The sequence below is a fragment of the Pseudomonas sp. MF4836 genome (assembly GCF_002018875.1).
GTDB lineage: Bacteria > Pseudomonadota > Gammaproteobacteria > Pseudomonadales > Pseudomonadaceae > Aquipseudomonas.
On sequence record NZ_MVOL01000005.1, the window covers coordinates 340,829 to 454,749 of the forward strand.

Annotated in this window: 104 protein-coding genes, 4 tRNA genes and 1 riboswitch (2 of these 109 running past the window's edge); of the genes, 43 read left to right on the forward strand and 65 right to left on the reverse strand. The window is 61.6% G+C overall.

Translation table 11 applies throughout. From position 1 onward, the window contains the following. From MF4836_RS14260 to MF4836_RS14280, 5 genes are all read left to right on the forward strand, one after another. Positions 1-238, forward strand: the 3' portion of a protein-coding gene (locus tag MF4836_RS14260; protein WP_078470819.1) for a DUF2069 domain-containing protein. It extends 188 nt beyond the left edge of the window; the window shows 238 of its 426 coding nt (coding positions 189-426); its start codon lies beyond the left edge, outside the window; its stop codon occupies positions 236-238. Between the two features lie 117 nt (positions 239-355). Then, entirely contained in the window at positions 356-1,027 is a 672-nt protein-coding gene (locus tag MF4836_RS14265) for a DNA-3-methyladenine glycosylase I (RefSeq protein ID WP_078470820.1), read from the forward strand. 495 nt (positions 1,028-1,522) lie between these two features. Beyond that, complete coding sequence (locus MF4836_RS14270; RefSeq protein ID WP_078470821.1) at positions 1,523-2,155, forward strand: histidine phosphatase family protein; 633 nt, start codon at positions 1,523-1,525, stop codon at positions 2,153-2,155. Positions 2,156-2,378: 223 nt separating this feature from the next. Beyond that, a complete protein-coding gene (arnT, locus tag MF4836_RS14275) occupies positions 2,379-4,031 on the forward strand; it encodes a lipid IV(A) 4-amino-4-deoxy-L-arabinosyltransferase (protein WP_078470822.1) in 1,653 nt (550 codons plus the stop codon). Positions 4,032-4,186: 155 nt separating this feature from the next. After that, positions 4,187-5,731 (forward strand): ArnT family glycosyltransferase, encoded by a 1,545-nt coding sequence (locus MF4836_RS14280; RefSeq protein ID WP_078470823.1) that lies wholly within the window; start codon positions 4,187-4,189, stop codon positions 5,729-5,731. Positions 5,732-5,741: 10 nt separating this feature from the next. Here the strand turns inward: MF4836_RS14280 and ttcA are convergent, their stop codons facing one another. Beyond that, a complete protein-coding gene (ttcA, locus tag MF4836_RS14285; RefSeq protein ID WP_078470824.1) occupies positions 5,742-6,566 on the reverse strand; it encodes a tRNA 2-thiocytidine(32) synthetase TtcA in 825 nt (274 codons plus the stop codon). Positions 6,567-6,837: 271 nt separating this feature from the next. Here ttcA and MF4836_RS14290 point away from each other — a divergent pair, with 271 nt between their 5' ends. Together MF4836_RS14290 and MF4836_RS14295 are read left to right on the forward strand one after the other, a co-directional pair. Next, positions 6,838-7,440, forward strand: a complete 603-nt coding sequence (locus MF4836_RS14290; protein WP_020295637.1) for a Yip1 family protein — start codon at positions 6,838-6,840, stop codon at positions 7,438-7,440. 162 nt (positions 7,441-7,602) lie between these two features. Beyond that, the gene (locus MF4836_RS14295) at positions 7,603-8,097 is read left to right on the forward strand and encodes a SprT family zinc-dependent metalloprotease (protein WP_020295638.1); all 495 of its coding nucleotides are present in this window, start codon (positions 7,603-7,605) and stop codon (positions 8,095-8,097) included. Positions 8,098-8,110: 13 nt separating this feature from the next. Here the strand turns inward: MF4836_RS14295 and MF4836_RS14300 are convergent, their stop codons facing one another. Both MF4836_RS14300 and MF4836_RS14305 read right to left on the reverse strand, forming a co-directional pair. Beyond that, a complete protein-coding gene (locus tag MF4836_RS14300; RefSeq protein WP_078470825.1) occupies positions 8,111-9,292 on the reverse strand; it encodes a CaiB/BaiF CoA transferase family protein in 1,182 nt (393 codons plus the stop codon). A 149-nt stretch (positions 9,293-9,441) separates the two neighbouring features. Beyond that, positions 9,442-10,776, reverse strand: coding sequence for a dicarboxylate/amino acid:cation symporter (locus MF4836_RS14305; RefSeq protein ID WP_020295640.1), 1,335 nt, complete (start codon positions 10,774-10,776; stop codon positions 9,442-9,444). Between the two features lie 334 nt (positions 10,777-11,110). Between MF4836_RS14305 and MF4836_RS14315 the strand changes: the two genes are divergently transcribed. Continuing rightward, positions 11,111-12,109, forward strand: a complete 999-nt coding sequence (locus MF4836_RS14315; RefSeq protein WP_078470827.1) for an AraC family transcriptional regulator — start codon at positions 11,111-11,113, stop codon at positions 12,107-12,109. A 10-nt stretch (positions 12,110-12,119) separates the two neighbouring features. On the opposite strand, the gene MF4836_RS14320 is transcribed toward MF4836_RS14315, so the two are convergent. The 3 genes from MF4836_RS14320 to MF4836_RS14330 all read right to left on the reverse strand — a co-directional run bounded on the left by MF4836_RS14320 (position 12,120) and on the right by MF4836_RS14330 (position 14,865). Beyond that, on the reverse strand, positions 12,120-13,466 hold the full coding sequence (locus MF4836_RS14320; RefSeq protein WP_078470828.1) for an ATP-binding protein: 1,347 nt from the start codon (positions 13,464-13,466) through the stop codon (positions 12,120-12,122). After that, on the reverse strand, positions 13,463-14,140 hold the full coding sequence (locus tag MF4836_RS14325; RefSeq protein ID WP_020295644.1) for a response regulator: 678 nt from the start codon (positions 14,138-14,140) through the stop codon (positions 13,463-13,465). Before MF4836_RS14325 ends, MF4836_RS14320 begins: the two co-directional genes overlap by 4 nt. Before the next feature lie 122 nt (positions 14,141-14,262). Next, positions 14,263-14,865 carry an outer membrane beta-barrel protein gene (locus MF4836_RS14330; protein WP_020295645.1) on the reverse strand — a complete coding sequence of 201 codons (603 nt, stop codon included), beginning with the start codon at positions 14,863-14,865 and terminating at the stop codon, positions 14,263-14,265. Positions 14,866-15,110: 245 nt separating this feature from the next. Between MF4836_RS14330 and MF4836_RS14335 the strand changes: the two genes are divergently transcribed. After that, the gene (locus MF4836_RS14335) at positions 15,111-15,836 is read left to right on the forward strand and encodes a 4'-phosphopantetheinyl transferase family protein (protein ID WP_078470829.1); all 726 of its coding nucleotides are present in this window, start codon (positions 15,111-15,113) and stop codon (positions 15,834-15,836) included. Positions 15,837-15,878: 42 nt separating this feature from the next. On the opposite strand, the gene MF4836_RS14340 is transcribed toward MF4836_RS14335, so the two are convergent. Together MF4836_RS14340 and MF4836_RS14345 are read right to left on the reverse strand one after the other, a co-directional pair. Next, on the reverse strand, positions 15,879-17,492 hold the full coding sequence (locus MF4836_RS14340) for an ATP-binding protein (RefSeq protein WP_078470830.1): 1,614 nt from the start codon (positions 17,490-17,492) through the stop codon (positions 15,879-15,881). Beyond that, complete coding sequence (locus MF4836_RS14345) at positions 17,489-18,214, reverse strand: response regulator (RefSeq protein WP_020295648.1); 726 nt, start codon at positions 18,212-18,214, stop codon at positions 17,489-17,491. Before MF4836_RS14345 ends, MF4836_RS14340 begins: the two co-directional genes overlap by 4 nt. Before the next feature lie 735 nt (positions 18,215-18,949). Between MF4836_RS14345 and MF4836_RS14350 the strand changes: the two genes are divergently transcribed. The 3 genes from MF4836_RS14350 (at position 18,950) to pbpC (ending at position 30,190) form a co-directional block, all read left to right on the forward strand. After that, positions 18,950-21,841: a ribonucleoside-diphosphate reductase subunit alpha gene (locus MF4836_RS14350; protein ID WP_020295649.1), complete on the forward strand. Its 2,892-nt coding sequence runs from the start codon at positions 18,950-18,952 to the stop codon at positions 21,839-21,841. 170 nt (positions 21,842-22,011) lie between these two features. Continuing rightward, complete coding sequence (locus tag MF4836_RS14355; protein ID WP_078470831.1) at positions 22,012-27,858, forward strand: alpha-2-macroglobulin; 5,847 nt, start codon at positions 22,012-22,014, stop codon at positions 27,856-27,858. Between the two features lie 34 nt (positions 27,859-27,892). Beyond that, the gene (pbpC, locus tag MF4836_RS14360) at positions 27,893-30,190 is read left to right on the forward strand and encodes a penicillin-binding protein 1C (RefSeq protein ID WP_078470832.1); all 2,298 of its coding nucleotides are present in this window, start codon (positions 27,893-27,895) and stop codon (positions 30,188-30,190) included. A gap of 398 nt (positions 30,191-30,588) precedes the next feature. Here pbpC and flgE read toward each other — a convergent pair whose 3' ends face one another. The 6 genes from flgE to MF4836_RS14390 all read right to left on the reverse strand — a co-directional run bounded on the left by flgE (position 30,589) and on the right by MF4836_RS14390 (position 35,620). After that, positions 30,589-31,923, reverse strand: a complete 1,335-nt coding sequence (flgE, locus tag MF4836_RS14365) for a flagellar hook protein FlgE (protein ID WP_078470833.1) — start codon at positions 31,921-31,923, stop codon at positions 30,589-30,591. Positions 31,924-31,953: 30 nt separating this feature from the next. Then, positions 31,954-32,691 carry a flagellar hook assembly protein FlgD gene (gene flgD / locus MF4836_RS14370; protein WP_078470834.1) on the reverse strand — a complete coding sequence of 246 codons (738 nt, stop codon included), beginning with the start codon at positions 32,689-32,691 and terminating at the stop codon, positions 31,954-31,956. A gap of 15 nt (positions 32,692-32,706) precedes the next feature. Then, positions 32,707-33,150 carry a flagellar basal body rod protein FlgC gene (gene flgC, locus MF4836_RS14375; protein ID WP_020295654.1) on the reverse strand — a complete coding sequence of 148 codons (444 nt, stop codon included), beginning with the start codon at positions 33,148-33,150 and terminating at the stop codon, positions 32,707-32,709. Positions 33,151-33,153: 3 nt separating this feature from the next. Further along, positions 33,154-33,561: a flagellar basal body rod protein FlgB gene (gene flgB, locus MF4836_RS14380; protein ID WP_020295655.1), complete on the reverse strand. Its 408-nt coding sequence runs from the start codon at positions 33,559-33,561 to the stop codon at positions 33,154-33,156. 254 nt (positions 33,562-33,815) lie between these two features. Then, positions 33,816-34,643, reverse strand: coding sequence for a protein-glutamate O-methyltransferase CheR (gene cheR / locus MF4836_RS14385; protein WP_078470835.1), 828 nt, complete (start codon positions 34,641-34,643; stop codon positions 33,816-33,818). A 44-nt stretch (positions 34,644-34,687) separates the two neighbouring features. After that, positions 34,688-35,620: a chemotaxis protein CheV gene (locus MF4836_RS14390; RefSeq protein ID WP_020295657.1), complete on the reverse strand. Its 933-nt coding sequence runs from the start codon at positions 35,618-35,620 to the stop codon at positions 34,688-34,690. A gap of 75 nt (positions 35,621-35,695) precedes the next feature. Here MF4836_RS14390 and flgA point away from each other — a divergent pair, with 75 nt between their 5' ends. The 4 genes from flgA (at position 35,696) to MF4836_RS14410 (ending at position 38,291) form a co-directional block, all read left to right on the forward strand. Continuing rightward, complete coding sequence (flgA, locus tag MF4836_RS14395) at positions 35,696-36,457, forward strand: flagellar basal body P-ring formation chaperone FlgA (RefSeq protein ID WP_078470836.1); 762 nt, start codon at positions 35,696-35,698, stop codon at positions 36,455-36,457. Positions 36,458-36,605: 148 nt separating this feature from the next. Continuing rightward, a complete protein-coding gene (flgM, locus tag MF4836_RS14400) occupies positions 36,606-36,932 on the forward strand; it encodes a flagellar biosynthesis anti-sigma factor FlgM (RefSeq protein ID WP_078470837.1) in 327 nt (108 codons plus the stop codon). Positions 36,933-36,980: 48 nt separating this feature from the next. After that, positions 36,981-37,448, forward strand: a complete 468-nt coding sequence (locus tag MF4836_RS14405) for a flagella synthesis protein FlgN (protein ID WP_020295660.1) — start codon at positions 36,981-36,983, stop codon at positions 37,446-37,448. Between the two features lie 96 nt (positions 37,449-37,544). After that, positions 37,545-38,291, forward strand: a complete 747-nt coding sequence (locus MF4836_RS14410) for a flagellar brake protein (RefSeq protein ID WP_043228721.1) — start codon at positions 37,545-37,547, stop codon at positions 38,289-38,291. 81 nt (positions 38,292-38,372) lie between these two features. Here MF4836_RS14410 and MF4836_RS14415 read toward each other — a convergent pair whose 3' ends face one another. The 4 genes from MF4836_RS14415 to MF4836_RS14430 form a co-directional block, all read right to left on the reverse strand. Continuing rightward, on the reverse strand, positions 38,373-39,749 hold the full coding sequence (locus tag MF4836_RS14415) for an MFS transporter (protein ID WP_078470838.1): 1,377 nt from the start codon (positions 39,747-39,749) through the stop codon (positions 38,373-38,375). 70 nt (positions 39,750-39,819) lie between these two features. Continuing rightward, positions 39,820-41,061, reverse strand: a complete 1,242-nt coding sequence (locus MF4836_RS14420) for a glutamine synthetase family protein (RefSeq protein WP_178102944.1) — start codon at positions 41,059-41,061, stop codon at positions 39,820-39,822. A 244-nt stretch (positions 41,062-41,305) separates the two neighbouring features. Continuing rightward, positions 41,306-41,998 carry a sensor histidine kinase gene (locus MF4836_RS14425; RefSeq protein WP_078470840.1) on the reverse strand — a complete coding sequence of 231 codons (693 nt, stop codon included), beginning with the start codon at positions 41,996-41,998 and terminating at the stop codon, positions 41,306-41,308. Next, positions 41,995-43,599, reverse strand: coding sequence for a tetratricopeptide repeat-containing response regulator (locus tag MF4836_RS14430; RefSeq protein WP_078470841.1), 1,605 nt, complete (start codon positions 43,597-43,599; stop codon positions 41,995-41,997). Before MF4836_RS14430 ends, MF4836_RS14425 begins: the two co-directional genes overlap by 4 nt. A gap of 369 nt (positions 43,600-43,968) precedes the next feature. On the opposite strand from MF4836_RS14430, the gene MF4836_RS14435 reads away from it, so the two are divergent. The 3 genes from MF4836_RS14435 (at position 43,969) to MF4836_RS14445 (ending at position 45,534) form a co-directional block, all read left to right on the forward strand. Beyond that, a complete protein-coding gene (locus MF4836_RS14435) occupies positions 43,969-44,334 on the forward strand; it encodes a hypothetical protein (RefSeq protein ID WP_078470842.1) in 366 nt (121 codons plus the stop codon). A 9-nt stretch (positions 44,335-44,343) separates the two neighbouring features. Continuing rightward, complete coding sequence (locus tag MF4836_RS14440) at positions 44,344-44,736, forward strand: hypothetical protein (protein ID WP_078470843.1); 393 nt, start codon at positions 44,344-44,346, stop codon at positions 44,734-44,736. Between the two features lie 63 nt (positions 44,737-44,799). Further along, positions 44,800-45,534 carry a hypothetical protein gene (locus MF4836_RS14445; protein WP_078470844.1) on the forward strand — a complete coding sequence of 245 codons (735 nt, stop codon included), beginning with the start codon at positions 44,800-44,802 and terminating at the stop codon, positions 45,532-45,534. A 255-nt stretch (positions 45,535-45,789) separates the two neighbouring features. On the opposite strand, the gene MF4836_RS14450 is transcribed toward MF4836_RS14445, so the two are convergent. Continuing rightward, positions 45,790-45,866, reverse strand: a tRNA-Arg gene (locus tag MF4836_RS14450). Positions 45,867-46,160: 294 nt separating this feature from the next. Here MF4836_RS14450 and MF4836_RS14455 point away from each other — a divergent pair. Both MF4836_RS14455 and MF4836_RS14460 read left to right on the forward strand, forming a co-directional pair. Continuing rightward, positions 46,161-46,400 carry a hypothetical protein gene (locus tag MF4836_RS14455; RefSeq protein WP_078470845.1) on the forward strand — a complete coding sequence of 80 codons (240 nt, stop codon included), beginning with the start codon at positions 46,161-46,163 and terminating at the stop codon, positions 46,398-46,400. 23 nt (positions 46,401-46,423) lie between these two features. Beyond that, entirely contained in the window at positions 46,424-46,603 is a 180-nt protein-coding gene (locus tag MF4836_RS14460) for a PA3371 family protein (protein ID WP_078470846.1), read from the forward strand. Here the strand turns inward: MF4836_RS14460 and phnN are convergent. After that, positions 46,578-47,159: a phosphonate metabolism protein/1,5-bisphosphokinase (PRPP-forming) PhnN gene (gene phnN / locus MF4836_RS14465; RefSeq protein WP_078470847.1), complete on the reverse strand. Its 582-nt coding sequence runs from the start codon at positions 47,157-47,159 to the stop codon at positions 46,578-46,580. The genes MF4836_RS14460 and phnN overlap by 26 nt on opposite strands. 381 nt (positions 47,160-47,540) lie before the next feature. Here phnN and MF4836_RS14470 point away from each other — a divergent pair, with 381 nt between their 5' ends. Then, entirely contained in the window at positions 47,541-47,867 is a 327-nt protein-coding gene (locus MF4836_RS14470; protein ID WP_003178899.1) for an Arc family DNA-binding protein, read from the forward strand. A gap of 154 nt (positions 47,868-48,021) precedes the next feature. Here MF4836_RS14470 and mgtE read toward each other — a convergent pair whose 3' ends face one another. The 8 genes from mgtE to ltaE all read right to left on the reverse strand — a co-directional run bounded on the left by mgtE (position 48,022) and on the right by ltaE (position 55,876). After that, the gene (mgtE, locus tag MF4836_RS14475) at positions 48,022-49,464 is read right to left on the reverse strand and encodes a magnesium transporter (protein ID WP_078470848.1); all 1,443 of its coding nucleotides are present in this window, start codon (positions 49,462-49,464) and stop codon (positions 48,022-48,024) included. 440 nt (positions 49,465-49,904) lie between these two features. Beyond that, positions 49,905-49,981 (reverse strand) — tRNA-Arg (locus MF4836_RS14480). Between the two features lie 72 nt (positions 49,982-50,053). Further along, positions 50,054-50,130: transfer RNA gene (locus MF4836_RS14485), tRNA-Arg, on the reverse strand. A gap of 108 nt (positions 50,131-50,238) precedes the next feature. Next, positions 50,239-50,329 (reverse strand) — tRNA-Ser (locus MF4836_RS14490). 62 nt (positions 50,330-50,391) lie between these two features. Next, entirely contained in the window at positions 50,392-50,580 is a 189-nt protein-coding gene (gene csrA, locus MF4836_RS14495) for a carbon storage regulator CsrA (protein ID WP_002554426.1), read from the reverse strand. Between the two features lie 187 nt (positions 50,581-50,767). Further along, the gene (locus MF4836_RS14500) at positions 50,768-52,009 is read right to left on the reverse strand and encodes an aspartate kinase (RefSeq protein ID WP_020295672.1); all 1,242 of its coding nucleotides are present in this window, start codon (positions 52,007-52,009) and stop codon (positions 50,768-50,770) included. Between the two features lie 97 nt (positions 52,010-52,106). Next, positions 52,107-54,725, reverse strand: coding sequence for an alanine--tRNA ligase (gene alaS, locus MF4836_RS14505; RefSeq protein WP_078470849.1), 2,619 nt, complete (start codon positions 54,723-54,725; stop codon positions 52,107-52,109). A 146-nt stretch (positions 54,726-54,871) separates the two neighbouring features. Further along, positions 54,872-55,876: a low-specificity L-threonine aldolase gene (gene ltaE / locus MF4836_RS14510; protein ID WP_078470850.1), complete on the reverse strand. Its 1,005-nt coding sequence runs from the start codon at positions 55,874-55,876 to the stop codon at positions 54,872-54,874. Between the two features lie 213 nt (positions 55,877-56,089). Next, positions 56,090-56,261: riboswitch (FMN riboswitch) on the forward strand. Between the two features lie 120 nt (positions 56,262-56,381). Here ltaE and MF4836_RS14515 point away from each other — a divergent pair. Then, positions 56,382-56,891 (forward strand): 6,7-dimethyl-8-ribityllumazine synthase, encoded by a 510-nt coding sequence (locus tag MF4836_RS14515; RefSeq protein WP_078470851.1) that lies wholly within the window; start codon positions 56,382-56,384, stop codon positions 56,889-56,891. Between the two features lie 142 nt (positions 56,892-57,033). Here the strand turns inward: MF4836_RS14515 and astE are convergent, their stop codons facing one another. The 14 genes from astE to acs form a co-directional block, all read right to left on the reverse strand. Beyond that, positions 57,034-58,044, reverse strand: coding sequence for a succinylglutamate desuccinylase (astE, locus tag MF4836_RS14520; protein WP_078470852.1), 1,011 nt, complete (start codon positions 58,042-58,044; stop codon positions 57,034-57,036). A gap of 12 nt (positions 58,045-58,056) precedes the next feature. After that, positions 58,057-58,347 (reverse strand): hypothetical protein, encoded by a 291-nt coding sequence (locus MF4836_RS14525; protein WP_020295677.1) that lies wholly within the window; start codon positions 58,345-58,347, stop codon positions 58,057-58,059. A gap of 63 nt (positions 58,348-58,410) precedes the next feature. Continuing rightward, complete coding sequence (gene astB, locus MF4836_RS14530; RefSeq protein WP_078470853.1) at positions 58,411-59,757, reverse strand: N-succinylarginine dihydrolase; 1,347 nt, start codon at positions 59,755-59,757, stop codon at positions 58,411-58,413. Positions 59,758-59,856: 99 nt separating this feature from the next. After that, positions 59,857-61,323 (reverse strand): succinylglutamate-semialdehyde dehydrogenase, encoded by a 1,467-nt coding sequence (gene astD, locus MF4836_RS14535; RefSeq protein ID WP_078470854.1) that lies wholly within the window; start codon positions 61,321-61,323, stop codon positions 59,857-59,859. Next, positions 61,323-62,348 (reverse strand): arginine N-succinyltransferase, encoded by a 1,026-nt coding sequence (astA, locus tag MF4836_RS14540; protein ID WP_020295680.1) that lies wholly within the window; start codon positions 62,346-62,348, stop codon positions 61,323-61,325. The genes astD and astA overlap by 1 nt, the downstream gene beginning before the upstream one ends. An 81-nt stretch (positions 62,349-62,429) precedes the next feature. Continuing rightward, positions 62,430-63,449, reverse strand: coding sequence for an arginine/ornithine succinyltransferase subunit alpha (aruF, locus tag MF4836_RS14545; RefSeq protein WP_078470855.1), 1,020 nt, complete (start codon positions 63,447-63,449; stop codon positions 62,430-62,432). A gap of 133 nt (positions 63,450-63,582) precedes the next feature. Continuing rightward, complete coding sequence (locus MF4836_RS14550; protein ID WP_078470856.1) at positions 63,583-64,803, reverse strand: aspartate aminotransferase family protein; 1,221 nt, start codon at positions 64,801-64,803, stop codon at positions 63,583-63,585. A 449-nt stretch (positions 64,804-65,252) separates the two neighbouring features. Then, positions 65,253-66,233 (reverse strand): transcriptional regulator ArgR, encoded by a 981-nt coding sequence (argR, locus tag MF4836_RS14555; RefSeq protein WP_078470857.1) that lies wholly within the window; start codon positions 66,231-66,233, stop codon positions 65,253-65,255. Positions 66,234-66,355: 122 nt separating this feature from the next. Next, positions 66,356-67,120 (reverse strand): ABC transporter ATP-binding protein, encoded by a 765-nt coding sequence (locus tag MF4836_RS14560; protein WP_020295684.1) that lies wholly within the window; start codon positions 67,118-67,120, stop codon positions 66,356-66,358. Positions 67,121-67,148: 28 nt separating this feature from the next. Beyond that, positions 67,149-68,261 (reverse strand): succinylglutamate desuccinylase/aspartoacylase family protein, encoded by a 1,113-nt coding sequence (locus MF4836_RS14565; RefSeq protein ID WP_078470858.1) that lies wholly within the window; start codon positions 68,259-68,261, stop codon positions 67,149-67,151. A gap of 1 nt (position 68,262) precedes the next feature. Then, positions 68,263-68,961, reverse strand: coding sequence for an ABC transporter permease (locus MF4836_RS14570; RefSeq protein ID WP_078470859.1), 699 nt, complete (start codon positions 68,959-68,961; stop codon positions 68,263-68,265). Beyond that, entirely contained in the window at positions 68,958-69,647 is a 690-nt protein-coding gene (locus tag MF4836_RS14575; protein ID WP_020295687.1) for an ABC transporter permease, read from the reverse strand. The genes MF4836_RS14570 and MF4836_RS14575 overlap by 4 nt, the downstream gene beginning before the upstream one ends. A gap of 91 nt (positions 69,648-69,738) precedes the next feature. Further along, on the reverse strand, positions 69,739-70,512 hold the full coding sequence (locus MF4836_RS14580) for an ABC transporter substrate-binding protein (protein WP_078470860.1): 774 nt from the start codon (positions 70,510-70,512) through the stop codon (positions 69,739-69,741). A 655-nt stretch (positions 70,513-71,167) separates the two neighbouring features. After that, entirely contained in the window at positions 71,168-73,123 is a 1,956-nt protein-coding gene (gene acs, locus MF4836_RS14585) for an acetate--CoA ligase (protein ID WP_020295689.1), read from the reverse strand. A 414-nt stretch (positions 73,124-73,537) separates the two neighbouring features. Here acs and MF4836_RS14590 point away from each other — a divergent pair, with 414 nt between their 5' ends. The 3 genes from MF4836_RS14590 to MF4836_RS14600 all read left to right on the forward strand — a co-directional run bounded on the left by MF4836_RS14590 (position 73,538) and on the right by MF4836_RS14600 (position 76,227). After that, entirely contained in the window at positions 73,538-73,801 is a 264-nt protein-coding gene (locus tag MF4836_RS14590; RefSeq protein WP_020295690.1) for a DUF2790 domain-containing protein, read from the forward strand. A gap of 327 nt (positions 73,802-74,128) precedes the next feature. Further along, positions 74,129-74,461 carry a hypothetical protein gene (locus MF4836_RS14595; protein WP_078470861.1) on the forward strand — a complete coding sequence of 111 codons (333 nt, stop codon included), beginning with the start codon at positions 74,129-74,131 and terminating at the stop codon, positions 74,459-74,461. Positions 74,462-74,979: 518 nt separating this feature from the next. Next, positions 74,980-76,227 carry a ribonucleotide-diphosphate reductase subunit beta gene (locus MF4836_RS14600; RefSeq protein ID WP_020295692.1) on the forward strand — a complete coding sequence of 416 codons (1,248 nt, stop codon included), beginning with the start codon at positions 74,980-74,982 and terminating at the stop codon, positions 76,225-76,227. A 133-nt stretch (positions 76,228-76,360) separates the two neighbouring features. Here the strand turns inward: MF4836_RS14600 and MF4836_RS14605 are convergent, their stop codons facing one another. Then, the gene (locus tag MF4836_RS14605) at positions 76,361-77,206 is read right to left on the reverse strand and encodes a tetratricopeptide repeat protein (RefSeq protein WP_238596150.1); all 846 of its coding nucleotides are present in this window, start codon (positions 77,204-77,206) and stop codon (positions 76,361-76,363) included. A gap of 223 nt (positions 77,207-77,429) precedes the next feature. Here MF4836_RS14605 and MF4836_RS14610 point away from each other — a divergent pair, with 223 nt between their 5' ends. Continuing rightward, the gene (locus tag MF4836_RS14610; RefSeq protein ID WP_078470863.1) at positions 77,430-78,422 is read left to right on the forward strand and encodes a hypothetical protein; all 993 of its coding nucleotides are present in this window, start codon (positions 77,430-77,432) and stop codon (positions 78,420-78,422) included. Here the strand turns inward: MF4836_RS14610 and MF4836_RS14615 are convergent. From MF4836_RS14615 to MF4836_RS14630, 5 genes are all read right to left on the reverse strand, one after another. After that, complete coding sequence (locus MF4836_RS14615; protein WP_078470864.1) at positions 78,419-79,600, reverse strand: hypothetical protein; 1,182 nt, start codon at positions 79,598-79,600, stop codon at positions 78,419-78,421. The genes MF4836_RS14610 and MF4836_RS14615 overlap by 4 nt on opposite strands. 50 nt (positions 79,601-79,650) lie before the next feature. After that, on the reverse strand, positions 79,651-79,986 hold the full coding sequence (locus tag MF4836_RS35020; protein WP_153050237.1) for a hypothetical protein: 336 nt from the start codon (positions 79,984-79,986) through the stop codon (positions 79,651-79,653). A gap of 27 nt (positions 79,987-80,013) precedes the next feature. Next, positions 80,014-80,841 carry a hypothetical protein gene (locus tag MF4836_RS14620; RefSeq protein WP_078470865.1) on the reverse strand — a complete coding sequence of 276 codons (828 nt, stop codon included), beginning with the start codon at positions 80,839-80,841 and terminating at the stop codon, positions 80,014-80,016. Positions 80,842-80,887: 46 nt separating this feature from the next. Next, complete coding sequence (locus MF4836_RS14625) at positions 80,888-82,123, reverse strand: hypothetical protein (RefSeq protein WP_078470866.1); 1,236 nt, start codon at positions 82,121-82,123, stop codon at positions 80,888-80,890. Between the two features lie 131 nt (positions 82,124-82,254). Further along, entirely contained in the window at positions 82,255-83,070 is an 816-nt protein-coding gene (locus MF4836_RS14630) for a sulfite exporter TauE/SafE family protein (protein WP_078470867.1), read from the reverse strand. Positions 83,071-83,184: 114 nt separating this feature from the next. Between MF4836_RS14630 and MF4836_RS14635 the strand changes: the two genes are divergently transcribed. Together MF4836_RS14635 and MF4836_RS14640 are read left to right on the forward strand one after the other, a co-directional pair. Further along, positions 83,185-83,955, forward strand: a complete 771-nt coding sequence (locus MF4836_RS14635; protein ID WP_078470868.1) for an AraC family transcriptional regulator — start codon at positions 83,185-83,187, stop codon at positions 83,953-83,955. Between the two features lie 128 nt (positions 83,956-84,083). Further along, positions 84,084-84,401, forward strand: coding sequence for a helix-turn-helix domain-containing protein (locus MF4836_RS14640; RefSeq protein WP_020295700.1), 318 nt, complete (start codon positions 84,084-84,086; stop codon positions 84,399-84,401). A gap of 82 nt (positions 84,402-84,483) precedes the next feature. Here the strand turns inward: MF4836_RS14640 and MF4836_RS14645 are convergent, their stop codons facing one another. Continuing rightward, positions 84,484-85,542, reverse strand: coding sequence for an MBL fold metallo-hydrolase (locus MF4836_RS14645; RefSeq protein WP_078470869.1), 1,059 nt, complete (start codon positions 85,540-85,542; stop codon positions 84,484-84,486). Between the two features lie 210 nt (positions 85,543-85,752). Between MF4836_RS14645 and MF4836_RS14650 the strand changes: the two genes are divergently transcribed. From MF4836_RS14650 to MF4836_RS14665, 4 genes are all read left to right on the forward strand, one after another. Beyond that, complete coding sequence (locus MF4836_RS14650) at positions 85,753-86,361, forward strand: TetR/AcrR family transcriptional regulator (protein WP_078470870.1); 609 nt, start codon at positions 85,753-85,755, stop codon at positions 86,359-86,361. A 210-nt stretch (positions 86,362-86,571) separates the two neighbouring features. Further along, a complete protein-coding gene (locus tag MF4836_RS14655; protein ID WP_078470871.1) occupies positions 86,572-87,642 on the forward strand; it encodes a diguanylate cyclase in 1,071 nt (356 codons plus the stop codon). A 362-nt stretch (positions 87,643-88,004) separates the two neighbouring features. Then, positions 88,005-89,324, forward strand: coding sequence for a methyl-accepting chemotaxis protein (locus MF4836_RS14660; protein WP_078470872.1), 1,320 nt, complete (start codon positions 88,005-88,007; stop codon positions 89,322-89,324). Positions 89,325-89,413: 89 nt separating this feature from the next. Next, positions 89,414-89,956, forward strand: a complete 543-nt coding sequence (locus MF4836_RS14665) for a DUF1003 domain-containing protein (RefSeq protein ID WP_078470873.1) — start codon at positions 89,414-89,416, stop codon at positions 89,954-89,956. A gap of 4 nt (positions 89,957-89,960) precedes the next feature. On the opposite strand, the gene MF4836_RS14670 is transcribed toward MF4836_RS14665, so the two are convergent. Next, positions 89,961-90,908 (reverse strand): LysR family transcriptional regulator, encoded by a 948-nt coding sequence (locus MF4836_RS14670; RefSeq protein WP_078470943.1) that lies wholly within the window; start codon positions 90,906-90,908, stop codon positions 89,961-89,963. Positions 90,909-90,933: 25 nt separating this feature from the next. Between MF4836_RS14670 and MF4836_RS14675 the strand changes: the two genes are divergently transcribed. Together MF4836_RS14675 and MF4836_RS14680 are read left to right on the forward strand one after the other, a co-directional pair. Next, positions 90,934-91,653, forward strand: a complete 720-nt coding sequence (locus MF4836_RS14675) for a CTP synthase C-terminal region-related (seleno)protein (RefSeq protein ID WP_078470874.1) — start codon at positions 90,934-90,936, stop codon at positions 91,651-91,653. After that, positions 91,650-91,973, forward strand: a complete 324-nt coding sequence (locus MF4836_RS14680; protein WP_078470875.1) for an antibiotic biosynthesis monooxygenase family protein — start codon at positions 91,650-91,652, stop codon at positions 91,971-91,973. Before MF4836_RS14675 ends, MF4836_RS14680 begins: the two co-directional genes overlap by 4 nt. 12 nt (positions 91,974-91,985) lie before the next feature. On the opposite strand, the gene MF4836_RS14685 is transcribed toward MF4836_RS14680, so the two are convergent. Next, a complete protein-coding gene (locus MF4836_RS14685) occupies positions 91,986-92,321 on the reverse strand; it encodes a DUF2025 family protein (protein WP_078470876.1) in 336 nt (111 codons plus the stop codon). 341 nt (positions 92,322-92,662) lie between these two features. Here MF4836_RS14685 and MF4836_RS14690 point away from each other — a divergent pair, with 341 nt between their 5' ends. Both MF4836_RS14690 and MF4836_RS14695 read left to right on the forward strand, forming a co-directional pair. After that, the gene (locus MF4836_RS14690; RefSeq protein ID WP_078470877.1) at positions 92,663-93,790 is read left to right on the forward strand and encodes a glycerophosphodiester phosphodiesterase; all 1,128 of its coding nucleotides are present in this window, start codon (positions 92,663-92,665) and stop codon (positions 93,788-93,790) included. A gap of 2 nt (positions 93,791-93,792) precedes the next feature. Beyond that, positions 93,793-94,491: a helix-turn-helix domain-containing protein gene (locus tag MF4836_RS14695; RefSeq protein WP_078470878.1), complete on the forward strand. Its 699-nt coding sequence runs from the start codon at positions 93,793-93,795 to the stop codon at positions 94,489-94,491. A gap of 1 nt (position 94,492) precedes the next feature. Here the strand turns inward: MF4836_RS14695 and MF4836_RS14700 are convergent, their stop codons facing one another. Further along, positions 94,493-95,380 carry a sterol desaturase family protein gene (locus MF4836_RS14700; RefSeq protein ID WP_078470879.1) on the reverse strand — a complete coding sequence of 296 codons (888 nt, stop codon included), beginning with the start codon at positions 95,378-95,380 and terminating at the stop codon, positions 94,493-94,495. A gap of 151 nt (positions 95,381-95,531) precedes the next feature. Here MF4836_RS14700 and MF4836_RS14705 point away from each other — a divergent pair, with 151 nt between their 5' ends. Further along, on the forward strand, positions 95,532-95,849 hold the full coding sequence (locus MF4836_RS14705; protein ID WP_078470880.1) for a PepSY domain-containing protein: 318 nt from the start codon (positions 95,532-95,534) through the stop codon (positions 95,847-95,849). Positions 95,850-96,039: 190 nt separating this feature from the next. Next, the gene (locus tag MF4836_RS14710) at positions 96,040-97,227 is read left to right on the forward strand and encodes a GAF domain-containing sensor histidine kinase (protein WP_078470881.1); all 1,188 of its coding nucleotides are present in this window, start codon (positions 96,040-96,042) and stop codon (positions 97,225-97,227) included. Between the two features lie 15 nt (positions 97,228-97,242). On the opposite strand, the gene MF4836_RS14715 is transcribed toward MF4836_RS14710, so the two are convergent. Both MF4836_RS14715 and MF4836_RS14720 read right to left on the reverse strand, forming a co-directional pair. Further along, positions 97,243-97,689 (reverse strand): hypothetical protein, encoded by a 447-nt coding sequence (locus MF4836_RS14715; protein WP_078470882.1) that lies wholly within the window; start codon positions 97,687-97,689, stop codon positions 97,243-97,245. A 111-nt stretch (positions 97,690-97,800) separates the two neighbouring features. Next, entirely contained in the window at positions 97,801-99,426 is a 1,626-nt protein-coding gene (locus MF4836_RS14720) for a methyl-accepting chemotaxis protein (protein WP_078470883.1), read from the reverse strand. A gap of 417 nt (positions 99,427-99,843) precedes the next feature. Here MF4836_RS14720 and MF4836_RS14725 point away from each other — a divergent pair, with 417 nt between their 5' ends. After that, positions 99,844-100,866: a transporter gene (locus tag MF4836_RS14725; RefSeq protein WP_078470884.1), complete on the forward strand. Its 1,023-nt coding sequence runs from the start codon at positions 99,844-99,846 to the stop codon at positions 100,864-100,866. A 290-nt stretch (positions 100,867-101,156) separates the two neighbouring features. After that, positions 101,157-102,773 (forward strand): inorganic phosphate transporter, encoded by a 1,617-nt coding sequence (locus MF4836_RS14730; RefSeq protein WP_078470885.1) that lies wholly within the window; start codon positions 101,157-101,159, stop codon positions 102,771-102,773. A 153-nt stretch (positions 102,774-102,926) separates the two neighbouring features. On the opposite strand, the gene MF4836_RS14735 is transcribed toward MF4836_RS14730, so the two are convergent. The 3 genes from MF4836_RS14735 to MF4836_RS14745 all read right to left on the reverse strand — a co-directional run bounded on the left by MF4836_RS14735 (position 102,927) and on the right by MF4836_RS14745 (position 105,703). Beyond that, positions 102,927-103,901 (reverse strand): biotin-dependent carboxyltransferase family protein, encoded by a 975-nt coding sequence (locus tag MF4836_RS14735; protein WP_078470886.1) that lies wholly within the window; start codon positions 103,899-103,901, stop codon positions 102,927-102,929. Next, complete coding sequence (locus tag MF4836_RS14740; RefSeq protein ID WP_078470887.1) at positions 103,898-104,770, reverse strand: 5-oxoprolinase subunit B family protein; 873 nt, start codon at positions 104,768-104,770, stop codon at positions 103,898-103,900. Before MF4836_RS14740 ends, MF4836_RS14735 begins: the two co-directional genes overlap by 4 nt. Before the next feature lie 174 nt (positions 104,771-104,944). Further along, positions 104,945-105,703, reverse strand: a complete 759-nt coding sequence (locus tag MF4836_RS14745) for a 5-oxoprolinase subunit PxpA (protein ID WP_078470888.1) — start codon at positions 105,701-105,703, stop codon at positions 104,945-104,947. Positions 105,704-105,959: 256 nt separating this feature from the next. Here MF4836_RS14745 and MF4836_RS14750 point away from each other — a divergent pair, with 256 nt between their 5' ends. Continuing rightward, entirely contained in the window at positions 105,960-106,877 is a 918-nt protein-coding gene (locus MF4836_RS14750; protein ID WP_078470889.1) for a LysR family transcriptional regulator, read from the forward strand. A 5-nt stretch (positions 106,878-106,882) separates the two neighbouring features. On the opposite strand, the gene MF4836_RS14755 is transcribed toward MF4836_RS14750, so the two are convergent. The 5 genes from MF4836_RS14755 to MF4836_RS14775 all read right to left on the reverse strand — a co-directional run bounded on the left by MF4836_RS14755 (position 106,883) and on the right by MF4836_RS14775 (position 111,124). Next, positions 106,883-107,488, reverse strand: coding sequence for a PqiC family protein (locus MF4836_RS14755; RefSeq protein WP_078470890.1), 606 nt, complete (start codon positions 107,486-107,488; stop codon positions 106,883-106,885). Next, positions 107,485-109,167, reverse strand: a complete 1,683-nt coding sequence (locus tag MF4836_RS14760; RefSeq protein WP_078470891.1) for a PqiB family protein — start codon at positions 109,165-109,167, stop codon at positions 107,485-107,487. The genes MF4836_RS14755 and MF4836_RS14760 overlap by 4 nt, the downstream gene beginning before the upstream one ends. Beyond that, entirely contained in the window at positions 109,160-109,774 is a 615-nt protein-coding gene (locus MF4836_RS14765) for a paraquat-inducible protein A (RefSeq protein ID WP_078470892.1), read from the reverse strand. The genes MF4836_RS14760 and MF4836_RS14765 overlap by 8 nt, the downstream gene beginning before the upstream one ends. Continuing rightward, entirely contained in the window at positions 109,774-110,382 is a 609-nt protein-coding gene (locus MF4836_RS14770; protein WP_078470893.1) for a paraquat-inducible protein A, read from the reverse strand. The genes MF4836_RS14765 and MF4836_RS14770 overlap by 1 nt, the downstream gene beginning before the upstream one ends. Positions 110,383-110,689: 307 nt before the next feature. Further along, positions 110,690-111,124 carry a multidrug/biocide efflux PACE transporter gene (locus tag MF4836_RS14775; RefSeq protein ID WP_078470894.1) on the reverse strand — a complete coding sequence of 145 codons (435 nt, stop codon included), beginning with the start codon at positions 111,122-111,124 and terminating at the stop codon, positions 110,690-110,692. Between the two features lie 89 nt (positions 111,125-111,213). On the opposite strand from MF4836_RS14775, the gene MF4836_RS14780 reads away from it, so the two are divergent. After that, complete coding sequence (locus tag MF4836_RS14780; RefSeq protein ID WP_078470895.1) at positions 111,214-112,068, forward strand: LysR family transcriptional regulator; 855 nt, start codon at positions 111,214-111,216, stop codon at positions 112,066-112,068. A 35-nt stretch (positions 112,069-112,103) separates the two neighbouring features. On the opposite strand, the gene MF4836_RS14785 is transcribed toward MF4836_RS14780, so the two are convergent. The 3 genes in view from MF4836_RS14785 to MF4836_RS14795 are tightly spaced (at most 26 nt apart) and all read right to left on the reverse strand, a layout consistent with a single transcriptional unit that may run on beyond the window. Further along, positions 112,104-113,357 (reverse strand): RNA polymerase sigma factor, encoded by a 1,254-nt coding sequence (locus MF4836_RS14785; RefSeq protein ID WP_078470896.1) that lies wholly within the window; start codon positions 113,355-113,357, stop codon positions 112,104-112,106. Then, a complete protein-coding gene (locus MF4836_RS14790) occupies positions 113,357-113,848 on the reverse strand; it encodes an SRPBCC family protein (protein WP_078470897.1) in 492 nt (163 codons plus the stop codon). Before MF4836_RS14790 ends, MF4836_RS14785 begins: the two co-directional genes overlap by 1 nt. A 26-nt stretch (positions 113,849-113,874) precedes the next feature. Further along, positions 113,875-113,921, reverse strand: partial view of a YciI family protein gene (locus MF4836_RS14795; RefSeq protein WP_078470898.1) — the 3' portion only. The gene runs 298 nt beyond the window's last position; 47 of the gene's 345 nt are visible here — the last part of the coding sequence; its start codon lies off the right edge, out of view; its stop codon occupies positions 113,875-113,877.

A 113,921-nucleotide genomic window follows, 5' to 3' on the forward strand; every position in this document is an offset into this window, starting at 1 on the left:
CTTGATGGCCCCGGGCATGCTCAGTGGCAGTGCCCGCGGGCACTCGTGGATGTGCTTTGTGGTGAACCTGTACTTCATCAAGGGTGCCCTGGCGGCCTACGATCCCAACCGCCAGCTGTTCGGTGTGCTGGAAATGCTCGCCAGCCTGGCGCTGTTCTGCTCGGCCCTGCTGTATGTGCGCTGGCGTTTTCAGCTCAACCGCAAACTGGCGGGCGAAGGCACTGCCAGCCCCGCCTGATTCAAGCTCGCAGCAAGGCCTCCCGCAAAGGATTGAACCTTGGAGGCCATCGAGCTGCCTCAAGTCCCATCGCCCGCGTACAACGCCCCAGCCCCCTCGAACCGATATGGAGAAGGCATGCACGATTACAAATGGCTGAACGAATATTGTCTTAACCGCTTCGGTTCGGCCAAAGCCCTGGAAGACCACCTGCCCACCCCGGCCTCCGACGCCTACCTGCGTTCGCTGAGCGCCGATCGCTACCTGTCGACGCTGGCTTTGCGGGTATTTCGCGCCGGGCTCAAACACAGCCTGGTGGATGCCAAGTGGCCGGCCTTCGAACAGGTGTTTTTCGGCTTCGACCCGGAAAAAGTGGTGCTGATGGGGGCCGAGCACCTGGAGCGCCTGATGCAGGATGCGCGGATCATCCGCCACCTGGGCAAGCTCAAGAGTGTGCCGCGTAATGCGCAGATGATTCTTGACGTGGCCCATGAACACGGCAGCTTCGGCAACTTCATTGCCGACTGGCCGAGCAGCGACATCGTCGGCTTGTGGCAGTACCTGGCCAAGCACGGCAACCAGATGGGTGGCCTTTCGGCACCGCGGTTCCTGCGGATGGTGGGCAAGGACACCTTTATCCCGACCTGGGATGTGGTGGCCGCGTTGAACGCGCAGAAGATCGTCGACAAGGTGCCCAGCAGCAAACGCGATCAGGCCCTGGTGCAGGACGTGTTCAACCAGTGGCAGGAGCAAAGCGGGCGTCCGCTGTGCCAGCTTTCGGCCATGCTGGCCTTCACCGTCAACCACTGACAGGGGGCAATCCCCACTCGTTGACGACCGCACCAGGCGTGGCCCTTTGTCGAGGGCCGCGCCTATCTGCTCCCCCTGCGTCCCCACCCCGCTGCTGGCCTAGCTGACAGTCAGCTGAACTGATCGCATTAAAACGCCATGGCGACTTTCTAATACGTTACTTTTGCCGGGCTTTCGCAATGGACGGCCGGCACGTCATGGCCCGCCGCTGCACACAATAAAAAACCAGCCCGCCGATGCCCTTAACGGCCATCGCCGATGCGCCAACTCCCTGGGGGTTTTACCACCGGCAATCGGCATTCGATTTTTTCACATTGCTTTCACCAATCCCCCACCTGCAGCGCCTTAGATTGCTTTACAGACACCGCGCCCGGGTGAAACCGCCAACTAAGTCATAACTACTGCTCGGCGCAACCGTGAACTTTCGACAACTTCAATACCAGGCGAACAGCGTGACCTACTCGAGCCACTGCCCCTATTCCAGAGAAGCCCAAGATGAACTCCCGGGTTAAGCGGTCACTGCTGGGCAGCCTCTGCGTATTACTGGTGATACTGGTCACCGGATTTGTGGTGTGGCCCCGGACTCCGGTCAACCTCGGCGACCCCAGGCAGATGAGCAACAGCCATCTGTACCTGCATTGGCAGGCCGGAAACGTCATCGTCCTGGTCAGGCATGCCGAGCGCTGCGATCGGTCCAGCCACCCCTGCCTGGGCCCGGAGGACGGTATCACCCTGATCGGCCAATCGACCGCCATTGCGCTGGGCCACGCTTACCGCGCGCTGGGCATGGCCAATGCCGAGATCCTAAGCAGCCCCCTGACCCGCACCTTGCAGACCTCGCAGTACATGTTCGGCAAACCCGCGCAGGCCCAGCCCTGGCTGTCCAGTTGCGGCCCGACATTGAAAAGCGATGTGCTGGCGCATAAACAGCCGCGGCACAACCTGATACTGATCACTCACAGCGGCTGTATCAGCGACCTGGAAAAACAACTGGGTTACGAACACGCCCTGGCCAGCGAGTACAGCAGTTCGTTGTTTCTTGCAGTGGAGCCCGATGGACAGTTGAAAGTACTGGGAATAATGAACAGTGAACACTGGCCGCCGACACTCAACAACGTCCAGCAGTAACTTGCAGAACTTTTTAAACATTCGAAGTGTTATTCAGCCAATCGACAGCTTTGTTTGAAGCCACTGGTATTTAGTTGCTTTTTTCGCGGCGTGTACTTTATTAGCCAATGCACCTCAGATCCATCACCTGCCCCCCGACACCGAGGACAGACATGCGCATGACTCTACGCCCCAGGCCCAAGGAACGGGCATCACCCCACCTCCAGCGACAGGAGTGCGGGGCATGACCAGACGTTGGGCGCTACCGCTGCTGTTTTTAGCCTTCGCCGTGTTTTACCTGTTGCCATTGACCACCCATGGCCTGTGGATTCCGGACGAAACCCGTTATGCCCAGATCAGCCAGGAAATGCTGCTCAAGGGTGACTGGATCGCCCCGCATTTCATGGGCATCCGCTACTTTGAAAAACCCATTGCCGGCTATTGGTTTATCGCCATTGGCCAGGCCGTGTTCGGCGACAACCTGTTCGGGGTGCGCATCGCTTCGGCGCTGAGTACCGGGCTGAGCATCCTGCTGGCCTATCTGCTTGCCCGGCGCTTGTGGAATGACCCGCGCAAGAGTTTCGCGGCGGCGCTGCTGTACATGAGCTTCGGCCTGATTGCCGGGCAGGCCGGCTACTCCAACCTCGACCCGCAGTTCACCCTGTGGGTCAACCTGAGCCTGGTGGCGCTGTGGTTTGCTCTCCAGGGCCAGACCCTGCGCGAACGCCTGTCGGCCTGGGCAGCGCTGGGGTTTGCCTGTGGCATGGGGTTTCTGACCAAGGGCTTTCTGGCCTGGCTGCTGCCGGTGCTGATTGCCGTGCCGTACATGGTCTGGCAGCGGCGCTTCACCGAGCTGCTGCGCTTCGGTCCGCTGGCGGTGCTGGTGGCGGCCCTGGTCTGCCTGCCATGGGTGCTGAGCATCCACGCCCACGAACCGGACTTCTGGCGGTTCTTCTTCTGGCATGAACATATTCGCCGCTTCGCCGCCGAGGACGCGCAGCACACCCGCCCCTGGTGGTTCTACCTGCCGCTGCTGGTGGTCTCCAGCCTGCCCTGGGCAGCGTTGCTGCCGAGCACCCTGCTCCAGGCATGGAAAGACAAGCGCCAGGCCGGCATTGGCTTTCTTTTGCTGTGGCTGCTGTTGCCCCTGGCCTTTTTCAGCCTGAGCCGCGGCAAGCTGCCGACCTACATCATGCCTTGCCTGCTGCCACTGGCCCTGCTGATGGGGTCGACCCTGATTGATCGGCTCAATCAGGCCCGAGGCCGGGCGCTGCGTATCAATGCCTTGCTCAACCTGGTGGTCGGTGTCGGCGCCCTGGTGGGGCTGATCTACATCCAGGTCAGCAAACCGCTGTATGGCCATGACGAAATGCTCGCCCTGTCGCTGGTGTTCATCATGCTGATGGGCTGGATCATCGCCAACCTGCTGGCCGCCTCGCGCCCCTTGGCGCTGTGGGCTGCGCCGGCCCTGGGGACCTTACTGCTGGTGGCCCTGCTGCCGCCCGGCATGCCCGCCAGCGTGGTGCACAACAAGATGCCGGACCAGTTCATCAACCAGCACCTGGAGCAACTGCGCCAGACCAGCACCCTGCTGAGTAATGACCTGGGGGCGGCGTCGGCCCTGGCCTGGCGCCTGCAACGTCCGGACGTGGCGCTGTACAACACCGCCGGTGAGCTCAGGTACGGCCTCGACTACCCGGATTCGAGCCCGCGCAAGATCGATCTGGATCAGATCCAGCCCTGGATGAGCCAAGCCCTGAAGCGAGGTTCGGTAGGCGTGGTCATGCGGGTCAACGACGTGCAGGAGATCCAGGAAGTCGAGCGCCTGCCCCTGGGCGGCAAACGCTACGAGCAAGGCAACCTGGTGATCCTGATCTTCCCCCAGAGCCCGCCATAAGCCCGGTCGTCCCACGGTCAGCGCCTGCCCAACGGCGCTGACCGCCTGAGCACTCGTCTCACCTGAGCACAATCCCCTGCTTGCCATCACCGGCCGGACGGCATTCGCCTGTGAGCCACTGAAACTGGCGCGGGTCCAACCACGGAGCGATCCCCATGCAACGCAGCCTTAATCAGCACAAGGCCCTGGCGCTACTGCTGGGTGTGAGCGCTTTGATCCTGCTGCTCGGCCTGGGCAGCCGCGAGCTGTGGGGGCCGGAAACCCGCTGGGCGAACATTGCCCTGCAAATGCTGCAAAGCGGCGATTACTTCGACCCGTACCTCAAGGGCATGCCCTATTACGACAAGCCGCTGCCTTCCTACTGGTTGATTACCGCCAGCAGCGGGCTGTTCGGCGGGCTGGATAACTGGTCGCTGCGCCTGCCGTCGGTGATCGCGGCGTGCCTGAGCGTGTGGCTGATCCATTCGCTTGGCGAGCGCTTGTTTCGCCAGGGCACCGGGCTGATTGCCGGCTGGATGCTGGCGACCACCTTCTACTTTGCCTTCTGGGCCCGGGTGGCGACGGCCGACATTCTGACCCTGTTCGGGGTGCTGGCGGCGGTCTGGTGGTACTGGCGGGAGCCGGACGACACCCGCCTGAGTCGCTATTGCGGGTTTTTCCTGATACTGGCGGCCACTTCGCTGTGCAAGGGCCTGATCGGTTTCATCTTGCCCGGGCTGGTGCTGCTGCCACACCTGATGAGCGCCGGGCGCTGGAAGCGTCACCTCAATCTGCGGCTGTGCCTGGCGCTGCTGCTGGCCGGGCTGGTCTATATGTTGCCGTTCCTGCTCTCGCATCTGTATGGCCAGCCGACCGTGGGCGACAGCGGCCTGAGCCTGGTGCTGCGGGAAAACCTGGTGCGTTTTTTCGACCCGTTCGACCATGTCGGCCCGCTCTACACCTACCTGATCTACCTGCCGGTCTACACCCTGCCCTGGGCGCCGTGCTGGATCCTCGGTTTATGGGTCGCCCTGCGCCACTGGCGGCAGATCGAGCCCAATGCGCGCTGGCTGGTGTGGAGCCTGGGCCTGCTGATGCTGTTTTTCACCGCCAGCGGCAGCCGCCGCAGCTACTACGTATTGCCGCTGGTGCCCTTTGCCCAGTTACTCGCGGCCTGGTGGCTGAGCCGACGCCTTGCCCAGCGCCGAGCCGCCGGACAGGTCGGCGGGCGTGGCTGGAGCAAAGGCTTCGCGGTGGCTGCCGGGGTCATGCTGCTGGTGTTGGGGGTGCTCTACCCCTGGACCAATGGCGGTGGCGGGGTGATGCAGTTCGCCCAGGCGGTGCGGGCCGAGGCCGACAAACAGGCACCCTGGGCCCAATGGCGAGTGGTGATGGTGGAGGTCGATAACAAACTGCCGCTGTACCTGCAGAATCACGGCGCGCCGTTCTACTACCTACAGGACACCCAGGATTTCCCCCGCGACGGCGATAGCGCAGGGTTCATGGCCTGGCTGGAGAAAACCAGCGGCCAGCACTGGGACCCGCAACGCACCCTGATCCTGGCCCAGTACCACAATGGCGAGCCCCTGCCGCTGGGCTACCTTCAGGCCGATCACCAGGTGCTGCGCACGCTGCCGGACAACGGTGAACGCCTGTTCAATGCCCGGGATTTCGGCAGCCTGGCATACATCCCCGACGCCGCGCCTCGAGCCCGGCCTTGACGGCTGGGGTTCAGAGGTTCAGCACATTGACGAAACGCGAGGCGGCGGTTTCATCGATGCGCAGGCTGGTGAAGTCGAACAGGTTGCGGTCGGCCAACTGCGACAGCTGCACATTCTGCAAGCTGCGGAAGATGCTTTCGCTGCGGCCCGGGGTCTTGCGCTCCCACTCCTGAAGCATGTCCTTGACCACCTGGCGCTGCAGGTTCTCCTGGGAGCCGCAGAGGTTGCAGGGGATGATCGGAAATTGCTTGAGGTCGGAGTAGGCCTGGATGTCCTTCTCGTTGCAGTAGGCCAGGGGCCGGATCACCACATTGCGCCCGTCATCGGCCCGCAACTTGGGCGGCATGGCCTTGAGCGAGCCGTTGAAAAACATATTGAGGAAGAAGGTCTCGATGATGTCGTCGCGGTGATGACCGAGGGCCATCTTGGTCGCGCCGATTTCATCGGCAAAGGTGTACAGCGTGCCGCGACGCAGGCGCGAGCACAGCGAGCAGGTGGTCTTGCCTTCCGGGATCAGCTCCTTGACCACCGAATAGGTGTCTTTCTCGACGATGTGGTACTCCACGCCCAGGGTCTTGAGGTAGGCCGGCAGCACATCCTCGGGAAAGCCCGGCTGCTTCTGGTCCATGTTCACCGCAACGATGTCGAACTTGATCGGCGCCACCTTCTGCAAGTGCAGCAGCACATCGAGCATGGTGTAGCTGTCCTTGCCGCCGGACAGGCAGACCATGACCTTGTCACCGTCTTCGATCATGTTGAAGTCGGCGACCGCTTCGCCCGCCTGGCGACGCAGGCGTTTCTGCAGTTTGTTCTGGTTGACCGTAAGAGTGCCCATGGCGCTGGAATCCGCGAGGTGTGTGACGAAAAGCCGGGTATTTTACGCAAAAAATCCGCGCCGGGCGAAGAGCTGCAACGGCCAAGACTCTTCGGCGATTACGCATTACCTTTACAGCGCGATTTGCTCTAACCCCCCGCAGCCACGCCAGCAAGTCCTTCCTATACTGCGACATAAGGTCGCACACACATACAGACCTTTACTTACTTGGCCTATTGGCCCGTAGGCGCTCCGCTGGGGGGCGATGGCAATAACAAAGGAGTGACTGAATATGATCCATCACGTCGTGGGCCTCTTCACCCACCCTGATCAAGAATGGCGAGAAATCCGTGGCGACCAGGAAGAAAGCATCAGCCACATGTACCTCACCCACACCCTGATTCTCGCGGCCATACCGGCCGTTTCCGCGTTTATCGGCACCACCCAGGTCGGTTGGGTCATCGGCAGTCGAGCCCCGGTGATGCTCACCGTGGAAAGCGCACTGTGGATGACCATCATGTCCTACCTGGCCATGCTCGGCGGCGTGGCCGTCATGGGCGCCTTCGTGCACTGGATGGCCCGCACCTACGACGCCAACCCAAGCCTGGCCCGCTGCATCGCCTTTGCCACCTACACCGCAACGCCGCTGTTCGTCGGCGGCCTGGCGGCGCTGTACCCGCATATGTGGCTGGGCATGATCATCGGCACGGCGGCTATCTGCTACACGGTGTACCTGCTGTATGTGGGGTTGCCGACCTTCATGAACATTCCATCGGACGAGGGTTTTCTGTTTTCCAGCTCGGTACTGGCCGTTGGGCTGGTCGTGCTGGTGGCGATCATGGCGTTTACCGTGATCGTCTGGGGCCTGGGTGTCGGCCCGGTCTACACCAACTGAGGCAGTAACAGACGCCATTCATCTCCTAAAACCAGATCTGCCAACACAGGCCGCCGCAAGGCGGCCTTTTAATTGGTGGGCCGGCATGACCATTCGGCGCCTGGACGATTCGGAAACCCCGGGCTTTGCGGCATACTCGACACCTCTGGAGAGCCGTTAAGCATGCCCGAGCAACTCAATACCCGCGTCGAAGACTGTTTCCAACTCGCTGAATCCTTTTTCAAACGACCTTTCAAACGTCCCGTGGTCAGCCTCAAGTTGCGTGGCCAGAAGGCCGGCGTAGCGCACCTGCACGAGAACCTGCTGCGCTTCAACCCGCAGCTGTACCGGGAAAACACCGAAGACTTCCTCAAGCAGACCGTGGCTCATGAGGTCGCGCACCTGATCGCCCATCAATTGTTCGGCGAACGCATTCAGCCCCATGGCGAAGAATGGCAATTGATCATGCGCGGCGTGTACGAACTGCCGCCCAACCGCTGCCACACCTATGAAATCCAGCGGCGTCGCGTGACCCGTTATATCTACCGCTGCCCCTGTGCCGACAGCGACTTCCCGTTTTCCGCCCAGCGTCACAGCCTGGTCGGCCAGGGCCGGCGCTACCTGTGCCGACGCTGCCGGCACACCCTGGTGTTTAGTGGTGAAATGCGGGTGGAATGAGGCCCGGCTGCGGCTACAGAGTCACCTTGGCCCGGCGTAGCTGGTCGATACGCTCAGGGCTGTAGCCCAACTCCCGCAGCACCTGCTCGGAATGCGCGCCGACCGCAGCACCGATATGCCGCGGCTCGGGCAAGCCCTGGGAAAATTTCAGCGGACAGGCGATCTGCGCCTGCGCGCTGCCATCGCCACGGGGCACGTGGCTGACCAGTTGCCGCGCCTGCAACTGCGGGTGCTCCAGCGCTTCAGCAAGGCTGAGGACCGGCTCGACACAGGCATCCAGGGCGGCAAACAACTCGCAGAGCTCGGCAAAGTCGCGCTTCTCGAACTCGATCTGCAGCGCCTGTTTCAAGGCTTGCTGCTGCTCAGGCCTGGGCGACAGGCTCTGAGCTGCCAATTCCGGCCGGCCCAGGGCGTCGCACAGGGCCTGCATAAATCCGGGCTCCAGGCTGCCCACCGACAACCAGCGACCGTCACGGCTGCGGTAGTAGTCGTAAAAGCTGCCGCCATTGAGCATCTGATCCTCGCGCTGCGGCTCGACGCCACATGCCAGATAACCGGCGCCGGCCATGGCATTCAGGCTGAAGGCGCAGTCGGTCATGCTCACATCCAGGTGTTGCCCGACGCCGCTGTGCTGACGGGCGATCACCGCCGCCAACAGACCGATCACGCCGTGCAGCGAACCACCGGCAATATCCGCCGCTTGAATCCCCAGCGGCAATGGCCCGCTGTCCTGGCGCCCGGTGTAGCTGGCCAGACCGGCCAGGGCCAGGTAATTGATATCGTGCCCGGCACGCTCCCGGTAGGGGCCGGTCTGGCCGTAGCCGGTAATCGAGACGTAGATCAACTTCGGGTTGAGTGCCTTCAATGCCTCATACCCCAGGCCCAGGCGCTCCATCACCCCCGGGCGAAACTGTTCGAGGACGATGTCGTAATCCAGCACCAGTTGCCTGACCACTTCCAGCGCCTCCGGCTGCTTGAGGTCCAGGGCCAGGCTGCGCTTGTTGCGGTTGAGGTAGGCGTGGCTGGCGGAGACCCCATGATCATGGGGTGGCAGCACCCGCAGCAGGTCCATGCGGGTCGGAGACTCGATGCGCACTACGTCGGCGCCCATGTCCGCCAGCAGCAACGAAGCGAAGGGCCCCGGCAGCAGGGTGGAGAAATCCAGAACTTTGAGTGACGCCAACGGACCGTGCATGACCCCTCCTGACTCAAGATCGACTGCCCACAGAGTAGGCAGCCGATGCCCACCCGGCAATTACCGCAACGCTCAGGCGGGCTGACGCTTGCGCTCGAAATGCGGGCAATAAAAAACCCGCCGCAGCGGGTTTTTCATTAACACACAGCTTATTTGAGGATGCTTGGCGCCGGGCCTTCGGCCACGCCCAGGTCATCTTCTTCACGGGTGTCGGAGATACCACGACCACCGGAAGCCAGCTCGACCTGCAGCTTGTCTTCGTCCAGTTCCTTGACCCACTTGGCAACCACCAGGGTGGCCACGGCGTTACCCACCAGGTTGGTCAGGGCACGGGCTTCGGACATGAAGCGGTCGATACCCAGGATCAGTGCCAGACCGGCCACCGGCAGGTGACCGACCGCCGACAGGGTGGCCGCCAACACGATGAAGCCACTACCGGTCACGCCCGCAGCACCTTTGGAGGACAGCAGCAGCACCAGCAGCAGAGTGATCTGGTGCGTGATGTCCATGTGGGTGTCGGTCGCCTGGGCGATAAACACGGCCGCCATGGTCAGGTAGATCGACGTGCCGTCGAGGTTGAAGGAATAACCGGTCGGGATCACCAGGCCGACTACCGACTTCTTGGCACCCAGGCGTTCCATTTTGATCAGCATGCGCGGCAGAGCCGATTCGGACGAGGAAGTACCCAGTACGATCAGCAGTTCTTCACGGATGTAGCGGATCAGTTTCAGCACGCTGAAACCGTGAGCGCGGCAGATGGCGCCCAGTACCACCACCACGAACAGCACGCAGGTGATGTAGAAGCAGATCATCAGTTGACCCAACTGCACCAGCGAGCCGACACCGTAGGCACCGATGGTGAAGGCCATGGCGCCCAGGGCACCAATTGGCGCGAGCTTCATGATCATGTTGATGATGTTGAACATCACGTGGGCGAAGCGATCGATGAAGTCCAGCACCGGCTTGCCGTAGGCACCCAGGCGATGCAGGGCGAAACCGAAGATCACCGAGAACATCAGCACTTGCAGGATGTCGCCATTGGCGAAAGCGCCGACGATGGTGTTGGGGATCACGTTGAGCAGGAAGCCGACGATGCTCTGGTCAGCACCGGCCGTCACGTAGGCAGCGACTTTCGAAGCGTCGAGGGTAGCGACGTCGATGTGCATGCCGGCGCCCGGCTGAACGACGTTGACCACGACCAGACCGATCAGCAGCGCGATGGTGGAGACGATTTCGAAGTACAGCAGCGCGTAGCCGCCGGTCTTGCCGACCGATTTCATGCTCTGCATGCCGGCGATACCGCTGACAACGGTGCAGAAGATGATCGGGGCGATGACCATTTTGATCAGTTTGATGAACCCGTCACCCAGCGGCTTCAAGGCGACGCCGGTCTGCGGGTAGAAGTGACCGAGCAGGATGCCGATGGCGATGGCAACGATCACCTGGAAATACAGGGATTTGTACAGTGGCTGACGAGTCGTCATTGCAAAGTTCCTCAAAAGCCCCGGTGAACATCATCCATCGATGCACACGACGCCTAAAGTGCGAACCCTCCTGCACTGGAGGGATTTGTTTTGTCGAGCTGCGCGCAGGCATCTCTATCGGCCTTATCGCAAAGCCCGTGCCACCTTGTTGAAAATGCCCTGGAGGCCTTTAGACATCAGGGTCACAACCCAACACTCGGATTCTTGGCCGGGGCTCGACATGGCGGATTTCCGCCCATTGCCCCTCGCTCGTCCTACAATTTGGCGGATATCCGCCTTGTCCGACCTACGCCCGCTGACTACCATCCGCCACTCAATGGACGGATCAGCCCGCATGCGCGAACGCACCATCGCCAGTCATTTCGCCCGTGCCGCTCTTGGCGGCGCGCGTCGGCGTGGCCATGACTGCTCGGCGCTGCTGCAACAGGTGGGCATCAGCGCCGAACTGCTCAACGAGCCCAGGGCACGCATCGCCCCCGAGCAGTTCAGCGGCTTGCTGCAATTGCTCTGGCAAGCGCTGGATGATGAATACCTGGGGTTCGCGCCCGAACCGAGCAAGCGCGGCACCTTCGCCATGATGTGCCATGCGCTGATTCATTGCCGGACCCTGGGGAAGGCGCTCAATCGCGGCTTATTATTTTATAGCCTATTCCCGCAGGCCCCGCGCCTGAGCCTCAGTCGTGAAGGCGAGATGACCCGCCTGAGCCTGGACGACAGTCAACTGCGGGACCCGGATCACTTCCTCAGCGAAAGCCTGCTGGTGATCTGGCATCGCCTCGGCAGTTGGCTGGTCGGCCAACGGATTCGCCTGGAGCAGGCGACCTTCAGCTACCCCCGGCCCGGGCACGGTGCCGAATACGACCTGTTGTTCCCCTGCCCCCTGGTGTTTGGCGCCGAGCACAGTAGCCTGCTGTTCCACAGCCGCTACCTGGACCTGCCATTGCTGCAGGACGAACGGACCCTCAAGCATTTTCTTGAACGCTCGCCGGCCGACCTGCTGTCGCGGCCGGACCCTGGCGACAGCCTGAGCAGCCAGCTACGCCGCCTGCTCAGTCGCGACAGCGAGCACTGGCCAGACCTGGAAAGCGTGGCCCGGCAACTGCACATCAGCCCCCAGACCCTGCGCCGGCACCTGCGTGAAGAAGGGTCGAGTTTTCAGGAGTTGAAGGATCAGTTGCGGCGCGATATCGCCATCTATCACCTGGGGCGGGCCGACCTGTCGTTGCAACAGATCGCCGAGCAGCTGGGGTTTTCCGAGCCCTCGGCCTTTCATCGGGCCTTCAAGAAGTGGACCGGCCTGACCCCGGGCGCCTACCGCGCCCAGGAGCATTGAGCCCACGGCCTCAAATAATCGGGAAGTGAATCCGGAATGCCGCGCCCCCCAGGGAGGAATCCCCCAGCGTCAGCTGCGCGCCGTAGCTGTCGATGATGTCCTTGACCACCGCCAGGCCAATCCCCTGCCCCGGATGCTGGCGGTCCAGGCGTTCGCCACGTTGCAAAATCCGCGCACGCTGGTCCGGTGGTACGCCGGGGCCATCATCCTCGACACAGAGTTCGGCCCCGTCGAGGGTTTCGCGCACGCTGATGCGCACCTGGCTCAGGCACAGGCGGTAGGCGTTCTCCAGCAGGTTGCCGAGCATTTCCAGCAGGGCACCGTGCTCGATCGGCACATAACACTGCTCCGGCAGGTCGAAAGAGACCCGTACCTGCTTGTCGCGGTACACCTTGTCCAGGGTGTCGCACAGGCTCTTAAGCACCGGACGCAACCTGACCTGGTGCCGCACCAGGCCGCTTTTACGCAGGCTGGCGCGCTGTAGCTGATAGCTGATCTGCTGGCTCATGCGCTCGATCTGGCTTTGCAGGACCCAGGCCTGGTCGCGGTCCTGAGGACGCTGGGCCATGTCTTCACTGACCCCCTGCAGTACCGCCAGCGGGGTTTTCAGGCTGTGGGCCAGGTCATCCAGCGAGTCGCGGTATCGGCTGCGCTGCTCGCGCTCGCTGTGCAACAAACGGTTCAACGAGCCGGTGAGCCGCAGCAGCTCGCGCGGGTGTTCTTCGCTGAGGCTTTCGCGGGTGCCGCTTTCGATCTGGTCCAGCTCCTGGCTCAAGCGACGCAAGGCCTGCAGGCCCCAGGTCAGGCCGAGCCAGAGCAATGCCAGCAACACCAGCAACGCCGCGCCGAAACCCAGGTAGAGGTTTTCCCGCACGCCTTCCAGGGTCAGCTGGTACTCACGCACCGGCTGCAAGGCGACGATACTGAAGGCCGCACTTTTACCGCCCAGCAGCTTGACCTCGACGTCGTAGACGAAGAACTCCTGGCCATCGGCTTCGCGGATTCTGGCGAATTCGTTGCCACGCCCGTCATAGCGCGGCTTGTAGTTGATGCTCTCTTCCTGGGTCGCTTTCGAGCGCCACACCAGGTGCCCTTCGCGATCATAGATGTAGCCGAGCAAACGGCTGTCGGTGAGGTTGAAACGCTCGTCCGGCAATTGCATCGGCATCTGCAGGTGATTGCCTTCGACCCGCGCCGCCGAGATCAAGGTGGTCACGTCGGAGGCCAGGCGCTGCTCGATGGAGTCCTGCAGCGCCAGGCTGAACGCGCCTTGCATGGCCGGCAGCAATGCCAGCATGAACAGCACCGCCAGGGTGGTGGCGGCCAGCATCAGGCGCAAGCGCAGCGATCGAATCATCGGCAGCGCTCATTGAACAAGTAGCCCAGGCCACGCACGGTCTCGATCGGCTTGAAGCCCGACGGCGCCTCCAGCTTGCGCCGCAAGCGCCCAACCAGCACTTCGATCACGTTTGGATCGCGCTCGTCGTCGTCCGGGTACAACTGCTCCATCAACCGATCCTTGGCCACCACCTGCTGGTGATGACGCATCAGGTATTCGAGAATCCGGTACTCATAGGCGGTCAGCGCCAGCGGCTGCTCATCCAGGGATGCCTGCTTGCGATTGAGGTCGAGCAGCAGCGGCCCGGCGATGATGGTCGACTGGGTAAAGCCACTGGAACGGCGCAGCAAGGCGTTCAAGCGCGCATCCAGCTCTTCGAACTGGAAGGGCTTGACCACATAGTCGTCTGCGCCGGCTGCCAGCCCTTCGACCTTGTCCTGCCAGTTGCCGCGAGCGGTCAGGATCAGGATCGGGAACGTCTTGCCACGGGCGCGTAACTGGCGAATCAGGTCCAGGCCACCCATGCCCGGCAGCCCCAGGTCGATCACCGCCAGATCGTGATTGAACTGCTCGCTCTGATACAGCGCCTCTTCGGCGTTGGCCACGGATTCGACCACATGACCACTGTCCGTGAGCCGGGTTTGCAGGTGATGGCGCAGCAGCGCCTCATCCTCAACGACCAGCAGTTTCATAAAGCTCTCCCAGGCAAAATTTCCACAACTCCAAAGGGCGTTCAGGCCCCCTGATTACTCATACGGCAACGCCGGATCTGCCTTTGGGCCAGATCCGGCGTCAGTCAAAACCAAGGTACGTGTCAGAACGCGTAGTTGGCCGACAGGTAGGTCTGGGCGCTGCTATCCAGGTTCAGCGAACCCTGCTTGCTGCCGCCGCGCTCGCTCATTTCGGTGCTGGCGTTGCTGCGCAGGTAACGATAACCCAGCTCAACCGAGGTGTTCTGCGAAACTTGCTGCAGCACACCGGCCTGTACGCCGACCGCATAACCGATGTCGCTGTCACGGCTGAAGCCTGGCGATTCCTGGGTCATTTTGACCAGGCCGGCGGTGGCACCACCGAACAATTTGGTGCTGCTGGTCACTGGCAGGAACATATCGTAGCTGCCCAGCAGATTTTGCTGACGCAGTTTAATGCCATTGTGCGAGCCCGAAACATATTCATAAGTGGCGTAGTAGCGGGCCTGGTCATTCAACTGGCCGAAGCGCACACCGAAGGTGCTGTCCTTGGCAATCACACCATCGGAATCCGGGTGGCCGAGGTTGTTGTTGAGCAGGCTGGACTTGCTGACCTTGTCGCTGGTGAGGCCGTAGCTCAGACCGGCGAAGTTGCTGTCAGCGGCTTGGGCAGCGGCGCTGGCGCCGAGAACAGTGAAGGCCAGGATCATCTTTTTGATAGAAGTCATTAGGGAATTTCCTCATTCGCTATGTGCTTTTTGGGTACGGAGCTAGGTTAACCACCGCCCCCTGAACTCCCCCTGAACACACTCTGAACCTGGCCTGAACCGAATCCACCCTGCTGTTTTTTCAGCTATTTTTCGCAAAACAGCGGCAATGAGTCATCAGACGCCACACGGGCGCCGCAGCTTACAAAGGCGCCCTCAACCCCCGGGGCTACCCCGCAACCGCGCAACCCGGCAAAATGCCGGGCATGAATTCTCTCCCCGCCCTGCCCGCCTGCTGCACCCCACTCGACGCCCACTGGCCGCTGCCCCAGGCGCTGGCCAATAGCGTCCTGCTCAGCACCCACTTCAATCCCGCGCAACTGGCGGCGGACGACTTCCAGCGCTGCGCCATCGAGCCGCCGGCGAGCATTCAGCGCTCGGTCGCCAAGCGCCAGGCCGAGTTCCTTGCCGGGCGCCTGTGTGCCCGCGCCGCCCTGCAACGCCTGGAAGGTCTGGACTGCACCCCGCCCATCGGGGACGACCGGGCACCGGTATGGCCGGCCCACATCTGCGGCTCGATCACCCACAGCACCGGCCGGGCAGCGGCCATCGTGGCGCGCAAGGAGCACTGGCGCGGCCTGGGCATGGACCTGGAGAACCTGCTGGATGCCGAGCGTGCACGGCGCCTGGCGGGCGAGATCCTTACCGCGCCGGAATTGCAGCGCATGGCCGCCGGCCCCAGCGAGCATCTGGCGCTGTGGGTGACCCTGACCTTTTCAGTGAAGGAAAGCCTGTTCAAGGCGCTGTACCCGATCGTCCAGCAGCGCTTCTATTTCGAACATGCCGAAGTGCTGGAGTGGACCGAGGCCGGCCAGGTGCGCCTGCGCCTGTTGCAAGACCTGTCCAGCGAGTGGCGCAACGGCACGCAACTGGACGCGCAGTTTGCACTGCAGGATGGGCAGTTGCTGAGCCTGGTCAGCATTCCCGGTTGAGACGCCCACAAGCCCCTAGCCCCGGGCCTGAGGTCTGGAGCTTCAGGGCTTCTCTTCTTGATGGCGTGGCCAGCTCAGGCTGAAACAGGCGCCGCCCAGGCTCTTGCTGCGCCCGATCAGCGCGCGGCCGTCGTGCCAGTGAATGATCCGCCGCACAATCGACAGGCCCAGGCCATGCCCACCGGAGGCCCGGGTACGACTGTCGTCCAGCCGCAGAAAGGGGGTGAAGATCCGCTCCCAGGCGCTTTCCGGAACCCCGGGGCCATCGTCTTCAACGTCCACCCGACACCGCACCTGCCCGACCTGATAGCTGATGGTCACCTGGGATTCAGCGTGGCGCATGGCGTTGCTCACCAGGTTCTGCAAGGCCCGATGCAGGTAGCGCGGCTCGGCCTCGACCCAGGCGTCATCACAATTGGCGGCCGACAGGCACAACCCGCGCTGGACCTTGACCTCGGCCCGCAGCGGCGCCAGTTCGCTGATCACCTGGCTGACCAGGGCATCAAGGTCGATGCGCTGGAAGTTCAGCGCCGGCGAACCCTGCTCCAGGCGCGCATACGTGAGCATCTCATCCACCAGGCGGTCCAGGTCCTGGATATCGCTGTCCATGCCCTCCATGTACTTTTCCCGTGCCACAGGGGTGGTGGCCGAGCCGATCATTTCCAGGCCAAAGCGCAGGCGTGCCACCGGCGTGCGCAACTCGTGAGACACCGCCCGCACCAGCTCACGCTGGATCGCCAGCAGACGCTGCAAGTGCTCGGCCATGCCGTTGAACGCGGCGGCCAGGCGCCCGATCGAGTCGGCGCCGCGGGCGGGAACCCTGGTTTCCAGGCTGCCCTTGGCGATGCGCGTCGCCGCTGACTCCAGCCCGCGCAGGCGCCGCTCCAGCTGACGCACCAGGAGATAGACGATCAAGCCGATCAGGCTCAGGCCCAGGACGGCGATCAGCACCAGCCATTCGGGCGGATAGGGGTTCATCTGATACAGCGGGCCGATTTCCAAGACCCAGGGCGTGCCAACCATGCCGGCAAACACCCGGATCGAATCGCCCCCCTTGCCCAACGCCATCACGGTATCGCCCTCGGCGACGCGGCGGCGCTGGTCTTCGTCCATGTCGGCCTGTTCAAGGATCACCAGGTGCATATCGAAACCAAAACCCTTGGCTTCCTTCAAGTCCGCCAGGCGTTGCGGTTGCTCGGCGACCGGGTAGCGCACCAGTTCGTCGGCCAGCAGGTAGATAGTCGCGCGCGCCAATTGCTCGCTGATCTGCTGCACCTCGCCGGTCAGTAGCAGTTGTTCCTTGTCGCTGACCAACCGGTAGACCCGCGCCGCGTGTGGCCCGGTCTGCTCCACCAGGGCCTGGCCCCGCAGCACGCGGCTGCGCTGGCCGCTGTCGAGGCTGGTCTGGGCGAATGTCTGCAAGGCCAGGGGAATCCCCAGGAGACGCTCCCACAACGCCAGGACGCGCCGACGCTCGATCTCGCTCATCGGCTGCAGGTTATCGGCCATCAGCGAAAACGTGCCATGGGCCAGGCGCTCGCGATACTGCTCGCTGCGCACATTATTAAGCAGGTGCAGGGCCAGCACGCCAAGCAGCGCCACCAGGATCAGGGCGGCGCACATGCCGCCGTAGATCCGCAGGAAGATCGAGTTCACAGCGGCATATCGGCGGCGGCTTCAGGGACAAACAGGTAGCCCTTGCTGCGGATGGTCTTGATCAGGCGCGGGTGCTCCGGATCGTCGCCGATCTTGGGGCGAATGCGCGAGATGCGCACATCGATCGAGCGGTCCTGGCCGTCGTAGCCGATGCCACGCAGGGCGGTAAAGATTTCTTCGCGGGACAGAATGCGCCCGGCGTTGGCCACCAATAGCCAGAGCAGGTCGAACTCGGCACTGGTCAATTCGATCCCCGCCTCGTTCAGCCAGGCTTCGCGCAGCGCACTGTCGACCACCAGCGGGCCGAACTGCAGGCGTCGCTGCTTCTCCGGGACCGCCGCTTCCGGCGCCTCGCTGCGCCGCAGCAGGGCCTGGATCCGCGCCAGCAGCAGCCGCGGGCGCACGGGTTTGCAGACATAATCGTCGGCGCCCAGGTCCAGGCCCATGACCTGGTCCATGTCGTCGGAACGCGCGGTGAGCATCAGGATCGGCCCGTCATAGCGGTGGCGCACCTTGCGGCAGATGCTCAAGCCGTCTTCGCCGGGCAGCATCAGGTCGAGAATCACCAGATCCGGCTGCTCGTTGATGATCCGCGCCGCCGCCAGCGCACCGTTGCCTTCTATGGCCACCTGCAGGCCGTTGCTCTCCAGGTACTCACGGGTCAACTCGGCCAGACGCTGGTCGTCCTCAACAATCAATACCTGCCAGGCTTCTTGCTCCACGGGTGACCTCTTCTTGCCAAGAACATATTCAGGAAGGATCCACCCGTCTTTTTGTAATGTTTGAGGTGGATAAGACTGCTTAAAGCGCGGCCGATTGTAGCAATGGCCAGGCAGGTGAACACAAGGAGGCAAATCGGTTCGGACAGCGGCCTTTTTTGTGATAGGGTTCGCGCCCGCAAAAATCCGCCCAGGACAGTTTCCGGCGGTAAAAAACAGTGACAAACGGTTTGATCCAGGCCTACTGCGGTCTGCATGAGGTTTGCGGCTTTCATACACAATTTACGCACAACCTTATCCACAGGCTGTACATTGCATTCACCCCCAAAAACGCATTATCTTGTAGCCCGGCGCAAAAAAAACCCTACATCTAGGGTTTTGCGCAAAAAACCAAACACAAATCAGACAAGAAACTCAAGCCCTTTTCTTGCCCAAGTTTGGTGAACCAATCGCTTTTTTAGAAGACCAAGACCGCGCGTGCGGATGGCTACTGTTTTCCAACCTGCCACAGGGGAAAACGGTACGGGTGTTGCAGTCACAGACTGTCATCCATCAGGAACAGGTGCTTGAGCCAAAAGCTCGGGACCCAAGACTTCGGCATGGAAGCGGCGCCAACAGCCCCCTTCCTGAACTGTCCCGAAGTGGTTATGCCCGGCCCATGCCGGTTGTAGTGCTTCAGGACGGAACGGTGGGCACCGTGATGGTGCCCAAACAAACATAGAGAACGTGGAGACACCCATGCAAACCGACACAACTCGCGAGAACCCGCAGGGCACCGCGCCGCAGGCCGCTGATTCAAATCTGGATCTGTCCGCCACCGCGCCCGGCCAACTGCGCGTGATCAAGCGTAACGGCACTGTCGTTCCTTACACCGATGACAAAATCACCGTCGCTATCACCAAAGCGTTTCTTGCAGTTGAAGGCGGCAATGCTGCCGCTTCGTCGCGAATCCACGACACCGTGGCCCGCCTGACCGAACAGGTCACCGCGACCTTCAAGCGCCGCATGCCATCGGGCGGCACCATCCACATCGAAGAAATCCAGGACCAGGTCGAACTGGCCCTGATGCGTGCCGGCGAGCAGAAAGTGGCCCGCGACTATGTGATCTACCGCGACTCGCGCGCCAAAGAGCGCGCCGTGCGTTCCACCAGCGAAGAGCCGGTGCAGGCTCACCCATCGATCCGCATCACCCGTGCCGATGGCAGCATGGCGCCGCTCGACATGGGCCGCCTGAACACCATCGTCAGCGAAGCCTGCGAAGGCCTGGAAGAAGTCGACGGCGACCTGATCCAGCGCGAAACCCTGAAGAACCTCTACGACGGCGTGGCCCTCAAGGACGTCAACACCGCCCTGGTGATGACCGCCCGTACCCTGGTCGAGCGTGAGCCGAACTACTCCTTCGTGACCGCTCGCCTGCTGATGGACACCCTGCGTGCCGAAGGCCTGAGCTTCCTCGAAGTAGCCGAAAGCGCCACTCACCACGAGATGGTCGACCTGTATGCCAAGGCACTGCCTTCCTACATCGCCAAGGGCATTCAATTTGAATTGCTGAACCCGGTCCTGGCCGAGTTCGACCTGGAAAAACTCGGCAAGGCCATCAACCACGAGCGCGACCAGCAGTTCACCTACCTGGGCCTGCAAACCCTGTACGACCGTTACTTCATCCACAAGGATGGCGTGCGTTTCGAACTGCCGCAGATCTTCTTCATGCGCGTGGCCATGGGCCTGGCGATCGAAGAGAAACAACGCGAAGACCGCGCCATCGAGTTCTACAACCTGTTGTCGTCCTTCGACTACATGGCTTCGACCCCGACCCTGTTCAACGCCGGCACCCTGCGTCCACAGCTGTCGAGCTGCTACCTGACCACCGTGCCGGACGACCTGTCGGGCATCTACCACGCGATCCACGACAACGCCATGCTGTCTAAATTCGCCGGTGGCCTGGGCAACGACTGGACTCCGGTGCGCGCACTGGGTTCGTACATCAAGGGCACCAACGGCAAATCCCAAGGCGTGGTTCCGTTCCTCAAAGTAGTGAACGACACCGCCGTTGCCGTAAACCAGGGTGGCAAGCGCAAAGGCGCTGTCTGTGCCTACCTGGAAACCTGGCACATGGACATCGAAGAGTTCATCGAGCTGCGCAAGAACACCGGTGATGACCGTCGTCGTACCCACGACATGAACACCGCCAACTGGATCCCTGACCTGTTCATGAAGCGCGTCTTCGATGATGGCCCGTGGACCCTGTTCTCGCCGTCCGAAGTGCCGGACCTGCACGACCTGACCGGCAAGGCCTTCGAAGAGCGTTACGAGTACTACGAAGCCCTGTCCCAGTACCCAGGCAAGATCAAGCTGTTCAAGACCATCCAGGCCAAAGACCTGTGGCGCAAAATGCTGTCCATGCTGTTTGAAACCGGCCACCCATGGCTGACCTTCAAGGACCCGTGCAACCTGCGCAGCCCGCAGCAGCACGTGGGCGTGGTCCACAGCTCGAACCTGTGCACCGAGATCACCTTGAACACCAACAAGGACGAGATCGCCGTTTGCAACCTGGGCTCGATCAACCTGCCGAACCACATCACCAACGGCAAGCTGGACACCGCCAAGCTGGCACGCACCGTGAACACCGCCGTACGCATGCTCGATAACGTGATCGACATCAACTACTACTCGGTGCCACAGGCGCAGAACTCCAACTTCAAGCACCGTCCAGTGGGCCTGGGCATCATGGGCTTCCAGGACGCGCTGTACCTGCAGCACATTCCTTACGGTTCGGATGCTGCGGTCGAGTTCGCCGACAAGTCCATGGAAGCGGTCAGCTACTACGCGATCCAGGCTTCCTGCGACCTGGCCGACGAGCGCGGCGCCTACGAGACGTTCCAGGGTTCGCTGTGGTCCAAGGGCATCCTGCCGCTGGATTCGCAACAGATCCTGATCGAGCAACGTGGCCAGAAGTACATCGATGTCGACCTGAACGAATCCCTGGACTGGGCACCGGTTCGTGCCCGTGTGCAGAAAGGCATTCGCAACTCCAACATCATGGCCATCGCACCGACCGCCACCATCGCCAACATCACCGGCGTATCGCAGTCGATCGAACCGACCTACCAGAACCTGTATGTGAAATCGAACCTGTCGGGCGAATTCACCGTGATCAACCCGTACCTGGTTCGCGACCTGAAAGCCCGCGGCCTGTGGGACTCGGTCATGATCAACGACCTGAAGTACTACGACGGTTCGGTGCAGCAGATCGAGCGCATCCCGCAAGAACTCAAAGAGCTCTACGCGACGGCCTTCGAAGTGGACACCAAGTGGATCGTTGACGCCGCCAGCCGTCGTCAGAAGTGGATCGACCAGGCTCAGTCCCTGAACCTGTACATCGCCGGCGCTTCGGGCAAGAAGCTCGACGTGACCTACCGCATGGCTTGGTACCGTGGCCTGAAAACCACTTACTACCTCCGTGCCCTGGCCGCGACCAGCACCGAGAAGTCCACCATCAGCACCAGCAAGTTGAACGCTGTTTCCAGCGGCAACCACGGTGATGACTCGGTCCTGGCCGCTCCAGCAGGTCCCGCTCCAGTGCCGAAGGCTTGCGCCATCGACGAGCCGGATTGCGAAGCCTGCCAATAAGCTGAACCTTTGAGCGCCGCCAGGCGCTTGAACCGAACCCCCGATAGACCTCTGGTTTATCGGGGGTTTTCTTTTGCTTGCAATTTACCGGTGACAACCGCTTAAACCAAGGTTTGTGGCGGTGTTCAGGTGTAAGATGGCGCGCCATTCAACTTCAGGGATTTTTTGCAATGTTTGCCAGGTGCAGGGACGCAGCGCGCCGCCTTTTCGGCGTTTTATCAACCGTGGCACGCCTGTTGTTCGGGCTGACCCTGTGGCTGGCGCAAAGCCTTCTTGGCCAATGGCACCCGCCCTATTGGCTGCGTAAACTGATTCCTGCACTGGGACGAGGCCTGACCGCCATCGGGCGCAAGGTCCAGGCCTACCCACGGCAATTTGCTGCCGGCATCGCGACCCTCGCCGTGCTGAGTGCCGGCGGCCTGTATGGCTGGCACTGGTACTCCAACCTACCGCAACCGCACACCGTGCATTACAGCGTGCAGAGCCCCAGCCTGACCGACTACACCCGGCAGCCGCTGCTTATCGACACCCTGCGTATCCGCTTCAATGAATCGGTGGCGCCCCTTGAAGCCATCAATCAACCCGTGACCGAAGGCATCACCCTGAGCCCGGCAGTCGCCGGCAGCTGGCGCTGGGTCGAGGACCGCACCCTGCAATTCACCCCGGACCAGGACTGGCCGATCGACGCCAAATACAGCGTCGAGCTGGCCAAGAAAAAGCTGCTGGCCGATGGCGTGCTGTTGAGCCAGTACAGCAACACATTTTCCACCCCTGCATTCAGCGCCACCCTGGTTCAGAACGAGCTGTATCAGGACCCGGTCGACGCCAGCCTGAAACAGCAGGTCGCCACCTTCAGGTTCACCCACCCGGTGGATGAAGAGAGCGTACGCAAACGAATCAAGTTCTCCCTCGGCACCGGCCTGCAATACCGCGACCCAAAAGCCGCGAATCAGCCCGAGATCAGCTTCGACGCCTTCAAGCTGCAGGCCTATATCCGGTCTGCGGCGTTGGCCACGCCACTGGAAACCAACCAGATCAGTCTGACCCTCGGCGAAGGGGTCAAGTCTCAACTGGGCGGCAACGCCACCCCTTCCTCGCAAACCCGCCTGGTGACGGTGCCCGGTCGCTATCGGCTGACCTTCAGCAACAGCGAAATCAACTTCGCCGACAATGATCGCGGCGAACCCGAGCCGGTGCTGATGTTCACCAGCTCCAGCGCCGTGGCCGACGAGGCGATTGCCGGCAAGGTCCAGGCCTGGCTGCTGCCGGAAAAACCCCAGGACGACCTCGCCCCCTGGTACGCCAAGGACATCGACGAAGCGCTGCTGGCTCGCTCGCAACCGATCAAGCTCAGCCATGTACCCAGTGTCGAGCCGCTCAATACCGAGCACGCCTTCAAGTTCAAGGCACCCACGGGGCGCACCCTCTATGTGCAAATCCCGGCGCGGATCGAGGCGATTGGCGGCTACCTGGCGAAAAACCCTACAACCTCATTGCTGAGCATGCCGGCCTACCCGCGCACCCTGCGTTTTCTATCCGATGGTGCCCTGCTCAGCCTCACCGGTGAAAAACGCGTAGGTTTCATGGCCCGTGGCGTGCCCGGCGCCCACGTAGAGATCGCCCGCGTCCTGCCCAACCAGCTGCAACACCTGGTCGACCAGAGCAGCGGCAGCTTTGCCCGCCCCAACTTTGCCAATGACTATTTCGACCGCATGGTCGAGCGCCAGTCCCTGGACATCCCGCTGTCCGCCAGCGATCCGTCCAAGACCCAATACGACAACGTCGACCTTGGCAGCTACCTCAGTGCCAACGGCGGTCGCCGCGGGATCTTCGTGCTCAAGCTCAGCGCCCAGGACCAACCGAGCCAGCGTACCTTCGACGGTTACTCGCAAAGCGCGACCAATGACCTGCGTTTTATCGTGGTCACGGACCTTGGCATCATTGCCAAGCGCTCCAGCGACGGCAGCCATGACCTGTACGTGCAATCCATCGGCAGCGGCCTGCCGGTGGCCGAGGCCCAGGTCGAGATCATCGGGCGCAACGGTTTGCCGGTCAGCAGTGGCAAGACCGACGCCCAGGGTCACGCGCACTTCGCCAAGCTCGACGAGCTGCGACGCGAGAAAACCCCGCTGATGTATGTGGTGACCCGCGGCAACGATCAGTCATTCCTGCCGATCGCCCGCCAGTCGCAACAGTTGGATCTGTCGCGCTTCGACGTCGGCGGCCTGCAGGAAGACGGCACCAGCAACCGCCTGAGCGCCTACCTGTTCAGCGACCGGGGCCTGTACCGCCCGGGCGAGACCGCACACCTGGGCATGATCGTGCGCAGTGGCGACTGGAAAGGTGCCTTGCAGGGCCTGCCGGTCGAACTGCTGATCACCGACCCACGGGGCCTGACGGTGGTGCGCGAGCCCCTGAAGCTGTCCTCCAGCGGTTTTGAAAGCTACGACTTTGCCAGCAGCGACGTGGCGCCGGCCGGCGATTACACCGCGACCCTGCAACTGATTGGCGACAAACAACTGCGTACCCACCTGGGCAGCGTCAATTTCAAGGTCCGCGACTTCGAGCCCGACCGCCTGAAGGTCAGCCTGAGCCTGCACGACACCCCGGTCGCCGGTTGGATCGCGCCGGATCAGGTCGAGGCCAAGGTCACTGCGCTGCACCTGTTCGGCGCGCCGGCCGCAGGGCGGCGGATCACCGCCAACCTGTCGCTGAACCCGGCACTGGCGGGGTTCGAGCGTTACCCCGAGTACCGCTTCCGCCTCAACGACTCGCTGACTGAAGCCAGCAGCGAAGACCTGGCGGAAACCACCGCCGACGACAATGGCCAGGCCGTGCTCGACCTGGACCTCAAGCGTTTTGCCAACAGCACCTACCGCCTGCAGGTCCTGACCCAGGTGTATGAGGCCGAGGGTGGGCGCAATGTGGCGGCGCAAAGTTCGTTGCTGGTGTCTTCGGCGCCCTACCTGATCGGGGTGAAGAGCCAGGACTCGCTGTCCTACGTGGCCAAGGGCACGGCGCGCCAGGTGCAATGGCTGGCTGTCGGGCCGGACCTGAGCCCGCGTGCGGTTGAAGGCCTGGTCAGCCAGGTGATCGAACACCGCTACGTGTCGGTGCTGGTCAAGCAGGCCAATGGCACCTACAAGTACGAGTCACGCCTCAAGGACACGGCTCAACCCGCCTCGCCGCTGACGCTCACCGAGCAGGGCGCGACCCAGGTGCTGGACACCCAGACGCCGGGCGACTTCACCCTGCAACTCAAGGATGCCAACGGCAACCTGCTGAACCAGATCGACTACAGCGTCGCTGGCAAAGGCAACACTTCGCGTTCCCTGGAACGCAACGCCGAACTGCAACTGCGCCTCGACAAACGCAGCTACGCCAGCGGCGACGAGATCGCCATCAGCATTCGCGCGCCCTACACCGGCGCCGGGCTGATCACCATCGAGCGCGACAAGGTCTACAGCCAGCAGTGGTTCAAGGCCGACAGCACCAACAGCGTGCAGCACATCCGGGTGCCCAAGGGCCTGGAGGGCAACGCCTACGTCAACGTGCAGTTCGTGCGTGACATCGGCTCGTCCGAGGTCTACATGAGCCCGCTGTCCTATGGCGTGGTGCCCTTCAGCATCAACCTCGATGCGCGCCGCATGCCGCTGAAAGTCGAAGGCCCGGCGCAAATCGAACCGGGGCAAGTGCTGGATATCAAGGTCAGCAACGACCGGCCGACCCGCGCGGTGATCTATGCGGTCGATGAAGGCATCCTGCAGGTTGCGCGCTACAAGGCGCCCGATCCGCTGGGCTTCTTCTTCCAGAAACGCGCCCTGGAAGTCGGCACCAGCCAGATCCTCGACCTGATCCTGCCGGAGTTCAGCCGCCTGCTCAGTGGCGCAGCCCCGGGTGGCGACACCGAGGGCGCCCTGGCGTCGCACCTCAACCCGTTCAAGCGCAAGCACCAGCCGCCTGTGGCCTGGTGGTCGGGGGTGGTGGACCTGCCGGCGGGCGAAAGCGTGCTGCACTACCAACTGCCGGACAACTTCAACGGCAAGCTGCACCTGTTCGCCGTGGCGGTGGACGCCAACAGCGTCGGCGTCAGTGAAGGCGCGAGCGAGGTGCGCGGCCCGCTGGTGATCACGCCGAACGTGCCGGCCTTTGTCGCCCCTGGGGATATTTTCACGGTCAGCGCTGGGGTCTTCAGCAACCTGGAAGTCGATACCGCCGTGAAGTTCGAGCTGCAAACCAGCGCCGGACTGCAGGTCGAAGGCGAACCCGGGAGCACGCTGCAACTGCAACCGCGCAAGGAAGGCGTGGCGCAGTTCCGGATCAAGGTCCTGGAAAACCTCGGCTCCGCCGACCTGCGCTTTATCGCGGTCTTGCCCGACGGCAAACGAATCCAGGTCGCGGAAACCACCTCGGTCCGCCCCTTGAGCGAACACCGGGTGGCCCTGACCCTCGGCCGCTTTGAAGGCGCCAGCCAGGAACTGCTGCCGACCCGCAATCTGTTCAGCGAGTTGCGCAATGTCCAGGTGGGTGTTGCCGCGTCGCCACTGGTATGGGCCGACGGCCTGAAACACTACCTGGACGACTACGCCTACGCCTGCACCGAGCAACTGGTGTCCAAAGCCATGCCGGCGCTGATCTGGCGCGATGCGCAAGCGAGCGTGCCATCCACACAGGGCTTCGACGGCCTGCTGCGGGTACTGCGCCAGCGGCAGAACCAGGCCGGCGGCTTCGGCTTGTGGGCGGCCAACCCACAGGTCACGCCCTATGCCAGCCTGTACGCCACCGACTTCCTGATCGAAGCCCGCGAACGCGGCCTGGCCGTGCCCGCCGACCTGCTGGAGCGGGCCAATGCCTACCTGACCGAGATCGCCAATGGTCCGAGCGAAGGCCTGCAGGAATTGCGCAACCGCGCCTACGCCAGCTACCTGCTGAGCCGCCAGGGGATCCTGGTCAGCGGTGCCCTGAGCGATATCCGCGAGCGTTACGAAACCTATCACCGCGATACCTGGCAGAACGACCTGGGCGCGGCCTACCTGGCGGCCAGCTATAAGCTCCTGAAACAGGATCGCCTGGCCGATCGGCTGTTCCGCAAGCTTCCCTGGCGCACCCTGAACGACCGCTGGGATAGCGACGGTTTGTATTACGACCCTCTGGTGCACGATGCCGAACACCTGCACCTGCTGAGCAAACACTTCCCCGACCTGGTCGACGAAGTGCCGCTCGAGTTGCTGGATAAACTCGGCAAGCGTCTCAACGAGCAGCGCTACAACTCACTGTCGGCCGCCCTGCTGTTGCGGGCGCTGGACAACTACGGGCAGCGCGCCGAGAGCGGCATGCACCTCAAGTCCAGCGCCTGGCTCAACGACAAGTCCCAGCAATTGCTGAACATGGTCGGCCAGCCACCGCGCAGTGCGGTGCCGGCGGCCACTGAAAAGCTGCTCCTGGAGAAGTCCTCCGGTCCTGCCGCGTTCTACATGCTCAGCGAAGCCGGTTTCGATCGCGGCGCCAACACCCAGCCCCTGAGCAATGGCCTGGAAGTGATCCATGACTACCTCGACCTCAAGGGCCAGCCGGTGACCCAGGTCAGCGTGGGCGATGAGTTCCTGGTGCGCCTGCGCCTGCGGGCCACCGAACATGACCAGGTGCAGCAAGTGGCCGTGGTCGACCTGTTGCCAGGTGGCGTCGAGCCGGTCTATCGCCTGCCGCCGCAGCCCAAGCAGCGCGACGAGGAGGATGAAGACCAGGAGCAATCGTCCGGCGATGACGACGAGGAATCCTGGCAAGCGCCGGTCGGTGAGAGCGAGTTGAGCAACTGGCAGCCGGAGTACATTGATGTGCGCGATGACCGTGTGGTGTTCTACGGCACCGTGCTGCGCGACGCCGCGACCTTTGTCTACCGCGTGCGCGCCACCAACGCCGGGACCTTCAACACGCCGCCGGCGTATGCCGAAGGGCTCTACCAGACCACCCTGCAAGGACGTGGCAAGGTAGGCCAGCTTGAAATCGTCAAACCTTGAGCCCCAGCCCCAACGCAGGCCCCTTGGACAGCGCTTGAAACCGCTGTTCAAGGGCCTGCTGCTGGGGGCAATCGGCCTGGGGCTGCTGCGGCTGTGGCCCCATGCACCGCTGCAACAGGCGGCGCCTTCGTCGCGAGTGGTGCTGGCCGAGGATGGCACACTGCTGCGCATGACCCTTGCCAGCGATGGCCAATACCGTCTGTGGTTGCCTCTGGAGCGCATCTCGCCGTCACTGGTGCAGGCCCTCCTGCTCAAGGAGGACCGCAATTTCTACTACCACCCCGGGGTCAACCCGCCGGCGCTGTTGCGCGCTGCGCTGGCCACCTACAGCGGCGGGCTGCGCCAGGGCGGTTCGACCCTGAGCATGCAGCTGGCGCGCAGGCTGTATGACCTCAACACCCGACAGGTTCCCGGCAAGCTGCAACAGATGGTGCTGGCCCTGTGGCTGGAGGCGCGCTACAGCAAGCACGACATCCTCGAGGCCTACCTGAATCTGGCGCCCATGGGCGGCAATATCGAAGGCGCCGAGGCGGCCAGCCGTGTCTACTTCGCCAGGCCGGCAGCCCAGCTCTCGCTGTCGCAAGCCCTGGCCCTGGCGGTGATTCCGCAACAACCCAACCGCCGCGCGGCCTTCACCGCCGACCTGCAACAGGCCCGGCTGCGCCTGATGGCTGCCTGGCGCGAGGCCTATCCGGATGACCCACGCAATCAAAGCCTGCTGGAATTGCCCCTGGAAGCCCGCAACCGCCAGCAATTACCGTTTCTTGCGCCGCACCTGAGCGAACAACTGCTGGCCGCCCACGCCGGCAGCGAGCTGAAAAGTACCCTCAACCTGCCTCTGCAACGCCTGCTGGAACGCCTGATCCAGGGTTATATCGGCGAAAAACACGACCTCGGCGTGGACAATGCGGCCGCCATCCTGCTCGATACCCGCGACCAGAGCGTCAAGGCCCTGGTCGGTTCAGCCGACTATTTCTCGCTGCCGATCCAGGGCCAGGTCAACGGCGTGCTGGCGCGACGCTCGCCGGGCTCGACCCTCAAGCCGTTTCTCTATGGGCTGGCGATCGACCAGGGGCTGATCCACCCCATGAGCATCCTCAGGGACATGCCGAGCAACTTCGGTTACTTCCAGCCGGAGAACTTCGATGGCAGTTTCATCGGCCCGCTGAACGCGCAGGAGGCGTTGATCCGCAGTCGCAACATTCCGGCGGTATGGCTCGCTAGCCAGCTGAAAAACCCGACCCTCTACGACCTGCTGCAACGCTCCGGCGTCAAGGGGCTGCGCGCGCCAGGGCATTACGGCCTGGCCCTGGCCCTGGGCGGCGGAGAGATGAGCATGGAGGAACTGGCCCGGCTGTACCTGATGCTGGCCGGTGACGGCCACCTGCGACCGCTGCGTTACCTGAGCCAGCAGCCGACCGGCAACGGCGAGCAACTGCTCAGCCCGCAAGCGAGCTTTATGGTGCGCGACATGCTGCGCCACAACCCGCGTCCGGATGGGCTGCCGGCCGACAGCCGCGGCCGGCATTGGCGCACTGCGTGGAAGACCGGCACCTCCTGGGGGTTTCATGACGCCTGGAGCGCCGGACTGGTAGGCCCTTATGTGCTGGTGGTGTGGGTCGGCAATTTCGACGGCCGGCCCAACCCGCAGTTCATTGGGGCCAAGACCGCGGGGCCGCTGTTTTTCAGGATCGCCGACGCCCTGCCGCTGGCCCTGCCCACGGTCGCCGAGCGCGCCGACAAACCGCCGCCCGGGCTGACGCGGATCCAGGTGTGCAGCGCCTCGGGCGAACTGCCCAACCGCTGGTGCCCACAAACCCGCAAGACCTGGTACATCCCCGGCGTATCACCGATCCGGGTGTCTAACCTGCATCGCCCAGTGCTGATCGACACCCGCACCGGCAAGGCCGCCTGCCCGCCGTTTGACCCGCAGTACACCCGCGAGGAGGTCTTCGAATTCTGGCCCAGCGATGTGCGCCGGCTATACCGCGCCGCCGGGTTGCCACGGCGCGCAGTGCCCAATGTGCTCAAGGCCTGCCAGCCCGAGCGCAATGCCGATCAGAGCGAGGCGCCACAAATACGCTCGCCGCTGACCCAGGTGACCTACAACCTGCGCCTGTCGCGGCCGGAAGAAAACATCCAGCTGAGCGCCAACGCCGCCAGCGACGCACGCCGGCTGTACTGGTTCGCCGACCAGACCCTGATCGGCCAGGGCCCACCCCAGGTCGGCCTCACCTGGCGACCACAAAGGTCCGCCAGCTATCAACTGCGAGTCACCGATGACCAGGGCCGCAGCGCCAGCCGCACCTTGAACGTAGAGTTCCAACCCTGACCCAGCCTGTAGCCGCTGCCGAGCTTGACGAGGCTGCGCTGGGCCCTATCAGACGCTGGATTACATCAGGGAAAACTACAACGTCTGCAAGAGCCAGCGTCCGAACGCGGCCCGAGCCTGGCGGCAGCGGCTACAGCGGCCCGAACCCGCGCTATCCCAAGCACACCCAGGCGAAGGTCATGCCGCAGAACAGCATCGGCAGGAGATCAAGAAAAACATTCATTCGGGCACGTTCCCTGTTGGCGAGTGCCAGCAATGTAGTCGCTGAATATGACAATTGTCTGTCGCGCCGCCGCTCGCCACTGCGCCCTGCCCAGCCCCAAAACAGAAAAGCCCTGCCGGCATGAACCGGCAGGGCTTTTCGTGGCGAGTCGGGCTGAATGATCAGCCCGCCAGCATCAGGTCATCTGGATGATGGTCTGCATGATGGTGCTCTGGGTGGAGATGGTCTTGGCGTTCGCCTGGTAGTTGCTCTGCGCCTTGATCAGCTCGACCAGTTCGTTGGTCAGGTTGACGTTGGACTCTTCCAGGGAGTTGGACACCACAGAACCCAGGGTACCGGTCTGTGGCGCATCGTAGCCCGGGATGCCCGACGCGAAGGTTTCTTTCCAGCTGGTGCCGCCTACCGGCTGCAGGCCCTGCTCGTTGGTGAAGCTGGCCAGGGAAATCTGACCGATCGGCTTGGTCTGGTTGTTGCTGAAGTTGGCCAGCAACACACCGCTGCCGTCGATGGTCAGGTTGGTGATCTGGCCAGTGGCGTAGCCGTCCTGGGCCGGGATCGAGCGGGCGGTATCGGCGTTGAACTGGGTGGTATTGGCCAGGGAGACCGATACCGTGCCACCAGAGCTGGCGCCATTGGATTTCCATACACCATTGGTCACGGTGCCTGGAACCCAACCAGTCAACTTCAGGTCGTTGCTGATGATGGGTTTAGTCGCGTCAGCCGGGTTAGGTGTACTGACCTGCACCAACTTGCCGGATGTATCAAAAGTAATGGTCGAAGCGACCGGATCGGTGGTACTGCCATCCTTGGTTGGCAAGCTGCCGTCCAGGTTGCGGCCGTCGATCAGGGTGTAGGTCTTCCAGGTGTTGGCGCCCGTCTTGACCATGTACTGGTCCATGCGGTGCTCGTTGCCCTGGGTATCGAAAATCGGCGTGCTGAACTGTTTGGTGAAGGTTGCCGACAGCGTCGGGTCAAACTTGTTACCCACGATCGTGTCGTCGATAGGATCGGACGTCGAGTTCAGGTTGATGGTCGAAGACACCGAAGTGGTCGCCTTGGGCGCCAGGTTCGAAGTGTCGATCCGTAGGTCGGTCAACACACCGTTGATGATCTTGCCATTGGCGTCCACACCGTAACCCTGCAGGCGAGCGGTGCCGTCGGAGTTGGTGACGTAGCCTTCCTTGTCGGTCTTGAAGGTACCGGCACGGGTATAGGTCAACGAACCGTTGTTGCTCAGGACAAAGAAGCCCTGGCCCTGGATCCCCATGTCCAGCACGTTGCCGGTGTTGTTCACGTCACCCTGGTTGAACTGCTGGGAAACGTTGGCCAGGCGCACGCCGTTGCCAATCACTTTGCTGCCGCTGCCCAGCTTGGTGGCCGAGTAGACGTCGGCGAATTCCGCGCGCGACGATTTGAAACCGGTGGTTGCGACGTTGGCGATGTTGTTGCCGGTAACGTCCAGCTGCTTGTTGGCTGCATAGAGACCGCTAAGGCCGATATTGAAAGACATATTCCACTCCTTGTGCCGGGTTAGTCGGCTCTATATACCAATGGTTTGGACTTTGGACAGAGCGATCGGGCTGCTCAGTCCGGCAAGGTTCAACATCAATTCACCGCCAGTCTGGCTGATGGTGACGCTGTTGACCGTCGCAGGCAGGTAAGTGACCAGGGCGACCGCGGTGTTATCGATCGTGGTGCTGGCTTTGAAGGTGTAGTTGCCCGGGTCGGCCTTGGTGCCGTCGGTCTTGGTGCCGTCCCAGGTGAAGCTCGAGGTGCCCGCAACCTGGCTGCCCAGGTCGATGGTTTTCACCGCTTTGCCGTCTTTGTCGGTGATGGTCACGGTCACGCCCGCGACGCTGCTCGGCACAGTGATCGAACCGGTCATGCTCTTGGTGGTGTCGACCTGGGTAGTGCCGGACTGCACGATCACCGAGCGACCGACCAGGGACGAGGCCTGCAGGGCCTGGCTCGACTTGTAGTTGCCGGAAATCGCGGTGACCGAATCATTGAGCGTGGTGATGCCTTCCAGGCTGCTGAACTGTGCCAGTTGCGCCACGAACTCGCTGTTGTCCTGCGGGTCCAGGGGGTTCTGGTTTTTCAGTTGGGTCACCAGCAGTTGCAGGAACGCGTCCTTGCCCAGGGCTTTTTTACCGGTGGCACTGTTGGTGGCCGCAGTAATGCCGTCAGAGCTTGAAGTCGTGGTCTTTTTCGACGAGTTCGCGAGAATCTGATTCAGACTCAAGCTGCTGGTGGTGCTGGTGGTGTCGTTAATGCTCATTGGAGAGGCCCCTTATCACTGACCGAGGGTCAGGACCTTCTGCATCATGGTCTTGGCGGTGTTCATCATTTCAGCGTTGGTCTGGAACGAACGGCTCGCGGAAATCATGTCGGCCATTTCTTCAACCACGTTGACGTTGGGGTAGTAGACATAACCCTTGGCGTCAGCGGACGGATGGTTAGGCTCGTAACGCGCTTCGAGGTTGCTCTGGTCTTCGACCACACCCAGCACCTGCACGCCCTGGCCGGTGGAGTCCTGGTTCTGGAACAGCGACTGGCTGCCACCGCTCTGCGCACCCTGGAACATGGTGGCGAACACCGGGTGGCGGGCACGGTAGGTCTGGTCGATGCTCGACGACACGGTCTCGGCGTTGGCGATGTTACTGGCGACGGTGTTCAGGCGAGTGGTCTGAGCACTCATGCCGCTACCGGCGATATTGAAAACACTGGCGAGGGACATGGATTACTCTCCGCGCAGGGCCGAAATCAGCCCTTTGAATTTGCTGTTGAGCAGCGTGAAGCTGGCCTGGAAGTTGACCGAGTTCTCGGCGTAGTTCGACTGTTCCAGTTGGGCGTCCACGGTGTTCTGGTCGATGGAAGGCTGCATCGGCGTGCGGTACAGCAGCGACTCGTCGCCGTTACCCATGCCTTCAGCTTCGATATGACGGCTGTTGGTCATGTTCAAGGCAAAGGTGCCGTTCTTGGTCTTCTCGTTCTGCTCGGCGAGCACGGCGGAGAAATCCAGATCCCGAGCCTTGTAGTTCGGGGTGTCGGCGTTCGCGATGTTGTTCGCCAGAACTTCGGCGCGCTTGGCGCGAAAGCCCAGAGCCTGTTCATGGATACCGAGCGCTTTATCGAAGCTGATGCTCATGTCGGGAAACCTTTGGGTGACCTGATTTTTCGTAATCTGGATATAGCAAGCCCCGTGCCAAGTGCAAAAGCCCCGTAAATCAAGGCTTCGCTGGCAGCGGCAAGGCGGCAATGCCAGAAAAGCGGCAATGGATTTCCGCGATGCGCCAGCAAAGCGGCAACCTCACTGCCGCTTTTACGCCGCGACCCGGCAACGACCAGGCACAAAAAAGGAGGCCCAAGGGCCTCCTTTTATCGACTCACTCTCCACCCGGCCTACTTCGCCTGGTAGATGATCCCCGGGCTGCACTGAACCATCTGGAAATGATCAGGCAGGCCGTTGAGCGCCTCGGATGCGCCAAGAAACAGGTAACCGCCCGGCTTCAAGGTGCTGTGAATGCGCATCAGGATGTCCTTCTTCACCTCAGCGGAGAAGTAGATCAACACGTTGCGGCAGAACACGATGTCGAACTTGCCGAGGCTCGCGTAGCTGTCCAGCAGATTGAACGAGCGGAATTCCACCCGACTCTTGATCGGCGCCTTGATCGCCCAGCGCCCCGGCCCTTTCGGGTCGAAGTAGCGTTGCAGGCGCTCGGCAGACAGGCCGCGGCCAATGGCCAGGCTGTCGTATTCGCCGGTCTTGCAGTTGTTGAGCATGGTGCCGGACAAATCGGTGGCAACGATCTGCACACCCATCTTCAGGTGGCCCATGTTGGTCCGTTCGAACTCGTCGATCGACATCGACAACGAGTAGGGTTCCTGGCCCGACGAGCAGGCGGCCGACCAGATGCGCAAGCGCTGGTTCGGACTGGCCTTGATCGCTTCGGGAAGGACCTTGTTCTTCAGGACCTCAAAGGGATAGGTATCGCGAAACCATAAGGTTTCGTTAGTGGTCATGGCATCCACCACCTGCTCGCGCAAACCGCTGCGCGGCTGGGTCTGAATACGCTGCACCAGCTCACCCAGGGATTTGATGCCCTGCTGTTCCATCAGTTTGTTGAGACGGCTCGATACCAGATATTGCTTGTTCTCACCCAGCAAGATCCCACAGGCTTTTTCCAGGAAGACCCGGAACTGTTCGAAATCCAAATTACCCGTAGACAATGATGCCGCCTCTTAAATCGTATGACCGCCAGGAGCCGATGCCCCTAGCTGTTGTCTGCTGCTTTGATCCGGTCGACTACCCGGGATGCCAGGTCATCAGGACGGAATTTGGCAAGAAAGTCATCGGCACCGACCTTCTTCACCATCGCCTGATTGAATACACCTGACAACGAAGTATGCAGGATGATATGCAGCTTTTGCATGCGCGGATCGTTGCGTATCTCGGCCGTGAGGGTGTAACCGTCCATCTCCGGCATCTCGATGTCGGAAATCATCATCAGAAATTCTTCTTCCGGCTTCTTGCCCTCGTCCACCAGCTTGCGCAGGTAATCCAGGGCCTGGCGGCCGTCGTTCAGCGCGACCACTTCCACGCCAACCGTCTGCAGGCAGCGCGTCACCTGCTTGCGCGCCACCGACGAATCGTCGACGGTCAGTACCCGCAGGGAAATCGCCTTGTGCTGGGTTTCGACGTCCACCACACCGACTGAAATCACTTCCGAGGTCGGCGCCACTTCCGCCAGCACCTTCTCGACATCGATGATTTCGACCAACTGATTGTCAACCCGGGTCACGGCCGTCAGGTAGTGATCGCGACCGGTGCCCTTGGGTGGCGGATGGATCTCCTCCCAGTTCATGTTGACGATACGTTCCACCGACCGCACCAGAAACCCCTGGGTCTTGGTGTTGTACTCAGTGATGATCACAAACGGGTTGCTCAGGTCTTTCAAACCACCCGAACCGGTGGCCATCGCCAGATCCAGGATCGGGATGGTCGCCCCGCGAATACTTGCGACACCGCACACGACAGGACTGGATTTAGGCATCAAGGTCAGTTTCGGGCACTGCAACACCTCCCGAACCTTGAACACGTTGATCCCGTAAAGCTGCTGGCCGTCCAGACGGAACAGCAGCAGCTCCAGGCGATTCTGCCCAACCAGTTGCGTGCGCTGGTTAACCGCATCCATTACACCCGCCATGCCCAGACTCCCCAAAGCTTTAAGTTCCGACGCACGCTCATCGCTAAACGGCACGGGGCTTGCTTTTTAACTGTTATGAACGCCAAAACGACATTTTTCCGACGCCTGACATCAAACTACCGCAAATTACTTTGCGCGCTGTCAGTTTTGTCTATTTTCAACCCTGGCGGCCCTGCCCTTGCTGACTCGGTCACCCTGCCTGATCTACTTATCGGCGTCACTCAAGGGTTTCTTGAATTCACCGTAGAAGACTATCTGGCCACCAGTCAAACCGCCGGACGCTATGAAATCACGGTTGCCCAACTCGATCCGCGCATGCGCATGCCCAATTGCGACAAGGAATTGACAGCCACCCTTGAAAGCCCGGCGCAGCCCATTGGCCGTGTCACGGTCAAGGTCCGCTGCGACGGCGCCTCGCCCTGGACCGTGTTCGTGCCGGCCCAGGTCAAACTGTTTCGCGAAGTGGTGACCACGACCCGCCCCCTCAAGCGCGCCGGAATCATTGCGCCGGAGGAGGTCATTTTGCGTGAACGTGACATCAGCCAGATCAACCAGGGTTACCTGACCTCGGTCGACGATGCCATTGGGCAGAAACTTGTCCGACCAATGGTCGCCGATCAAGTCATTACCCAACTGCACCTGGAGCAGGCCGAGGTGGTGCGCAAGGGCGATCAAGTGGTGATATCTGCCCGTAGCGGCACCCTGAACGTGCGAATGCCCGGCGAAGCACTGTCCAACGGCGGCATGAACGAGCAGATAAGGGTCAAGAACCTGAACTCGAAACGTGTGATCAAGGCCCGGATTACCGCTCCCGGCCAAGTAGAAGTCGCAATGTAGGAACTGGCGCACAAGCCCGCCCTTCCCTAAACTGTGGTCCATGCGGGCCGCAGCCATGGGCGTTGGTTAATCGACAATAGCGCCTAAAGTTTTCCAGGGTATGGCCGAAAACATGGCAAGCGTCCAAATACCCAGAGGTTTTTTTATCATGGTCATCGATTTCAGCCGTTTAAACAGCTCCCCCTCACTTACCGGCAGTACGCGTACCAGCGCCAACAAAGACATCGGCGACACCGACAAGTCTGCGCCGCTGGCTACCCCGGCTGAACAAGCCAGTACCACCAAAAGCGGGGAATCGGTACACCTCAGCAATGAGGCTCAGCGTTTGCAAAAGGTCACTGACAAGCTGCGCGATCAGCCTGCCGTCGACAAAGCCCGCGTGGCCGAGTTGAAAGCAGCGATTGCCGATGGCAGCTATAAAGTCGACAGCAACCGTGTAGCCAGCAAACTGCTCAATTTCGAAGCCCAGCGCTAGCCAAAGGCCTGCGCCAGGCTTTTGGACGCTTAAAACCCAAGGCCAGCCATGCACGACTCTAATTTACTGCAACTGATCACTGAAGATTTTGCTCCAGCTCAACAATTGCTGGAACTGCTGAAGACCGAATCCCTCGCTCTGTACGGCCGCGACATGCCGCTACTGGAGGATATTCTGGCGCAGAAACATGCGCTGATCATTCTGCTCGAACAGCATGGCCGCAAGCGCAGCGAGATTCTTGCCAGCCTGAACCTACCCGCCAGTCGCGCCGGCCTTGAGCAACTCGCCGAACATTCCTCGATCGGCCCGCAATTGCTTGAGCAAAGCGATGTGCTGACCGAGCTGCTCGCCGAGTGCCAGGCGACCAATGAACTCAACGGTCGCTCGATCCAGGTTCAGCAGGCCACCACCGCGAACCAGCTGAAAATCCTCAACGGCGGCGAAAGCCCCGCACTGTATGACGCCCGCGGCTCGACCTCCCTGCTTGCGAAGCCGCGCCCGCTCAGTCAGGCTTGACCCCGGAAAATGTGCGCGCCCTATCAAGCTGCGAAACATGCTGGCAAAATGCTGGCTCTTGCGTGTAGTCGTATTTTGTCTGGAGACTGATGAACCGTGTTCAATGCCCCAAGCGCGGAAGATGCTCCGCAGCCCCCTAAGGTTCTCACCACTCCTCTGGAGATAGCTTCGAACCTGCGGATGCTACAAGAGAGCCATGACCCGCTGATCATCACCTTCCATGAGCGCAGCCAGCGCTTTCAGAGCTATCTGGTCGAAGTCGATCGCGACAGCAACATGATCGCCCTCGATGAAATGATTCCCCGCGACGGTGAACGTTTCATGCTGGCCGGCGAGCCATTTCGCGTCGAAGGCTTCCATGAAGGCGTGCGTATCGCCTGGGAAAGCACCAGTACCCCGACCCTTGATGAGTCCAACAACGGTCGCTGCTACCGTGGCACCCTGCCGGACGAAGTGGTCTATCACCAGCGCCGCAGCGCCTTCCGCGCAGCGCTCAAGCTTTCGCAACTGGTCAACGTCGAACTCGACGGCGAAAAGCTCAAGGAGTCCATCCGCGGCAAGCTGCTGGATATCTCGGCCACCGGTTGCAAACTGCGCTTTGAAGGCGATATCTCCGAACGTCTGCAACTGGGCCAGGTCTACGAACGTTTTATCGCCGCCCTGCCCTTCGGCAGCATGACTGCTCCCGTCGAGCTGCGGTATCTGCACTATGAAGAGCGCATCGATATCACCTTCGCCGGGGTCCGCTTTCATAATATGAGCGGCCTGGTACAGCGCCAGGTCGAGCGTTTCGTCTATCAGCTGCAACGCGAAGCACGGCGCTTCGATAAAGACGACATGTAAGCCAACGCCAGACATGAAAACGGGCAGCCCCTTGCGGTGACTGCCCGTTTTTTTGCGCCGCCTTCCGGCAACCGCCAGACCCTAAGGCCTGGCGCCACTGAGATGATGCGGCCCCTCATCCTCGGGCTTGACCTCATTCTCAGCCTCGGTTGCCGGCGACTCATCAGCCGCTGGCTCGTCGGCCACCGGCTCGACGGGGTTCTGCATCTGATCCTGCACCACTTGCTCATCCACCCGTGGGTCAAGAGCCGCCACCAGTGGTGAGCTGGACATGCTGTCCGGCATCGCCACGTGCTGCAGCGGGGCATCATCGACCTGATGCAGATTGGTCACCGCCTTCGGCCGGATCCGCCACACCAGGACCAACGCGAAGAAACTGAAGAACGCGTAGAGCATCTGGCTGCCGAACAGCTTCATCAGCACGCCCGCCACCAACGGCCCGATGCTCGCGCCCACACCGTAGGTCACCAGCAGCATGGCGGTCAGCGACACACGGCGATCGCCTTCGACATGGTCATTGGAAAAAGCCACCGCCAACGGATACAGGCAGAACTGCACCAGCGAACACAGGAAGCCCAAGGCAAACAACACCTCCAGCGGCACACTCGGAAAAATCGCCAGGGGCAGCGCCGCCACCGCCAGAAACATCGCAAAGCAGCGAATCAGCATCGCCCGGTCATAACGATCCGAGAGCCAGCCCAACGGCCACTGCACCAGCAGGCCGGCAAAAATGCAGCAGCCCATGAACAGGCCGACCTGCTCGGTGCTCAACCCCTGCTGGGAGGCGTACAGCGGCGCCAGGCCGTAGAACGAGCCGACAATCAGCCCTGCCCCCAGCACCGTACTCAGAGATTGCGGCACGCGTTTGATAAAGAAGCGTGGCTCCATCGGCGCCGGGTGCAGTGGCGCCGGGTGAATGCGACGGGTCATGGCCACCGGTACCAGGCACAGAGCGAAGCACAGGGCTACCAGCATCAGCAGTTCCAGGCCAAGGGCCGGGTGCATGACCAGAATCAGTTGCCCCAGGACCAGCCCCAGGTACGAAGCGATCATATAGCCGCTGAACACCAGCCCACGCTGCTTGGCCTCGGCCTGCTCGTTCAGCCAGCTCTCGATGACCATGTACTGGCACATCATGCCCAGGCCGACGATCACCCGCAGCACTAGCCAGGCCGGCAGCCAGTCCACCAGGCCATGGCCGAGAACGGCAGCCCCGACGATACCGGCACAGGTGGCGTAGGCGCGGATGTGCCCGACCCGGGCAATCAGCCGATGGCCGATCTTGCCGCCCAGGACCAGGCCGAAGTAGTTGGCCGCCATCAAGGCACCGACCCACAAGCCATCGACATGGTCGGCGGCCAGGCGCAATGCCAGATAAGTGCTGAGCAAGCCCGAGCCGATAAGCATCATCAGCGAGGCGAAATAAAGCGCTCGAAAGGATTTCCAGATTTGGCGCATCGGCGTTCCGAGCGGCTCCTTGAATTGAGTGTCGGGCCGTCTTCACGACAGCCCGACGGCGACGGTTCAGTTAGGCCTGGGCCGCTAAAACACGCCGTTCCCAGGGAGTAATTTCATCAAAGAAGCTGGTCAACTCCATGGTCTTCGAAGCGATGTAGCCTTCGATGAACTCTTTGCCGAACAGTTCCTTGGCCAATGGACTACGTTTCAGACGTTCAAGGGCCGCATGCAAGGTACAAGGCAGTGACAAACTGTCCGGCACTTCGAATTCACCCTGGATCGCGGCTTGCGGTTCCAGCTCATTTTCGATGCCGTGCAGGCCGGCTGCCAGGCTGGCGGCGATGGCCAGATAAGGGTTGGCATCCGCCCCCGGCAGGCGGTTTTCCACCCGGCGCGCCACCGGCGAACTGGCCGGAATACGCAAGCCTGCGGCGCGGTTGTCATGGGACCAGCACGCATTGTTTGGCGATGCGTAAGGATGGCACAGGCGCTGATAAGAATTGACGTTGGGCGCGAACAACGCGGTGAAATCCGCCATGCCGGCCTGCTGTCCGCCGATAAAGTGACGGAAGGTCGCCGTCGGCTGCCCCGCGTCGTCGCTGAACACGTTTCGCCCACTGCCGATCTCGACGATGCTCTGGTGAATATGCATCGAACTGCCCGGGGTATGGGCCAATGGCTTGGCCATGCACACCACGGTCAGGCCATGCTTGAGCGCCACTTCCTTGAGCAGGTGTTTGAACAGGAACGTCTGATCGGCCAGCAGCAGGGGATCGCCGTGCAGCAGGTTGATCTCGAACTGGCTGACGCCCATTTCATGCATAAAGGTATCGCGGGGCAGGCCCAGCGCCGCCATGCACGCATACACCTCGCTGAAAAACGGACGCAGGCCATTGTTGGAACTGACACTGAACGCCGAATGCCCGTCCTCGCGACGCCCGTCCAGGCCTACGGGCGGCTGGAATGGCTGAGTCGGATCGGTGTTGGGCGCGAACACAAAAAACTCAAGTTCGGTGGCCACCACCGGCGCCAGGCCATGGGCCGCATATCGGGCGATCACCGCCTTGAGCTGGCCGCGAGTGGACAGACGCGAGCTTTCGCCCGTCAATTCATCCGCATCGCAGATCGCCAGGGCACGTGGCTGCTGGCTCCAGGGCAGGCGATGGATCTGTTGCGGATCGGCCACGAGCGCCAGGTCGCCGTCGTCGCTGCCGTAAAAGCGCGCGGGCGGGTATCCGCCCATGATGCATTGCAGCAGCACGCCCCGTGCCATCTGCAACCGCCGCCCTTCGAGAAAACCTTCTGCGGTCATTACCTTGCCGCGGGGCACTCCATTGAGGTCCGGAGTGACACATTCAATCTCATCAATGCCCGTCAATCGCTGTGCGAGTGAACGATGGCCATCGGTTGTCATGACTCAATCCTTGTTGTTGTACGAGCCGAGAACGGCGACCCGTACAAAATAGGCTTCGGCTGTTCGGAATATCAAGCAGCCGTGAGCAAAAAACCACAAAGCCCGGCACTCCTCACCCACGGCACCCGCTGCCGGCCGTCCATCAAGGCAGATAAAGACTGAACACACCGCCGCCCAAAGGCCCGCCGTTGCTGATCCGGGTACGACCACGGATGCCGTTGCGCTGATGCAACTCGGCAATCCTGCCGGCGAAGTACAGGCCCAGGCCGGTGCTGCCGCTGCTGTGGTTGATGCCCTGCACGTAATCGTCCTGGCGCTCGATCATCTGCGGCGGGTAGCCGTCGCCGTCATCATTGATGGTCAGCACCGTCTGCCCGGCTTCGTCATGCACGCTGATCAGCAGCGCATGACGTGCGTAGCGGATGGCATTGTTGATGCTGTTGGCCAGCACCGAGGCGATCAGCTCGCGGTCGAAAAAGCCCAGCGGGCTCAATGGATCAACGTCATAGCTCGCGGCAATGCCACGGCTCTTGAACACGTCCTGATGGCTGGCCAACTGGGCTTCGATAAAGTCATCCAGCTCGTGGTAGTCGGGCCGCAATGGCAACTGGTTGGCGCCGAGTTTGTACAGCCCCAGCAGCTGCACCAGCATGCCGTTGAGGTGGGCGAACTCGAAATCGATCACACCCTGCTCCGAGCTGTTGCGCTCAGGCTCGGGCAGGCGTGCCAGCCACTGGGCCTGGGCCTGCATCAGCAAGGTCAGGGAGTTTTTCATGTCGTGTACGGTGGAGGCGATCACCGTGGAAAAATCCAGCCCCTGTTCACTCTCGTTCATTCGCCAAACGCCTTGCTTCGCAGCTTCTGGTAACGGGGATAGCGCGGGTCGCTGTCGGGCATCAAGCCCACCATCTTCAAGCTCGCCCGGCACTCTTCGAGCAATGCCGGATCGGCGCTGGCATCGGCGCCGTGCAACAACGACTGCGCCATGTTCAGCGCGATACTGATGTTCTTCGGCTGCATCGCCAACGCCCGGCGGAACAGCTCGCGCGCCTCGCCCAGGGTGCCGGCCTTATAGCTGCGCACACCTTGGCGATTGAGATCGGCCGCAGCGTTGGAAGTATTGAGAATCGTCGGGTCGTCGGTGAGCTTGGCAATGCCCTGCATCACCTTCGGATCATCACCGTAGATCTCCGCGCAGTTTTTCAGCATCGATGCGCCGGCGCTCGCCTGGCCGAGCATCTGCAACTGCTTGGCCACCAGCAGCGCGGCCTCCGGACTCATGAACTGCTCCATGCCATCCAGCCGCAGCATGGCTTGCTCGGTAAGTTTTTCCGCGGTTTCCGCATCGTTGAGCAACAGGCTGGTGGCCTTCATCAGCCGTGCGCGAATCTGCAAGCCCGGGTCGGTGGGGTTTTCCTTGGCCACCGCACTCAGGGTGGTGTTGATTTCCAGTCGGGTCCGGGTATCCAGGCCTTTTTCGCTGCCCTTGCTGATCAGGGCGTGGGCCAGGCCGAGGTTGCTCTCCGGGTCCTTGAACCGCGACTGCGCACCTTGGGACACTGCCTGGCGATAGGCCTTGGAGGCGGTCTCGAAGTCTTCGTTGCCCATCGCCAGCTTGCCCAGTAACGCCTGGCGACGCACCGCCAGCGGCGACAGGCGCACCGCCTCTTCCAGCACATGCTGCGCGCGCTTGGCATCGCCTTCGACCACCAGCACGTCGGCCAGGCCGTCATAGAGCGCAGGCATCATCGGAAACTGCTTCAGGGCCTTCTCGTAGACATCCTTGGCCTGCCCCACCTGGCCACGCTTGAACAGCAAGCGGCCCAGGCCGACATAGGCCCAAGGCAGCGGACGGTCCGCCAGAATCGTGTTGTACAGACGCTCCAGCGCTTCGTTCTGATTCATATCGCGCAACGCATCGGCCCGATAACGCAGGCACAGCGGCGAATAACGCGGGTCCTGCTTGCACAAGGCAATGCAGGCATTGAGCACTTCCACCGGCTTGCCGCGATCCAGGGCCTCCAGGATCGGCTTCAGCAGATTCTTGCGCTGCTGCAGGCGCTCCAGGCGCTGGGCCAGGCCGGAACGGTTGAACGGCTTGGTCAGGTACGCGTCGGGCTCGTGCTCCAGGGCACTGAGAACCATGGCCTGGCTGCTCTCGGCAGTCACCATCAGGAACACGCTTTCGTGGCTGATCAGCTTGTCGGTCATCAAGTCTTCGAGCACTTGCTGGCCGTTCTTCTTGCCGTCACCCAGGTGGTAGTCCTGCAGGATGAAATCGTAGCGCTTCTGCGCACACATACGCAGGGCCTGCTCGCCGGTGTCCGCTGTGTCCACGTCCTTGACGCCCAGCTCACGCAACATCGAACGCACCGAACTGCGGAAATCGGAGAAATCATCGACGATCAAAAAGCTTTTTTGGTGGTACGCCAGCATCGAAGATTCCAGGCAATTAAGAAGATGAACCTATTGGCCACTGCAAGGACAAGCCCGGCCCATTTCGGCGCGCAGATAATAACGGGTAGCGATAAGCCATCAACCGCTTTTACGGTTTATCTGTGATTGCCCGCACATGCACAGAGCAGTTGCAGGCGCCGGCGCAGCCCGAGAAAACCACTGTCCAACCAGTTATCGGCCAGGAGCGCCGTTCCCTTATAGGGAGGCGGCAGGCAATACGCATTTTTTAGAGCCAAATCTGCAAGGTACAAACGTGCCCCCATCGGCCGAAGCCGGCGGTTGCACAAAGATGCTCGCCATCGGGCCAGGCTGCTGGTAAATAGTCGTCCCATTGCTCGGGAAGGACCCATGATGCGCGCCCTGATTTTTATCCTGTTGGCGCTGGCAGGCAGCAACGCCCTTGCCGGCTACGACCTGCACATTACCCGCAAGGCTTTCTGGGCCGATGAGACGGGCCCCGCCATCAGCGCTGCGGAGTGGACGGCCTACGTGGCTGCGGACGCTCAAGTGCAGCGAGATCCAGACAACAGCGAAAATGACTTTATCGTCCTGATCGGCGCAGAGCGCTTCCCCCTCTGGTTTGACCTGGAACGCGGGGAAGCCTACACAAAGAGCCCCTCAGACCAGGCCATCACCAAGCTGATCGACATCGCCCAGCGCCTCGACGCCCAAGTCCAGGGCGATGACGGCGAACCCTATCCACCCCACGATTAAGACGCCCCGATGTCAGCCGAGCAATCCATACCCCTTTCCGAATACCTGGTATTCCTGTCCTACCTTTCTGCCCCGGCGCTGCTATTGGGGTGGTTATTGCAGACCTTTTTATTCGCCAACCGCCACGCGCTTGCCTGGAGGTCGGCCCACCGAGTACTTATCGGCTACGCACTGACCCTGATAATCAGCCTGCCCCTGACCCTGTTGCTGACATTGCTCGGCGGAGCCCTGGAGCCCGCCTGCTGCAAACGCCTGCTCAGCGCACTGCTGGCTCCAACCGGCTTCGGCCCACTGGTTTTGACTCCAGCCAGCTTGGTGGTGGTTGCGCTAGTAACCCCGCTCACCACCCGGTGTGCGTTATTAGGGCACAAAGCCGTCAACCGGCCCGCCACCGACTACTGAGCCTATCGATCCCCCGCTGATAGACATGAGCGGGCACACTCAAAGACATCGACAAATCTTTAAATGAACTTCGATCACATTCTATTTATTGCAAGCACCGACTGCTTTGGCGAGAAACTGTTCGCCGAACGATCCACCGCGGACTTGGTAGAGATAAAGAGAATCACCCGAGAACAAACCCTGACGCTAAAGGGCGACAACTCGGACTACTACTATGACTCGGACTTTTCACAAGAAAGAATAAACAAGACAAAAAACGCCTTACTTCAACGACTGTCGGCACTCAATAATGGTCACTCCATACTGGGTAAATTCAGCGAACTCGAGTCAATCAGCAACAAGCAGATTTCAACCAAACGCCTCCATCCGCTCAGGCTTATAAAGGACATCTGTTCACAACTGTACTGGCTGAACACCAACGACTTCCAGGTTGAAATCTGCGACGCGCTGCTTGAAGCGGCCATCCAGGCCCAGAGCCTGGGCTTGCCTCTGGACGTGGAAACCTATCCAGGCTGGGATGAAGTCGATGCTGCGTGGGAACAAGCCTCGTCCGATTGGGATTGCTACATAAAGAGCATCATGCGTGACGTGCCTGACGGGCTGTGTGCAGTATTTAATGACCTGTATAACTCCCCCTTGTCTTTGCGCCATTTCTATAGCTGGGAAAAAGGGTTACCAAGAGTGCAGTTCTTGACGTTAATGCGGGCCATTGAAGATGAAGCGTTTATGCAAATGAACGAGACCAACCCGGATTACGCATTGCTGGTGAGGGCCGCCATGCAGCAGTTTCATGAGTAACTCTTTTATATCGTCACAAGTACTTATAAAAGACAGATCTTGTTGTTCACAACCAGTGCTGAGGGACTTAACAGCAGATCTCACGCCAAGACTTCCGATTGAAGGTTGACACTTGCGGTCTCATGAGTCAGCGCGAACTGCTATAGCCCTTCATGAAAAAGCCCCGCCCGATCAATGCCCGGTGGGGCTTTTTTGGCCCACTGTCATCCTGTTGCCCTATGGCTGCACAGGAAAATGACTGGAGGTCTTTCAATGTGGTGTCCCAGGCGGGGTTCGAACCTGCAACCTTCCCCTTAGGAGGGGGATGCTCTATCCAATTGAGCTACTGAGACATATCGTCGACCGCCGAAAAGTGGGCGGTGCGGGGAACGGCGTGCATGTTAACGGCCAAGCCTGACTTTGTCATGCAATCCGTAGGGCTTTTTGCATGATCTAGGCCCTGGAGCTCAGGCCGCTCCCAGGCGTCGTGCAATTTGCATTGCCGCAAAAGGCCATCATTGCAAAATGCAATTAACCGACTTCTCGAAAACATTACAACTAATTGATTTTAAAGTGTTTTTTAAGATAATGCGGTTGGCACGCGCACTGCTTTATAACCTCTATAAAGAACCGCGGAGACAACGCACATGAACAGCGCCCTTTTCCTTTTGAATGCGATCGCCATTGCCGTATTGCTGGCGTTTCACTTTCAACCCGATAACAACGCTGAACCTGTCGCCTACTCCAGCGCTCACTACATCCAGCAGCAAACGCCACAACTGGCCGTGATGAACAGCCAGGCGCAGACAGCTATTGCCACTCAGGTTGCAACCGAGCAAAAAGCCGACGCGCCCGTTGGGCCACGTACCCAGAGCTGGGTATTTTAAGCCCGTTACTCCAGGAGCACTTTATGTCCACATTTGCCAAGGGCCTTCTTATCCTGGCCATCCTCAGCGGCGCGCTAAGCCTTTTACTGCCTGAGAGCAGCTTCAGCAGCCTGCCGCAGATTGCCTGTGGCACCTTCTGCGGTTTATTTGTGCTGGCCCTGGTTATAGGGCGCAGGATCAAGTTTGATCCTGTGCTGCGCTGATCCCCTGCTGCTGCAGCAACCGCAACAAATGCATGACGGTCACGGACAATTCGCCCGAGTTGTCCAGATGCACGATGTTCTGATCGTCGCCCCAGCCCTCATCGGCAAACACAGCGTTGCGCTGCATCCGGCGCTCGATCTCCTCTCCGCTCTCACGCCCGCGGCGAATCAAGCGGCGGCGCAGCACTTCGTTGGTGACCGTCAATAAAATCGGAATCAGCTCTGGGTACCGCTCACGCGCCTGCTGCAGATGCCCCCTTGAACCATTGACCAGTACATGTCGACCAGCGGCCAGCCACGCGTCGATCTGCACAGGAATGCCATAGCCAAGGCCGTTGGCCCGCCAGCACAAGGCAAACTCCCCGCGCTGCACCGCCTTTTCAAACTCCTGCGCAGAAACCTCAAGGGCTTGCTCTCCCACCGACTCAGCCGAACGGGTAATGACACGCTGCGCGACCTCACAGCCGATTTCATGCAACGCCTCGCGGGCTGCAGCGATCAGGCTGTCCTTGCCCGCGCCCGACGGCCCCAACAGGTAAATCAGTTTGCCCGGCATTCAATATCACTCTGCCATATATCGCTAGTAAATCGGCCATTTGCCACTATCCTGTACAAGGTAGGGGCAGCAGCAACCGATACCCCTAGCATGCACGTTTAAGAAGGCTTAAACAGCTTCTGACGAGCGGCAGGATAGATGGAGTGACCGGGCCAGAGCGATCTTTTCAAACCAGTCCGCATTTCTGATAATTGGTGCTGGCATAACGCCTTTATCCGGTTCAATATTTGTCACAGAATTGGCGCCAATGATCTGGCAATTTTGAGGCATGATTCGGGCCTCTTAAACAATTCAGGTTGAACATTTGGCTTTAAGGCTTGTCCTAAAGACATCCTGCGGCCAATTCCGAGAACCGCTCCCCTGAACTAACCGGTTAAATATATGCGCCCATTGAAACAGGCAATTTATTCCAGCCGTACGGCTGACAAGTTCGTCGTACGTCTACCCGACGGGATGCGTGAACGCATTGCCGAGGTGGCTCGCAATCATCACCGCAGCATGAACTCCGAAATCATCGCGCGCCTGGAACAGAGTCTTATTCAGGAAGGCGCTTTGGGTGAAGAGTTGAGCATGCGTCTGGACAGCCCCGAGCTGTCTTTGCATGAACGCGAACTGCTTCAACGTTTCCGTCAACTCTCCCACCGCCAGCAGAACGCTCTTGTTTCGCTGATTGCCCACGACGCCGAAATGGCTGCAGACGCTTCCTGATTCATCCCGTAAGTACTAGGCCAGCCTCGCGCTGGCTTTTTTTTGCACAAAATTTGGCTGCCGACGCCACGAAGCGCTCGGCCGGAGAGATAGAAGAAAGAGGGAGGCGCAACGAAAACGCACCGCCCGGCCAGAACCGGGAGGTGCGCAGGACTCAGAGCAGGAAGATGGTTGCCAGCCCGAGGAAGATAAAGAAACCACCACTGTCGGTCATCGCGGTGATCATGACGCTCGCACCCATCGCCGGGTCGCGACCCAGGCGCGCCAGAGTCATGGGGATCAGTACCCCCATCAGCGCAGCGAGCAACAGGTTAAGGGTCATCGCGGCAGTCATCACCACCCCCAGCGACCAACTGCCGTAAAGCAGGTATGCCACAACCCCGATAACGCCGCCCCAGACCAGACCGTTGATCAGGCCGACGGCCAGTTCCTTGCGCATCAAACGTGCGGTATTACCGGTACTGACCTGGTCGAGCGCCATGGCGCGCACGATCATGGTGATGGTCTGGTTGCCCGAGTTACCACCGATCCCGGCCACGATCGGCATCAGAGCCGCTAACGCCACCAGCTTTTCGATCGACCCCTCAAACAGCCCGATCACCCGCGATGCGACAAAGGCTGTGATCAGGTTGACCGCCAGCCACGCCCAACGGTTGCGCAGGGATTTCCACACCGAGGCGAAGATATCTTCCTCTTCCCGCAGACCGGCCATGTTCAGGACTTCGGTCTCGCTCTCCTCACGAATCAAGTCGACCATTTCATCGATGGTCAAACGGCCGATCAGCTTGCCGTTCTTGTCGACCACCGGGGCCGAAATCAAGTCGTAACGCTCAAAGGCCTGGGCCGCGTCATAGGCGTCCTCATCCGGGTGAAAGCTCACCGGATCGCTGGCCATCACTTCAGCAACCTGTTTGTCCGGATCATTGACCAGCAGCCGTTTGATCGGCAGCACGCCCTTGAGCACCCCGCCGTTATCGACCACGAACAATTTATCGGTGTGCCCCGGCAACTCCTTGAGACGACGCAGGTAACGCAAGACCACTTCCAGGCTGACGTCTTCGCGGATCGTCACCATCTCGAAGTCCATCAGCGCGCCGACCTGCTCCTCGTCATAGGACAGCGCGGAGCGAACACGCTCACGCTGCTGGCCATCGAGGGCTTCCATCAGCTCGTGGACGACGTCTCGCGGCAGCTCGGGGGCCAGGTCAGCAAGTTCGTCGGCGTCCATCTCCTTGGCAGCAGCCAGGAGCTCATGATCGTCCATGTCGGCGATCAGGGTTTCACGTACGGAGTCGGATACTTCGAGAAGAATGTCGCCGTCGCGTTCGGCCTTGACCAATTGCCAGACGGTCAGACGCTCTTCCAGCGGCAAGGCTTCAAGGATGTAGGCAACGTCGGCGGAGTGCAGATCATCGAGCTTGCGTTGCAACTCGACGAGGTTCTGCCGGTGAACCAGGTTTTCAACCCGATCCTGGTGATGACCTTCCTGGCGATGGGTCAGGTCTTCGACGACTCGCTGGCGGTGCAACAGCTCAACAACTTGAGCGAGGCGGTCCTGCAAGCTGTCTTGTGTTTTCTTTACTTCAACTTCGGTCATAGGCGAACTCCACTCCCAGCAGCGGGGCACGCCGGAAGGATCAATCAGTCAATTCATGATTGGAAAAGCGAGGTACTGAGTTACTACTGGGTAAGTCCATGGAGGTATTCCACAAGCCCCGGCGGGGCTGACGGGCGCAATCATACACCGCCTGGCGGCTTTAAACGTTAAAAATCATGGTCAGAACAAGCGCTTGCGAGACAAAGCTAAGCGCTGCCCGAATCTATGAAGCTGCGACGACTGCCCGAAAAAAGAAAACACACCACCGGCGAAAAAAGTCGCCGACAGCAGCAAACAAGGAGCAGAAATACAGGCCACACGCCAACTCAGACGCCAGAACACCCGCAGCGTTCAAGTCAGGCCCGAAGAAGAGAAAGAAAGAAAAAAGATAAATCGCAGAAAGCAAAAAGCCCGCATCAAGATGCGGGCTTTTTGGTGTTTGGTGCACTCGACAGGATTCGAACCTGTGACCGCTCGGTTCGTAGCCGAGTACTCTATCCAGCTGAGCTACGAGTGCAGATTGTGTTTTTAGACCAGATCACAACTGGTTGGAGCCAAGTTACTTGCATCACTGCAAACAACTCTTAAATGGTGCACTCGACAGGATTCGAACCTGTGACCGCTCGGTTCGTAGCCGAGTACTCTATCCAGCTGAGCTACGAGTGCATTTGTTGCCGCGCATTATAGGCCGTTCAATCTCTATGTAAAGCGATTTTTTCTAGTAATTTCAACAACTTACCGAAAAATCCAGATTGCAACGTACTAAGCAAATAATGGCGGAGAACGGGGGATTCGAACCCCCGACACCCTTTTGAGGTGTACTCCCTTAGCAGGGGAGCGCCTTCGGCCACTCGGCCAGCTCTCCGCAACACGGGGCGTATATTAACCAGCTTTATCCCCGTTTGCAAACATAAAAAACGATAAAAATTAATGGCTTGGTTCTTCGTCCTTCTCTTTCTTGATCCGCAGGTAAATTTCCTCACGATGCACAGCCACCTCTTTCGGGGCGTTGACACCAATACGCACTTGATTTCCTTTGACGCCGAGCACGGTCACAGTGATTTCGCCATCACCAATAATCAGGCTTTCTGCGCACCGACGAGTCAGAATCAGCATACCTTTCTCCTCACGCATTTCATTTCAGGGACAACAGTCTGCAAAAAAAAGGGTGTTGGCCTACAACCAGGACGGCTGCATTCCTACACGCCTAAGTATTGACCAGCGCCAGCAAAAGAACAGTTTTCACTCACGCCGGCCAAAAAAGACAAGGGGCGCGGCAAGGCCGCGCCCCTTGGGCAACGCATCACTCGCCCTGGCGGGCCGGTGCGTCCAGTTCGAAAGCCGTGTGCAGAGCGCGCACAGCCAGTTCCAGGTACTTCTCTTCGATCACTACGGACACCTTGATTTCCGAAGTCGAGATCATCTGGATGTTGATGCTTTCTTTAGCCAGCGATTCGAACATCCGGCTCGCCACGCCTGCGTGAGAGCGCATACCGACGCCGACGATCGACACCTTGGCAATCTTGGTGTCGCCGACCACTTCGCGGGCACCGATCTCGCGAGCGGTGTTTTCCAGCACGGTCTGCGCCGCCAGGTAGTCGTTGCGGTGCACGGTGAAGGTGAAGTCGGTGGTGTTATCGTGCGCAACGTTCTGCACGATCATGTCGACTTCAATGTTCGCGCCGCTGATCGGGCCGAGAATCTTGAAGGCCACACCGGGGGTGTCTGGCACGCCACGGATGGTCAGCTTGGCTTCATCGCGATTGAAAGCGATGCCGGAAATGATCGGCTGTTCCATGGATTCCTCTTCATCAATAGTAATGAGGGTGCCCGGACCCTCCTTGAAGCTGTGCAGTACGCGCAGCGGAACGTTGTACTTGCCGGCGAATTCAACCGCACGGATCTGCAACACCTTGGAACCGAGGCTGGCCATTTCCAGCATCTCTTCAAAGGTAATCTTGTCCAGTCGCTGCGCCACCGGCACTACCCGTGGATCGGTGGTGTAGACGCCATCGACATCGGTGTAGATCTGGCATTCATCGGCCTTCAAGGCCGCTGCCAGTGCCACGCCGGTAGTGTCGGAACCGCCACGTCCCAGGGTGGTGATGTTGCCGTGCTCGTCAACGCCCTGGAAGCCTGCCACCACAACCACACGGCCGGCCTTCAGGTCGCCGCGAATCTTCTGGTCGTCAATCTGCAGGATGCGCGCTTTATTGTGCGCGCTGTCGGTCAGGATCCGTACCTGGTTACCGGTGTACGAGACCGCCGGCACGCCGCGCTTGATCAGCGCCATGGCCAGCAAGGCGATTGTCACCTGCTCACCCGTGGAAACGATCACATCCAGCTCACGTGGAACCGGCTGGCCATCGCCACTGATTTGCTTGGCCAGATCGATCAGGCGGTTGGTTTCGCCGCTCATCGCAGACAGCACAACTACCAGGTCATCGCCGGCTTCGCGGAATTTCTTAACCTTGTCGGCGACCTGCTCGATTCTTTCGACAGAGCCGACCGAGGTGCCTCCAAATTTCTGTACGATCAAAGCCATTTCTAAGCCGCCTCAGCCCGTAAAGGGGCGCCTATTAATCAATCAAACTGCAAAGCGCAAAAGGCCCGCCACTAGACGGCGGGCCCGGCTCGGAGCCTTAAATACCCTGTTCGACAAAGGGTACGGTCAGGGCCAGCGCGCCATCCAGAGCTGCGGCGTCAACGCCACCGCCTTGCGCCATGTCCGGACGACCACCGCCCTTCCCGCCCACTGCCGCAGCGGCCTGTTTCATTAAATCACCGGCTTTGAGTTGGCCAGTCAGGTCCTTGGTTACGCCCGCAACCAGAACGACCTTTTCCTCATGGACACTGCCGAGCAGGATCACTGCGCGACCGAGTTTGTTTTTCAATTGATCGACCAGCGCCAACAGCGCCTTGCCGTCCTGGCCGTCGAGGCGCGCCGCCAGTACTTTCACACCTTTGACGTCCACAGCGCTGGCCGACAGATCGTCGCCAGCGGCGCTGGCAGCCTTGGCTTGCAGCTGCTCGAGTTGTTTCTCCAGCAGGCGATTGCGCTCCAGCACGGCCGACAGCTTGTCGATCAGATTGTCGCGGCTGCCCTTGACCAGGTTGGCCGCTTCCTTGAGTTGTTCTTCCGCAGCGTTCAGGTACGCCAGCGCCGCAGCGCCGGTGACCGCTTCGATACGGCGCACGCCAGAGGCCACGCCGCCTTCGCTGATGATCTTGAGCAGGCCGATGTCGCCGGTGCGATTGGCGTGAATACCGCCGCACAATTCGACGGAGAAATCGCCGCCCATGCTCAGCACGCGCACGTTATCGCCGTACTTCTCGCCAAACAGGGCCATGGCGCCTTTTTTCTTGGCGGTTTCGATGTCGGTTTCTTCGGTTTCCACCGCGGAGTTCTTGCGAATCTCGGTGTTGACGATGTCTTCCAGTGCCTTGAGCTGCTCGGGCTTGATCGCCTCGAAGTGGCTGAAGTCGAAACGCAGACGCTGGCTATCGACCAACGAGCCTTTCTGTTGCACGTGCTCGCCCAGCACCTGGCGCAGCGCAGCATGCAGCAAGTGTGTCGCGGAGTGATTCAGGGCCGTGGCGTGACGCACCTGGGCATCGACCTGGGCCTGCACCGGAGCACCGACCGTCAGGCTGCCCGACGCCAGCACGCCGTGATGCAGGAAGGCACCGCCGGTCTTGGTGGTATCGCGCACGTCGAAACGCGCCGCACCAGCCTGCAGGTAACCGCAGTCGCCGACCTGGCCGCCCGACTCGGCGTAGAACGGGGTCTGGTCCAGGACCACCACCGCCTCTTCTCCTTCGCTCAGGACGTCGACCGATTGGCCGTCTTTATAGAGAGCAACCACCTTGGCCGCGCCGCTGGTGGCGGTGTAGCCGGTGAACGCAGTGGCCACGTCAACCTTGACCAGGGTGTTGTAGTCCAGGCCGAACGAGCTGGCCGAACGCGCACGTACGCGCTGGGCTTCCATCTCGCGCTCAAAGCCCTCTTCGTCAACCGTCAGGCTGCGCTCACGGGCGATGTCGGCGGTCAGGTCCATCGGGAAACCGTAGGTGTCATACAGCTTGAACACCACGTCGCCCGGCACCACGGTGCCTTTGAGTTCCAGCAGATCCTGCTCGAGAATCTTCAGGCCGTGCTCCAGGGTCTTGGAGAACTGCTCTTCCTCGGCCTTGAGTACGCGCTCGATGTTGCTCTGCTGCTTCTTCAATTCAGGGAAGGCTTCGCCCATCTCGGCAACCAGTGCCGCGACAATCTTGTAGAAGAAGCTGCCGGTTGCACCCAGCTTGTTGCCGTGACGGCAGGCGCGACGAATGATCCGGCGCAGCACGTAGCCGCGACCTTCGTTGGACGGCAGCACGCCGTCGGCAATCAGGAAGCCGCACGAACGGATGTGGTCGGACACGACTTTCAGCGACGACTGATCGCCATTTTCGCAGCCGATGGCCTCGGCCGATGCGCTCAGCAGGTTCTTGAACAGGTCGATGTCATAGTTGGAATTGACGTGCTGCATCACCGCACTGATCCGCTCCAGGCCCATGCCGGTGTCGACCGAAGGGGCTGGCAACGGATGCAACACGCCATCGGCGGTGCGGTTGAACTGCATGAACACGTTGTTCCAGATCTCGATGTAACGGTCGCCGTCTTCTTCCGGCGAGCCGGGTGGGCCGCCCCAGATGTGGTCGCCGTGATCGTAGAAAATCTCGGTGCATGGGCCACACGGGCCGGTATCGCCCATGGTCCAGAAGTTATCGGACGCGTAAGGCGCGCCTTTGTTGTCGCCGATGCGAATCATGCGCTCGGCTGGCACACCGATTTGCTGGGTCCAGATGTCATACGCTTCGTCGTCCGAGGCGTAGACCGTGACCCAGAGTTTTTCCTTCGGCAGCTTCAGGACACCGGTCAGAAAGGTCCAGGCATAAGTAATCGCGTCGTGCTTGAAATAGTCACCGAAGCTGAAGTTACCCAGCATTTCGAAGAAAGTGTGGTGACGAGCGGTATAACCGACGTTTTCCAGGTCGCTGTTCTTGCCACCGGCACGCACGCACTTCTGGCTGCTGGTGGCGCGAGTGTAGGCTCGTTTTTCCTGGCCCAGAAAGCAGTCCTTGAACTGGTTCATCCCCGCGTTGGTGAACAGCAGGGTTGGGTCGTTGCCCGGAATCAAAGAGCTGGAGGCTACACGGGTGTGGCCTTGCTCTTCGAAGAAGCGAAGGAAGGCTTCACGGATTTCTGCGCTTTTCATTAGGTTCTTCCACGGAGGCTGCGGCCAAAGGCCTGTGCGAAACGTCAACAGACGAAGCGACGGCAAAGGGCCGCATTATATCGGCGTTAATCAGCAGGTACAGCGTGTTTGTACGATACAAACAGTCAATTGGACGGCTAACACTGTCAGTTGCGGGAAAACTCGGCAAAAGCATCGACGACTTGCTCGATTTGCGCCCGGCTGACGTCCAGATGCGTGACCATGCGCAAGCGTGACGCCGCGCCCAGCCTGATCCCGCGCTCGCCGGCAAAGGCCTTGAGGGCTTCGGCACGGTCACCGACCTGGGCGTACACCATGTTGGTCTGCACCGGCTCGACGCTATAGCCGGCCTCGCGCAGGCCGTCGGCCAGCAGGCGGGCGTTGGCATGGTCGTCGGCCAGGCGCTGCACCTGGTGCTCCAGGGCATAGAGGCCGGCCGCCGCGAGAATCCCCGCCTGGCGCATGCCGCCTCCGACCATCTTGCGCAGGCGGCGCGCCTTGGCAATCAGTTGCTCCGAGCCGCACAGCACCGAACCCACCGGTGCGCCCAGACCTTTGGACAGGCACACCGACACCGAGTCGAAGTGCCGAGTGATCTCCCGTGCATCGACCCCCAGTTTGACCGCCGCGTTGTACACGCGGGCGCCGTCCAGGTGCAGGGCCAGGCCGTGTTCACGAGTGAAAGCCCGCGCCTGGGCCAGATAGGCCAGGGGTAGCACCTTGCCCTGCATGGTGTTTTCCAGGGCCAGCAGGCGGCTGCGGGCAAAGTGGAAGTCGTCGGGCTTGATCGCGGCTGCCACCTGGGCCAGGTCCAGCGAGCCGTCGTCCTGGAATTCCAGGGGCTGTGGCTGGATCGAGCCGAGCACCGCCGCACCGCCCCCTTCATATTTGTAGGTGTGGGCCTGCTGGCCGACGATGTATTCGTCGCCACGCTCGCAATGGGCCATCAGCCCCAGCAGGTTGCTCATGGTGCCGCTGGGTACGAACAGCGCGGCGGCAAAACCCAGGCGCTGCGCCAGATCGGCCTCAAGCTGGTTGACCGTCGGATCCTCGCCGTACACATCATCCCCGGTCCTGGCACCGGCCATCGCCTCGAGCATGCCTGCGCTGGGCTGGGTGACCGTGTCGCTGCGAAGATCGATAACACTCATGGGGCGGGCCTCATCAATAGGACGGGTAAGTCGATGCCGGCAGTAAAGTCTGCGGCGAGCTGTTTTTCTACGGTCGACACCACGATTAATCAAGGGCCGCAGCCGAAAAACCCGCCTAACCCTGCAAAAAATCGATGCCTATCATCCAAAAGCAGCGATGCAGCAGCAAAAAATATGTGTTAAAAACTCACCGCCGCCGAATAATCCGGCGGCAAACGTTCTCAGGGCGGGGTGTAACTCCCCACCGGCGGTAATTGCGCGCAATGCGCATAGCCCGCGAGCGCTTGGCGACACTCACGGCTTTTACGGTGAGTGGCGGCAAGGTCAGCAGACCCGGTGTGATCCCGGGGCCGACGGTCATAGTCCGGATGAAGAGAGAACGGGATTGGCGCCAAAGGGCCAAACCGGAGCAGCCGTGTGAGTAATCACAGGTCTGCCTGGCACGTACCCTTAAATCCCATTCGATTCATAACGCCCTGTTTTTCACACAAACAGGAGTCAGAACATGCAACCCACCGCAATCGATAGCAAAAGCAAAAGCCACTCGAACGAGCGCGTCGCGTTTATCCAGGCCTGCTGGCACAAGGAAATCGTCGATCAGAGCCGTAAGGGTTTCGTCGCCGAAATGCTGGCCCAGGGTTACCAGGAAAGCGACATCGACTTCTTTGAAGTCGGCGGCGCCTTCGAAATCCCCCTGCACGCCAAGCTGCTGGCCAAATCCGGGCGTTATGCCGGGATCGTCGCCGCAGGCCTGGTGGTGGATGGCGGGATCTACCGTCACGAGTTCGTCGCCCAGTCGGTGATCAGCGGCCTGATGCAAGTGCAGCTGGAAACCGAAGTGCCGGTATTCTCCGTGGTGCTGACCCCGCACCACTTCCATGCCGGCGAAGAGCACCAGAAGTTCTTCTTCGACCACTTCGTGCACAAAGGCCAGGAAGCGGCGAAGACTTGCGCCGATACCCTGCACAAGACCCGCGCCCTGCGCCGTCATGAGCAACGTGCAGTAGCGGTCTGAAACACCGCAGAGAGATAGTCCTGACACCCCACGGTGTCAGTTAAGGACAGCGCAGCCTGTGGCAGGCTGCGCTGGCCGTCGTTGAAACCGAGATGACGCAAGCAGACCCCGAACGCGCCCCGAGCCTGCAGTAGCTACAGGGTCAGGCCAGCTCGGCGTCTGTAGTGGGAACGATCAGAATCCCGGCGCGCAAGCCGTTCTTGACCTTAGGGTTGGGGAAGATGATCCGGGCACCGGGTTCTTCGACCACCCAACGGGTCTGGGCGATGTCCTCGGCCAGCAGATAACCCACTTCCAGTTCCGAAAAATTCTCGATGTCCGCCGGCAGGTGCAGGTGGAAAGCGTCGCTGTGCTTGATGATTTCCCGGGCCACGCTGAACAGCTGCAAACCGTCCAGGCTCTGCTCGGCCAACGGCGGCTCGCGGCCTTCAATGATCTGCTTGAGGCGGGTTTCCAGGCGCTCGACGTTGACGCCCTGGTTCTGGCCGAAAGGCCGGGCCTTGCCCAGCTCCAGGGTGAAGGACTCGGCACCCAGCTTGTCGTAGGTGTAGGAGCTGAACACGATCGACGGCTTGTTCTGCAGCAGCACCGCTTGCATGCCAGCGGCACGCAAGCGGGCCAGTTCGGCGCGCGAGTGCTGGCGGCCTTCCTTCCACGGATAGAGGGCGAACTGCTCGATTTTCGAGCCGCGAATCGCGGTGTGCAGGTCGTAGTGCAGGCGACTGCGCTCGGGCAGGCTGAAAAAGCTCGCCGCCAGCCGCTCCAGTTCGCAGGCACGCAGGGCTTCGTTGCCGCTGCTTTGTTCATGACGGCCGTTGAACAGCCGATTGACGTCCTGCTCGATATAACGCTCGCCGCGGCGCATGGCCTCGGGGTTGCCGAACAGGAACAGAATACGTGCGCGAGGCTTGAGGTCACCCCGGGCGATGTCATGCAGCAACCGATCGAGCAACTCGATCGGCGCGGTCTCGTTACCGTGGATGCCGGCCGACAGCAGCAGGTCCATGCCATTGTCGCGAGCTTCGGGCGGCCGCACTTCCAGCGCGCCCTCGCTCAACCAGCGCATCCGCACGCCTTCGACAGTCAGTTGAGTCTTCTCCGCCGGTTCGCGACCGGCGAGGGTCAGTTCAAGCAGTTTGCCGAGGGCGAGCATAGAACGAGTTCCTTAGTGAGCGTGGCCGCAATCCGGGCCGTGCACGTGATCGTCTTCGTCACCGGCGTCGGCCGGTTCCATTTCCAGTTGCAGGCTGACCAGGTTGGTCGCCAGCGGGCGCAGCAGCAGGTTGGCGTATTCGGCATCACCTTCTTCAACGTCCACGCCGATCAGCAATTGGCCACGGCCGTCCTGCTGGATCCACAACTCTTTGCCTTGCCACATCACCGCAACACGGGTGCAGGAGGTTTCCAGTTGAGTGCCGTCGGTGTCTTCAAGGATCAGCTGCAGGGTATCGCTCATTTATTACGCTCTCATCTGGAGATAAAGCGGCGCGCCCGACTCAACAGAGACGGGCGCGGGCTTTCAATTGATCTGGAATGGATAAACCGCGCCCAGTTTAAGGATTTGCGTCAGTTCATCCAGTGCCGTCCGGCACTCAAGCAGCAATTGCGGATCCGCCAGATCGCTTTCTGCCAGGCGGTCGCGGTAGTGCTTGCCGACCCATTGGGTCAAGGTGTCGTACAACGGCGCGGTCATGATAACCCCTGGATTGACCGCCGCCAGCTCAGTTTCGTTGAGCGCGACCCGCAGTCGCAGGCACGCCGGGCCGCCGCCGTTCTGCATGCTTTGCTTGAGGTCGAAGACCTTCACTTCACGAATCATCCCGGCCGAAGATGTCAGGCCTTGCAGGTACTGCCAGACGCGTTCGTTGGCGCGGCATTCCTCGGGCACGATCAGCAGCATCGTGCCATCGGCACGGGACAGCAGCTGGCTGTTGAACAGGTAGGAGCGCACCGCGTCCTCCACCGTGACCTGGGAGCGCGGCACGCAGATCGACTGGAAGTTGCCGCCGAACTTGGCCAGCTTGCCCTGCAGCTCGGCGAGCATGGTGTCAGTGTCGAGGAAGGCATCTTCGTGGTGGAACAGCAGCTCGCCGTTACCGACCGCGATCACGTCGTTGTGGAACACACCCTGGTCGATCACCGACGGATTCTGCTGGGCGTAGACCACGCCATCGTCGCTCAGGCCGTGCAGACGAGCCACGGCTTGCGAGGCTTCCAGAGTCTGGCGTGCCGGGTACTTCTGCGGTGCCGGGTAGCGGGTGTCGAAGGCGCTGCGCCCGAACACAAAAAACTCGACCCCGGCCTGGCCGTACTCACGGCAGAAGCGCGTGTGGTTGGCCGCGCCTTCGTCGCCAAACTGCGCCACTGCCGGCAACGCCGAGTGGTGTGCGAAGTGCTTCTGGTCGGCGAACATTGCCCCCAGCACGCGGCTGGTGGTCGGGTGCTCGATGCTGCGGTGGTATTTGCAGTTGAGGTTGGCGGCGGTGAAATGCACGCGGCCATCGGCAGTGTCGGCGCTCGGGCTGACGGTGGCGGCGTTGGCCACCCACATGCTCGACGCCGAGCAACTGGCAACCAGCAGCGGCATGGCCTGCTTGGCGGCCTGCTGAATCACTTGCGCGTCGCTGCCGGCAAAACCCAGGCTGCGCAGGGCCGCTACATCCGGCCGCTCCTGCGGGGCCAGCACGCCTTGCTGAAAGCCCATTTCCATCAGCGCTTTCATTTTCGCCAGGCCTTGCAGCGCAGCTTCCTTGGGGTTGGAAGACTGCTGGCTGTTGCTCTGGGAGGCGACGTTGCCGTAGGAAAGACCACCGTAGTTATGGGTCGGCCCCACTAGACCGTCAAAATTGACTTCATAGGATTTCATCAGCGAGGCTCCACGAACATCGATATTTTTATAGGCGTTAAAAGCGGATCAACCTGTGGCCAGAGAGCGTGCTCCCCAGCCACAACAGCTCCCACACATTCAGGACAAGCGCACACCTGGGGTCAATGCGCTCGGCAGCACCAGGCTCGGGGTTTCCAGCGAGGCCACCGGGTACGCGCAGTAATCTGCCGCGTAGTAGGCGCTGGCCCGATGGTTGCCCGACGCGCCCACGCCACCGAAAGGTGCGCTGCTGGCGGCACCGGTCAGCTGTTTGTTCCAGTTGACGATGCCGGCCCGGCTTTCCAGCCAGAACTGCTGGTAGCGCGCCTCGGAATCCGAGAGCAGGCCCGCAGCCAGGCCGTATTGGGTGTTGTTGGCTTCAGCAATCGCACCGGCAAAATCCGCGTAGCGAATCACTTGCAGCAACGGCCCGAACAGCTCCTCGTCCGGTCGCTCGGCCACGGCCGTCACGTCGAGAATGCCCGGGGTCAGCAGTGCGGCCTGGGCCTGGGGCTGAGTCATGGCCAGCAGCGCCACCGCGCCATTGGCCAGCAGTTGCTCCTGGGCGTCGAGCAAGGCGCGGGCAGCCCCCAGGGAAATCACCGAGCCCATGAACGGCGCAGGCTGCTGATCGAATGCACCGACCTCGATGGTCGCGCTGACGGCCACCAGGCGTTCCAGCAACTGGTCGCCCCAGGCACCCTGCGGCACCAGCAGGCGGCGGGCGCAAGTGCAGCGCTGGCCAGCGGAGATGAATGCAGACTGGATGATGGTGTACACCGCCGCGTCCAGGTCCGCGACCTGATCCACCACCAGCGGGTTGTTGCCGCCCATCTCCAGCGCCAGGATCTTGTCCGGGCGCCCAGCGAACTGCTGATGCAGGTGATTGCCGGTACGGCTGGAGCCGGTGAAGAACAGCCCGTCGATACCCGGGTTGGCAGCCAGGGCGATGCCGGTTTCCCGCGCGCCCTGCAGCAGGTTCAACACACCGGCCGGCAGGCCGGCTTCGATCCAGCACTTGACCGTCAGCTCGGCGACTTTGGGCGTCAGCTCGCTGGGTTTGAACAGCACGCTGTTGCCCGCCAGCAAGGCCGGGACGATATGGCCATTGGGCAAGTGGCCCGGGAAGTTGTAAGGCCCGAACACCGCCACCACGCCGTGTGGCTTGTGGCGCAGCACGGCGGTGGCGTCGCCCAGGGGGCCGCTCTTCTCGCCGGTACGCTCACGGTAGCTCTGCACCGAGATGGCAATCTTGTTGACCATGCTGGTGACTTCGGTGGCCGACTCCCACAGCGGCTTGCCGGTCTCCTCGCCAATGCAGCGGGCCAGTTCGTCGGCGTGGTTTTTCAGGCTGGCGGCAAAGGCTTCCAGCACTGCGATACGCTCGTCCAGTGAGCGCTTGGCCCAGGCTGGAAATGCCTGGCGCGCGGCCTGGACAGCGGATTCAACCTGTTCGGCGGTGGCGCCGTTGCCGGTCCACAGCACCTGCTGCGTTACCGGGTTCAGGGATTGAAAAGCTTCGCCCTGCCCTGCCAGCCACTCACCAGCGATGTATTGCGCATTCATTACTTGGACTCCCGGGAAGCAGACAACGGAACCGCGCGGACCTGATCGCCGGCGTTGAGTTGCAGGCGTTTGGCGGTCAGGGGATCGACCACCAGGGTGCCGGCGGCAAAGCGCGCCGGAGCGGCCGTGATGCGGCAATCCTCGCGCTTGCGGTTGTGGATCAGGAACGGCGTGGCGTCATCGCCTGGAGTGCCGATCGCCAGCACCAGCGCCTGGCTGTCACGTACCGCGCGGATCTTGCTGGTTTCGCATTCCACCGCCGGACCGGCGTCGAAGATGTCGACGTAGCCCTGATAGCTGAAGCCTTCACTCTTGAGCATGGCCAGGGCCGGCTCGGTGTCGGTGTGCACCTTGCCGATCACGCTGCGCGCGTCTTCGGACAGGAAGCAGGTGTAGAGCGGGAACTTGGGCATCAGTTCGGCGATAAACGCCTTGTTGCCCACCCCGGTCAGGTAGTCGGCCTGGCTGAATTCCATCTTGAAGAAGTGCCGGCCCAGGCTTTCCCAGAATGGCGAGCGCCCGGCGGGGTCGGACATGCCGCGCATTTCGGCAATGATCTTGTTGCCGAACAGCTGCGGGAACTCGGCGATAAACAGCATCCGCGCCTTGGCCAGCATGCGGCCGTTGAGGCCGGTGCGGTAATCGGCGTGCAGGAACAGCGAGCACAGCTCGGAGTTGCCGGTCAGGTCGTTGGCCAGGAACAGCGTCGGAATCTCGCGGTAGATATTGAGTTCCTGGGAGGCGCTGACCGTCAGGCCGACCCGGAAGTTGTACCAGGGCTCACGCAGGCCGACCGCGCCGGCGATCGCAGAGATGCCCACCACCCGGCCGTTGTCGTCTTCGAGCACGAACAGGTAGTCGGCATCGCCGCGCTCGGCCTCGCCGCGAAAGGTTTTCTCGGCCCAGCCGACGCGGTGGGTCAGGCGCTCTTCGTTGGCCGGCAAAGTGGTCAGGCCGGTGCCGGTACTGCGCGCCAGGTCGATCAGCGCGGGTAAATCGCTGCTGCGTACGGGACGAACGATCATGCTATCTCCTCAAACGGGCCGCTAACGCCACCCGTGAAACTCGCTGCCTTCTGGGCAATTTTCTCTGGGCAAAAGCAGGCGTCAAACCGCTACCAGGCGCACGCTGGCACCTTCGCCGACACCCAGTGCTTCGGCCGCTTGCAAGTCCAGGGTCACCGGTTTGCCTGGGGCGTAGTCGAGCTCCAGCAACACCGCGCGGTAATCCTGCAACTGGGCGTTGGCCACCAGGTACTGGCGTCCGCCGCCCTTGCTCACCTCGCCGATTTTCACCGGCACCACGCGGCTCTGGGCAATCGAGCGAATGCCCGAAACCCGTGCGTGCAGGGTCGGGCCGCCGTCGAAGATGTCGATGTAATGATCGGTCTCGAAGCCTTCGCGCATCAGGATGTCGAACGTGATCTGCGCCCGCGGGTGCACCTGGCCCATCGCCTCTTGGGCGGCGTCCGGCAGCAGCGGCACGTAGATCGGGTAGTGCGGCATCAGTTCGGCGAGGAAGGTGCGGCTTTTCAGCCCGCACAGGCGCTCGGCGGCAGCGTAGTTGAGGTCGAAGAAGTTACGTCCGATGGCGTCCCAAAATGGCGAGTCGCCATGCTCGTCGCTGTAGCCGACGATCTCGGTCACCACTGAATCGGCAAAGCGCTCCGGGTGGCTGGCCACAAACAGCAGGCGGCCGCGGGAGTTGAGCTCCGACCACGACGAACCCACCAATTCCGGCACCACGTAGAAGCTGGTCAACAGGCTGTTGCCGGTCAGGTCATGGCACTGGGACAGGACGTGAATCTTGTTATGAATCTTCAGCTCGCGAGAGGCGTGAACGAAGGTTTCATTGCGAAAGCTGTAGAACGGCTCGGAGTAGCCGGCCGAGGCGACGATGGCCGAGCAGCCCACCAGCTTGCCGCTGTCGGTGTCTTCAAGGACAAAGAAGTAGCTCTCTTCACCGTTGAAGCTGACTTCGGCAGCGAACGAGGCTTCGGAGGCAGCAATCTTGTCGCTCAGGCGTTCGACATCATCCGGCAAGGAAGTGACACCAATCGGGCTGTCCGCAGCCAGACGCTGTACCTCGCCCAGATCAGCCATTTGCGCGGGGCGCATCACCAGCATGGTGTCACTCCTTACTCGAAACAGGTCGGCAAACAGGCCGACTCAGGGAAAAAAATGCCGGGATAGCCCGGCACAGAAATGTGGCTCGACGCCTATCCGCGAGGATAAACGCCGAGGAGTACTGCGGCCTGAATCAGGCTTGGGTCAACGTGGCGACGGCGCGTTCGAAGCGGTCCAGGCCGGCGTCGATATCAGCGTCTTCAACCACCAGGCTCGGGGCGAAACGCACCACGTCCGGGCCGGCTTGCAGAATCATCAGGCCTTCTTTTTCAGCGGCGTTGAAGATGTCTTTGGCTTTGCCTTTCCAGGCATCGCTCAGCACGCAACCGAGCAGCAGGCCCAGGCCGCGCACCTGAGTGAACAGGCCGTATTTCTCGCCGATCTGCTCCAGGCGGGTCTTGAACTTGTCATGCTTGGCGTTGACACCACTCAGCACTTCAGGAGTGTTGATCACGTCGATCACCGCTTCCGCGACAGCACACGCCAGTGGGTTGCCGCCGTAGGTGGTGCCGTGAGTACCGACTACCAGGTGCTTGGCCAGCGCTTCAGTGGTCAGCATGGCGGCGATCGGGAAACCACCGCCCAGGCTCTTGGCGCTGGTCAGGATGTCCGGCGTCACGCCGTAGTGCTGGTAGGCGAACAGCTTGCCGCTGCGGCCCATGCCGGTTTGAACTTCATCGAACACCAGCAACGCGTTGTGCTCGTTGCACAGTTCGCGGGCACCTTGCAGGTAAGCCAGCTCGGCCGGCAGTACGCCACCCTCGCCCTGGATCGGCTCCAGCACCACGGCGCAGGTCTTGTCCGAAACGGCGGCTTTCAACGCTGCCAGGTCGTTATAAGGAACGTGGGTGATGCCGGTGATTTTAGGACCGAAACCGTCGGAGTACTTCGACTGGCCACCGACGTTGACGGTGAACAGGGTACGGCCGTGGAAGCTGTTGAGCGCCGCGATGATTTCGTACTTCTCAGTGCCGAAACGATCGAAGGCTACGCGACGGGCCAGCTTGAAAGCGGCCTCGTTGGCTTCGGCGCCGGAGTTGCAGAAGAACACGCGCTCGGCGAACGTGGCGTCGATCAACTTGTGCGCCAGGCGCAGGGCCGGCTCGTTGGTGAAGACGTTGGACACGTGCCACAGCTTGTTGGCTTGTTCGGTCAGCGCACCGACCAGCGCCGGATGGGCGTGACCCAGGACGTTGACCGCGATGCCGCCGGCGAAGTCGATCAGCTCTCGACCTGACTGATCCCAGACTCGGGACCCGGCGCCACGCACTGGAATGAAAGCCGCAGGCGCATAGTTGGGAACCATGACCTGGTCGAAATCGGCGCGTTGCACCGGAGCTTGCTCAACGGACATCGGAGTCTCCTGAAGAGGAACGCCTGCCTGAAACTGGCGAGCGATGGGGGGATTGTAAGGACAGTTTTCAGCCCGGCCTTGCCGCCAAGCGACAACTTCTTATAGCGCCAAACCCGGATTTAGACGGGTTTACGGCAATGCGACAAATAGCGTCGCAAAGGCGCAGTTTAAACTGCCGACAGCCCTTAGCGGCAGCTCTGCCCGCAATTGCGTCGGCCAATGATCTGTCGTCGCTGCCATAGGCTTGAGCCACACTTGGGCGCTGGACAGGGCAGGCGTCGTGTAATCCGTGGAGAAATGCGCCGAGGTTCAGAGCCAGCGCAGCCTGGCGGCAGCGGCACATGTTTGAGTTGTAGCCGCTGCCGTAGGCTGCGCTGGCTGAAGCAGACGCCGTGCAATCTTTGCTGAAATGCGTTGAACGCCAGGGCAACCAAACCCGCCGGATCGGATCAACCGCGCTCGGACGGCACCGATGACAACTCGAACGGGCTGCTGCTGCGCCGCTGATTGCGATCTTCGCGAGGGGTGGCGCCGAAAAAGTTGCGGTAGGCGCTGGAGAAATGCGGCCCCGAGGAGAAGCCGCAGGACAGGCCGATCTGAATGATCGACTTGCTGGTCTGCATCAACATCTGGCGCGCCTTGTTCAGGCGCAGCTCCAGGTAATACTGGCTGGGCACACGATTGAGGTACTGCTTGAAGATCCGCTCCAACTGCCGACGCGACACGCAAACGTGCTGGGCAATTTCATCGGTGGTCAGCGGCTCTTCGATGTTGGCTTCCATCAGCAGCACAGCCTGGGTCAGCTTCGGATGGCTGGAGCCCAGGCGGTTTTGCAACGGAATACGCTGGCGCTCGCCGCCTTCGCGAATCCGCTCCACCACCAACTCTTCCGACACCGCACCCGCCAGCTCGGCGCCGTGATCACGGGCCAGCACCGCCAGCAGCAGATCCAGCACCGACATACCACCACAGGCGGTCAGGCGATCACGATCCCAGTCAAACAAATGACTGGTGGCAATCACCTTGGGAAAACGCTCGGCGAAATCATCCTGCCAACGCCAGTGCACCGCCGCCCGATAACCATCGAGCAAACCCAACTGCGCCAGCGGGTAGACCCCGGCCGACAAGCCACCGATCACACAACCGGCTCGCACCAGCTGCTTGAGCGCGCTGCTCAGGGCCGGCGCTATGGAGGCCGGCGGCTCATCGGCCAGCAAAAACAGCTTTTGGCAGCCTTCAAGCTTGCCCGCCCAAGGCTCACCCGGCAGTTGCCAGGCGCCTTCAGCCGGAGCCTCGGCCTGCAGGAACGAAAGCTCGTAGACAACATCCGGATGCACGCGCTGAGCAACACGCAAGGCCTCCTCAGCCAGCGCCAGCGTCAAGGCTTTAGTGCTGGGCCAAATCAGGAAACCAATTCGATGGGCAGTCATGGCGTGCGATCCGAAACGAAAACAGTGTTAAAAAACCGAGGGCGGCAGCACCAACATAGACCAGTCTGCGCGAGGCGCAGCATGCCCTAAAAAGGTGCACAACGGCAGCGCTAAATCAGCTGTTACTTCAAGCTGCCCGACAGGAACTGCTGCAACCGCTCGGACTGCGGATTGACCAGCACTTCACGCGGGTTGCCGCTCTCTTCCACCACCCCTTGGTGCAGGAACACCAACTGGTTCGACACTTCGCGAGCAAAGCCCATTTCGTGGGTGACCACGACCATGGTCCGACCTTCCTGGGCCAGGGCCTGCATGACTTTCAGCACGTCGCCCACCAATTCCGGATCGAGCGCCGAGGTCGGTTCGTCAAACAGCATGACTTCCGGCTCCATGGCCAGGGCCCGGGCAATCGCCACCCGCTGCTGCTCACCACCGGACATATGGCCCGGGTAGGCGTCCTTGCGGTGCGCCACGCCGACCTTGGCCAGGTACAGCTCGGCCTTTTCCCGCGCCTCGGCCTTGGACATGCCGAGTACATGGACCGGCGCTTCCATGATGTTTTCCAACGCGGTCATGTGCGACCACAGGTTGAAATGCTGGAACACCATCGACAGCCGCGAGCGCATGCGCTGCAGTTGTTTCGGGTCGGCAGCCTTGAGCGCGCCGTCCTTGTTCGCCACCAGCTTGAGCTCTTCGTTGTTCAGCAGGATCTTGCCCGCATGGGGCTGCTCAAGCAGGTTGATACAGCGCAAAAAGGTACTTTTGCCGGAGCCACTGGAGCCGATGATGCTGATGACATCGCCGGCGGCGGCTTTCAGGGACACGCCCTTGAGCACTTCGTGACTGCCATAGCGTTTATGCAGGTCTTGGACTTCAAGTTTGTACATGCTGTCGGTTCTCACAAAAAGCTGTCAGTCAGTCGTTGAGCAAGCGCCCGTGCCGCAGCGCTTCGCGCCCCGCCACCTTGGCCAGCCAGAAACCGGATTGGGCATAACGTAGCCGTTCCACGGCAAACAACACGCCGCTGGTGCCAGCACACAGGATGCTGACCCGATCGGATAAGGGGTCAATCACTTCAAAGATAGGCTCGCCCTTCTCCACCCAGCTGCCAACCGGACGCAGAAAGCTCACCACGCCCGCGTGGGGCGCAAACAATAGCTCGGTGCCTTCAAAGGGCATGGCTTCGCAGGCTTCCTGGGCGGCCTTGGGCCACTCGCCAGCGATCAAACCCTGCTCAGCCAGAAACGCCAGGATCCCTTCGGCATGAGCCTCGGCTTGCGGGCGGCCGGTGTCGGCCTGTCCACCCAGCTCGACGGTGGTCGCCAGGCACGCCAATGGAATCTGCGCCTCGGGAAACAACCGGGAAAGTTGCAGCCAGGGCAGCGAACAGGCCTCGTCAAACGAGTTGCCGCCCGACTCCTCGGCCAGCAGGCCGACCCGTACATTCAAGTGCGCAGCCAGGGAACGCCACTGCGGCCAGTGCTGCGGCAAAGCGTACATGTGCAGCGCTGCCTCGGCATCGCAATGCAGGTCGAGGACCACGTCGGCACCGCAGGCATGGCTCAGCAACACCCGTTGCAAGCCTTGCAGCTGACTGGTCGGGGCCGGCAAGGCCGCCAGGGCGTCGCTCATGGCCTGGCGAATCAGGCGGATATTGGCGTGGGGATCATCCCCCAGGCGCCCTTCCAGCAACGCCGCAACCGGCGCACTCAGCTCAACGAAATCACGGTTGAAGTTCTTGCCGCTGCCGGCCTCGAAACGCCCCTGGTGATTGCCTTGCAGCAACTGCCCGAGGCCGATCGGATTGGCCACCGGCACCAGCTCAATCACGCCATTGAGCGCGCCCTGGGCTTCCAGCTCGGTCAGGCGTTTCTTCAGCTCCCAGGCGGTGCGCATGCCGGGCAACTCATCGGCGTGCAGGCTGGCCTGGATATAGGCCTTGCGCTCGCCATGGCCAAAGCGAAACACCGAGACCTGGCGCTCGCAGCCCAAATGGCTCCAGGGCAATGAATGATCGATACGTTCCATATCAGTGCTTCCGCGGCGCCAGGTAGCCCAGCCAGCGGCGCTCGGCCAACTTGAACAGGCGCACCAGGATGAAGGTCAGGCACAGGTAGAACACGCCAGCGGTGATGTAGGCTTCGAACGGCAGGTAGTACTGGGCGTTGACGGTCCGGGCGGCGCCGGTGATGTCGATCAGGGTCACGATGGAGGCCAGGCTGGTGGTCTGCAGCATCATGATCACTTCGTTGCTGTACTGCGGCAGCGCCCGGCGCAGGGCCGACGGCAGCAGGATGCGGCGATACATCTTGTAGCGCGACATGCCCATGGCCTTGGCGGCTTCGATCTCGCCATTGGGCGTGGCCCGCAGGCTGCCGGCGATGATTTCAGCGGTGTAGGCACTGGTGTTCACGGCAAAGGCCAGGCAGGCACAGAAGGTCGCGCTCGACAGCCACGGCCAGAGAAAACTCTCACGCACCGCCTCGAACTGCGCCAGGCCGTAGTAGATCAGAAACAGCTGCACCAGCATCGGCGTGCCGCGGATCACGTAGGTGTAGAGCCAGGCGGTCATGTTGATGACCGGCTGCTTGGAGACCCGCATCAGCCCCAGGGGCAAGGCCGCCAGCAGGCCGAAAAACAGCGACAGGGCCAGGAGTTTCAAGGTGGTCAGCAGGCCGCCCAGGTACAGCGGCATCGCCTCCCAAATGACGTTGTAGTCGAAGATCATAGATCAGCCGCCCTTACGCCTACCGAGTAGCGCTTCTCAAGGTAACGCAGTGCCAGCAACGAGACGCTGGTGATCACCAGGTACATCGCCGCCACTGCAAGGAAGAAGGTGAAAGGCTCGCGGGTGGCGTCTGCCGCCTGCTTGGCCTTGAACATCATGTCTTGCAGGCCCACCACCGAAATCAGCGCGGTGGCCTTGGTCAGGACCAGCCAGTTATTGGTGAAGCCGGGAATCGCCAGGCGAATCATCTGCGGCACCAGTACCCGGAAGAACACCTGGAAACTGCTCATGCCGTAGGCCATGCCGGCTTCAGCCTGCCCCTTGGGGATGGCCATAAAGGCGCCGCGGAAGGTTTCCGACAGATAGGCACCGAAGATGAAACCCAGGGTGCCAATACCGGCTGCCAGCGGGTTGAGGTCGATGTAGTCGTCAAAACCCAGCAGCGGTGCGACGCGGTTGAGCAGGTCCTGGCCGCCGTAGAAAATCAGCAGGATCAGCACCAGGTCGGGAATCCCACGGATCACCGTCGAATACAGATCGCCCAGCCAGGCCAGCCAGCGCACCGGTGACAGGCGCAGCGCGACCCCGATCAGACCCAGAACAATGGCCAGGGCCATGGACGACAAGGCGAGCTGAAGCGTCAGCCAAGCGCCATCGAGGATGACAGCCCCGTAGCCTTTCAACATGATTCAGGTCCTCGAAAATTGGGATGAAAAAATGGCGCAAACTTCAGAGATTCTGCTGCTTGCGCCATCTCGGACTGACTGCTTCGACGTATTACTGGCCGTAAATATCGAAGTCGAAGTACTTGTCCTGGATTTGCTTGTACTTGCCGCTCGCACGAATGGCGGCGATGGCAGTGGTGATCTTGTCTTTGAGCGCATCACCCTTGCGCACTGCAATCCCTACGCCGTCGCCGAAGTATTTGACGTCGGTGAAGGCCGGACCCACGAAGGCGAAGCCCTTGCCGGAATCGGTTTTCAGGAAACCGTCGTTCAACAGGGTGGCGTCTGCCACGGTGCCATCGAGACGACCAGCGGCCACATCCAGGTAGATTTCGTTCTGCGAACCGTAAGGCTTGATCTCGGCACCCAGTGGCGCCAGCACTTCACGGGCAAAGCGTTCGTGGATCGAACCACGTTGCACGCCAATGTTCTTGCCTTTGAGCTCGGTCAGGCCATCGCTGATCTGAGTGCCAGCCTTCATGACCAGACGTGCCGGGGTGTTGTAGTACTTGCCGGTGAAGTCCACGGACTTCTTGCGATCATCGGTGATCGACATCGACGACAGGATGGCGTCGATCTTGCGAACCTTGAGGGCCGGGATCAGGCCGTCGAACTCTTGCTCGACCCATACACACTTGACCTTCATCTCTTCACAGAGGGCGTTGCCGATGTCGTAGTCGAAACCGACGATGCTGCCGTCCGGCGCCTTGGAGGCAAACGGAGGGTAAGCCGCTTCAATACCAATTTTCAGGGGCTTTTCATCAGCGAATGTCGGCAGGGAGAGCACGGACAGTGCCAGGGCGCCAAGAAGCACGAGTTTCTTCATCTTAGGACTCCATCGGTAAAGGGCGAAAACGGCAGAGTGAGCGACAGCCCAATATGCGAATGGGTGGAACCTGATTAGCGGCGCAGCGTCCTGGGCAGCCCGGCGAAAATCCAGCACAGGCGACGACGAGCGAGTGATCGGCATTCTAACGACAGGCCGGAAGCCGATATTTCTTCAATGCGACAACAAATTACACAAGCATCGAGAAAGCCGGTCTGGCGCATTGACAGCTCTTCAGGTTTATGCAAGAGCAAAAGAAATGGAACCGATACATGCTGCAAATTGCGGGCCTATTATTGGCAAAGCCTTCTATTCCGGCAAGCTCAGCGTAATGACTTATTTGTTACCTGGATAAAACCAGCCCGAAAATGGGGCCTGGCGTTTCCCATTGCCCCGCTATTGGGCGCGGGGTTACACCTTGGGCGATCCCGGTAACATTCAGATACGTCCGATGGACAAAACCGATATTTATCATCTCTGTAGCCGCTGCCCCAATGCCCGCAACCGCCCCGTAGCCGCTGCTGCCAGGTTGCGCTGGCCGGACCCGGCACCTCAGCCCCCAGGGCCCATCGACGTCTTTACAAGCACCGACGCCAAGCAAAAAAAGCCCCGCCAGGCGCAAGGCCGGGCGGGGCTCGATGACAGGCAGCGCGTGTTACGCGACGTTCATCGTCTTGTGGGTTTCGATCAGGTGCTGCACCACTCCCGGGTCAGCCAGGGTCGAGATATCCCCCAGGCCGTCGTACTCGGCAGTTGCGATTTTGCGCAGGATACGCCGCATGATCTTCCCGGAGCGGGTCTTCGGCAGGCCTGGCGCCCACTGAATCACGTCCGGCGAGGCAATCGGACCGATCTCCTTGCGCACCCAGTTCTTCAGCTCAAGGCGCAGCGCTTCGCTCGGCTCTTCGCCACCATTGAGGGTGACGTAGACATAAATGCCCTGACCCTTGATGTCGTGCGGCACCCCGACCACCGCCGCTTCCGCGACTTTAGGGTGGGCGACCATGGCGCTCTCGATTTCGGCGGTGCCCATGCGGTGCCCGGAAACGTTGAGTACGTCGTCCACACGCCCGGTGATCCACCAGTAACCATCCTCGTCACGACGTGCACCGTCACCGGTGAAGTACATGCCACGGAAGGTCTTGAAGTAGGTATCGACGAACCGATCGTGGTCGCCATAGAGCGTGCGCGCTTGGCCTGGCCACGAATCGAGAATCACCAGGTTGCCTTCGGCAGCGCCCTCGATGATGTTGCCCAGGTTGTCGACCAGGGCCGGCACCACGCCAAAGAACGGCCGCGCGGCAGAACCCGGCTTCAGCGCATGGGCGCCCGGCAACGGGCTCATCAGGGTCGCGCCGGTTTCGGTCTGCCACCAGGTATCAACGATCGGGCAACGGGATTGACCGACGTTCTTGTAGTACCAGTCCCAGGCTTCCGGGTTGATCGGCTCGCCCACCGAACCCAGCAGACGCAGGCTGCTGCCATCGGCCCCCTCACAGGCGGCGGTGCCGGAGGCCATCATGGCGCGGATCGCAGTCGGCGCGGTGTAGAGGATGTTGACCTTGTGCTTGTCGACGATCTTCGCCACCCGAGTGATGTCCGGGTAGTTCGGCACACCTTCGAACAACAGGGTGGTCGCGCCATTGGCCAGCGGGCCGTAGACAATATAAGTGTGGCCGGTGACCCAGCCGACGTCGGCGGTGCACCAGTAGATTTCCCCCGGGCGGTAGTCGAATACGCGCTCGTGAGTCAGGGCCGCATACAACAGGTAGCCGCCGGTGGTGTGCTGCACGCCCTTGGGCTTGCCGGTGGAGCCGGAGGTATAAAGGATGAACAGGGCTTCTTCAGCGCCCATTTCCTTGGGTGCGCAGACGGTGCCGGCAACCTTCATCAGGTCTTCGTACCAGATGTCGCGATGCTGGTTCCACTTGATGCTGCCACCGGTGCGCTTGCACACGATGACCTTCTGGATGCTGCTGGTTTCCGGGTTGGTCAGGGCGTCGTCGACATTGGCCTTGAGCGGGATCTTCTTGCCGGCGCGAATGCCTTCGTCGGCGGTGATCACCACTTTCGAGCGGCAGTCGATGATGCGACCGGCCAGGGCTTCAGGCGAGAAGCCGCCGAATACCACCGAGTGGATGGCGCCGATGCGGGTACAGGCCAACATCGCGACCACGGCTTCGGGGATCATCGGCATATAGATAGTCACCACGTCGCCGCGGTGTACGTCTTGGCCACGCAGGGCGTTGGCGAATTTGCAGACTTCTTCGTGCAGCTCGCGATAGGTGATGTTGCGGCTTTCGGCGGGGTCATCGCCCTCCCAGATGATCGCGATCTGATCGCCGCGCTCAGCCAGGTGACGGTCCAGGCAGTTGTAGGAAACGTTGAGGGTGCCGTCGGCAAACCACTTGATGTCGACATGGTGATCGTCGAAGGAGGTCTGCTTCACCGTGGTGAAAGGCTTGATCCAGTCGAGGCGCTTGGCCTGCTCGCGCCAGAAGCCGTCGGGGTTGACGACCGACTGCTGGTACATGGCCTTGTAGGTCGCCTCGTCAGTCAGCGTATTGGCCGCAACCTCGGGACGAACGGGATACAGAGAAGCCGCACTCATCTTTCTTACCTCGGTGACATAGTTGTTGTTGTATGCCCCTGTTTTAGCCGGGGCGGGCCTATAGAACCATTCGACGATGGTAGTAACAAGCCCCTACAAAACGTCCTATTTACCTCATCAGCCGCTCTAGCACGCAGGCTGTAGCCAATTCCGGGTGATATTGAAAAGACCCGGATGTGGGCCAGCGGCCCGAAAATCCGGGGATTGTTACAAAATCCGTCAATAGTGTTTATCAAAAGCACGGCTATATGCCGGCCGGCCAGGCGCCTAAAATCGGTCTCGCCAACAAGGCAAAGTGATTAACCAAGTTGCAGCCCCCACGAAGGCAGTTAATCCAAAACACTTACTCAAGTTCCACACGCAACCCCAAAAAGGTTGCGTGACCCCACACGACCTTAGAAAGGTAAATTTGAAATGAAAGCTTTATTAGTTCTGGCCCTCAGCAGTCTTTGCGTCACTGCGATGGCTGACGAGATCCCGACTGATGTTGCCAGCCAGCAAACACCGGTAGAGGAATACTCTTACTCATCCGACCTGGACATCGCCAAAGTTATCTCCATGAGCGAAGTTCCCAGTGTGTGTGAAGTTGTACCGGCGCGAATGGAGTACGAAGACTCCAACGGCCAAAGACATATTCTGCAATATCGCGTCATGGGCAGCGGCTGCTCTAACGGCTGAGAGCCAAGTTAGTTTCAAAAGACTTTATAACTGCCGGCCGCAAGAAATCACTCTTGCGGCAAAGATGCCCGCCACACACCGGCTCACGGGACTGTTGCAGAGCATCGCCTAATCGAGACGCGAACACGGCACTCGCACTCGACCGATTCCCTGAAATTTCGTTTAGCGCCTTGCAGCCCTTGCCGGCCATGCGTGGAGAAGCCATCACAAACAAATCGATATAATCGATTATTAAACGGCATTTTTTGCAATCTTTAATCAATTTAATCAGATTAGTATGAGCTTCACACCCACCGTACAAAACGAACAACACCCGGAGCTACCGACATGAAAACCAAACTGATCCTCGCCCTGACCCTCTCTGTACTGGCCGCCAACACATTTGCCGCTGACGGCTATGACCGTACCGGCTCGGCCATTGCCGCCGATGGTTATGACCGCACAGGCTCCGCCACCTTTGTTGAGGACGGTTATGACCGCACTGGCTCGGCCACCTTTGCCGAAGATGGCTATGACCGCACCGGCTCCGCCACCTTTGCCGAGGACGGTTATGACCGCACCGGCTCGGCCACTGTTGCCGAAGATGGCTACGACCGTACTGGCTCCGCCACCTTCGCCGCTGACGGCTACGATCGCACCGGTTCGGCCAACCTTGGCTGATCCTGGCAGGCGACTTCACAGCCCGACTCCGGTCGGGCTTAGTAGTGTTTGAAGCCGACCAAAACCACCTCAAACCACTACATCTAGTAAAAAACCCAATTTTCCGGCCTTTTTCGGCCTCTATTTTCACCGTCAAAAAAAAATCTTCAGCCCCCCTTCCACGGCCAAAGCCCTGTAAACCCTCGCTTCGCCCTCAGTGCCTTCCCTTTGTGAGCCAACCTGCGCTACTTGGTCGCCCCACAGGCCTGAAAAAATCCCTATAATGCGTCCTCAAAACGGGGCCGCAACATTCCCTTACCGGATTGCAGTCACCGGCTGGACCCGCGCACGAGCCGACAACCTCAGCTCCACCCGACGGCCGTTCCAGACCTCCGTACACATATTCCGTTATTGCCTGCGTTCAGCTGCTGCAACAAACGACTTTCTATAGATCAAATGCGGCCAAGTGAGGCCGTGTGAAAAGCCAACCCTTTTGTTTTCACACGGGCATCTGGCCCTCATGCAGGAGACGACACGTCATGCTGAGCTGGGACGAATTCGACAAAGAAGAAGGCGAAGTTGCCGCTAAAGGCGCCAACGCCGGCCACGCTTCTGAAGCCAACATGGACCGCCTCGACAGCGCCGGCGGTGCCGCTGCTCTCGAAGCTCGCGCAGTAACCGCCAACGACTCCGCCGCGATCATTCGCGCCAAGGCCGCCCTCGACAAGCTCGACGTCGCCGAAGGCCTGGCCGAGCTCGAAGGGGCTTCTGCCCGTGTGGCCGTCGACGAAAAGCGCATGATCAACTGCCGCGCCGACCTCAACCAGCTGGTGCCATTCAAATATGACTGGGCCTGGCAGAAGTACCTGGATGGCTGCGCAAACCACTGGATGCCGCAAGAAGTCAACATGACCGCCGACATCGCCCTCTGGAAAGACCCGGAAGGCCTGACCGACGACGAACGCCGCATCGTGATGCGCAACCTGGGCTTCTTCTCCACCGCCGACTCCCTGGTTGCCAACAACCTGGTCCTGGCGGTGTACCGCCTGATCACCAACCCGGAATGCCGCCAGTACATCCTGCGCCAGGCGTTCGAAGAGGCGATCCACACCCACGCCTACCAGTACTGCATCGAATCGCTGGCCATGGACGAAGGCGAAATCTTCAACATGTACCACGAGATCCCATCGGTCGCTAAAAAAGCCGCCTGGGGCCTCAAGTACACCCGTTCGATCTCCGATCCGAAGTTCGAAACCGGCACCGTCGACACCGACAAAGAGCTGCTGCGCAACCTGATCGCCTACTACTGCGTTCTGGAAGGCATCTTCTTCTACTGCGGCTTCACCCAGATCCTGTCCATGGGCCGTCGCAACAAAATGACCGGCGTCGCCGAGCAGTTCCAGTACATCCTGCGCGACGAATCCATGCACCTGAACTTCGGCATCGACGTGATCAACCAGATCAAAATCGAAAACCCGCACCTGTGGGACGCCGAGATGAAGGAAGAAGCCTCGCAAATGATCCTGCAAGGCACCCAGCTGGAAATCGAATACGCTCGCGACACCATGCCGCGCGGCGTACTGGGCATGAACGCGGCGATGATGGAGGACTACCTCAAGTTCATCGCCAACCGTCGCCTGTCGCAGATCGGCCTCAAAGAAGAATACCCAGGCACCACCAACCCGTTCCCATGGATGAGCGAAATCATGGACTTGAAGAAAGAGAAAAACTTCTTCGAGACTCGGGTTATCGAGTATCAGACCGGTGGGGCGTTGAGCTGGGATTGATTCCAGAAGCTCGCCTGAGTTTTCCGATCATCATTTGAATCGGTGAACACCAAAAAGCCCTGACCTGGTCAGGGCTTTTTTATGGGCGGTCGGCTCGGTCGCTGGGCGATTACAGCCCGAAGCCTTAAGCACCTCAGCCCTTCAACACCCCTGCATCATTCGGGCATGTCGGCTCAGGCGTGGTCTCGAACAACTCCTTGGCCCAGCGCTCGGCGGCGGTGTACCAGGCGACGCTGGAGTTGGCGATCTCCTGCTGTGCCTGTTCCGAGCCATTGGCAGCGGCTTTGTGCAGCCAGAGTTTTCGCTGTTTTTGATCCAGGGGGATATCCCCTTGCCCAAAGCCGTAGGCGTAGCTCAGCGCGTACTGCGCGGGGGCATAGTTTTGTTGGGCGGACTGGCACAGCCAATACCCGGCTTTGCGATCGTCGCTGCTGTAACGCGCGTCCCATTCATCGAGTTGCCCATCGGCCGAGGCGAAGGCGTCCTCGACGCCTCGGTCAGCGCTCCAATACAGCTTGCTCAAGGCGAACTGGGCTTCGGCATTGCCTTTTTGGGCTGCCTGTTCGTAAAAGTACATGGCGGTTTTCACGTCCTGCTTGACGCCGGTTCCCTGCAAATGGCTGGCGGCGAGTTCCATGAGCGCCAGGTCCAGGCCGTGTTTGGTGGCAAGCGTCAGGTACTTGATCATTTTCTTCTGGTCGGGCTCGCCGAGCAGGCCGTCGCGGTAAATGATCGCGATCTCGAAGGCCGCGCGGTCGTTGCCCAGCTCCGCAGCCCTGCCGTACCAGCGTATGGCACCGGGATAATTCTGTTGGGTGTAATAGGTGTAACCCAGGTTAAAGGCTGCGGCGACATCGCCTTCGTCGGCCTTTTTGATCAGCGCCATCTCCTGCTCATAGCCCTCGGCAGCCTCGACAGTGAAAGGCAGTGCATCGTCGGCTTGAGCCGCATGCGCGGTCAGGGAAGTAAAGCCGAGCATCACATAGAGCAACCAGCGTGGGCAGCGCGTCATAAGCAACGTCCTTGTAAAGGTGGGTACAACGGCGGATGCGTGATGATCCGGGGTGGACAGAGCCTACTCGCCCTGCTTGTTCGCCAGCAAGGCAGCCGATCCGGTTGATCGGGCACGGCATGCAAAGAATGCGTGCAGCCAACCGGTGCTACCGCTATAAAAGGCGCTATTCGCTCAAGGATCCGGCCCCATGAAATTCGACCTCGCCTACTGCATCAGCCTCGACGACAAGTTGTCGATCTATGACGTGCGCGATCTGAATTTCGACGAGACTCTGGCCTTCGACTCGGCGAAAGAACAGTTCCAGTGCCCCAACGATGCCTGCCGCAGCGCGTTCGAGGCCGGCAACGGCTTGGGTACCTTCAACGCAAAGAACATCAATTACATCCGCACCCCGCACTTCAAGAACCTGCCGGGCACCCTGCATATAGAGGGCTGCCCTTATGGCAGCAGGACGCTGGCTGGCGAACTGGACAGCAGCGAGAACGAGGACGCGCGTGAAGAGCACTTCCCGTCCGAGCTGTTGCTGGCCCGCCGCGAATACCAGCGCAAGCCTGCCGCCCGGACCGAAGCAGTCCACGCCCCTCAGGACATTCCCGCGCCCGCCTCCCGCAGCGATACGCCCTACACCGCTCGAGACACTGCGCCGGATAAAACCAGCGTCTTCGCCCATCCGGTGGAATGCTTTGTGTCGAATATCGACGACAAGGAGCTGCTCAAGCGCATGCCGCTGAAGATCGGCGAGCACAGCGCGTCCTATGCCACGTTTTTCAAGAAGATCGAGTACCTGCAAGACAACAGGGGCTTGATCTACTGGGGCAGGATCAAGGAGATCAAGGACTACAACCTGAGCTTTCGCATCGATTTCGAGCAAAAGGTCTGGCTCAAGAAAGACACCGACGCCAAGAAAAAGCCTTATTCGGTCAATGTCTACCTGAGCAAGAAACTGATCGACAACTACCGCAAGCGCAACGCTTTCCTCGAGGAGATCAAGCACGCCATCGACAGCAAGCGGGAGTTGTATTGCTTCTTTTACGGGGTGACGCCGGAGCTGAAGCAGGTGCCGAGCAAAAAGAGCCCCGATCAGACGTTCGAGGTGTTCAGCGCCAATATCGAGAGCCTCGAGCACTTCATCATTCGTGAAGCCCCGGGGCTCAAGGCGCAGTCAGCCACAGGCTCTTAGTCAGGCAGGTGCAACGGGACCCCGCCCGGGGTCTTTTTGACGATGGAGTACGGCAGGTAACTCCAGCTCGGCCAACGGCAGGCCGAGGCCGCCTGGACGAAATCAGGGTTGAAATACAGGCCCTTGACGGTGAAGTACCAGTTGGCAAATTTCCAGCGCTGCTCATTGTCGTAGTCGCAACCGCCCTGCTCGCCGTTGTCTTTCATCTGCCGCGGGTACAACTCCTGGAAGTAACCCACCAGCCAGCGACCGAAGAGGGTGTTGCGATAGTCGTAGTAGGCGTCAGTGATTTCGGCCGGGTAATGGTCGCGTCCTGGCATGAACTCCTCGTAGTGAATCGGCTCGCCCTCGGCGATCCACATCACGTCCTCCAGGGTCAGGGGTCGGCCCGTGCTGGCATCCAGGTTGATCGGAAACTGATCCTGATTGGGGCTGGCGCCGCCACACATGAACTCATGGCTGACACTGACGCTGATCACCGAGGACGTCAGCAGCATCGGCTTGGCCGTCTGCTCGAAAGAACCCTCGTCACCGCCGGCCAGCAGACAGCCGTGATAGGCCACCACCGCCTGCCACAAGCTGCTCGACAGCTGCAGGTTGATGGCCTTGAGCGCCGGCTGCGGGTAACCGGCCACCACTTCAAACAGGGTCGCGCCGGATTCGGGCTCGCTCCACCATTGCAGGCTGTAGCCCATGAAGTTCTGCTTTTTACCGGGCTTGAGCTTGAGCTCCAGCAAACGCAGGTAATCATAGGGCGCCATGTCGTGCATCAAGGCCAGGTACGGAATCGGCTCGGCCGGCAGTGGCGGGATCCGCGCCGGGCTCAATTCGATCTTGAGGCTCTTGCCATCGGCGCCTTTCCATTCGCCTTGCCAGCCCTTGGCCGAAGGTTCCAGGCGCAAACCGGGGTGGGCGCCGCTGCTGCCCCAGCGACTTTCCTCCAGCACCAGGGCATCGCCCTCGCGCTTGCCCTCAAGGCGCAGGTTCTTGTGGTACTTGCGGTAGAAGTAGCGCCCCTGAACATCCCCCGCCATGTCCTCGAACAGCTCGACGACAATCGGTGCCTGGCCGAGGGTGCCGGTGAATACCTGCTTGCCCTCGCTGGCCCAGACCGGGGCCGTCAGCAACATCGAGTAGAGCGCGAAGCGACAGGTCCGCAGCAGCAGTCCTTTGAACATTGAACGGTCCTTGAAAAACGAGCAGGCGCCCGGCAGATGAAATAAGCGATTCAGGGTAATGGCAACGCCAGGCGACCGGGATGCTGCCTGACAAGGCTGTAGGGCAATACGCTCCACACCGGAGCCCGGCACCCGCCCTCGCTGTGGGAAAAAGCCGGAAGCACATGCAATCCCTCTATTCCCAGGTACCAATTGACGTACACCCAGCGCTCCACATTGCTGTAGTCGCAACCCTCCTGATCGCTTGCTGGAGGGGTCAGGCCCTGGGGGTTAAGGGCCTGAAGCTGGCTGATCAGCCAGGGGGCAAGACGCTGCCGGCGATACTCGGCAAAACCGCTGGAGTCGACATCGGACTCCTCCTCGCCCCAGCCATTCTCATCTCGCACGTAGCGAAATGCCCGGCCCTCACCGAGTCACAACAGGTCCTCCAGGGTCAGTTCCCGGGCGGTGTCCACCTGCAGATTGAATCCGGCCTCGGTTTCGTCCGGGTGCGGCCCGCCGCAATCCCAGCTCCTGGAAATACTGACACTGAGCAACGCCGGGCTCAGCAGTTTGGGGCGAGCTTGCTGCTCGTAAACCGCTGCCTCGCCGCCATTGAGCCGGCACTCGTGGTATTGCTCCACGTCGCGCCACAGACGCGTCATCAGTTGCTGATTGATCCGTGTGCGCTGCTCAGTTGGGTAACCTTCAACCACTTCGAACAGGCTGACGTTGGACTGCGGTTCGCGCCACCACTGCAGGGTGTAGCCCATGAACACCTGTTTCTTGCCCGGTTGCAGGGTCAGGCCCTGCAGCCGCAGGTATTCATAAGGCGCACCGGTGTAGAGCGTGGCCAGGTACGGCAAAGCATCACTGGGCAGGGGCGGCAGCTGGGCCAGGCTCACATCGACCTCGAGTTGCTTGCCCTCGGGGCTTTGCCACTGCCCCCGCAAGCCGCTGGCAGTCTCGCGCAAGCGCAGGTGTGGCAGCTCCTTGCCATCCCCGCCCCGGTCATCGCCTTCGACCAGGCTGATGAGTTGCCCGTCGCGGTGGCCATTGAGCACCAGGTCCAGGTGGTACTTCTGGTAGAAGTAACGGCCGTTCACCTCGTTGTCATTGGAGCTATCAAGCATCAGGACAATCGGCATCTTGCCCAGGGTGCCGCGGTAGACCCGGGGGCCTTCGTCCGCCCACAGCGAACTGCACAGCCCAAAACACAACACGGCGGCCAGTGACAGCTGGCGCAAGAGGCCCTTGAGCATTGGATGATCCTTGAATAAAGAGGCCGCAGGCCACGGTGCGATGGGATCAGGGCCGGGCATACAGGCTTGGCTCCGGCAGCTTCAGCCCGGCCTTGCCCGGATACTGCTGCAACACCGGGTACGGCAGCACCGACCAGACCACACCACCACACCATTGCAGTTTTTCCGGGTAGACCGGCGACAGGTACAGGCCCTGGGGCGTGAAGTACCAGGCCGGGTTCCGCCAGTGGCTGGGGTTATTGAAATCACAGACTCGATCGGCCTCTTCCGGGGCCAGCATGGGTTGCGGATACAGGCTCTGCAACTGTGCCACCAGCCAGGGCGCAAACACCTGGCTACGGTAATCGTCGAAGGCCTTGGCCTGCGTTTCTGGCAAGTGCCCGTCAGCTTGGCGCCGCCGGTCACCCACATTCATCGCCGGACCCTGGCCCACCCACAACACGTCTTCCAGAAACAGCGGCTGAGCGCTGTGGGCGTCGAGGTTGACCGGCTGCTCGCCCTCGTCGGGGGTTTCGTCGCCACAACGCCGGGCGATGTAAAAGCTGGCGCTGACGATCTCCGGGGTCAGCAACGTGACCGAAGTACTGGCCTGGTGATAACTGTCATCAGCGCCGACCTTGGCCAGGCAGGTGAAATGCGCCGCCACTTCGGACCACAGGCGCTGGCGCAGGTGCTGGTTGATCCGCTCGCGCTCCTCGGGCGTATAGCCTGAAAGCACTTCGAACATTTTTATTTTCGAGGTCGGCTCGGTCCACCATTGCAGGCTGTAACCCATGTACTCCACCGGCTCACCGGCCGTTAGCTGCAGCCATTGCAAACGCAGAAAATCGTAGGGCGATGCCTGGTAGGTCTCGGTGAACACCGGCTGTGCCTCGGCCTGTGGCGGGTCGACCCGAGCGGGATCGAGGGTCAGCAGGGTCTGCCGTCCTTCAGCGCTCATCCACTGGCCCTGCCAGCGACCATCGGGGATTTTTTTTAGGCGCATCCGCGCAGAGGGCGTGTAGCGATCCTCGGCGTGCTCCTCGAGCAGCAACTGGTCGGCTTCGAGCGTGCCGGCAAAGCGCTGATCATGCAGGGCGTTTTTTGCAAAGTAGCGACCACTGACCTTGGCCGGGTTGCTCAGGTCCAGTTGCAGCACGATCGGGGTGCTGTCCAGGGTCCCGGTATACAACCCGTCCACCGGCCGCGCCTGCCGAGATGGCCACAACCCAATCACCACCAACAATGCCAGCAGCGCCATGGCAACCCAGAGTGCGCGCCAACCGAAGCGTCCTTTGTACATTCAGCCTTCCTTGAACAGGGGGGTGACAGGAACGAGACCTGCCTGCCTGATAACGGCGCTGAAGTATGGCGAGGTTGGCCGGCAGAATCGACTGCTGGCGCGTTAAAGATTCAAGCGTCGGGCCAGCGGATTCATTGCCAGCACATGCTCAACAGCACCAGCAGCAACAGGCCGATATACACCCGCGCATGCAGGCGATCGGCGATCCGCCCGATCCACGGCGACGCCAGGCGAATACCCAACAACGAGCCGAGGGTCAGCACCGTGAACGCCAGCAGGTCGACATAGCCGATAAACCAGGGGCCCAGGTCGAAATCGCTGAACCCGGCCAGCACCAGGTAAGTCAGGGTACCGGCCAGGGCCACCGGCACACTCAGCGGGTTGGCCATGGAGGTGGCCTGGGTCATGCTCAGCCCGCAACGACGCAACAGGGGCACGGTCATGACGCTGCCGCCCACGCCGAGAAAGGTTGCAATGACACCGATCCCCAGGCCGCTGCCGGCCGTCCGCGCCGGCCCCAGGAGGCGCGGCGTGGCGTTGGCTGAGGGTTGTAGACAGCCGCGACGCAGCACGCAGTCGGCGATGGTCAAACCCAGGTAGGCGATAAAGGCGTAGCGAATCACCTCGCCATCCACCCAGCTCGCGGCCAGCGCACCGAACACCGCGCCAAGCCCGATATAGCCACCCAGGGGCCACACATACTCGCGGAGCAGGTTGCCGGCGCGCCGGTGTTTGAAGGTGGCGAGCAGCGCGTTGACGATCATTACGCAGGTCGATGTGGCCACCGCCACCTGCATCGCCGACTGGCTGATCGCGCTGTCGCTGCCATGACTGGCCAGCAGCAGGCGATAGAGCAAGGGCACCACCACAAAGCCGCCGCCAAACCCGAACAGCACCGCGGTGACACCGCTCAGGCAGCCAAAAAGTGCGAGGAGTAAATAGAGCATCGAACACCGTCCATCAGCAGAAAGAACGCGAACGATAGAGCGCAGACCCTTGGCTTGCTTGCGTAAGCCAGCCAATACTATTCGCGTTTACGCCAACTGCCGGACGGTGCCTGGATGCGCAATATTTCGATCAACCAACTGGACCACACGCCGCGCCCGGTGGTGGCGATTGGCACCGACTACCCCGACGGCTATCTGCTGGCGCGCCACAGTCATCGCCGTGCCCAATTGCTGTATGGCGCCACCGGGGTCATGCAGGTCAGCACCCGCCACGGCAACTGGGTGGTGCCGCCGCAGCGCGCGGTGTGGATCGCGCCGCAGGTCGAACATGAGGTGCTGATGCTCGGGGTGAGCACCCGCAGCCTGTACATCGAACCGGCACGCGCACCGTTGCTGGGCAGCGAGTGCCAGGTGATCAGTGTCTCGCCCTTGATGCGCCAACTGCTGCTGGAGGCGGTCGAGATGCCACTGGAGTACCAGCAAGACGGCCGTGATGGGGTACTGGTCAGCCTGCTGCTGCATGAGCAGGCGCGCACTACCCGCCTGCCGCTGCATATCCCCCTGCCGGCCGACGCTCGCCTGCTGGAGTTGTGCCGCTCGTTCCTGCAGCGCCCCAATGCCCATCAGTCGCCGGAACGCTGGGCCGAGCAATTGCACATCAGCCTGCGGACCTTCAATCGCCTGTTTCGCCAACAGACCGACATGAACTTCGGCCAATGGCGACAGCGCGCCTGCGTGGTCCTGGCCCTGGCACGCCTGGCCGCCGGGGAGCCGGTGACGCGGATCGCGATGGATTTCGGCTACGACAGCCCGGCGGCATTCTCGACCATGTTCCGCCGCGTACTGGGGCAAGCCCCCTCGACCTATCTGAACCACCCGCTTTAGAGCCCCGGGAAAAGCCTTGTCACGAACCGCCGGGCCCCAGGCTGAAAATGAGTTTGATTCGGGCGCCAAACAACTGTACAAATAAACAGTACTTTAGCGAACCACCTGTCATCCTCCCGGAGAAAACCATGGCTTCCCTCGCGATGAAAATCACCCTGGAACGTATCGCGCTCTATCAATTCACCCCGGAACACTGCACCCAGGCCCGCGACTTGCTGGGCTGGGACATGGAGCAATTGGCTCAAGCATCCGGCGTCTCGGTACAGGCCATCCAGCGCTTCGAAGCTGGCTTCGAATTGCGCGACGTAACCCGCCTGGCCCTGGCGTTTTGCCTCGAGGCCGAGGGCCTGGTGTTCTTCCCCGGTTTCTCGCCCGGCCGTGGCATGAATATCCGCGGCGCCACCCCCAACCCCAAGGAACGGTCTGACTACGCCATGATTGAGTGATCCAGCCACGCATTCAGCGGGCCTGGGGCAACTGCGGCAGCACTTGCCGCATGCCCCTGCGGCAAGTGCTGATTGACGGGCGTTACAGGCTGTTGAGGGGCGCCGGGGCCGCGATACTTTCCACGTCCAGCCACCAGGGCGTACCGCGCTGGGGCTGCTCCAGGTTGAAGGCCTGGCCCATTTGCGGCGTGGTGATGGCGATGCTGCGCTCCCAGGCCAACTCTAGGATGCGGTCGAAAGGCTCATACCAGGCGTGCATCGACAAATCGAACGTTCCGTTATGAATGGGCAGCAGCCAACGACCCTTGAGGTCGATATGGGCTTGCAACGTCTGCTCCGGTTGCATGTGCACATGGGGCCAGTCGACGTTGTAGGCGCCGGTTTCCATCAGGGTCAGGTCAAAGGGGCCGTACTGCTGGCCGATGCGCTTGAAACCATCGAAGTAACCGGTGTCGCCACTGAAAAAGATCCGTGTAGCGCCGTCGAGCATGACCCACGAAGCCCACAGCGTGCTGTTGCCGTCGAACAGCCCGCGTCCGGAAAAGTGCTGCGAAGGGGTCGCGACAAAGCGGATGCCGGCCACTTCGGTGCCCTGCCACCAATCCAACTGGCGCACCTTGTCGGCGGGCACTCCCCATTTGATCAGGGTGTCGCCCACTCCCAGTGGCGTCAGGAAGCAGCGGGTTTTATCCGCCAGCTTGAGTACGGTCTGATGATCCAGATGATCGTAATGGTCATGGGACAGAATCACCGCCTCGAGCGCCGGCAACTCTTCAAGGCTGATGGGCGGCTGATGAAAACGTTTCGGCCCGGCCCATTGCACCGGCGATGCGCGCTCGGCAAATACCGGATCGGTGATCCAGAACTTGTCACGCAGTTTTAACAGGACGGTCGAATGCCCCAGGCGAAACACACTGTGATTGGGCGCAGCCAGCAACTGCTCGCGGCTCAATGGTTGTACCGGGATAGCTCCGGCCGGACGGGTATTACGCGGTTTATGAAAAAGCATGTTCCAGAAAATCCGCAACGTCTTGCGCAAGCCTTCACGCTGTACCGGAGCGTGATTGCGATAGGCGCCTTGTTCCTGGCGCGAGGTTTCAAGGCGATTAGCGCCGTTGGCGCGGGAAGAAAGAGTGGCCATGACCAAGTGACTCCAAGGAACGCGGCGTGGTTCCGATGATGCTCTGCGGGATGAAATGGCCAATGCACGCACGCGTCAGCCGACAATCATTGTTCTGCGCTTTCTCCAGACAATAACTACACTGCACAGTGTAGTTTCTAGATTGCAACAACACGCAGAAGAAGTAAACTGCCCGGTGCAATTTCCCCCCATCAGCCTTGAACCTCACTTATGACAGCTCCAACGCGCCTCACCGACCGAAAACGCGAAGCCATCATCCAGGCGGCGATCAGCGAATTCCGCGCCAGCGGTTTCGAAATCACCAGCATGGACAAGATCGCCGCGACGGCCGGTGTTTCCAAGCGCACGGTGTACAACCACTTCCCGAGCAAGGAAGAGTTGTTTGCCGAAATCCTGCATAAGTTGTGGACCAGCATCTGCGCCGAATCAGACACCGTCTACCGCCAGGATCGGCCTCTGCGCGAGCAACTCCAGGAGCTGCTGCAGGCCAAGATGCACATGCTCGCCGACGACAACTTCCTCGATCTGGCGCGCGTGGCGATAGCCGCCACCATCCACTCCCCCGAGCGTGCGCAAAACATGGTCGCGCGCCTGGGGGAGCGTGAGGAAGGACTGACCAAGTGGATCCGTGCGGCGCTCGATGATGGCCGACTCAAACCCCTGGCCCCGGAGTTCGCCGCCCACCAGATCCACGGGTTGCTCAAGGCCTTTGCCTTCTGGCCTCAAGTCTCCCAGGGCCAGCCTGCCCTGCCGCCCACGGAGCAGGTAGCGGTCATCGAGTCGGCATTGGATATGTTTCTGGCGTGCTACCAGCTCTGAGCCCGAGCGGCACCTTCTGCCATATAGCCCCACGGATTCGCCGCCCCGCTGCTTGAACACCGCCCAGATAGGGGGTTCCGCAATGAAATGGCTTCGAAGGACACTGATTATTCTGCGTGGAATAAATGACAATATTCACCGCGCTTATCCGATAAACGGTTCGATCGGATAAACACTCGAGTGATTCAGAGCAATTCGGTGCAGGGAAAAATGGAAAACCAACGCGGCAAAGGGCTGTCATTTGCCAAAAGAATCTATATGCCAAGAATTGTCGGCCTGGGGATCGGCTGCCTTAGCGTATACGCCGCGCTCTACCCACTGCCGATGCCCAACTGGGTCTGGGTGCTGCTGATCTTCAATGGCTTCGTCTGGCCGCACATCGCCTACCAGCTGTCGACCCGTTCAAGCTTTCCCTACCAGGCCGAGCGCCGCAATCTGCTGTACGACTCGGTACTGGGCGGCTTCTGGGCCGCCACCATGCAGTTCAACCCTCTACCGACGGTGACCATTCTCGCGATGATGGCGATGAACAATGTCGCAGCGGGCGGCAAACGCCTGCTGATCCGCGGTGCGCTGGCCCAACTGGGTGGAGTACTGATTTCCTGGATGCTGTTCGGCCCGGGGTTCGTCAACCACGCCAGTACTGCGCAAATCTACGCGTGCCTGCCGATGCTGACCCTCTACCCCCTGGCCGTGGGCATGGTGTGCTACCGATTGGCAATCAAGTTGTCCGAGCACAAGCGCGCCTTGAGCGCCCTGAGCCGGATCGACAGCCTTACCGGCCTGCTCAATCACGGCTCCTGGAAAGACCTGCTGCACATCAAGTTCCACAAATGTCGACAACAGCAGGCTCAGGCAACGATTGCCCTGATTGATGTCGATCACTTCAAGAGCATCAATGACAGTTATGGCCACATCGTCGGCGACGCCGTGCTGCGCCAGTTGAGCAGTGATCTGCGGCGCAATCTGAGAGAGAACGATCTGGCCGGGCGCTACGGCGGCGATGAGTTCTGCGTGATTCTGCCGAGCCGCTCACTGCATCAGGCCGCTGAAGTGATGGAACGGCTGCGTGAGGTGTTCAGCAACTACCGCCACAGCGAAGTGCCGCAATTGCGGGTCAGCCTGAGCATTGGCCTGGCAGCGTTCCATCCCCGGTTCGACGATGCCGCCACCTGGCTCAACGAGGCCGACAAGGCGTTGTACCGAGCCAAAAATACCGGCCGCAACAAAATCGCCAGCGCCGAACCCACCCAGGATTACCCCGTGGCCAAACTGGCCTGAGCCCTGCCGCCCGTCAAAAACTTGTACAAAAAGGCCGTTTTGTATTTATTTGTACAAGTTTATTTGGATTTCTCCTGGCGCTAGCCAGCATAATGATGTCATCGCGTAGACCCCAAACTGTCGCCGCCATGGATCGCGTACTGTCACCTGGTGCTCCTAAATTGCCTGGCAGGTGCGTCGTCTTATACAAATGGCGAAAACCCGAGGAAAAACCGCGGCCGTGCATCACATCCATCCTTGCTTTATGTCAGTCATGGAACGCTGATATCAGCAGACAATGCCGAGGCACCCGAGGCTTCGGTATGCAGGCGAACTTGAACAGGGACCGACTTCCCCGTTTTTCCCACTGAGCACCCGCGACCATGCTATTCAAACGCCATAACCAGACCATCCAGAACCTGCAGCAAACCGTCGCCCAACAAGCCAGCATGCTCGACGCCATCGAGCGCTCGATGGCGGTGGTGGAATTCGACATTGACGGCAATGTGCTGCGCGCCAATGACAACTTTCTCCAGACCATGGGCTACCGCGAGCAACAGGTGATCGGCCAGCCCCATCGCCTGTTCTGTACCGAGGCATTTACCCGCAGCAATCAGTACCGCGAGCTCTGGAGCCGCCTGAAAAATGGCCAGTTCGAGTCCGGAACCTTCGAACGTCTCGACAGCAAGGGCCGTTCGGTCTGGCTGGAGGCCAGCTACAACCCGATCCGCGACGCTTCGGGCGCAGTGGTGAAGGTGGTCAAATACGCTCTCGACGTGACGATCAGGATCCAGCAGGAAACCGACGCCAAGGGCAAACTGGACGCCATCGACCGGGCGATGGCGGTGATCGAATTCGATCTCTCGGGCAACATCCTCAGTGCCAACCAGAACTTCCTCAATCGCCTCGGCTACAGCCTGGCCGAGCTCAAGGGCAAGCACCACCGGATTTTCTGCCCGGCAGAACTGGTCAACAGCAGCGCCTACCAGGACTTCTGGCGCCGGCTCAATCTGGGCGAGTTGTTCAGCGGTCAGTTCGAACGCGTCGACAAGCGCGGACAGACCCTGTGGCTGGAGGCCAACTACAACCCGGTGTATGACGCCAGCGGGCGTCTGTGCAAAGTGGTGAAATTCGCCTCCGACGTCACGGCCATGGTGCAGCAGCACGAACGGGACGCGCAAAGTGCCACCCAGGCCTACCACATCTCGGTTGCCACCCGGAAAGTCGCCGAACAGGGCACCGAAGTGATCCAGCAGGCCGCCAGTGAAATGCGCCATATCGCCGAGAACATCGAGGGCTCGTCCAGTCTGATTGCCCAACTCGGCGAGCGCTCCGAGCAAATCACCGCCATCGTCAACACCATCCGCGCGATTGCCGACCAGACCAACCTGCTGGCGCTCAACGCGGCCATCGAAGCGGCACGCGCCGGGGAACAAGGCCGAGGATTTGCCGTGGTGGCTGATGAGGTCCGGCAATTGGCCGCCCGCACCAGTGGCTCGACCGCGGAAATTTCCGCGATGATCGACGTGATCCAGAACGAGACCCAGCAAGCCATCAAAAGCATGCAAGGCACCCGGGACCGAGCCTCCAAGGGCGTCGGCCTGGCCGACCAGGCAGGCACGGTGATCCTGCAGATTCGTGATGGCACCAGCGAAGCAGTGCAAGCGGTGAGCATGTTCGCCAGCGAGCGCAAGGCGCTCTAATTCGCGCCGGCCCGATGCCATCCAAGGCATCGGGCAATGCCTGACAGGGCTATAGTCGCCCAACGTCCCAGTGCATTGCAGAGAACCCCATGAGCCCGAAAAAACCTGAAGCCGCCAGCCCTACCGCCCCCCTCGACCACCTGCGCTTTCACCGTCCTCACGCTCATCTCACCAGTACCTTCGGCAACGATACCTTTGCCCTGAAGGCCGAGGCCTTTGCGCGTTTTTTCGGTACCCCGACCTTTCTCGGGGCCCAGACCCTGATCGTACTGGTGTGGATCGGCCTCAACCTGGCCGGCGTGACCACCTTCGACGTCTACCCGTTTATCCTGCTTAACCTCGCGTTCAGCCTGCAGTCTGCCTACGCCGCGCCGCTGATCCTGCTGGCGCAAACCCGCCAGGCGGCACGCGATAAGGCCCAGGCCGACGCCGATGCCCAACACCGCGAGGCCATCGCGGTGGCCAACGCCGACCGCCAGGCCCAGGCCGCGCAAAACACCGCACAGTTGCTTGAGCTACTGGAGCAGAACACTCAGTTGACGCAGATGACCAAGCAGTTGACCGAACGCATCGAAAGCCTGACCACGGAAATGCACCAGCACTTTGTGCGCAAGGAACCGCCACAGGCCTGAGGCGTCAAGGCAGGCGCACGCCCCGCGCCAACTCATCAAACAAGGTCACCACTGAGCGCAATGCGCGGCAATCCGGCCGGGTCAGCAGCCACAAGGCGGTATCGCAGCCACTCAAGGCCTCGCTCAAGGGCTGCAAACCGGAGCCCTCGCCCAGCAGGAAGTCCGGCAACACCGCCACCCCCAACCCGGCGCGAGCCAGTTCGCTGACCGACAACATGCTGTTGCAGCGATAGGCAGGCCGCACCCCGGGCCACTGTTGGCGGCGCCAGGCCACCGTCGGGTGATCAGGGAGAAAATCGTCCGGAGCGATCCAGGTCAGCCGCTCCAGATCCACACTTGCCAGCGTTTTCAGATAGGCGTCGCTGGCGCAGACCCGATAAGACACCGCCCCCAGTCGCCGCCCCACCAGGTGCTCGGGCGGCGTGCGGGTCAGGCGCAAGGCGATGTCGGCATCGCGACGGCTGAGGTTGGCGAAATCATTGGAGGTGCACAGCTCGACCGCGAGCGCCGGGTAGGCCGGCATGAAGCGCGCCAGGGCCGGTAGTAGTAACCCCTGCAATACCGAGTCGGTACAGGTCAGGCGTACCGTGCCGCTGATGACTTCACCGCCCTGCTCGACACCGACCCGCGCCGCTTCCAGTGCCTGCTCGGCGCGCTCGGCCTGCTGCGCCAGGGCCTGGGCCAGGCTGGTGGGCAGGTAGCCGGCGCGGCTCTTGTCGAACAGCTGCTGACCCAGGGCCGCCTCCAAGCGGCGTACGGCGCGAAACACGGTCGACACATCGACCTTGAGCAGCGCCGAGGCTCGGGCCAGCGAGCCACCCCGGACCAGGGCAAGGATCAGGGCGAGATCGGGGTAGTCCAGTTGATAGTGCGTGGCTGCATTGAACACTTGGGTAAACGCCAATATTGATTGCGTGGACGCCAATCTATAGTGGCGTCCAGCAATCAACAAGCCTTGGCCCCACCGGAGTTCGAGCATGCCCGTTACCACGCCCCAGCCCCCCGTCCGCATTGCCCTGATCGGCGACTACGACCCGCAGATTACCGCCCACCAAGCCATCCCCAAGGCCCTGGAACTGTCCGCCGCCAGCCTTGACCTGAAGGTCGAGGCGCAGTGGCTGGCCACTGAACAGATAGATGCAGGCACGCCGCTGGAGCGTTTCGATGGTTTCTGGTGCGTACCGGGCAGCCCCTATCGCAGCTACGAGGGTGCGATGCGGGCGATTCGCTTTGCCCGCGAACAACAACGCCCCTTCCTCGGCACCTGTGCCGGCTTTCAACATGCCTTGCTGGAGTACGCACGTCATGCCCTGGGCTGGAGCGATGCCGAGCACGGCGAGATTGCGCCACAGGCCGAGCGCGCCGTGCTCTCGCCGTTGAGCTGTGCCCTGGTCGAGGTCCGCGGCACCGTTTATTTGCAGGAAGGCAGCCAGATCGCCCAGGTCTACTCAACCCTGAAGATCGAGGAGGGGTATCACTGCCGCTACGGACTCAACCCGCAATTGGCCCCCCTGCTGCTGAGCCAGGGCCTGCATGCGGTGGGCCATGACGCGGCGGGCGATCTGCGGGCGGTGGAGCTTGCAGGCCATCCGTTCTTTATCGGCACCCTGTTCCAGCCGGAACGCGCCGCCCTGGCCGGCAGCGTTGCGCCTCTGGTCAGTGCCCTGCTCAACGCCTGCCGGGGGCCGCGCCAATGATCGGACAAACACCCGCCCCGCCCTACTACGCGGTGATTTTCAGCTCCCAGCGCCGCGAGTTCGACGCCGACTACGAGATCGCTGCCACACGCATGCTCGAATTGGCGCAACAGCAGCCCGGGTTTCTCGGCGTGGAATCGGCCCGCGGCGAGGATGGCTTTGGCATCACCGTGTCGTACTGGGCCAGCGAGGCGGCGATCCTGGCCTGGAAACAACATGCCGAACACAGCGCCACCCGCGAGCGCGGGCGCCGCGACTGGTACGCGTCGTTCGACACCCGGGTGTGCAAGGTCGAGCGCGCTTATGGGTTCGAACGCTGAGGCAGGTCCGGCTCAGCCGTGGGCGTGCTTGACCAGGCTGCGCACCGCTGAAATCTCCGGCATGTCGTCGCGGCGCATGTACACCCGCAGGGGTTCGGTGATGTTGATCCGGTCATCGATGTTCTGGTCCAGCAGCAGTTGGATCAGCTCGCGGCTGAGGGTCATGGCCGGGCCGCTGCCCAGGGCCCAGACGAATTCACAGGTGGGGATGATGGCGTCGTCCGCAACGTCCATGCCGAAGGAGTCTTCGCTGAAACGCACGATGTAGCGGCCGGTCTTGCGATTGAAGCCGACAAAGCCCTTGAGCTGGTCGGCAGCCTGACAGATAAGCTCGGAAGTGATGCGCATGGTAAACCTCACTGAGGGTCCCGCAGGACTCGTGGTCGATGGTTTACACGCCGGGCAAGAAAAAGAATGTTCGAGGTTTCCCTCTGACGGGGAAACTGCAGGGCCCAAGAGTACTGCAAAGCGCTGCACAAACGTGTGGAAAAAAAGTCGCAGGGGGGTAATGCCGATCAGTTAAGCGATAGAGCGAGCACAAAATAACCTGTGGCGAGTACAGCGATCGTCCTTAACTGACTGGCATTAGTCGCAGGGGGCGCTTTTATGTCGCTGCCGCGATAGCACTGGCGCGCCGCAGTTGTTAAAAGAGAGGCCTCTGCCAATGCCCTCACGAAAGGACTTCGAGCATGCCGGTCACCTTCACCCACAGCGCCCTGTTATTGAGCCTGCTGCTTGGCTTCGGCCAGACCCAGGCTGCCAGCGAGCGGGAGCCCGCCGCACTGGCCGCCAGCAATGGCATTCCTTACCCGGCGGTGATCGCCCACCGGGGGGCTTCGTTCGATGCGCCGGAGTCCACGGCGGCGTCTTACCGGCTTGCCCGCGACCTGGGCGCCGACTACCTGGAGATGGACCTGCAGCGCAGCCAGGACGGCGTGCTGTTTGCCCTGCATGACAACAACCTGCAACGCACCACCGACGTCGCCAGCAAATTTCCCGAACGCAAGGACAGCCCGGCCAACCAGTTCACCATGGCCGAACTGAAAACCCTGGATGCCGGCAGCTGGTTCAACCAGGCCTACCCGGACCGAGCGCGCCCCGCCTACGTCGGGCTGAAGATCCTGACCCTGGATGAAATCATCGACATCGCCCAGGGCAACCCGCAACACAAACCCGGGCTGTACATCGAGACCAAGGAGCCCAGGCAGTTTCCCGGCATCGAACGCGACCTCCGGGAAAAACTCCAGGACCGCGGCTGGCTGAGCCCGGCCGGTTCGAAACTGGCCAAAAGCGAACTGGCGGTCGGCCAGGGCAAAGGCAAGGTGGTGTTGCAGACCTTCGATAAACACAGCCTGGAGCTGCTGCAAAAAGAGATGCCACGGGTGCCGAAGATCCTGTTGCTGTGGGTCGGTGCCGGCAGCATCGAAGCGCAATCCCGGCAGACCTTTGCCGAGAGCGGCGAAAAAACCAAGGCTGCCTTCTACGCCAAACAGCACCCCAAGGACGAGGCCGAATTCAAGCGCTGGGTCGACTACGCCAAGGCCCAGGGCGCCATCGGCACCGGCCCCTCGACCCAGCTCAGTGACCTGGGCGACCAGAGTTACTCCGACCTGGTACAGCCCTGGATGAACCAGTACACCCATGACCAGGGCCTGCTGGTGCACGCCTACACCGTCGATGAACCGGTGGACTTCAAGCAGGTGCTGGATGCCGGCGTCGATGGCATCTTCACCAACCGCACGAGCGAGTTGCTCAAGTACGTCAAGCGCCCGGCTGGCGCCAGCATCGCGCAACTGCTCGAAGCCAACGGTTACTGAGCATGGGCAGCGGGCGGCGGCTGCCGGCAGCCGAGTGGACCGGACAACTGTGGCTCGGCCGTGACTATGGCTTGATCCACGGTGAGCTGGGGCGTACCACGCCCCACGCCCATTACGCTCATCAGTTGCTCCTGGCCGTGGAACAGCCACTCACCATCAGCCTTGACGGCGCCCTGCACACCGGGCGCCAGCTGTTTGTTCCGGCGATGCGCAGCCACGCGATCATCGAGGCACCGGGCGTGGTGCTCACGGTCTATGCCGAACCCTTGCTGATCGATGCCCAGGCGCTGCAAGACGCCGTGCGCAATGCCGAACTGTCGCTGCCCGGACTGGACCAGGCCTTGCGCCAGTGCCCGCGCCAGGCGATCCAGGATCCGCGCATCGAACGGGCGCTGGCGGCGCTTGACGCGGCCCTGGTCGGCAAGGTGCCGGCGGCGTCACTGGCGGCCCATGCCCATCTTTCCCTGAGTCAGCTGGAGCGGCTGTTTGCCAGCCAGGTCGGGTTGCCGGTACGGCGCCTGGTGCTGTGGCGCCGGCTGCGCCTGGCCATGGCTCTGGTACTGGCTGGCAAGTCGGTGACCGACGCCGCCCATGGCGCCGGTTTTGCCGACTCGGCGCACTTCTCACGGACCCTCAAGGCGCTGTTCGGCGTGACCGCACGCCAGGCCCTGCAAGGCATTGAGCTGCGCCTGCTGGAATGACTCAACGGCGCAACGGCGGCGGCACCTGCGGCTCGCGACTCAGGGTCGGCGCCTGGAAGGGGTCGAGCAACTGCGGCCAGTAATCCACCGGAAAATCCGGGCGGCTGCCGATGCCCAGGTCGCCGTCGCGAATCGGGTATTCATGGCTGTAAAACGCCGTGCCCAGCAGCCAGTCCCACAGGTTGAAGAACAAACCGAAATTCACATCCCCGGCGCGGCCGTACTTCATATGGTGCAGGCGGTGCATCGGCGCCCAGGCGAACACCCAGCGCAACGGCCCCAGGCGCATGTCGACATTGGAGTGCTGCAACAACAGCTGGATGGCGATGGCAAAAGCCAGCAACTGCGCCACCTGCAACGGCAGGCCCAGCGCCAGCAACGGCAACAGCCCGGCCGTTGCTTCGACCAACTGGTGCAACGGGTGCTTCATCAAGCCATTGAAGCCATACAAGCGCTGCACGCTGTGATGCACCGCATGCAGGCGCCAGAGCAGCGGCAGGCGATGGCTGGCGTAATGGGCCAGGGTGATTCCGCAATCGGCCACCACAATGGCCAGCAGCACCTGGGACCACAACGGCCAGGCCTGAGGCCACAGGCCGTCATGGCCGAGCAGCGCCACCAGCCCCGGCACCAGCAGCAGGCCCAGGGCGTTCAGGCTTTCATTGACCAACGCATGCAGCACATCGCGCAGGCGGTCCTGACGCGGGCGGTTCCAGCAGGGCTCATAGGGCAGCCACCACTCGGCCATGAACGACACCCCCAGCGCACCGACAAACAACAGCGCCAGCCAACCCGGTGCAACCCCGCCCTCTCCCACCAGCCACACCCCGGCCCCGATAAAGCCAAACCAGAACAACGGTGCATAGATACTGCCCATCAAGCCTTTCATAAGGTTCTCCCGTGATCGAGCCCGCAGCATGCAAGCCGGCGCCGTCACGGAATTGAACAAACGGCGCAAAGGTTGCGCCAAATTAAGGGTGAGTTAAGTTCGAGCGGCTAACCTGAGGCCACTTAAACAGTTCACTTCAAGGAATACACAGATGAAAACGTTGACTGCCCTGTTCGCCGCTACCGCCCTGACCCTGACCGCTGGCCTGGCCCAGGCTGACGTTCGCCCCGACCTGATTCCGGGGCTGCTCAAGGCTGGCACCATCATGGACCTGGAAAAACTCAACCAGACCGCCCTGGCCCAACACCCCGGCACCACCGCCGCCAATATCACCGACACCGAACTGGAACACTCCGCCGCAGCCGGCTACGTGTACCAGGTGGAACTGCGCGATGCCAAAGGCGTGAAATGGGAAATCGACCTGGACGCCAAGAGCGGCAAGGTCCTGAGCAATAAGCAAGACCAATAAGGCAACCGACATAAAGGCCGCGCGTCCTCAGGGACGCGCGGCTTTTTTGTGGCGCGCCGCTGGCAAACCGGCGCCATAAACAAATCCGCCGGGGGCCCAAGGAAATTGCCACCCACCCGCGTCAGCTCGCTAGAATCACACCCAGGTTCGGCGGCGCATAAGGTGTCGCGCCTTTTGTGCAGAGAATGAAATGGGGCAGACAGCAGCCGACATCGCCACCATCGGCCGGATCAGCGCAGTGCCGGCGATGTTGCAGGTGATTCGTGAAATGACCGGCTTGCGCTTTGCCGCGGTGGCCCGGGTCACCGATACCTCGTGGCACGCCTGCGCAGTCCTGGATGACCTGGAGTTCGGCCTCAAGGTCGGCGGCGAACTGGACCTGGTCACCACCCTGTGCCACGAAATCCGCTCGGCCCACGTCTCGGTCGTGATCGACAAGGCCAGCGAAGACCCGCACTACCATAATCACCACACCCCACGCCTGTACCGCTTCGAAAGCTATATCTCGGTCCCGGTGTTTCGCACCGACGGCAGCTTCTTCGGCACCATCTGCGCCCTCGACCCGAGCCCGGCGGCACTCAAGGCCAGCGCCATCCAGAGCACCATGGAGTCGTTCGCGCGCCTGCTGTCGCTGCAGATCGAGGCCGAAGAAAGCCAGCAACAGACCGAAGCCGCGCTGCAGCAGGAGCGCCAGACCGCCGAGCTGCGCGAGCAATTCATTGCCGTGCTGGGCCATGACCTGCGCAACCCGCTGTTTGCGATCAATGTCGGTGCCGAACGCCTGCTGCGCAAACACCCGAACCCGGCCACCGACCCGATCGTGCAGCACATTCTCAACTGTGGACGGCGCGCCGCACAGTTGGTCGAAGACGTGCTGGACTTCGCCCGGGGACGCCTGGGGCCCGGCATCACACTGAACATCGCGTCCAGCCAGGATCTGGAGCAAACCCTGCATCACGTGGTGGCGGAAGTGCAGAGCGTGCACCCGGAGCGCCTCATCCAGTGTGTGATCGGCGATTTGCAGGGCATCTACTGCGACCGCGACCGGGTCGCGCAACTGCTCTCCAACCTGGTGGCCAATGCCATCACCCACGGCGCGCCCGAAGGCCCGGTGCAGGTCAGGGCCGAAGTGCGTGAGGGCGTGTTTATGCTGGCGGTGCAGAACCCGGGGCAGATTCCCCCGGCTATCCTGCCCTACCTGTTCCAGCCGTACTCGCGCCCGGCCAGCGACACGCCGCAAGCCGGACTGGGCCTGGGGTTGTACATCGCCGACCAGATCGCCCGCTCCCACGGCGGGCGCATGGACCTGGCCTCAAGCGCCGAGCACGGCACGCTCTTCACCTTCAGCCTGCCCCTGGCGCCTGAAACTCGGGCCTGAAACCCGGGCCTGATCTCAGGCCGTGGTGTCGACCAGCGAGCCGGACGAACTGCTGCTCGAATCCTGCAAGGCTTGCAGCAGTGCGGCGGTGGCGGTCTGCAGCGAGCCGCTGGTGGAGGCGATCTGCGATTGCGCGGCAGCCACCGCGGCGGCCTTGGCATCCTTGCTGTCCTGACTGGCCTGGGCGGCCTGCAGCTGCTGTTGCTGCTCCTGCAACTCTTTCTGCAATTGCGCAATCTGCTTGCGCAGCGCCTTGACCGCATCCGACTCGTCGCTGCTGCTGGAACTGCCGCCGGACGCCGCAGCCCCCGACGCACCGGCCGCCTTGCTGCTGTCGCCGGAGGCAGCACTGGCCGAGGCAACCCCGGTCCCGGAGCTGCTGGCCTCATCGCTGGCGCTGGTCGCCAGCTTGCGGGTGGTGACCTGGGGTTGGGTAATGGAAACGGAGCTGATACTGACCATGGGCATGGGCCTCGTGAGTTGGGGTTTGCCCTACCATCGACGCCAGCCCGGCCAACTTGAGAGTGACTGTGTACCGACCTGGTAAGCAGGCCGATACACAAGGCGCGGCGGTCAGTTGCCCAGGCGCGCGGTGACCTCGTTCAACTGCCCCGACAAGCCATGCAGGTTGCGGCTTGCCGCTTCGGTGCGCTGCACGTTGTCCAGATTGGTACTGGCGATGCTGGTGATCTCGGTCAGGTTGCGCGAAATGTCCTCGGCCACCGAGGTTTGCTCTTCCGCGGCCGTGGCAATCTGGCGGTTCATGTCACGGATCGCCTCCACGGCCACGGTGATCCGCTCCAGCATCGCCCCGGCCTGGGTCACTTGCTCGACGCTCTGCTCGCTGCGCGACTGGCCGCTTTCGATGGCCTGGGCGGCGTCCACCGCGCCGGTCTGCACGGTCTGGATAATCTGGTTGATCTCGATGATCGAGGCCGCCGTGCGCTGCGCCAGGCTGCGCACTTCGTCCGCCACCACCGCAAAACCACGCCCGGCCTCACCGGCGCGGGCCGCCTCGATGGCCGCATTCAGCGCCAGCAGGTTGGTCTGTTCGGCAATCCCGCGGATCACCTCCAGCACTTTACCGATGCGCCCGCTGTCGGTTTCCAACTGGCGAATGACCTTCGCGGTGTTGGCGATTTCGCCGCGCATCAGGGTGATGGTGTGGATGGTGCCCTGCATCACCTGTTCGCCCTGTTGCGCCGAGTGATCGGCATCGTCGGCCGCGCGCGCCGCATCGGCGGCGTGGCGCGCCACTTCCTGGGCCGTGGCGGACATCTCGTTCATGGCCGTGGCCACCTGGTCGGTGCGGTTGAACTGCTCATTGGTGCCCTGGGCCATCAACCCGGCAATGGAGCTCAACTCGCCGCTGGCGCTGTCCAGGTCGGAGGTGCTGCGTTGCAGGCGGCTGAAGGTGTCGGCGAGGAAATCACGCAGGGTGTTGGCGGCCATGGCCAAGCGGCCCAGCTCGTCCTGGCGGTCACTGGCGACACGTTCGGCAAAACGCCCCTGGCTCAGTTGCGCGACATACTCGATCAGGGTGCGGATCGGCTGCACCAGGTTGCGGTTGACCAGCCACAGGCTGAACAGGCCGATCATCAGGCCCGACGCCAGCATCACCAGAATCCCGATCCAGATGGTGCGTTCGGCCCCAGCGCTGATCAGCAGCGACTGCTGGTCGCCCTGCTTGCGCAACTGGCCGACCAACTCACTCATCTGCTCGCTGGTAGCGCGATCCAGACCCTTGACCGCCACATCGCCGGCCGCCGGATCGGCACCCGCCGCCACATAGGCATCGCGGCCTTTCTGATAGGCCGCACCGAGCTGGCGATGCTCTTCGCGCAGGCGTTCGACCTGGCTCTTCAACTGCGCGTCGACACCTGGGGCCATCGCCAACTGGCCCAGAATGCCCTGGACATCGCTCTGGCGGTCTTCGAACAATTTCCAGTATTTACTGCGCTCTTCAGGCTGTTTGCCGCGCAGCAGGACGTTCTTCCACTCCTGGACCTGGCTCTTGAACTGCAGGTTGGCCTCGTCGATCAGCTGCGAAGTGTGCAGCGGCCCCTCGATCAGATTGCGATAACTTTGCACACCATTGGACAGGAAGTTGAAACACGCCAGGGCGATCAACAACATCGCAAACAGGCTGCCGCTCAACAAGGCGAGCGTTTGCGCGCGCAGGGATTTTTGCAAGAACATCAAATGAGATCTCATGGCAGGGATGGAACACATCCGAAATGGACGTGGGTGGCACACAGACATCCCTGTCAGGGCAATCGACGACGGGCCGATGCTCGACTGCTGTGAGCGTGATCGGCGCGCAGCAGGCTTTCTTGAGCGCCTCCGACCACCGGTAGCAGGGCGCGCATTCTGCACCTGAAACTGTCACAAAAACATCAAAAAGCCTTGCGATGATAAAGCCCAAGTGAACCTGTAAAACGCCTACAGGTGCAGGCTGTGTGAAAACGTAGCGAGTGAAGGCAAGACAAGGCAAAAACAGGCGAGGAAGCGGAGTTTACTGGCTGTAAATGAGCATTCCGAGCCTGTTTTTAACGCAGTATTGCCAAACGCAGTAGTTTTCACACTGCCTGCATGGCTTCCCTCCAGCGAGACTCCATGAACCACAGCATCGACCAAAGCCATCGTGATTCCGATCTGTTCGGCCTGTTGTACGGCTTCAGTTTTCTCCCGGGGCAAGCCGGCCGCGAGTTGGACTCGGCCAAGGCCCTGGAATGCCTGAAACAAGCGGGGGACGGTGAAGAGTTTCTCTGGCTGCACCTGAACCTGGCCCACGCGGCCTGCGAGCGCTGGATGAAGGCTCACCTGGAATTGCCTGAAGAGTTTTTCGAAGCGCTGCATGAAGGCTCGCGCTCCACCCGCATCGAGCATGTGGACTCGGCACTGCTGGCGGTGGTCAACGACGTGGTGTTCAACTTCAGCAGCATGGTCTCATCGGATATATCGACCCTGTGGGTCTGCGCCCGCAGCCGCCTGATTGTCAGCGCCCGCCTGCAACCCCTGCACTCGGTGGACAAGCTGCGCTCCTCGGTCAAGGCCGGCGAGCGCTTTCGCTCGCCCCTGGAACTGCTGGTGCACCTGTTGCGCGACCAGGGCGAGGTACTGACCCAGATCGTGCGCAAGACCAGCCAGAGCGTGGACCAGATCGAAGACCAACTGCTGGCGGCCCGGGTCTCCACCAACCGCGCCGAACTCGGGGCCATGCGCCGGGTGCTGGTGCGCCTGCAACGCCTGCTGGCACTGGAGCCGGGCTCGCTGCTGCGGCTGCTCAACCGGCCGCCGCAATGGCTGCAGAAGGAGGACGTCAAGGAGCTGCGCAAATCCACCGAGGAGTTCGCGCTGATCATCAACGACCTCACGGCCCTGGGGGAGCGGATCAAACTGTTACAGGAAGAAATCGCCGCCAACCTCAACGAACAGACCAACCGCACCCTGTTCACCCTGACCGTGGTCACCGTGCTCGCGCTGCCGATCAACATCATCGCCGGCTTTTTCGGCATGAACGTAGGCGGCATTCCGTTTTCCGCAGACCCCGAAGGCTTCTGGATCCTGGTGGCCCTGGTCGCCACCTTCACCCTGTTCGCCGGCCGCTGGGCCTTTCGCAAACGCCAGGACTACTGAGCCAACGCCCGCTGGCCCCCGATGCCCCCTCATCACCCTCTGACCACCACAGCACCTGCCCCGGCCGGAGCCACAAGCCCCGTAGCCGCTGCCGAGCCCGCGAGGCTGCGCTGGCCCTGCGTGACACCCCATACCCCCCGATGACCACGGAGTCTGAAACGGTATGCAGAAAGGCCCATTCAGATCAGCGGCCCTCCCCAATCGCACAAACACTGACCTGACGCAGTCTCTCTGTAACATTTGGCAACGATCATGGAGCCCACTCCTCCCCTCCACAGGATTGTCCGGCAATGGCCACCCCTTCCCTGACTGCCGCCGCCCCCTCTTCCGCCCGCGAAACCAAGCCCCAGCTGGATAAAAAGGCCAGCCCCTTCACCCTGGTGATGTTTTTCGCGGTACTGGCCATGGGCTTGCTGTTCACCGCCTACAGCCTGATGCACGACATGCACGAACTGGGCACCACCGTGACCACCTGGACCCCGTTCCTGCTGCTCGGCGTGGCGCTGCTGATCGCCCTGGGCTTCGAATTCGTCAACGGTTTCCATGACACCGCCAACGCCGTGGCGACGGTGATTTACACCCACTCGCTGCCGCCGCATTTCGCCGTGGTCTGGTCGGGTTTTTTCAATTTCCTCGGGGTGCTGCTGTCCAGCGGCGCCGTGGCCTTCGGCATCATTGCCCTGCTGCCGGTGGAGCTGATTCTGCAAGTCGGCTCATCGGCCGGTTTCGCCATGATCTTCGCCCTGCTGATTGCCGCCATCCTGTGGAACCTCGGCACCTGGTGGCTGGGGTTGCCGGCGTCGTCGTCCCACACCCTGATCGGCTCGATCATCGGTGTCGGCGTGGCCAATGCCCTGATGCATGGCCGCGACGGCACCAGCGGCGTGGACTGGGGCCAGGCCACCAAAGTCGGGTACGCCCTGCTGTTTTCGCCGCTGATCGGCTTCGCGTTCGCCGCCCTGCTGCTGTTGGCCCTGCGCCTGTTCGTGAAGAACCGAGCGCTGTACAAGGCGCCCAAAGGCAACACCCCGCCGCCGTGGTGGATTCGCGGCATGCTGATCCTCACCTGCACCGGCGTGTCCTTCGCCCACGGCTCCAACGACGGCCAGAAAGGCATGGGCCTGATCATGCTGATTCTGGTCGGCACCCTGCCCATGGCCTACGCGCTGAACCGCACCATGCCGGCCGACCAGGCCCTGCAATTCGCCGCGGTGGCCGAAGTCACCCAGCAGGCCCTGAGCAAAGGTTCGCCCCAGGCGGCGCCCGCCGATCCGCGGCCGATCCTTTCCGATTACGTGCGCAACAAGCAGGCCACGCCTGAGCTGATCCCAGCGCTGGCGGCGCTGGCCGGTCACATCGGCAACGAAGTGAAGGGCTATGGCTCCCTGTCCAAAGTGCCGGCCGAGGCCATGGGCAACGTGCGCAACGACATGTACCTGACCAGCGAAACCATTCGCCTGATGGACAAGAACAAGGTCGGCCACTTTGACGCCGACACCCAGGACAAGCTGCAGCTGTTCAAGCAACAGATCGACAACGCCACACGCTTCATTCCGCTGTGGGTCAAGATCGCCGTGGCCATCGCCCTTGGCCTTGGGACCATGGTCGGCTGGAAACGTATCGTGGTGACGGTCGGTGAAAAGATCGGCAAGACCCACCTGACCTACGCCCAGGGCGCCTCGGCGGAAACCGTGGCCATGCTGACCATCGGCGCCGCCGACATGTTCGGCCTGCCGGTATCGACCACCCATGTCCTGTCATCGGGCGTGGCCGGGACCATGGTCGCCAACGGCGGCGGGCTGCAGATGCGCACCATCCGCAACCTGCTGATGGCCTGGGTCCTGACCCTGCCGGCGGCGATCCTGTTGTCGGGCAGTCTGTATTGGTTGTTTACCCAACTGTTTTGAGCGGGCGTGTAGTTGTCAGGCATGGACTGCGTTTGGAAGTGGGTTGGAGTGGGTAATGCGGGGCATCAGGGAGGGAGACGGTGTTCAGGAGGGACAGCGTCCGAACGCGGCCCGAGTCTGCGGCAGCGGCTACGGGTGTAGCCGCCGTGGTGTTCAGGAGGGAAACAGCTTGCTCAGGCAAGCCAGTTTTTTCTTGTAGGAGCGCCGGGCCTCCAGCGCCTGTTCGAGGGTCACCGCGACGAAACGGGCCTTCTGGTTGGGTTGCATCTGGCCGATCAGGTCGAGGTCGGCGCTGATCACGGTGCCGATCATGGCGTAGCCGCCACCGGACACCGCATCCCGATGCAACACGATCGGCTCGAGCCCCGCAGGCACCTGGATCGAACCGATCGGGTAACAGCTGTCGACGATGTTCGACGGATCGGAGCCGGCACCAAACGGCTGCTCCCGCGGCTGAAAGCCCAAGGCGCTGCCGCCCTTGAAGCGATAGCCGATACGGTCAGCTTCGGAGCCCACGGTCCAGGGCTCGGCAAAAAAGCTGACCTTGGCCGCCTCGCTCAAGCGCTCGTAATACAGGCCGGGCACCACCCGCAGCGTGACCTCGCCACCCAGGGACTGACGCAAGGCCATGGGCAAACTCGCACCGACCCGGCTCTTGCCGCTGTCCACACCCACTGGCAACTCATCGCCGACGGCCAACCGCCGCCCCTGAAAACCGCCCAGGGCGCCGAGGGTGTAAGTGGAACGACTGCCCAATACCAGCGGCACATCGATGCCGCCGGCCACCGCCAGGTAAGCGCGGGTGCCGGCCTTGGGAAAGTCGAAGCGCAACACCTGCCCGGCCTTGACCGCAAAGGCCGTGTCCAGGTGCATGTCCACCCCATCGAGCTTGGGCGTCATGTGCGCGCCGCAGACCGCCACCAGGGCATCGCGGCAAAACTCCAGCTCCGGCCCGACCAGCGTGCACTCCAGCGCCGCCGCACCCGGCGGGTTGCCGACCAGTTGGTTGGCCGCGCTCAAGGCGTATTGATCCAGGGCCCCGGACGGCGGAATACCCAGGTGGTAATAGCCTTCGCGCCCCAGATCCTGCACCGATGTGGCCAGGCCCGGTTTGATGACCTTGATCATGCCAACGCCTCCTGTAACGACTTCGGATAGCCGACCGGGTCGGCGAGAAAGGCATCCAGTGAAAACTCCACCGGCCGGATACGCAGGTCGAAGCGGCCGGCCTCCACCTCGGCCACCGCCAGGTCGTAGGCCTCGCGGTTCATGGCTTTGAACTGGACGATGTCGCCGGGGCGGAAGAACACCATGTGCTCTTTCAGATACGCCAGGGTTTGCTCGGGGTCGTAGATCGGTGCCGGGGTCACGCCAAACATCTGATAACCGCCCGCCCCGCGCACCGAGTAGATGCAGCCGAAACAGCCGCCGTGGCCCAGGGTCAGCTTCGGCGTATCGGTGCGCGGCCGAAGGTATTTGGGCACCTGCAACTGGCGCTCGCGCTCGACCATCTGGAACATGAACGGCAAGCCGGCGACAAAGCCGACCATCGACACAAACCAGGGCGCGCCACTGTGGGCCGCGATAAACGCCTCGACGTCGGCCAGGCCGTTGATCCGCGCGGCGTACTCAAGGTCCGTGGCGCTCGGGTCCTGATGGCGGTCACGAAAACGCATCAGGGTTTCGTGGGTCCAGGGATCGTTGTACAGCACCGGAATCTCGATGATCCGCGTATGCAAGCTGCGTTCGGCCACGGCTCCGGCCTCGGCGCCGCGCACCGCTTCCAGCAGCGCCTGGGGAGCAATGCGGTCGGGGTCGAAACGGATCTGGAACGAAGCATTGGCCAGGCATATGTCCAGCACCCCATCCAGGGCCAGGCGCTCCACGGCGCGGGTCACGGCCATGCCCTTGAAAAACGCCTCCAGGGACATGCTGTCGCTGACCTCGGCGAACAGGTGCTCATCGGCACCAAAGCTGTAGCGAATCGCTGTGCTCATGCCTCACCTGCCTGGCACTCAATCACCGCAGGTTGGCCCGGGACCGGTACGGCCTGGGTGGTAACACTGTATTCGGCCATGTCTGTTCCTCTTGGAATACTTGTAGAAAGGCAGGCAAAAAAATTCAACGTATTGAGCAAAACCCGAGGTCTGCGCACTCGGTGTTTCAGGGCATCAGCGCGGCGCGCGCACCTCGATACCGGCCTGGTCCAGCGCCTGGCGAGTGGCCTGGACCAAGGCCAGGGCGCCGGGGGTGTCGCTGTGCAGGCAGATGGAATCGAAGGCGATGGGCAGGTCTTGACCTTCGACCGTACGCACCAGGCCGCTCTGGCAGGCGCGCAAGACCTTGGCCGCGACTTCGCCAGGATCCAGCGCGCGCACCTGGCGGGTGAAGACGATGGAGCCGCTGAGGTCGTAGTCGCGGTCGGCGTAAAACTCACGGATCACCGGTTGCCCCAGCTCGCGGGCTACGCGCCAGATCACCGAGTCGGGCATGCAGTACAACAGCAACTGCGGCTCCAGGCGTTGCAGGTTTTCCACCAGCAGCCGCGCGGCCTGTTCATCCCGGGCCAGGTGCATGTACAGCGCGCCGTGGGGCTTGATGTGTTGCAGCGGTACGCCTTGGGCCCGGGCAATTTCCCGCAGGGCGCCGAGTTGGTAGAGCATGTCATCGACCAGCTCCTGGGCCGGGGCATGGATGTGCCGGCGGCCAAAACCCACCAGGTCGCGGAACCCCGGGTGAGCGCCAATGGCCACCCCCAGGCGCTTGGCGGTCTCGACCGTGCGGCGCATGGTGCCGGGGTCGCCGGCATGAAAGCCGGTGGCGATATTGGCTGAACTGATAAACCCCATCAGCTCGGTGTCGACGCCATCGCCGATGGTCCAGGGGCCGAAGCTTTCGCCCATGTCCGAATTGAAATCCACTGCCTGCATCACCGTTGCTCCGCCTGTCGTGACTGGTTGCAGGCAAAATTAGGCTGCGGGCCGACCCCTTGGGAAGATCTATTATCAGATAGGGTATCTTCTGAAAAACAGATAATACTGTAGCCGCCGCAGGCTGTGCTGGCCCCGGTGGGCGATGCAGAGCGTTGGGTTTATCGGTGCCTGTTCGGCACAGCGCAGCCTCGCGGGGCTCGGCAGCGGCTACGGGCGGTTATTGGATCAATGTGGATGGTTTGAGGAGTTGTTGATGTCTTTGACGTTGCGTCAGGTGCGCTACTTTGTGGCCACCGCCGAGATCGGGCAGATTTCCCAGGCGGCGATTCACCTGAATATTTCCCAGTCGGCGGTGACCACGGCGATCAAGGAACTGGAAGCCATGCTCGCGGTGCAGCTGTTCGTGCGCTCGGCCCAGGGCATGAACCTGACCGATGCCGGGCGGCATTTTCTCAACCGCGCCTACGTGATTCTGCGCAGCGTCGACGACGCCTTGAACAGCCCACTGCCGGACTACCGCGCCAGCGGCGTGCTGCGCCTGGCGGCAAGCTACACGGTGATCGGCTATTTCCTGCCCCATCACCTGCAACGCCTGGAACACTGGCACCCGGACGTGACCATCGAGGTCCACGAGCAGGAGCGCCAGGCCATCGAACAAGGTCTGCTGGAAGGCCGCTTCGACATGGCGGTGGTGCTGACCGCCAACCTGACCCACCCGGCTATCGTCTCGGAGATTCTGTTCAACTCCGAACGGCGCCTGTGGCTGCCCAGCCACCACCCGCTGTGCGAGCGGGCGGCGGTCAGCCTGGCCGACGTGGCCCGCGAGCCCTACATCCTGCTCACCGTGGATGAGGCTGAACAAAGTGCCATGCGCTACTGGGAACACGCCCGGCAGCAACCCAAGGTGCGGGTGCGCACCAGTTCGGTGGAGGCGGTGCGCAGCATGGTGGCCAACGGCAGCGGGGTGGCGATTCTGTCCGATCTGGTGCATCGCCCCTGGTCACTGGAGGGCAAGCGCATCGAGACCCTGACCGTCACCGACCCGGTCACGCCCATGAGCGTGGGCCTGGCCTGGCACCGCGAGCGGGACTTCACCCCGGCGATGCAGGCATTGCGTGATTATTTCCACGATGCGTTTCTGGCACCGCAGCAGTTGTCGGCTCGGCGCTGATCAGCTCAGGGGCAAGGGGTGGATGGCACTTGCGCCCAGCGCCGAGCGGTACTGGCAATGCTCTGCGCCAGTTGCCCGATGGCCTGCTGGTGCGCCAATACCAGCGCCTCCAGTTCGACACCGGCCGGCTGGCGGATCTGGCTGCTGCAGGTCAGGCTCCGAGCCTGTGCGCCCTCGCCGCGCAGGCGCAGGCTCCATACCACATCGATCAAGGCATAGCGCCCCGGCAACGAATCAAAGCGCCGCACATCCGTCTGCAGCGACAGCACCGGGCGCCCGGCCTGCTTGGGCAACCCTTCGAGGTTGCGTGTCCCCAGCCTCACCTCCAGCTGGCTGGCCAGGGCGTCATGAAACTCATCCACCAGCGGCGCACTCCAGCGCTGGGTTTCCAGAATCGCCAAGGTCCCGCCATCCTGGCGCACCACCAACTGTGGCTGGTCGACCTGGGCCGGAATGCGCACCGTCGCCATCTCGAATTGAAACCCCGGCGCCGCAACGCCGGCGGCGGCCCCTTCGGCCACGGGCGACATCAGCGTGTAATAACGGGTCGGCGCCGAACTGCAGGCCGCCAGGCCCACTACCGCACTCAACAACAGGATGGGGGTTTTCATGGCTGGGCTTCCGGCTCGGGTTCACGAACAGAGGATGACGTGGATTTGTAGGCATCCGGCTGATTGTCCTTGAGGCGACCGCGAATCAACGACTCGGGATGGCGGCTGAGGAAGTCGGTCAACACCCGTACCGAACGCGCAGTGCGTTGCACTTCATCCATCGCCTGGCCCAGGCGCAGGCGCTCTGGCGAGTCCTCGGAAAAGCTGTCGTTGGCGGTGGCCAGGGTTTTCCGGGTCTGCACCAGGGTATCGCGCATCTGCGGCAGCACCTCGCCGTTGACCTGCTTCAGGGTCTTGTTCATTTCCCCGAGGCTGGAATTCAGGTTGTTGGCGATGGCATCGAGCGGCAATTTGCTGATTTTCTCGACCACTTGCTGCACTTGCTCCTGCAACTTGTCGAGGCTGCCCGGCACGGTCGGAATCTCCAGCGGCTTGGCATTCTGATCGAACGCGACCGGCTTGGCGTTGGGCATGAAGTCCAGGGAAATCAGCAATTGCCCGGTCAGCAGGTTGCCGCTGCGCGCCTGGGCCCGCAGGCCGCGCTTGACGAAGCCGGCGATCAACTCTGCAGAGCGCGCCTCGTCCTCCCCGCCCCATTCCTTGAGCAGCTTTTCCTGAACCTTGCCCAGGCGATTGGGATAGATCACCACGCCGACCACGGTCCAGAAGTCCTTTTTCTGCTCGTCGAAATCCAGGTTCATCGACACCACTTTGCCGATGTTCACCCCCAGGAACTCCACCGGTGCATTGATCGCCAGCCCGCGCAACGGCTGGTCAAAACGCATGCGCATGTAGCGCGGCTCGCCATCGGGCGGGGCCAGCGCGGTGTCCTGGTCGTCGAACAGGGTGTAGGTGGCGTTTTCGGCGGCAGGCACCGGGTTCGGGCTGTACTTGGGTTCAACAAAGGCAATGCCGCCCGCCAGGATCGACGACAGGGACTCGGTGTTGACCTTGAGCCCGTTGGCCCCCAGGGTCACGTCCACGCCGCTGGCGTTCCAGAAGCGCGAATCGGTGGTGACGTACTGGTCATTGGGCGAGTTGACGAACACCCGCACATCCACCCCTTTGCCATCGCTGGCCAGTTGATAGGAAATCACCTGCCCGACCTGGATCCGCCGGTAATAGACCGGCGAGCCGATGTCCAGCGAACCCAGGTCATCGGTGCGCAGGGTGAAGCGCTTGCCCTGCTGGCCGTAGGTCACCGCCGGCGGGGTTTCCAGGCCGACGAACTGTTTGCTGGTCTTGCCTGATTGCCCGGCGTCGGCGCCGATGAAGGCCCCGGAAAGCAAGGTGTCGACCCCGGAGATACCGTTGGCGCCGATACGGGGTCGCACCACCCAGAACATCGAATCATCGGCGGTGAACGGCTGGGCCGACTGATCCAGTTCGACGGTGGCGTTGACCTTGCTGCGGTCATCGCTCAGGGCAATGGCGGTGACCTTGCCGATCACCACATTCTTGTATTTGACCTGGGTCTTGTTGGCTTCCAGGCCTTCTGCGGTCAGGAAGCTGATGGAAATCTGCGGCCCGGCCGACAGGGAGTTGTTGATCATCATCGACACCCCGACCAGGGCCGCGACAATCGGCACCAGCCAGACCAGGGATACGTTGAAGCGCCGTGTCCTGACCGCCGGAGTGCCTGGGGCAGGCGATTGCTTGGAACCTGGATCATCAGACATCTTCCACCTCTACATCCCAGATGAGCCGGGGATCGAAACTCATGGCCGCCAACATCGTCAGCACCACAACCAAACCAAAAAACAGAATGCCCATGCGCGGCTCGATCGAGCTCAGGGCGCGGAACTGCACCAGCGCGGCCACCAGCGCGACCACGATCACGTCGAGCATCGACCAGTAACCGATCACTTCGATAAACCGATAGAGCCGGGCGCGCTCGCGCATCGCCCAATGGCTGCGCCGCTGGCAACTGATCAGCAGGGTCGCCAGGGCAAAGAACTTGATGCAGGGCACGACCACGCTGGCGATAAAGATCAGCAGCGCGATGTCCCAGGAGCCGTGGCTCCAGAACTCGTAGACGCCGCTGAGGATGGTGTTTTCACTGCCGCTGCCGAACATGCTGGTGTACATGACCGGCAACAGGTTGGCCGGGATATAGAAAATCAGACTCGCCAGCAGGAACGCCCAGGTGCGCGTCAGGCTGTTGGGCTTGCGCCTGTGCACGGCGCCATCGCAGCGCGGACAGTGATGGACGTCTTGCGCGCAGACCTGGCCGCAGGTATGGCAGAGCATCAATTGCAGGTCGCGGGCATAGGGTGGCGCGCTCATCAATAGCGGCCCTCCAGGTCGTGCCAGAGCCGGCGGATGTCTTTGCCGGAAATCAGGATAATCAGCACCGTCAACATCGACAGCGCCCACAGCCCAAGGCCCGGGTGCACATCGAGCATGCCCGCCAGCTTGACGATGGCCACCAGGATGCCCAGCAGGCACACCTCGAGCATGCTCCAGGGCCGCAGGTGTTCCAGGGTGCGCATGCACATCTTGAAGCCCGGCGCGGCGCGGCCGACATTGGCAAAGCCCAGCAACCAGCACAGCAGAACGATCTGCAGGCAGGGGGCAAGGATAATGGTCAATCCGGTGACAGCGGCAATCAGACTGATCCGCCCATAGGCCAGGGCCTCGACCGATTGCCAGAGGGTGGCTTCGTTGCTCAGGCCTTCGAGGCTGATCTTGATCACTGGAAAGGCGTTGGCGAACACAAACAGCACGGCAGCGGTAATCGACAGCGCAAACAGCTGTTGCACGCTCCAGCGGCTGGCCCTGGCGAGCACTGCGCCGCAGCGTGAACACTGGGCCGTCTGGCCTTTGCCAAGCGGCACTGATTGATACAGCGAATCACAGTGCTCGCAGATGATCCAGGATGGAGAAAGGGTCATGGCCTTCAGCTAGTCGAGGGAACAGCAGATTCGGTTACATGAACCGGCACATCGTTTCTATCAATCATCACCCTGGCCGGTTCCAGGCTCCAGGCCTGCAGCCCCAAGACCGAGTGCGCTTCGAGCGTCACCCTGAAGGTCGCTATCAGGGCTCTGCATCGGGCTGTTGCAGGCTGCAATGCAGCATAGCCAACTCAAGCGCGGGTTGCTGTTTAAAGCAACGCCGCTTCTGTTGACACTGACTGAGGCGCCGCGCCGCTGGGCCATCGACTCTCGGCAGCGGACTCTATGACCCAGGCCCGTGACATTAGTTCGCCATTCGCAGGCGCATCAGGCGCTCCCGCGCCAGGTCGTACAGCCAGTGATACAGGTAGGTGTACGGCAGGAAAAACAGCAGCACGCCGATATCCAGCAGCAAGGCCTGCCACAGGCTGACCTGCAACCACCAGGCAATCAGCGGCACACTGACCGCCACCAGCCCGCCTTCGAACAACAGGGCGTGCAAGACCCGGGTCCAGGGGCTGTGGCTCAGCGCCAGGCGCTTGAGCAGGCGATCGAACACGCTGTTGAACACCACGTTCCAGGCCAGTGCAATCAGGGCAATGCCCAGGGTGACCGCGCCCATGTTCACCAGGGGCTTGTCCATCAACCAGGCCAGCAATGGCGTACAGATCAGCATCGCCAGCACTTCGAAGCCAACGGCCTGGGCAACGCGTTCTTTCAGGGATTTCTGGGGGCTCATGGTCCGGCTCCAGGGGTGAATGTGGTTGCCATGATTCAATCAGATACCGATACTTCATAACCAATAACCATCGATCAAGGCGATAGTTCATGGCTTCACATGAAGTGCTGCTGGCGTTTGTCCAGGCGGCCACCCAAGGCTCGTTTTCCGCCGCTGCGCGCAAGCTGGGCAAGAGCCAGTCGACCATCAGCGCCGCTGTCGCCAGCCTGGAGATCGATCTGGATGTGCAGTTGTTCGACCGCAGCAGTCGCAAGCCCGGGCTGACTCCCGCCGGGCATGTACTGCTGCAGCGCGCCGAAGAGATCCTGGCGGCCACCAGTCGCCTGGAAATGGCCGCCAGCCAGTTGTCCCGGGGCGTCGAGGCCAAGCTGACGGTGGCGCTGTCCGACACCTATCAATCGGACCGCTTCGAGGCTTCCCTGCAGGCGTTCGAACAACGCTATCCGGACCTTGAACTGGAATGCCTGATCGCCGAATGCGAGGACCTGGTGGAACTGGTGCAACGCGGGCGGGCACAGATCGCCTTCGCCGAAATGCAGCCCAGCTACCCCACGGACCTGGATTGGGCCACCGTCGATGAACGCACCGAAATCGCTCTGTTTGTGTCGCCGCAACATCCCCTGGCGAGCCTCGCCAAAGTCGACAAGGAGACCTTGCAACAGCATCGCGAACTGCGCCTGGCGACGGTGATCAACCCTTACGAAAGCCGTGCCCGGGGCCGCGTCTGGTCGGCCCCCAGCTACCTGATGCTGCTGGAAATGGCCCAGGGAGGTTTCGGCTGGGCGCCCTTGCCACGCTGGCTGGTAGAGCGCTTCGGTGCGGGCAGCCTGCATGAACTCGACGCCCGCGGCTGGCCGCGCCAAGTGGCAGTGGATGCTCTCTGGTCACGCCTGCATCCGCCCGGCCCGGCAGGCAGTTGGCTGCTGGGGCAGATGCTTGAGTAAGGGAGCCAGCCTGTAGCCGCTGCCGCCAGGCTCGGCTACAAGGACGGCGGCAGGGCAGCGAGGCGGCGTTCGAGAAAGCGGCGTTCGGGGTCTTGGCGGGTCAGTTGCAGGGCCCGCAGGTACGCTTCGCGGGCCTGTTCGTCGTGGCCCAGCTGGCGGCAGAATTCGGCCCGGGCCGAGTGCGCCAGGTGGTAATCCTGCAATTCGCCACGGGCCAGCAGCGCCTCGACCTGCTCCAAACCCGCCTGCGGACCGTCGCGCTGAGCGAGGGCCACGGCGCGGTTGAGTTCGATCACCGGCGATGGCAGCGCCCGCAACAGCACGTCATACAGGCCGACAATCTGCGCCCAGTCGGTCTGCCCCGCCGTCGGCGCCTCGGCATGCACGGCTGCAATCGCCGCCTGCAGGCAGTAAACCCCGAAGCGCCGGGTGCCCAGCGCCCGCTCGACCAGGGCGCAGCCTTCGACGATCAGTTCGGCGTTCCACAGCCGCCGATCCTGCTCATCCAGCAGCACCAGCTCGCCAGTCACGGAAACCCGCGCCGGGCGTCGCGACTCATGCAGCAGCATCAGCGCCAGCAGGCCCATGACTTCCGGTTCCGGCAGCAGTTCCAGCAACAGCCGCCCCAGGCGAATGGCCTCGCGGGTCAGCTCGTCACGGGTCAGCTCAGTGCCGACGGACGCCGAATAACCCTCGTTGAATACCAGATAAATCACCCGCAGCACGCTGTCCAGGCGCTCCGGCAGCTCACCCAGGGACGGTACCTGATAAGGAATTTTCGCCTCACGGATCTTGGCCTTGGCCCGCACAATGCGCTGGGCAATGGTCGCCGGGGCCGTGAGAAAGGCCCGGGCAATCTGTTCGGTACTCAGGTCGCAGATCTCGCGCAGGGTCAACGGCACTTGCGCATCCGCCGCCAGGGCCGGGTGGCAGCAGGTGAAGATCAGCCGCAGGCGATCATCTTCCACATCGTCCTCGCTCCACTCGGTCTGCTCCAACTGTTCCAACTGCCTGGCCAGCGCCGCCTGGGACGCAGCAAACCGCGCGCGCCGGCGCAGGCCGTCAATCGCCTTGAAGCGCCCGACCGAAACCAGCCAGGCCCGGGGGTTATCCGGCACGCCATCGCGCTGCCAACGTTCGACCGCGATAAAAAACGCCTCGTGCATGGCCTCTTCAGCCAGGTCGAAATCCCCCAGCAGGCGTATCAGGGTCGCCAGGATGCGCCGCGACTGCTCGCGGTAGACCGTCTCGACCAGTGCCGGGACGGCCTGCCCCGCGTGCCTGGGCATCAGTCCGGCATGCCTTGGGTGACCAGGGTGACCAATCGATCCAGGCTCTGGCCCCAGCCTTCATGAAAACCCATTGCCTCATGGGCCTTTTGATCGGCTTCGCTCCAGCGCATGGCGCGCGCGGTGTAGAGGGTCTTGCCATCGACTTCGTCGAAGGTCACTTCGGCGGTCATGAAGGGCTTGGCCGAGGGGATCCAGCCCGGGACAAAGGCGTCGGTAAACACCAGCCGGCGCGGCGCGACGATCTCCAGGAACACCCCCATGGTCGGGTATTCCTGGCCGTCCGGCGCACGCATCAGGGTGCGAAACTGGCCACCGACCCACAGGTCCATCTCGCATTCGGGCGTGGTCATGCCATGGGGGCCCCACCATTGAGCGAGCAGGGCTGGCTCGGTCCAGGCACGAAACACCTTGCGCCGAGGCGCATCGATCAGGCGGCTGATGGACAGTTGGTACTGGGCAGGCGCGTGGCCTGCTTGCGCATGAGTCATGGTCAAACTCCTGTTTATGGTTGTTATCAGGGATTCAATTGACGTACCGGGCGCACCTCGACGCTGCCGACCC

Coding starts and splice junctions, on each gene's coding strand:
- MF4836_RS14265 (WP_078470820.1), top strand. CDS start 356: ATGCACGATTACAAATGGCTGAACGAATATTGTCTTAACCGCTTCGGT.
- MF4836_RS14270 (WP_078470821.1), top strand. CDS start 1,523: ATGAACTCCCGGGTTAAGCGGTCACTGCTGGGCAGCCTCTGCGTATTA.
- arnT (WP_078470822.1), top strand. CDS start 2,379: ATGACCAGACGTTGGGCGCTACCGCTGCTGTTTTTAGCCTTCGCCGTG.
- MF4836_RS14280 (WP_078470823.1), top strand. CDS start 4,187: ATGCAACGCAGCCTTAATCAGCACAAGGCCCTGGCGCTACTGCTGGGT.
- ttcA (WP_078470824.1), bottom strand. CDS start 6,566: ATGGGCACTCTTACGGTCAACCAGAACAAACTGCAGAAACGCCTGCGT.
- MF4836_RS14290 (WP_020295637.1), top strand. CDS start 6,838: ATGATCCATCACGTCGTGGGCCTCTTCACCCACCCTGATCAAGAATGG.
- MF4836_RS14295 (WP_020295638.1), top strand. CDS start 7,603: ATGCCCGAGCAACTCAATACCCGCGTCGAAGACTGTTTCCAACTCGCT.
- MF4836_RS14300 (WP_078470825.1), bottom strand. CDS start 9,292: ATGCACGGTCCGTTGGCGTCACTCAAAGTTCTGGATTTCTCCACCCTG.
- MF4836_RS14305 (WP_020295640.1), bottom strand. CDS start 10,776: ATGACGACTCGTCAGCCACTGTACAAATCCCTGTATTTCCAGGTGATC.
- MF4836_RS14315 (WP_078470827.1), top strand. CDS start 11,111: ATGCGCGAACGCACCATCGCCAGTCATTTCGCCCGTGCCGCTCTTGGC.
- MF4836_RS14320 (WP_078470828.1), bottom strand. CDS start 13,466: ATGATTCGATCGCTGCGCTTGCGCCTGATGCTGGCCGCCACCACCCTG.
- MF4836_RS14325 (WP_020295644.1), bottom strand. CDS start 14,140: ATGAAACTGCTGGTCGTTGAGGATGAGGCGCTGCTGCGCCATCACCTG.
- MF4836_RS14330 (WP_020295645.1), bottom strand. CDS start 14,865: ATGACTTCTATCAAAAAGATGATCCTGGCCTTCACTGTTCTCGGCGCC.
- MF4836_RS14335 (WP_078470829.1), top strand. CDS start 15,111: ATGAATTCTCTCCCCGCCCTGCCCGCCTGCTGCACCCCACTCGACGCC.
- MF4836_RS14350 (WP_020295649.1), top strand. CDS start 18,950: ATGCAAACCGACACAACTCGCGAGAACCCGCAGGGCACCGCGCCGCAG.
- MF4836_RS14355 (WP_078470831.1), top strand. CDS start 22,012: ATGTTTGCCAGGTGCAGGGACGCAGCGCGCCGCCTTTTCGGCGTTTTA.
- flgE (WP_078470833.1), bottom strand. CDS start 31,923: ATGTCTTTCAATATCGGCCTTAGCGGTCTCTATGCAGCCAACAAGCAG.
- flgD (WP_078470834.1), bottom strand. CDS start 32,691: ATGAGCATTAACGACACCACCAGCACCACCAGCAGCTTGAGTCTGAAT.
- flgC (WP_020295654.1), bottom strand. CDS start 33,150: ATGTCCCTCGCCAGTGTTTTCAATATCGCCGGTAGCGGCATGAGTGCT.
- flgB (WP_020295655.1), bottom strand. CDS start 33,561: ATGAGCATCAGCTTCGATAAAGCGCTCGGTATCCATGAACAGGCTCTG.
- MF4836_RS14390 (WP_020295657.1), bottom strand. CDS start 35,620: ATGGCGGGTGTAATGGATGCGGTTAACCAGCGCACGCAACTGGTTGGG.
- flgA (WP_078470836.1), top strand. CDS start 35,696: ATGAACGCCAAAACGACATTTTTCCGACGCCTGACATCAAACTACCGC.
- flgM (WP_078470837.1), top strand. CDS start 36,606: ATGGTCATCGATTTCAGCCGTTTAAACAGCTCCCCCTCACTTACCGGC.
- MF4836_RS14405 (WP_020295660.1), top strand. CDS start 36,981: ATGCACGACTCTAATTTACTGCAACTGATCACTGAAGATTTTGCTCCA.
- MF4836_RS14415 (WP_078470838.1), bottom strand. CDS start 39,749: ATGCGCCAAATCTGGAAATCCTTTCGAGCGCTTTATTTCGCCTCGCTG.
- MF4836_RS14420 (WP_178102944.1), bottom strand. CDS start 41,061: ATGACCGCAGAAGGTTTTCTCGAAGGGCGGCGGTTGCAGATGGCACGG.
- MF4836_RS14425 (WP_078470840.1), bottom strand. CDS start 41,998: ATGAACGAGAGTGAACAGGGGCTGGATTTTTCCACGGTGATCGCCTCC.
- MF4836_RS14430 (WP_078470841.1), bottom strand. CDS start 43,599: ATGCTGGCGTACCACCAAAAAAGCTTTTTGATCGTCGATGATTTCTCC.
- MF4836_RS14435 (WP_078470842.1), top strand. CDS start 43,969: ATGATGCGCGCCCTGATTTTTATCCTGTTGGCGCTGGCAGGCAGCAAC.
- MF4836_RS14440 (WP_078470843.1), top strand. CDS start 44,344: ATGTCAGCCGAGCAATCCATACCCCTTTCCGAATACCTGGTATTCCTG.
- MF4836_RS14445 (WP_078470844.1), top strand. CDS start 44,800: ATGAACTTCGATCACATTCTATTTATTGCAAGCACCGACTGCTTTGGC.
- MF4836_RS14455 (WP_078470845.1), top strand. CDS start 46,161: ATGAACAGCGCCCTTTTCCTTTTGAATGCGATCGCCATTGCCGTATTG.
- MF4836_RS14460 (WP_078470846.1), top strand. CDS start 46,424: ATGTCCACATTTGCCAAGGGCCTTCTTATCCTGGCCATCCTCAGCGGC.
- phnN (WP_078470847.1), bottom strand. CDS start 47,159: ATGCCGGGCAAACTGATTTACCTGTTGGGGCCGTCGGGCGCGGGCAAG.
- MF4836_RS14470 (WP_003178899.1), top strand. CDS start 47,541: ATGCGCCCATTGAAACAGGCAATTTATTCCAGCCGTACGGCTGACAAG.
- mgtE (WP_078470848.1), bottom strand. CDS start 49,464: ATGACCGAAGTTGAAGTAAAGAAAACACAAGACAGCTTGCAGGACCGC.
- csrA (WP_002554426.1), bottom strand. CDS start 50,580: ATGCTGATTCTGACTCGTCGGTGCGCAGAAAGCCTGATTATTGGTGAT.
- MF4836_RS14500 (WP_020295672.1), bottom strand. CDS start 52,009: ATGGCTTTGATCGTACAGAAATTTGGAGGCACCTCGGTCGGCTCTGTC.
- alaS (WP_078470849.1), bottom strand. CDS start 54,725: ATGAAAAGCGCAGAAATCCGTGAAGCCTTCCTTCGCTTCTTCGAAGAG.
- ltaE (WP_078470850.1), bottom strand. CDS start 55,876: ATGAGTGTTATCGATCTTCGCAGCGACACGGTCACCCAGCCCAGCGCA.
- MF4836_RS14515 (WP_078470851.1), top strand. CDS start 56,382: ATGCAACCCACCGCAATCGATAGCAAAAGCAAAAGCCACTCGAACGAG.
- astE (WP_078470852.1), bottom strand. CDS start 58,044: ATGCTCGCCCTCGGCAAACTGCTTGAACTGACCCTCGCCGGTCGCGAA.
- MF4836_RS14525 (WP_020295677.1), bottom strand. CDS start 58,347: ATGAGCGATACCCTGCAGCTGATCCTTGAAGACACCGACGGCACTCAA.
- astB (WP_078470853.1), bottom strand. CDS start 59,757: ATGAAATCCTATGAAGTCAATTTTGACGGTCTAGTGGGGCCGACCCAT.
- astD (WP_078470854.1), bottom strand. CDS start 61,323: ATGAATGCGCAATACATCGCTGGTGAGTGGCTGGCAGGGCAGGGCGAA.
- astA (WP_020295680.1), bottom strand. CDS start 62,348: ATGATCGTTCGTCCCGTACGCAGCAGCGATTTACCCGCGCTGATCGAC.
- aruF (WP_078470855.1), bottom strand. CDS start 63,449: ATGCTGGTGATGCGCCCCGCGCAAATGGCTGATCTGGGCGAGGTACAG.
- MF4836_RS14550 (WP_078470856.1), bottom strand. CDS start 64,803: ATGTCCGTTGAGCAAGCTCCGGTGCAACGCGCCGATTTCGACCAGGTC.
- argR (WP_078470857.1), bottom strand. CDS start 66,233: ATGACTGCCCATCGAATTGGTTTCCTGATTTGGCCCAGCACTAAAGCC.
- MF4836_RS14560 (WP_020295684.1), bottom strand. CDS start 67,120: ATGTACAAACTTGAAGTCCAAGACCTGCATAAACGCTATGGCAGTCAC.
- MF4836_RS14565 (WP_078470858.1), bottom strand. CDS start 68,261: ATGGAACGTATCGATCATTCATTGCCCTGGAGCCATTTGGGCTGCGAG.
- MF4836_RS14570 (WP_078470859.1), bottom strand. CDS start 68,961: ATGATCTTCGACTACAACGTCATTTGGGAGGCGATGCCGCTGTACCTG.
- MF4836_RS14575 (WP_020295687.1), bottom strand. CDS start 69,647: ATGTTGAAAGGCTACGGGGCTGTCATCCTCGATGGCGCTTGGCTGACG.
- MF4836_RS14580 (WP_078470860.1), bottom strand. CDS start 70,512: ATGAAGAAACTCGTGCTTCTTGGCGCCCTGGCACTGTCCGTGCTCTCC.
- acs (WP_020295689.1), bottom strand. CDS start 73,123: ATGAGTGCGGCTTCTCTGTATCCCGTTCGTCCCGAGGTTGCGGCCAAT.
- MF4836_RS14590 (WP_020295690.1), top strand. CDS start 73,538: ATGAAAGCTTTATTAGTTCTGGCCCTCAGCAGTCTTTGCGTCACTGCG.
- MF4836_RS14595 (WP_078470861.1), top strand. CDS start 74,129: ATGAAAACCAAACTGATCCTCGCCCTGACCCTCTCTGTACTGGCCGCC.
- MF4836_RS14600 (WP_020295692.1), top strand. CDS start 74,980: ATGCTGAGCTGGGACGAATTCGACAAAGAAGAAGGCGAAGTTGCCGCT.
- MF4836_RS14605 (WP_238596150.1), bottom strand. CDS start 77,206: ATGCTCGGCTTTACTTCCCTGACCGCGCATGCGGCTCAAGCCGACGAT.
- MF4836_RS14610 (WP_078470863.1), top strand. CDS start 77,430: ATGAAATTCGACCTCGCCTACTGCATCAGCCTCGACGACAAGTTGTCG.
- MF4836_RS14615 (WP_078470864.1), bottom strand. CDS start 79,600: ATGTTCAAAGGACTGCTGCTGCGGACCTGTCGCTTCGCGCTCTACTCG.
- MF4836_RS14620 (WP_078470865.1), bottom strand. CDS start 80,841: ATGCTCAAGGGCCTCTTGCGCCAGCTGTCACTGGCCGCCGTGTTGTGT.
- MF4836_RS14625 (WP_078470866.1), bottom strand. CDS start 82,123: ATGTACAAAGGACGCTTCGGTTGGCGCGCACTCTGGGTTGCCATGGCG.
- MF4836_RS14630 (WP_078470867.1), bottom strand. CDS start 83,070: ATGCTCTATTTACTCCTCGCACTTTTTGGCTGCCTGAGCGGTGTCACC.
- MF4836_RS14635 (WP_078470868.1), top strand. CDS start 83,185: ATGCGCAATATTTCGATCAACCAACTGGACCACACGCCGCGCCCGGTG.
- MF4836_RS14640 (WP_020295700.1), top strand. CDS start 84,084: ATGGCTTCCCTCGCGATGAAAATCACCCTGGAACGTATCGCGCTCTAT.
- MF4836_RS14645 (WP_078470869.1), bottom strand. CDS start 85,542: ATGGCCACTCTTTCTTCCCGCGCCAACGGCGCTAATCGCCTTGAAACC.
- MF4836_RS14650 (WP_078470870.1), top strand. CDS start 85,753: ATGACAGCTCCAACGCGCCTCACCGACCGAAAACGCGAAGCCATCATC.
- MF4836_RS14655 (WP_078470871.1), top strand. CDS start 86,572: ATGGAAAACCAACGCGGCAAAGGGCTGTCATTTGCCAAAAGAATCTAT.
- MF4836_RS14660 (WP_078470872.1), top strand. CDS start 88,005: ATGCTATTCAAACGCCATAACCAGACCATCCAGAACCTGCAGCAAACC.
- MF4836_RS14665 (WP_078470873.1), top strand. CDS start 89,414: ATGAGCCCGAAAAAACCTGAAGCCGCCAGCCCTACCGCCCCCCTCGAC.
- MF4836_RS14675 (WP_078470874.1), top strand. CDS start 90,934: ATGCCCGTTACCACGCCCCAGCCCCCCGTCCGCATTGCCCTGATCGGC.
- MF4836_RS14680 (WP_078470875.1), top strand. CDS start 91,650: ATGATCGGACAAACACCCGCCCCGCCCTACTACGCGGTGATTTTCAGC.
- MF4836_RS14685 (WP_078470876.1), bottom strand. CDS start 92,321: ATGCGCATCACTTCCGAGCTTATCTGTCAGGCTGCCGACCAGCTCAAG.
- MF4836_RS14690 (WP_078470877.1), top strand. CDS start 92,663: ATGCCGGTCACCTTCACCCACAGCGCCCTGTTATTGAGCCTGCTGCTT.
- MF4836_RS14695 (WP_078470878.1), top strand. CDS start 93,793: ATGGGCAGCGGGCGGCGGCTGCCGGCAGCCGAGTGGACCGGACAACTG.
- MF4836_RS14700 (WP_078470879.1), bottom strand. CDS start 95,380: ATGAAAGGCTTGATGGGCAGTATCTATGCACCGTTGTTCTGGTTTGGC.
- MF4836_RS14705 (WP_078470880.1), top strand. CDS start 95,532: ATGAAAACGTTGACTGCCCTGTTCGCCGCTACCGCCCTGACCCTGACC.
- MF4836_RS14710 (WP_078470881.1), top strand. CDS start 96,040: ATGGGGCAGACAGCAGCCGACATCGCCACCATCGGCCGGATCAGCGCA.
- MF4836_RS14715 (WP_078470882.1), bottom strand. CDS start 97,689: ATGGTCAGTATCAGCTCCGTTTCCATTACCCAACCCCAGGTCACCACC.
- MF4836_RS14720 (WP_078470883.1), bottom strand. CDS start 99,426: ATGTTCTTGCAAAAATCCCTGCGCGCGCAAACGCTCGCCTTGTTGAGC.
- MF4836_RS14725 (WP_078470884.1), top strand. CDS start 99,844: ATGAACCACAGCATCGACCAAAGCCATCGTGATTCCGATCTGTTCGGC.
- MF4836_RS14730 (WP_078470885.1), top strand. CDS start 101,157: ATGGCCACCCCTTCCCTGACTGCCGCCGCCCCCTCTTCCGCCCGCGAA.
- MF4836_RS14735 (WP_078470886.1), bottom strand. CDS start 103,901: ATGATCAAGGTCATCAAACCGGGCCTGGCCACATCGGTGCAGGATCTG.
- MF4836_RS14740 (WP_078470887.1), bottom strand. CDS start 104,770: ATGAGCACAGCGATTCGCTACAGCTTTGGTGCCGATGAGCACCTGTTC.
- MF4836_RS14745 (WP_078470888.1), bottom strand. CDS start 105,703: ATGCAGGCAGTGGATTTCAATTCGGACATGGGCGAAAGCTTCGGCCCC.
- MF4836_RS14750 (WP_078470889.1), top strand. CDS start 105,960: ATGTCTTTGACGTTGCGTCAGGTGCGCTACTTTGTGGCCACCGCCGAG.
- MF4836_RS14755 (WP_078470890.1), bottom strand. CDS start 107,488: ATGAAAACCCCCATCCTGTTGTTGAGTGCGGTAGTGGGCCTGGCGGCC.
- MF4836_RS14760 (WP_078470891.1), bottom strand. CDS start 109,167: ATGTCTGATGATCCAGGTTCCAAGCAATCGCCTGCCCCAGGCACTCCG.
- MF4836_RS14765 (WP_078470892.1), bottom strand. CDS start 109,774: ATGAGCGCGCCACCCTATGCCCGCGACCTGCAATTGATGCTCTGCCAT.
- MF4836_RS14770 (WP_078470893.1), bottom strand. CDS start 110,382: ATGACCCTTTCTCCATCCTGGATCATCTGCGAGCACTGTGATTCGCTG.
- MF4836_RS14775 (WP_078470894.1), bottom strand. CDS start 111,124: ATGAGCCCCCAGAAATCCCTGAAAGAACGCGTTGCCCAGGCCGTTGGC.
- MF4836_RS14780 (WP_078470895.1), top strand. CDS start 111,214: ATGGCTTCACATGAAGTGCTGCTGGCGTTTGTCCAGGCGGCCACCCAA.
- MF4836_RS14785 (WP_078470896.1), bottom strand. CDS start 113,357: ATGCCCAGGCACGCGGGGCAGGCCGTCCCGGCACTGGTCGAGACGGTC.
- MF4836_RS14790 (WP_078470897.1), bottom strand. CDS start 113,848: ATGACTCATGCGCAAGCAGGCCACGCGCCTGCCCAGTACCAACTGTCC.